The organism is Actinomyces glycerinitolerans, assembly GCF_900098745.1.
In the GTDB taxonomy this organism is placed as follows: Bacteria; Actinomycetota; Actinomycetes; order Actinomycetales; family Actinomycetaceae; genus Actinomyces; species Actinomyces glycerinitolerans.
Map to the genome: position 1 here is coordinate 230,687 of NZ_FQTT01000001.1, position 115,343 is coordinate 346,029.

90 protein-coding genes (2 of these 90 running past the window's edge) are annotated in these 115,343 nt (G+C 68.9%); 30 read left to right on the forward strand and 60 right to left on the reverse strand.

Annotation, left to right across the window (positions count from 1 at the left end; translation table 11 throughout):
- Window positions 1-28, forward strand: the 3' end of a protein-coding gene (locus ACGLYG10_RS00935) for a DUF2304 domain-containing protein (RefSeq protein WP_073327157.1). The gene continues 356 nt to the left of window position 1, outside the view; 28 of the gene's 384 nt are visible here — the last part of the coding sequence; its start codon lies beyond the left edge, outside the window; the stop codon is at window positions 26-28.
- Window positions 29-56: 28 nt separating this feature from the next.
- Here ACGLYG10_RS00935 and ACGLYG10_RS00940 read toward each other — a convergent pair whose 3' ends face one another.
- The 7 genes from ACGLYG10_RS00940 to ACGLYG10_RS00970 form a co-directional block, all read right to left on the reverse strand.
- A complete protein-coding gene (locus tag ACGLYG10_RS00940) occupies window positions 57-1,160 on the reverse strand; it encodes a glycosyltransferase family 4 protein (protein ID WP_073327158.1) in 1,104 nt (367 codons plus the stop codon).
- Window positions 1,161-1,205: 45 nt separating this feature from the next.
- Complete coding sequence (locus tag ACGLYG10_RS00945; RefSeq protein ID WP_170866420.1) at window positions 1,206-2,462, reverse strand: lipopolysaccharide biosynthesis protein; 1,257 nt, start codon at window positions 2,460-2,462, stop codon at window positions 1,206-1,208.
- Window positions 2,463-2,464: 2 nt separating this feature from the next.
- Window positions 2,465-3,328, reverse strand: a complete 864-nt coding sequence (locus ACGLYG10_RS00950) for a LicD family protein (RefSeq protein WP_073327160.1) — start codon at window positions 3,326-3,328, stop codon at window positions 2,465-2,467.
- A complete protein-coding gene (locus ACGLYG10_RS00955) occupies window positions 3,325-4,206 on the reverse strand; it encodes a LicD family protein (protein ID WP_073327161.1) in 882 nt (293 codons plus the stop codon). Before ACGLYG10_RS00955 ends, ACGLYG10_RS00950 begins: the two co-directional genes overlap by 4 nt.
- Entirely contained in the window at window positions 4,187-5,197 is a 1,011-nt protein-coding gene (locus ACGLYG10_RS00960; RefSeq protein WP_083565258.1) for a DMT family transporter, read from the reverse strand. Before ACGLYG10_RS00960 ends, ACGLYG10_RS00955 begins: the two co-directional genes overlap by 20 nt.
- Complete coding sequence (locus ACGLYG10_RS00965; protein ID WP_073327163.1) at window positions 5,194-7,053, reverse strand: phosphotransferase; 1,860 nt, start codon at window positions 7,051-7,053, stop codon at window positions 5,194-5,196. Before ACGLYG10_RS00965 ends, ACGLYG10_RS00960 begins: the two co-directional genes overlap by 4 nt.
- A gap of 115 nt (window positions 7,054-7,168) precedes the next feature.
- Window positions 7,169-8,728 (reverse strand): DUF2142 domain-containing protein, encoded by a 1,560-nt coding sequence (locus ACGLYG10_RS00970; protein WP_083565260.1) that lies wholly within the window; start codon window positions 8,726-8,728, stop codon window positions 7,169-7,171.
- A 464-nt stretch (window positions 8,729-9,192) separates the two neighbouring features.
- Here ACGLYG10_RS00970 and ACGLYG10_RS00975 point away from each other — a divergent pair, with 464 nt between their 5' ends.
- The 5 genes from ACGLYG10_RS00975 (at window position 9,193) to ACGLYG10_RS00995 (ending at window position 15,397) form a co-directional block, all read left to right on the forward strand.
- Window positions 9,193-10,665 (forward strand): sugar nucleotide-binding protein, encoded by a 1,473-nt coding sequence (locus tag ACGLYG10_RS00975; RefSeq protein WP_073327166.1) that lies wholly within the window; start codon window positions 9,193-9,195, stop codon window positions 10,663-10,665.
- Between the two features lie 137 nt (window positions 10,666-10,802).
- Complete coding sequence (locus tag ACGLYG10_RS00980; RefSeq protein WP_073327167.1) at window positions 10,803-12,125, forward strand: UDP-glucose dehydrogenase family protein; 1,323 nt, start codon at window positions 10,803-10,805, stop codon at window positions 12,123-12,125.
- A 132-nt stretch (window positions 12,126-12,257) separates the two neighbouring features.
- Window positions 12,258-13,286 carry a glycosyltransferase family 2 protein gene (locus ACGLYG10_RS00985; RefSeq protein WP_073327169.1) on the forward strand — a complete coding sequence of 343 codons (1,029 nt, stop codon included), beginning with the start codon at window positions 12,258-12,260 and terminating at the stop codon, window positions 13,284-13,286.
- A gap of 3 nt (window positions 13,287-13,289) precedes the next feature.
- Complete coding sequence (locus tag ACGLYG10_RS00990; protein WP_211482951.1) at window positions 13,290-14,453, forward strand: glycosyltransferase family 4 protein; 1,164 nt, start codon at window positions 13,290-13,292, stop codon at window positions 14,451-14,453.
- Window positions 14,450-15,397: a lysylphosphatidylglycerol synthase domain-containing protein gene (locus ACGLYG10_RS00995; RefSeq protein WP_211482952.1), complete on the forward strand. Its 948-nt coding sequence runs from the start codon at window positions 14,450-14,452 to the stop codon at window positions 15,395-15,397. Before ACGLYG10_RS00990 ends, ACGLYG10_RS00995 begins: the two co-directional genes overlap by 4 nt.
- Window positions 15,398-15,466: 69 nt before the next feature.
- Here ACGLYG10_RS00995 and ACGLYG10_RS01000 read toward each other — a convergent pair whose 3' ends face one another.
- Window positions 15,467-16,852 carry a glycosyltransferase family 2 protein gene (locus tag ACGLYG10_RS01000; RefSeq protein WP_073327170.1) on the reverse strand — a complete coding sequence of 462 codons (1,386 nt, stop codon included), beginning with the start codon at window positions 16,850-16,852 and terminating at the stop codon, window positions 15,467-15,469.
- Complete coding sequence (locus tag ACGLYG10_RS01005) at window positions 16,849-17,229, reverse strand: hypothetical protein (protein WP_139240681.1); 381 nt, start codon at window positions 17,227-17,229, stop codon at window positions 16,849-16,851. The genes ACGLYG10_RS01000 and ACGLYG10_RS01005 overlap by 4 nt, the downstream gene beginning before the upstream one ends.
- A 65-nt stretch (window positions 17,230-17,294) precedes the next feature.
- On the opposite strand from ACGLYG10_RS01005, the gene ACGLYG10_RS01010 reads away from it, so the two are divergent.
- Entirely contained in the window at window positions 17,295-19,862 is a 2,568-nt protein-coding gene (locus ACGLYG10_RS01010; protein WP_073327173.1) for a glycosyltransferase, read from the forward strand.
- A gap of 14 nt (window positions 19,863-19,876) precedes the next feature.
- Here the strand turns inward: ACGLYG10_RS01010 and ACGLYG10_RS01015 are convergent, their stop codons facing one another.
- From ACGLYG10_RS01015 to ACGLYG10_RS01040, 6 genes are all read right to left on the reverse strand, one after another.
- Window positions 19,877-20,797 carry a glycosyltransferase family 2 protein gene (locus ACGLYG10_RS01015; protein WP_073327175.1) on the reverse strand — a complete coding sequence of 307 codons (921 nt, stop codon included), beginning with the start codon at window positions 20,795-20,797 and terminating at the stop codon, window positions 19,877-19,879.
- The gene (locus ACGLYG10_RS01020; protein WP_170866421.1) at window positions 20,794-22,167 is read right to left on the reverse strand and encodes a glycosyltransferase family protein; all 1,374 of its coding nucleotides are present in this window, start codon (window positions 22,165-22,167) and stop codon (window positions 20,794-20,796) included. The genes ACGLYG10_RS01015 and ACGLYG10_RS01020 overlap by 4 nt, the downstream gene beginning before the upstream one ends.
- 8 nt (window positions 22,168-22,175) lie before the next feature.
- On the reverse strand, window positions 22,176-23,582 hold the full coding sequence (locus tag ACGLYG10_RS01025) for a glycosyltransferase family 4 protein (protein WP_073327178.1): 1,407 nt from the start codon (window positions 23,580-23,582) through the stop codon (window positions 22,176-22,178).
- Window positions 23,579-24,790, reverse strand: coding sequence for an ABC transporter ATP-binding protein (locus ACGLYG10_RS01030; protein ID WP_073327179.1), 1,212 nt, complete (start codon window positions 24,788-24,790; stop codon window positions 23,579-23,581). The genes ACGLYG10_RS01025 and ACGLYG10_RS01030 overlap by 4 nt, the downstream gene beginning before the upstream one ends.
- A 3-nt stretch (window positions 24,791-24,793) precedes the next feature.
- Window positions 24,794-25,624 (reverse strand): ABC transporter permease, encoded by an 831-nt coding sequence (locus ACGLYG10_RS01035; protein ID WP_073327181.1) that lies wholly within the window; start codon window positions 25,622-25,624, stop codon window positions 24,794-24,796.
- Window positions 25,625-25,717: 93 nt separating this feature from the next.
- Window positions 25,718-27,907 carry an N-acetylmuramoyl-L-alanine amidase gene (locus ACGLYG10_RS01040; RefSeq protein ID WP_083565262.1) on the reverse strand — a complete coding sequence of 730 codons (2,190 nt, stop codon included), beginning with the start codon at window positions 27,905-27,907 and terminating at the stop codon, window positions 25,718-25,720.
- A gap of 361 nt (window positions 27,908-28,268) precedes the next feature.
- Between ACGLYG10_RS01040 and rfbB the strand changes: the two genes are divergently transcribed.
- Window positions 28,269-29,264, forward strand: coding sequence for a dTDP-glucose 4,6-dehydratase (rfbB, locus tag ACGLYG10_RS01045; RefSeq protein WP_073327184.1), 996 nt, complete (start codon window positions 28,269-28,271; stop codon window positions 29,262-29,264).
- A gap of 45 nt (window positions 29,265-29,309) precedes the next feature.
- On the opposite strand, the gene ACGLYG10_RS01050 is transcribed toward rfbB, so the two are convergent.
- Genes ACGLYG10_RS01050 through ACGLYG10_RS01095 form a run of 10 tightly spaced genes read right to left on the reverse strand, consistent with a single transcriptional unit; the run spans window position 29,310 to window position 45,540 of the window.
- Window positions 29,310-31,193, reverse strand: a complete 1,884-nt coding sequence (locus ACGLYG10_RS01050) for a DUF6541 family protein (RefSeq protein WP_348520359.1) — start codon at window positions 31,191-31,193, stop codon at window positions 29,310-29,312.
- A gap of 48 nt (window positions 31,194-31,241) precedes the next feature.
- Window positions 31,242-33,365, reverse strand: coding sequence for a DUF6541 family protein (locus tag ACGLYG10_RS01055; protein ID WP_139240685.1), 2,124 nt, complete (start codon window positions 33,363-33,365; stop codon window positions 31,242-31,244).
- Between the two features lie 6 nt (window positions 33,366-33,371).
- Window positions 33,372-35,438 carry a DUF6541 family protein gene (locus tag ACGLYG10_RS01060; RefSeq protein WP_073327188.1) on the reverse strand — a complete coding sequence of 689 codons (2,067 nt, stop codon included), beginning with the start codon at window positions 35,436-35,438 and terminating at the stop codon, window positions 33,372-33,374.
- The gene (locus ACGLYG10_RS01065; RefSeq protein WP_073327190.1) at window positions 35,435-36,730 is read right to left on the reverse strand and encodes a nucleotide sugar dehydrogenase; all 1,296 of its coding nucleotides are present in this window, start codon (window positions 36,728-36,730) and stop codon (window positions 35,435-35,437) included. Before ACGLYG10_RS01065 ends, ACGLYG10_RS01060 begins: the two co-directional genes overlap by 4 nt.
- Window positions 36,731-36,778: 48 nt before the next feature.
- Window positions 36,779-38,434 (reverse strand): glycosyltransferase, encoded by a 1,656-nt coding sequence (locus ACGLYG10_RS01070; protein WP_073327191.1) that lies wholly within the window; start codon window positions 38,432-38,434, stop codon window positions 36,779-36,781.
- A gap of 6 nt (window positions 38,435-38,440) precedes the next feature.
- Window positions 38,441-39,748, reverse strand: a complete 1,308-nt coding sequence (locus ACGLYG10_RS01075) for a glycosyltransferase family 2 protein (RefSeq protein ID WP_073327193.1) — start codon at window positions 39,746-39,748, stop codon at window positions 38,441-38,443.
- 5 nt (window positions 39,749-39,753) lie between these two features.
- Window positions 39,754-40,896, reverse strand: a complete 1,143-nt coding sequence (locus ACGLYG10_RS01080; protein WP_073327194.1) for a glycosyltransferase family 4 protein — start codon at window positions 40,894-40,896, stop codon at window positions 39,754-39,756.
- Complete coding sequence (locus ACGLYG10_RS01085; protein WP_210578459.1) at window positions 40,893-42,128, reverse strand: glycosyltransferase family protein; 1,236 nt, start codon at window positions 42,126-42,128, stop codon at window positions 40,893-40,895. Before ACGLYG10_RS01085 ends, ACGLYG10_RS01080 begins: the two co-directional genes overlap by 4 nt.
- Entirely contained in the window at window positions 42,125-43,675 is a 1,551-nt protein-coding gene (locus ACGLYG10_RS01090) for a glycosyltransferase (protein WP_073327196.1), read from the reverse strand. Before ACGLYG10_RS01090 ends, ACGLYG10_RS01085 begins: the two co-directional genes overlap by 4 nt.
- On the reverse strand, window positions 43,672-45,540 hold the full coding sequence (locus ACGLYG10_RS01095) for an ABC transporter ATP-binding protein (RefSeq protein ID WP_170866422.1): 1,869 nt from the start codon (window positions 45,538-45,540) through the stop codon (window positions 43,672-43,674). Before ACGLYG10_RS01095 ends, ACGLYG10_RS01090 begins: the two co-directional genes overlap by 4 nt.
- A 112-nt stretch (window positions 45,541-45,652) precedes the next feature.
- Between ACGLYG10_RS01095 and wecB the strand changes: the two genes are divergently transcribed.
- The gene (wecB, locus tag ACGLYG10_RS01100) at window positions 45,653-46,759 is read left to right on the forward strand and encodes a non-hydrolyzing UDP-N-acetylglucosamine 2-epimerase (RefSeq protein WP_073327199.1); all 1,107 of its coding nucleotides are present in this window, start codon (window positions 45,653-45,655) and stop codon (window positions 46,757-46,759) included.
- Between the two features lie 91 nt (window positions 46,760-46,850).
- Here wecB and ACGLYG10_RS01105 read toward each other — a convergent pair whose 3' ends face one another.
- The 4 genes from ACGLYG10_RS01105 to ACGLYG10_RS01120 are packed head-to-tail and all read right to left on the reverse strand — an operon-like array spanning window position 46,851 to window position 50,941.
- Window positions 46,851-48,104 carry a glycosyltransferase gene (locus ACGLYG10_RS01105; protein ID WP_083565265.1) on the reverse strand — a complete coding sequence of 418 codons (1,254 nt, stop codon included), beginning with the start codon at window positions 48,102-48,104 and terminating at the stop codon, window positions 46,851-46,853.
- Entirely contained in the window at window positions 48,101-49,108 is a 1,008-nt protein-coding gene (locus tag ACGLYG10_RS01110; RefSeq protein ID WP_073327200.1) for a Gfo/Idh/MocA family protein, read from the reverse strand. The genes ACGLYG10_RS01105 and ACGLYG10_RS01110 overlap by 4 nt, the downstream gene beginning before the upstream one ends.
- A 1-nt stretch (window position 49,109) precedes the next feature.
- Window positions 49,110-50,240: a DegT/DnrJ/EryC1/StrS family aminotransferase gene (locus tag ACGLYG10_RS01115; protein ID WP_073327202.1), complete on the reverse strand. Its 1,131-nt coding sequence runs from the start codon at window positions 50,238-50,240 to the stop codon at window positions 49,110-49,112.
- Window positions 50,240-50,941 (reverse strand): acyltransferase, encoded by a 702-nt coding sequence (locus ACGLYG10_RS01120; protein ID WP_073327203.1) that lies wholly within the window; start codon window positions 50,939-50,941, stop codon window positions 50,240-50,242. Before ACGLYG10_RS01120 ends, ACGLYG10_RS01115 begins: the two co-directional genes overlap by 1 nt.
- A gap of 111 nt (window positions 50,942-51,052) precedes the next feature.
- On the opposite strand from ACGLYG10_RS01120, the gene ACGLYG10_RS01125 reads away from it, so the two are divergent.
- Both ACGLYG10_RS01125 and ACGLYG10_RS01130 read left to right on the forward strand, forming a co-directional pair.
- Entirely contained in the window at window positions 51,053-51,769 is a 717-nt protein-coding gene (locus ACGLYG10_RS01125; protein ID WP_073327205.1) for a glycosyltransferase family 2 protein, read from the forward strand.
- A 21-nt stretch (window positions 51,770-51,790) separates the two neighbouring features.
- A complete protein-coding gene (locus ACGLYG10_RS01130; RefSeq protein ID WP_073327206.1) occupies window positions 51,791-52,144 on the forward strand; it encodes a DUF2304 domain-containing protein in 354 nt (117 codons plus the stop codon).
- An 860-nt stretch (window positions 52,145-53,004) separates the two neighbouring features.
- On the opposite strand, the gene ACGLYG10_RS01135 is transcribed toward ACGLYG10_RS01130, so the two are convergent.
- Window positions 53,005-53,895, reverse strand: coding sequence for a glycosyltransferase family 2 protein (locus ACGLYG10_RS01135; protein WP_073327208.1), 891 nt, complete (start codon window positions 53,893-53,895; stop codon window positions 53,005-53,007).
- Between the two features lie 157 nt (window positions 53,896-54,052).
- On the opposite strand from ACGLYG10_RS01135, the gene ACGLYG10_RS01140 reads away from it, so the two are divergent.
- The gene (locus ACGLYG10_RS01140; RefSeq protein ID WP_108969576.1) at window positions 54,053-55,336 is read left to right on the forward strand and encodes an LCP family protein; all 1,284 of its coding nucleotides are present in this window, start codon (window positions 54,053-54,055) and stop codon (window positions 55,334-55,336) included.
- Between the two features lie 52 nt (window positions 55,337-55,388).
- A complete protein-coding gene (locus tag ACGLYG10_RS15490) occupies window positions 55,389-56,858 on the forward strand; it encodes an LCP family protein (protein WP_244542523.1) in 1,470 nt (489 codons plus the stop codon).
- A 132-nt stretch (window positions 56,859-56,990) separates the two neighbouring features.
- Here the strand turns inward: ACGLYG10_RS15490 and galE are convergent, their stop codons facing one another.
- The 3 genes from galE to ACGLYG10_RS01160 form a co-directional block, all read right to left on the reverse strand.
- A complete protein-coding gene (gene galE / locus ACGLYG10_RS01150) occupies window positions 56,991-57,992 on the reverse strand; it encodes a UDP-glucose 4-epimerase GalE (protein WP_073327209.1) in 1,002 nt (333 codons plus the stop codon).
- Between the two features lie 77 nt (window positions 57,993-58,069).
- Window positions 58,070-58,561: a 5-(carboxyamino)imidazole ribonucleotide mutase gene (gene purE / locus ACGLYG10_RS01155; protein ID WP_073327790.1), complete on the reverse strand. Its 492-nt coding sequence runs from the start codon at window positions 58,559-58,561 to the stop codon at window positions 58,070-58,072.
- A gap of 193 nt (window positions 58,562-58,754) precedes the next feature.
- Window positions 58,755-60,008 (reverse strand): 5-(carboxyamino)imidazole ribonucleotide synthase, encoded by a 1,254-nt coding sequence (locus ACGLYG10_RS01160; protein ID WP_073327211.1) that lies wholly within the window; start codon window positions 60,006-60,008, stop codon window positions 58,755-58,757.
- Between the two features lie 209 nt (window positions 60,009-60,217).
- On the opposite strand from ACGLYG10_RS01160, the gene ACGLYG10_RS01165 reads away from it, so the two are divergent.
- From ACGLYG10_RS01165 to ACGLYG10_RS01175, 3 genes are all read left to right on the forward strand, one after another.
- The gene (locus ACGLYG10_RS01165; protein ID WP_073327792.1) at window positions 60,218-61,417 is read left to right on the forward strand and encodes a hypothetical protein; all 1,200 of its coding nucleotides are present in this window, start codon (window positions 60,218-60,220) and stop codon (window positions 61,415-61,417) included.
- Between the two features lie 188 nt (window positions 61,418-61,605).
- A complete protein-coding gene (locus ACGLYG10_RS01170) occupies window positions 61,606-62,082 on the forward strand; it encodes a GtrA family protein (protein ID WP_073327793.1) in 477 nt (158 codons plus the stop codon).
- Between the two features lie 176 nt (window positions 62,083-62,258).
- A complete protein-coding gene (locus tag ACGLYG10_RS01175) occupies window positions 62,259-62,951 on the forward strand; it encodes a VTT domain-containing protein (RefSeq protein ID WP_234416205.1) in 693 nt (230 codons plus the stop codon).
- Between the two features lie 239 nt (window positions 62,952-63,190).
- Here ACGLYG10_RS01175 and ACGLYG10_RS01180 read toward each other — a convergent pair whose 3' ends face one another.
- The 9 genes from ACGLYG10_RS01180 to ACGLYG10_RS01220 all read right to left on the reverse strand — a co-directional run bounded on the left by ACGLYG10_RS01180 (window position 63,191) and on the right by ACGLYG10_RS01220 (window position 74,132).
- Entirely contained in the window at window positions 63,191-64,318 is a 1,128-nt protein-coding gene (locus ACGLYG10_RS01180; RefSeq protein WP_083565275.1) for an LCP family protein, read from the reverse strand.
- 76 nt (window positions 64,319-64,394) lie between these two features.
- Complete coding sequence (locus tag ACGLYG10_RS01185; protein WP_073327798.1) at window positions 64,395-65,561, reverse strand: branched-chain amino acid aminotransferase; 1,167 nt, start codon at window positions 65,559-65,561, stop codon at window positions 64,395-64,397.
- A 167-nt stretch (window positions 65,562-65,728) separates the two neighbouring features.
- The gene (locus ACGLYG10_RS01190; RefSeq protein WP_073327212.1) at window positions 65,729-66,793 is read right to left on the reverse strand and encodes a 3-isopropylmalate dehydrogenase; all 1,065 of its coding nucleotides are present in this window, start codon (window positions 66,791-66,793) and stop codon (window positions 65,729-65,731) included.
- Window positions 66,794-67,081: 288 nt separating this feature from the next.
- Window positions 67,082-67,702 carry a hypothetical protein gene (locus tag ACGLYG10_RS01195; protein WP_073327214.1) on the reverse strand — a complete coding sequence of 207 codons (621 nt, stop codon included), beginning with the start codon at window positions 67,700-67,702 and terminating at the stop codon, window positions 67,082-67,084.
- The gene (locus ACGLYG10_RS01200; RefSeq protein WP_073327215.1) at window positions 67,695-69,077 is read right to left on the reverse strand and encodes an AAA family ATPase; all 1,383 of its coding nucleotides are present in this window, start codon (window positions 69,075-69,077) and stop codon (window positions 67,695-67,697) included. Before ACGLYG10_RS01200 ends, ACGLYG10_RS01195 begins: the two co-directional genes overlap by 8 nt.
- A gap of 98 nt (window positions 69,078-69,175) precedes the next feature.
- Complete coding sequence (locus ACGLYG10_RS01205) at window positions 69,176-70,534, reverse strand: AAA family ATPase (RefSeq protein ID WP_073327217.1); 1,359 nt, start codon at window positions 70,532-70,534, stop codon at window positions 69,176-69,178.
- Between the two features lie 258 nt (window positions 70,535-70,792).
- Window positions 70,793-71,824, reverse strand: coding sequence for a ketol-acid reductoisomerase (gene ilvC / locus ACGLYG10_RS01210; protein WP_073327219.1), 1,032 nt, complete (start codon window positions 71,822-71,824; stop codon window positions 70,793-70,795).
- A gap of 9 nt (window positions 71,825-71,833) precedes the next feature.
- Complete coding sequence (ilvN, locus tag ACGLYG10_RS01215) at window positions 71,834-72,346, reverse strand: acetolactate synthase small subunit (protein WP_073327221.1); 513 nt, start codon at window positions 72,344-72,346, stop codon at window positions 71,834-71,836.
- A 4-nt stretch (window positions 72,347-72,350) separates the two neighbouring features.
- Window positions 72,351-74,132 carry an acetolactate synthase large subunit gene (locus tag ACGLYG10_RS01220; protein WP_073327222.1) on the reverse strand — a complete coding sequence of 594 codons (1,782 nt, stop codon included), beginning with the start codon at window positions 74,130-74,132 and terminating at the stop codon, window positions 72,351-72,353.
- Between the two features lie 380 nt (window positions 74,133-74,512).
- Here ACGLYG10_RS01220 and ACGLYG10_RS01225 point away from each other — a divergent pair, with 380 nt between their 5' ends.
- Window positions 74,513-76,126: an aspartate:alanine exchanger family transporter gene (locus ACGLYG10_RS01225; protein ID WP_073327224.1), complete on the forward strand. Its 1,614-nt coding sequence runs from the start codon at window positions 74,513-74,515 to the stop codon at window positions 76,124-76,126.
- A gap of 31 nt (window positions 76,127-76,157) precedes the next feature.
- Here the strand turns inward: ACGLYG10_RS01225 and ACGLYG10_RS01230 are convergent, their stop codons facing one another.
- The gene (locus tag ACGLYG10_RS01230) at window positions 76,158-77,915 is read right to left on the reverse strand and encodes an alpha-isopropylmalate synthase regulatory domain-containing protein (protein WP_073327225.1); all 1,758 of its coding nucleotides are present in this window, start codon (window positions 77,913-77,915) and stop codon (window positions 76,158-76,160) included.
- 585 nt (window positions 77,916-78,500) lie between these two features.
- Between ACGLYG10_RS01230 and ACGLYG10_RS01235 the strand changes: the two genes are divergently transcribed.
- The 8 genes from ACGLYG10_RS01235 to ACGLYG10_RS01270 are packed head-to-tail and all read left to right on the forward strand — an operon-like array spanning window position 78,501 to window position 88,507.
- Entirely contained in the window at window positions 78,501-79,811 is a 1,311-nt protein-coding gene (locus tag ACGLYG10_RS01235) for a glycosyltransferase family protein (protein WP_139240687.1), read from the forward strand.
- Window positions 79,808-81,025, forward strand: coding sequence for a glycosyltransferase (locus ACGLYG10_RS01240; protein ID WP_073327227.1), 1,218 nt, complete (start codon window positions 79,808-79,810; stop codon window positions 81,023-81,025). Before ACGLYG10_RS01235 ends, ACGLYG10_RS01240 begins: the two co-directional genes overlap by 4 nt.
- Window positions 81,025-82,146: a glycosyltransferase family 4 protein gene (locus tag ACGLYG10_RS01245; RefSeq protein ID WP_073327228.1), complete on the forward strand. Its 1,122-nt coding sequence runs from the start codon at window positions 81,025-81,027 to the stop codon at window positions 82,144-82,146. The genes ACGLYG10_RS01240 and ACGLYG10_RS01245 overlap by 1 nt, the downstream gene beginning before the upstream one ends.
- A complete protein-coding gene (locus ACGLYG10_RS01250; RefSeq protein WP_073327230.1) occupies window positions 82,139-84,004 on the forward strand; it encodes an ABC transporter ATP-binding protein in 1,866 nt (621 codons plus the stop codon). Before ACGLYG10_RS01245 ends, ACGLYG10_RS01250 begins: the two co-directional genes overlap by 8 nt.
- Window positions 83,991-85,193, forward strand: coding sequence for a phosphotransferase family protein (locus tag ACGLYG10_RS01255; protein ID WP_073327231.1), 1,203 nt, complete (start codon window positions 83,991-83,993; stop codon window positions 85,191-85,193). Before ACGLYG10_RS01250 ends, ACGLYG10_RS01255 begins: the two co-directional genes overlap by 14 nt.
- Window positions 85,190-86,275 (forward strand): phosphotransferase family protein, encoded by a 1,086-nt coding sequence (locus ACGLYG10_RS01260; RefSeq protein ID WP_073327233.1) that lies wholly within the window; start codon window positions 85,190-85,192, stop codon window positions 86,273-86,275. The genes ACGLYG10_RS01255 and ACGLYG10_RS01260 overlap by 4 nt, the downstream gene beginning before the upstream one ends.
- Entirely contained in the window at window positions 86,276-87,841 is a 1,566-nt protein-coding gene (locus tag ACGLYG10_RS01265) for a sensor histidine kinase (RefSeq protein ID WP_083565280.1), read from the forward strand. It begins immediately after the preceding gene.
- 3 nt (window positions 87,842-87,844) lie between these two features.
- Complete coding sequence (locus tag ACGLYG10_RS01270; protein ID WP_073327234.1) at window positions 87,845-88,507, forward strand: response regulator transcription factor; 663 nt, start codon at window positions 87,845-87,847, stop codon at window positions 88,505-88,507.
- 65 nt (window positions 88,508-88,572) lie between these two features.
- Here the strand turns inward: ACGLYG10_RS01270 and ACGLYG10_RS01275 are convergent, their stop codons facing one another.
- The 7 genes from ACGLYG10_RS01275 to ACGLYG10_RS01305 form a co-directional block, all read right to left on the reverse strand.
- Window positions 88,573-88,992 carry a hypothetical protein gene (locus tag ACGLYG10_RS01275; protein WP_073327236.1) on the reverse strand — a complete coding sequence of 140 codons (420 nt, stop codon included), beginning with the start codon at window positions 88,990-88,992 and terminating at the stop codon, window positions 88,573-88,575.
- Window positions 88,993-89,051: 59 nt separating this feature from the next.
- On the reverse strand, window positions 89,052-90,377 hold the full coding sequence (locus tag ACGLYG10_RS01280) for a glutamate-5-semialdehyde dehydrogenase (RefSeq protein WP_073327237.1): 1,326 nt from the start codon (window positions 90,375-90,377) through the stop codon (window positions 89,052-89,054).
- Between the two features lie 123 nt (window positions 90,378-90,500).
- Entirely contained in the window at window positions 90,501-91,655 is a 1,155-nt protein-coding gene (gene proB, locus ACGLYG10_RS01285; protein ID WP_073327239.1) for a glutamate 5-kinase, read from the reverse strand.
- Entirely contained in the window at window positions 91,652-93,214 is a 1,563-nt protein-coding gene (obgE, locus tag ACGLYG10_RS01290; protein ID WP_073327240.1) for a GTPase ObgE, read from the reverse strand. Before obgE ends, proB begins: the two co-directional genes overlap by 4 nt.
- A 111-nt stretch (window positions 93,215-93,325) precedes the next feature.
- A complete protein-coding gene (rpmA, locus tag ACGLYG10_RS01295) occupies window positions 93,326-93,583 on the reverse strand; it encodes a 50S ribosomal protein L27 (protein ID WP_073327242.1) in 258 nt (85 codons plus the stop codon).
- A 59-nt stretch (window positions 93,584-93,642) separates the two neighbouring features.
- Window positions 93,643-93,963, reverse strand: a complete 321-nt coding sequence (rplU, locus tag ACGLYG10_RS01300) for a 50S ribosomal protein L21 (protein ID WP_073327243.1) — start codon at window positions 93,961-93,963, stop codon at window positions 93,643-93,645.
- A gap of 234 nt (window positions 93,964-94,197) precedes the next feature.
- The gene (locus ACGLYG10_RS01305; RefSeq protein ID WP_083565284.1) at window positions 94,198-97,155 is read right to left on the reverse strand and encodes an Rne/Rng family ribonuclease; all 2,958 of its coding nucleotides are present in this window, start codon (window positions 97,153-97,155) and stop codon (window positions 94,198-94,200) included.
- Between the two features lie 686 nt (window positions 97,156-97,841).
- On the opposite strand from ACGLYG10_RS01305, the gene ACGLYG10_RS01310 reads away from it, so the two are divergent.
- The 5 genes from ACGLYG10_RS01310 (at window position 97,842) to ACGLYG10_RS01330 (ending at window position 106,739) form a co-directional block, all read left to right on the forward strand.
- Window positions 97,842-99,335 (forward strand): cytochrome ubiquinol oxidase subunit I, encoded by a 1,494-nt coding sequence (locus ACGLYG10_RS01310; protein WP_073327245.1) that lies wholly within the window; start codon window positions 97,842-97,844, stop codon window positions 99,333-99,335.
- A gap of 111 nt (window positions 99,336-99,446) precedes the next feature.
- Window positions 99,447-100,574 (forward strand): cytochrome d ubiquinol oxidase subunit II, encoded by a 1,128-nt coding sequence (gene cydB, locus ACGLYG10_RS01315; protein ID WP_073327246.1) that lies wholly within the window; start codon window positions 99,447-99,449, stop codon window positions 100,572-100,574.
- A 657-nt stretch (window positions 100,575-101,231) separates the two neighbouring features.
- Entirely contained in the window at window positions 101,232-102,983 is a 1,752-nt protein-coding gene (cydD, locus tag ACGLYG10_RS01320; RefSeq protein WP_211482953.1) for a thiol reductant ABC exporter subunit CydD, read from the forward strand.
- Window positions 102,980-104,884 (forward strand): thiol reductant ABC exporter subunit CydC, encoded by a 1,905-nt coding sequence (cydC, locus tag ACGLYG10_RS01325; protein WP_073327249.1) that lies wholly within the window; start codon window positions 102,980-102,982, stop codon window positions 104,882-104,884. Before cydD ends, cydC begins: the two co-directional genes overlap by 4 nt.
- A complete protein-coding gene (locus ACGLYG10_RS01330; RefSeq protein WP_083565285.1) occupies window positions 104,877-106,739 on the forward strand; it encodes a GAF domain-containing sensor histidine kinase in 1,863 nt (620 codons plus the stop codon). The genes cydC and ACGLYG10_RS01330 overlap by 8 nt, the downstream gene beginning before the upstream one ends.
- Here the strand turns inward: ACGLYG10_RS01330 and ACGLYG10_RS01335 are convergent.
- From ACGLYG10_RS01335 to ACGLYG10_RS01380, 10 genes are all read right to left on the reverse strand, one after another.
- Entirely contained in the window at window positions 106,699-107,253 is a 555-nt protein-coding gene (locus ACGLYG10_RS01335) for a hypothetical protein (RefSeq protein ID WP_139240689.1), read from the reverse strand. The genes ACGLYG10_RS01330 and ACGLYG10_RS01335 overlap by 41 nt on opposite strands.
- Window positions 107,254-107,759: 506 nt before the next feature.
- Entirely contained in the window at window positions 107,760-108,413 is a 654-nt protein-coding gene (locus ACGLYG10_RS01340) for a response regulator (protein ID WP_073327252.1), read from the reverse strand.
- A 68-nt stretch (window positions 108,414-108,481) separates the two neighbouring features.
- Complete coding sequence (locus ACGLYG10_RS01345; RefSeq protein ID WP_073327254.1) at window positions 108,482-109,708, reverse strand: glycosyltransferase; 1,227 nt, start codon at window positions 109,706-109,708, stop codon at window positions 108,482-108,484.
- A gap of 5 nt (window positions 109,709-109,713) precedes the next feature.
- Window positions 109,714-110,298 (reverse strand): TetR/AcrR family transcriptional regulator, encoded by a 585-nt coding sequence (locus ACGLYG10_RS01350; protein ID WP_073327255.1) that lies wholly within the window; start codon window positions 110,296-110,298, stop codon window positions 109,714-109,716.
- Between the two features lie 165 nt (window positions 110,299-110,463).
- On the reverse strand, window positions 110,464-111,492 hold the full coding sequence (mutM, locus tag ACGLYG10_RS01355) for a bifunctional DNA-formamidopyrimidine glycosylase/DNA-(apurinic or apyrimidinic site) lyase (RefSeq protein WP_073327257.1): 1,029 nt from the start codon (window positions 111,490-111,492) through the stop codon (window positions 110,464-110,466).
- 4 nt (window positions 111,493-111,496) lie between these two features.
- Window positions 111,497-112,372, reverse strand: a complete 876-nt coding sequence (gene rnc, locus ACGLYG10_RS01360) for a ribonuclease III (protein ID WP_083565287.1) — start codon at window positions 112,370-112,372, stop codon at window positions 111,497-111,499.
- A complete protein-coding gene (locus tag ACGLYG10_RS01365; RefSeq protein ID WP_073327259.1) occupies window positions 112,372-112,986 on the reverse strand; it encodes a YceD family protein in 615 nt (204 codons plus the stop codon). The genes rnc and ACGLYG10_RS01365 overlap by 1 nt, the downstream gene beginning before the upstream one ends.
- Before the next feature lie 181 nt (window positions 112,987-113,167).
- Window positions 113,168-113,755 (reverse strand): ATP synthase subunit B family protein, encoded by a 588-nt coding sequence (locus tag ACGLYG10_RS01370; RefSeq protein ID WP_073327260.1) that lies wholly within the window; start codon window positions 113,753-113,755, stop codon window positions 113,168-113,170.
- Complete coding sequence (gene coaD / locus ACGLYG10_RS01375) at window positions 113,752-114,339, reverse strand: pantetheine-phosphate adenylyltransferase (RefSeq protein WP_073327262.1); 588 nt, start codon at window positions 114,337-114,339, stop codon at window positions 113,752-113,754. The genes ACGLYG10_RS01370 and coaD overlap by 4 nt, the downstream gene beginning before the upstream one ends.
- Before the next feature lie 90 nt (window positions 114,340-114,429).
- A protein-coding gene (locus ACGLYG10_RS01380) for a glycoside hydrolase family 2 TIM barrel-domain containing protein (protein ID WP_170866425.1) crosses the window boundary here: on the reverse strand, window positions 114,430-115,343 show its final stretch. The gene runs 2,560 nt beyond the window's last position; 914 of the gene's 3,474 nt are visible here — the last part of the coding sequence; its start codon lies beyond the right edge, outside the window — the gene reads right to left on this strand; its stop codon occupies window positions 114,430-114,432.

Genomic DNA, 115,343 nt, shown 5'->3' on the forward strand with positions numbered 1-115,343 from the left:
TCCGCATGCCGGACCCGACACCAAGTAGCGGGCCCTAGAATCAGCATTCATGGGACTCAGCGACCGGCGAGTACTTCACCGACCACCTTGCTGTACTCACGTGCGCGTACCGGCCAAGTCCAGGGATCGATGAGCTCCCGTGATGCGGGAACCGGCGGATTATCCAAGAGTTCCTGGAGAGCCGTCACCAGACAGTCCAGGCTCCGCTCACGACAGATCTTCACCGGCGCCCCCGACTCCCTCAGCAGCTGAGCGCCGGGAACCTCAAACGTCACGACCCGCCCCCTCTCGGCAATTGTCTCCAGTAGGGTGGTCTGAAATCCCTCAGACAGCACCGTAGGGTTGACCAGCGTCGCTCCGCGCAGGGCTGCGCGCGCCTGCTCCTGCGGTACACGACCGCGTATCGCGACCACTCCGTTCAACCCCAGCGTCCTGCACTCCTGACGGGCCTGAGCGAGCTGAGCTCCGTCGCCCAGCAACTCGCCGGTCACGTCCTGCCCTGCCGCTCGCAACGCCGACACCGCCCGCAGGAAGGTGTCCCATCCCTTTCCCGCCACAACTCGGCCTACAAACACCAGGTGGTCAGGCCGGTCCGGAACCGCATCCGTGAAGACTGATGGTGTAATCGCGTTGTAGAACACGTCTGCATGTGGAGCACCTAGACGTCGAGCGAATGCAGCCGCCTCGGGCGAGACACCGAGCACCCGGTCGGCATGGCGCAGAACATATCGGCCCGCAGTAAGGTCAACGGCGCGGGAGCCCACGGTGATAATGGGGGAAGGAGAGGCGACGAAACCACTCCCGTGCTCGGTGTGAATGACGGGAAGCCCCGCCGCCTGTGCAGCCCGCATCCCTACGAGGCTCATGGGGAAGAAGCGTGTGTGTGTAGAAACGACGTCGACGTGCTCACGCCGCAGGTACTGCGCGATTGCCCGGGCCGTTCCCGGCCCCGGGAAGGAGATGACCTCCGCGATCGGCAGGTGGGCACGGCCCGTCAGAACCTTGACGCCGCCGTCGTTGCGCCTGGAGCGCTCAGACGAGATCGTCAGGACGTGCACCCGGTGTCCCAAGTCGTCCAGCCCCTGAGCGAGGTTGGAGACGTGGGACTCGAGCCCGCCGAGACGAGGCGGATAGGAGTTCGTAACGATAGCGAGGTGCACAAGCGGCCTTTTCTGAAGTGATGGGGGTGACCGGCATTCAGCGTACTACCGACGCGTCGTCGCGTGCGTCTGCGCACCGGCCAGCCGCGCTGAATGCAGGGACAGAAGTAAGAACAGCAGGGCGAGCACGAGCATCGCCCCCGCGTATGACAGGGCCGCTCCCATCAGCGCCCAAATCGGCACCAACAGGCGGCTGAGCACCAGGACGACGACGGCGGCGGCGGCGTAGCCTCCAAAGACCAGAACCTGACGACGCATAGTTGTCAGGGCGTAGTACAGGATGACCGCCACAGCGTTGAAGGCACCACCGGCAACCAATATCATGAGCTCGGGCAGATAAGCCGAGACATCCTGATTGAAGACAAGCTGCAGGATCCACGGCCCCGCCACGAGCGAAACCAACGCCACCAGGACGAACGCCCCGGAAGTGGTCACCAGGCCCCGGCGAACAAGCCTGGCGAACCCCTGTCTGTCACCGCCGACCCAACGGGAGGCAATCGGGGTGAGCAATGGCCGGAACACAAACAGGGAAAGCATATTGATGGCTACTGCCGGCATGTAAATGATAGCGAACACGCCTTGCGCCTGAGAGTCCAGGAACTCCTCAATAGCGTACCTCGGCGCATTGGTCAGATACATCGCTAGGAAAGAGCCGAGGAATAGCGGCAGGCATTCTACGAGCAGGGACCAGATCCGGCTGAAGTCCCAGCATGGTCGCACCGAGAACAGGCGCCGTGCCGCGGGCAGGTACAGCAGAACGAAGGCGATGCTGGACATCACCAACGTCAGAATGGTGGCACTCATCAGGTCATGAGTCACCACCAGGGTCACGACGAAAACACCGGTCGTGGTAGTGATTCGCCAGAAGCAGGCACGGCCTCCTATGTCCAGCCGCCCATTGCGCTGGAACTCGGAGTAGAACACATCCTCAACCGCATCGAATATGCGCAGCATAGCCACCAAGAGGCTAACTAGTCCGTCGCGAGGATTAGCCCCCGCCATGGTCGCCGCTACGATCCCCCCAATCATGAGTACGGTCGTCACGATGCGGGTGGCCAGGTAGTTCCCGAATGCGTAGCGCCCGGAGACGTCGGTTACATGATAGGTGCGAACCTCGTACATACCCAGGGTTTGGAATTGCTGGCCGACGGCGATCGCCAGGGAATAGACCCCGGCCGCGGCAATTCCGGCGGTGCGAGTAACCGCCGTGAGCATGATTACCAGGGAAAGCGAGCTCATGAGCGAGGCCGCGGTATTCCACACGTAGTCGCGGCCCAACTGCCGCCTGTCGCCACTGACCACGCCTAGTCCTCCGGTGAAGCATAGGGCCCAAAAGTCACCCAGGCTGCCGCATGGTTCACCCGCTCATCCTCCGCCGGCAGTTCCATATAGCTACCATAACCGCGGGTCAGGACGGCATCATACTGGCGAGGCAGCATGACACGAATCCCCTCAAAGGGCACCCGGCGGGCCGGGAAGAGCTCGTCCAGACGCACTGCCCAGTGGCGCGGGTCTGTGGTCGAGTAGTCACCCAGCATCTCGGTGTGGCTTCCCTCGAAGCGTCTCGCGCTGCGCTCCCACCGGCTCTGCAGCAGGCGCGGACTTACGCCGAGCATACGCATCGTCCAGTGGACAACATGCAGCACGCCGGTAGCGAGATGGGTCAGGGGGGCCGGCAGGTCAACCTGCGCGTGCGGGGTTCCTCTCAGGTACAACAGCCTCCCCCACAGCCAGGTACTTCGCCTTTGGCGGCGGTAGGAGGCGCCATCGTCAGGCAAGGAATCGAGCGGGAACAGATCCACTCCAATGGGCATGCGGTAAGGGCGATCCCGCGCCGCCTGCGAAACGAACTCACTGCCCACCAGTCCTAGAACAGCGAAAGTCTGAGGATAGTCGGGATCGGAACGCGGCGAGTGAATCTTGAAGGCCTCGCCCAGCACAGCGGGAGCCTGGTCAAGGAAGCGCTCGTAATCCGGACGGGGCATGCACACATCGGCGTCGTCATCCCAGGGGATGAACCCCCGGTGACGCACGGCACCAATAGCGGTGCCGCCGTAGACGGTGTAGCGGACTCCAAGGTCAATGCACACGCGGTCAAGCTCCTCTAGGACAAGCGTAGTCGCGCGCTGGACTTGGGCGAGCTGCTCCGATGGTTCGTCGCCGCTCATGACCGTCCTTCCTCGAACTCGTCGGCATACGGCCCGAAGTCGACCAGGTGCATCCGGTGATTACGCTGCTGGTCCGGCGGCGGCAGGGCCATGTAGTCGCCGTAACCGCGGCTCAGCAAGGCGTCATAGTTGTGCGGAAGCATTACGGTGATGTCCTCAAAAGGTACGTCGCGGGTGGGGAACAACTCCTCGCGGGTGACTACCCAATTGTAGGGATCGCGCATGGTGAAGTCGGCCATACGTCCCGTGTCCTCGTGCTCGTAAGCGCGTACTGCCTTCTCCCACCGCAGCTGCAGCGCGGCGGGCGAGACTCGAGTCAGCCTCAGGCCCCAGTGCACCAGAGTTGTGAGCGCATAGATCAGGCGGCGGCGCACTCCGGTGATGCCGATAAGGTAGGGGCGGGGAGTACCTCGCAGAAACAGCAGGCGGCCCCAAAGCCAACTCCGGCGGCTCATAGAACGCATGGCGCCGTCGTCGTCAGGAATATTATCCACCGGAAGGACGTCGACGAAGAAAGGCATGCGATAGCTCGAGTCCTTATCCGCTTCGGGGATTAAAAGCGTTCCCTTGAGCACCATTTTGGTGAACATAAAAGGGAACTCGGGGACGGTACGGGTGTTGTGCAGCTCGAACTCCCCTCCCATGACGGCGGGGGCCTCGCACAGGAACCGCTCGTAGTCTGCACGCGTGAGCATCACGTCAACGTCGTCGTCCCACGGAATAAATCCCCGGTGGCGAACCGCTCCGATGGCGGTGCCACCGTAGACGGCGTACTGGATCCCCAACTCGCGGCACACCCGATCGAACTCGCCTAGCAAACGGGTGAGCAGCACGTGGATGTGGTCAAGCTGCCGCTGGTCAGCCGCGTGAGAAGGCATTGGCATCTCCCGTCTGATCTGGGCCGTCATCAGTTGGCGAGTCAGGGCAGGCCGCATCGCGTCCAGCCCCCGGAAAGGTCACCAGCGTACGCCAGTCCGGCGTAGCCGCCAGTACCGTTCCAACCAGCAGGACGAGGCACCCCGCGATCTGCAGCGGCGTGGGCACGGACCCTTGGAGCAGAAAGGCGAACAGTACCGCCCATGCCGAATACGAGATATTCAGAGCCATGCCTCGCGACGCCCCGATTGTGCCGATGGCCTTGTAGTAGAACAAGTATGAGAACGCACCCGCAATTCCGGCAAGCGCAACGACCGAGGCGGCCCGCGTTGCCACAGACGCCAAGGTGAAACCAAGGATCCCGGACAACGGTGCAACCACTAGCAAATAGACCAGTGAGGACGTGGTCTCGCGAATCTGCAGCGCAGTCTCGTTGTCAACCGTGTCATCACGCATGCCCCAGGCCAACAGCACGGCCTCAGAGCCCCAGCCCAACACGCACGCGAGCGCGGCAAGAACACCGACCGGCGCTGAGCCGGGAACATCGAACTCCGTGGAGGACCATCCGATAAGTACCACTGCCGCCAGTGCCACCACCAGCGCCACCACCTGTCGCGGTCTCATACGCTCGCCGAGCAGAATCGCGGCCAGCAGGGTGCCCACGGCGGGATAGAACGTGGAGATGATCGCGGTGTAGGCAGGACCGATGTTATCAATCGCAATCAGGTAGCCGGTCATTCCGAAGGGACCACCCAGGAGCGCCCCAAGCATGACAATCTTACCGCTACGAGTGCGCAGGGCCGCCGCGGTATCGTGCAGCCGACCCCGCGCTGCCATATATAGCGCAAGCACAATAGCGCACGTGGTGTCGTGCAGAACGGCGCCGGTTAGCGTCGCGTTCCCAACGCCGAGAAACGGCACCAGTACCAGGGCCATACCGAGAACAACGGTGTCGAGGCCCCACAGCGCCCCGCTGATCACCCCGTACCTCATGCCACCGCTCCCGCCGACAGGCGCGGCGCCGGCGCGCTCAACAACGGAGTGTCTGTCTCATAGGAGGCCAACAGCGCATCAACGTAGTCGACGGCATGGCGGTAGTAGATGAACAGCCACTCCCCCACTTCATCCCCCTCCGCTTCCTTCGCCAACGCCCATACATACCAGCACCAGCCGGCGAAAACGACGTGTGCCCAGAAGTGACGTCGCTCAACGGGAGTGGGCTCGCCCTCGAAATAGGCGAATAGCGCTTCCTCAGCCTGCTCACCGCTCAGCTGGGCGCACACGACCATGGTGCCGAAGTCGCTAGCAACATCGGACATACCGGCATACTCCCAGTCGATAAGATCGATGTGCCCGTGCTCATCAACGAGGAAGTTCAGCGGAAAGAAGTCATTGTGGCTGGGCCCGACCGGGAAGCCGTCGGCATCGGCATAGCGGCTAAGCCGAAGGATCTTCTCCCGCAGCTCGCCATATCCGGGCACATCGACGGGACCGTTGGCGGTAAGTAGGCGCTCGTAGCGCAGCCCCTCCTCCACGAAACCGAAGCTGCGCGCGAGCACTCGGTCGCTGTTGTGAAGACTGCGCGCCATGGACATCGCCCGCGCCAACTCACCAGGACGGTTCACGTCTAGATTACGACAGTGGGGGATGAAACGGGATATCTTCCACCCCTTGTCTGGGTCGCCCGCGAGAAATGTCCGGTCAATGCCGAGCTCCCGGGCCAGGAACAGAGCATCAAACTCAGCTTGCCGATCAACGATCTGGTCCGTGCCGACGCCTGGATGACGGTACACGTATTCCTGGCCGCCGGCGCTGAAGTGGCACGAGAGGTTCGTGATGCCCTGCTTGAGCGGATAGAAGTCGACGATCTCTGCCTTTGGCACGCTCAAAGCCGAGGCAATATTGTCGAACACCTCCGAGTCCACATTCTCCATGAACAACGGATCGAAAGAACGGATCTCGTCAACCGAGTCGAACTCATTGATGACGCCAGCCGGGTAGCGGCGCACTCGCATGTCAAGGTCGCTGACGTGGTCGAGGTAAATCGCTTCCCACAGCTTTGCGGCGGTCTCCGGCAGGTGGTACACCTCTTCAAGGATCTGGCGGAACGCTGCCGAGAAGGTCCGGTCGAAGTAGACGTGACCGAGCATCGTCCAGGCGTCGGCACCGCCCATAGTCGCGCCGGTAATGCGATCACCTGCGCCCACGGTTATACACCACTCGTCGGTGCTGCCCTCAGCATACTGGGCCGAGTAGTAGGCGTGATGGACGTGCGACTCGAAGGGGTTAACGGTGAAGTAGTCATCCGAGGAACACACGTAGGTGTTGTCGAGCCGGTCGCGTACGCGCCACAAAGAACCGTTGTTGTTACGCGTGGCGTACTCATCATTGACGACGATTCGGACGCCGTATTTCTCCGCCAGGTAGAAGAAGTACTCCTTCTTGTATCCGACAACGACGGTGATGTCGCTTATTCCGGCTTCAAGTAGCTGTTCAATTTGCCGCTCGATGAGCACCTCCCCACGGACCCGCAGGGTTCCCTTGGGACGCTCGTAGGAAATCGGAGCGAACCGCTCGGAGAGCCCAGCAGCGAGTACGACGGCGTTGGTCACGCGGTACGGTTCCAACGCGGCTGCACCCGCGTCAGTCAGGGAGCGGTCCGCCAGCAGCCCGAGTGCCTCACACTCGCGCACCGCAGCGTTGGCGCTGCCCAACGACATGCCGGTCGCCGCCTGGACCTGCCGCTGAGTCAGCGGCTCTCCGGCGCGCAAGTACGCGTAGAGCACATCGAACTGCGACCGTTTCAAAGAAAGGGTCCCCTTATCTGGAGAAGTCACAGGCAACACCATCCGTTCATCAGCTTTCAATCATGGCTAGCGTTCGAAAGCATACACACGCCACCCAGATTTGAACAAACGCCGCCGGCGTTTCCCCCGGCGATGGCCCACACCGCCCACCTCCAGGTCACGCGGCAGCAGGCGACTCCGCCGTCGGGGCCGCGGAGGCAGCGGGAGTCTCGCGCTCAACCGGCCGTGACCTGCCGCCGCCCACCAACCACACCAGCATCGTGGAGGCCAAGAGGGTACAGGCCGTGACCAATGCCCACAGCTGCATCGGGGAGATAGGAATGTTCCACCACCACTGGACGCCGACATCAAGGTTAAAGGGCACACGATTGATGTCCTCAATGCCTTGCGTATACCGGAGCAGTAGTCGATGAACCGCAGCGGAACTCACCGCAGTGGACACAACGACGACCAGCATCGCCTGCGTACGAGTCATCATCGTACGCGAGTCGTCGGTGAGAAAAAGCACGAGGTAGAACACCGCCAGCAACGGCAGCACATAGCGGGGCTGAACCATGACATAGACATTCGGCAAGCCATTGAGAATCGCATACACAACGGGCATTCCCGCCAGCGCCCCGAGAATAACTCCCGCCGACAACAACTTACGCCAGGTCATCACCCGGACTCCCATGAACAGCGCGATACCGGCGAGGCTCAGCGCGCCAATGGTGATCACGCCGTCCATGGGGACATCCCACCAACCTCCACCCCAGCGGCGCCCATACATACCCGCCAGGAACTGAGGCACACCCTGAACGATCTCGAACAGCCGGGTACGAGTCATTGGCGGAGGCTGAGCCCCCTCACCGGAGGCGTAGCCGCCCTGCCCCGTGCTCCGCATCACCCAAACTCCAGCAAAGCCAACAACAGCCGCGACCAGCGCATGGACACGGATCTGCCGCCGCCAACGCACCCCCAGAAGCAGCGCCAGGGAGACCACGAAGAGGAAGAAGGCCGCGTCGCCACGGGACATGCAGGCGAGCACGCTCCCAACGACGCCCAGCCCCAGCAGCAGCCACTGGCGCTTACCTTCAGCCCTGAGCGACATGAATAAGCCGGAGGCGTAGGCAAGCACCCCAGTCAGCGCCCACGAACTGGGATTATTGGAAGCTACGAAATATACGCCCATTGGAATCCAGGCGAATCCGACCGCGGCAATGTAGCCGGCACGCAGTGCGGGTGGCGACAGCAGCGCAATCGTTCCCAACAGGGCCACTGCGATGAGGACGTTGACAACACGCATTAAGATCACCGAGCGGGTGACGTCGCTACCGACGAGGGCGTGATGGAAACGGTAGTAACCCACCGGATAGTTCCCGTCGTCATAACGAGCCGTATAGGCGGTCGTCTCGTCCGAATAGGACATCCGGCAAGCAGCAGATGTCTCCGGGTGCTTCTTATAGCAGAGCGAATCATCATCGATGGTCTGCGGCACCAGGACCTGCGTAACGTTGTCGATCGTCTTGGTCTGACAAGACTCCGCCACCGGACGCGGACACCATATGCTTCCCAGATGGTAGTCATCGTCGGGAGAGCCGCCCGATGGGGAGCACAGCACCCAGCCGACCCCGACGACGAGCAAAAGCAGCATGGTCAGCGCGGCCCCGAGGCGCCTGCGGCTTCCAAGGGGCCACCGCGATCGTCCCGCCTGGCTCGACCCGGTTGCTGCATCCATTGATTATTCTCCTCGTTGCTCGACGCGATGCCCGCACCCCAAGCCGACCGGAGAGGAGTGGAACGCCGGCGCTGTCGCACCCCGCCATGCAGGAGTTGCGCATGCCGCAGCAGCACGCAGTCTCGTCAACACGACCGAGAAGATCTCGCAAACAGTCGCCGGAAGCTCGCGCCAGGGAATGCTAGCAGGTATTGAGGCGGCTATGGAGACTCTGTTTGTTTCCTGGGTTGCCTGGAGTGAAGCCAACCACCCGGGCTTAGCGGCATTGGCTGGGTGGGCCTATCCAGGTTGCTGCCAGTGAGGTACCCCTGCCATGGCGCGTGAACGTGCGGTTTCCTCGACCGAGAGACGGCATTTGCCCAGCCGGGAGGGACGGGATGCCCTACAGGTCTAGGCTAGGTGGGTCGACGGCTTGCGGCGCTCGCCGTCAGCCCGGCACCGTAGTGCGAACCAGATGGAGAACCATGACTGACACGGCCGACACCCCCGACCGCACCGACGGCATCGAGCTGCTCAAGCCGCTCGGTGTTGAGACCACCCCGATTCCCGGCTTCCTGCGCATCGATCTGACCGTGCACGGCGACAACCGGGGCTGGTTCAAGGAGAACTGGCAGCGGGAGAAGATGACGGCCCTGGGGCTGCCGGACTTCGGCCCGGTGCAGAACAACATCTCCTTCAACGACGAGGTCGGGGTGACCCGCGGCATCCACGCCGAGCCGTGGGACAAGTTCGTGTCGGTGGCCACCGGGCGCGTCTTCGGTGCTTGGGTGGACCTACGTGAGGGGCCGTCCTTCGGCACCGTGTACACCACCGAGATCGACCCGTCGGTGGCCGTGTTCGTGCCCAAGGGTGTGGGCAACGCCTACCAGACGCTGGAGCCGAACACCGCCTACACCTACCTGGTCAACGATCACTGGTCGCCCGACGCCCAGTACACCTTCTTGAACCTGGCCGATGAGACCGTCGCCGTGCCGTGGCCGATTCCGCTGGAGCAGGCGATCCAGTCCGACAAGGACCGCGCCCACCCGCGCCTGGCGGACGTCGTCCCCTTCGCAGCCACCGACGCCACCGCGGATGGCAGGCGCGTGCTGGTCACCGGCTGCAAGGGGCAGCTCGGCCGCGAGCTCATGAAGCAGCTGCCCGCGGCCGGCTTCAGCCCCACCGGCGTGGATCTGCCGGAGGTGGACATCTCCGACGCCGACGCCATGGCCGCCTGGGACTGGTCCGCTTACGACATCATCATCAACGCCGCCGCCTGGACGAACGTCGACGGCGCCGAGACCCCCGAGGGACGGCCCCTGTCCTGGCGCGCCAACGCCACCGGCCCGGCAAACCTGGCCCGGGAGGCGGCCCGCCACGATCTGACCCTGGTGCACATCTCCAGCGAGTACACCTTCGACGGCACGCTTGAGCCGCACACGGAGGATGAGTCCCCCAGCCCGCTGGGTGTGTACGGCCAGTCGAAGGCGGGCGGCGACGCCGCCGTCGAGGCCACTCCCAAGCACTACCTGGTGCGCACCTCCTGGGTGGTGGGTGACGGCAAGAACTTCGCCAAGACCATGGCCTCCCTGGCCGCGCGCGGCATCGCTCCGAAGGTGGTGGACGACCAGACCGGCCGACTCACCTTCACCACCGACCTGGCGGCCGGCATCATCCACCTGCTGTGCACCGGCGCCGAGTACGGCACCTACAACCTGTCCGGTGAGGGGCCCGTGGTCTCCTGGTGCGACGTCGCCAAGCGCGTCTACGAACTGGTGGGCCACAGAGCGGACGAGGTCACTCCCGTGTCCACCGCCGAGTACTACGCCGGGCAGGAGGGCATCGCCCCGCGCCCGCTTCGCAGCGCCCTGGACCTGAGCAAGATCGAGGCGACCGGGTTCACGCCGGGCGACTCCATGGAGCGCCTGGACGCCTACGTGCCCACGATCGAGCTGTGAGTTCGTGAACGCTAGCGGGGTGCGCCTCATGGGGACGTGACCCACCCCCCACCCCTGTGGGCAACGAGTCCGAAAATGTGGCCATCTCTGCGACGCGACACGCGCCAAGTCCTTGCCTAGTCCGTTAGCCTTCCCACATGCGTATTTCGGTAATTGGTTGTGGATACCTGGGCGCTGTGCACGCGGCCTCGATGGCCGAGTTGGGCCATACGGTGGTGGGGGTTGACGTCGACGCCCGCAAGGTCGAGCTGCTGTCCCAGGGCAAGGCCCCCTTCTTCGAGCCCGATTTCGAGGATGTCCTGCGCCGCAACGTGGATGCCGGGCGGCTGACCTTCACCACCGACTACGCGGCAATCGCCGGCGCGCAGGTGCACTTCATCGGCGTGGGCACGCCCCAGTCGGAGACCGGTGCCGCGAACCTCACCTACGTGAACGCAGCCATCGAGGGCATGCTGCCGCACCTGGGCCAGTGCACCGACGGACCGGAGGTCGTCGCCGGCAAGTCCACCGTCCCGGTGGGTACCGCCGCCCGCCTGGCCGAGCAGGTCGCCCCTACCGGCGTGACCCTGGTGTGGAACCCGGAGTTCCTGCGCGAGGGCTTCGCGGTCAAGGACACCCTCGACCCCGACCGCATGGTTTACGGACTGCCCGACGACGAGCGGGCCGCGGCGGACGCACAGGCGGTCCTGGACGAGTTGTACCGGCCGATTATCGAGGCGGGTAAGCCCCGGCTGGTGATGGATTATCAGACCGCGGAGCTGGTGAAGATCTCCGCCAATGCCTTCCTTGCCACCAAGATCTCCTTCATCAACGCCATGGCTCAGATCTGCGACGCCGCCGACGCCGACGTGACCGCGTTGGCCGGCGCCATCGGCCTGGACGACCGCATCGGCAAGCGGTTCCTGCGTGCGGGTATCGGCTTTGGTGGAGGCTGCCTGCCCAAGGACATTCGCGCCTTCCAGGCCCGCGCCAACGAACTGGGCGTCGGCGAGTCGCTTGGCTTCCTGGCCGAAGTGGACAAGGTCAACGACGCCGTACGCCACTCCGTGGTGGACACCGCGCGTCGGCTGCTGGGCGAGGACTTGGCTGGAAAGCGGGTGGCGGTCCTCGGCGCGGCCTTCAAGCCGGACAGTGACGACATGCGCAACTCCCCCGCACTCGACCTGGCGCAGGAGTTCACGGACCTGTCCGCCTCTGTGGTGGTCATGGACCCGGCGGCCAGCCCCATCCTGGCCGACCGCGAGGGCCTGCCCTACGAGATCGCCTCCAGTATTGAGGCGGCGCTGAATGGCGCTGACCTGATCGTGCTGGGAACCGAGTGGAAGCAGTTCACCACCTTCGACCCCGCCAAGGCCGCCGAGCTGGTGGCCCGCCGCATCGTCATCGACGGGCGCAATGCGCTGCCGCGCGAGGATTGGAAGGCCGCCGGCTTCACCTACGCGGGCATCGGCCGGCGCTGAAGCTCGCCCCTGTGTAGGCATCCGGTGCCGCCCCGGATGGCGGGCAGCTTGTAGGCTTGGCCACGTCACACCATCGCGGTGCTCGACGCACCTACCTGCGTTCGCCGGCGCTCCCATCCGAGAAGGAAGTTCATGAAGCTGTTCGTGCAGATCCCCTGTCTCAATGAGGAGGGGACGCTAGGCCTGGTCCTGGACACGATTCCCCGTCAGATCGAGGGGGTCGACGAGATCGAGATCCTCGTCATCGACGATGGCTCTAAGGACCGCACCGTGGAGGTGGCCCGAGAGCACGGGGTCAAGCACTTCGTGCGCCACGCCCGCAACATGGGCCTGGCCCGCTCCTTCCGGGACGGCGTTGACTACGCCCTGGCGCACGGCGCCGACATTGTGGTCAACACCGACGGCGACAACCAGTACAAGCAGGAGTACATCGGCGACCTGGTGGCCCCGGTGGTGCGCGGCGAGGCCGACATCGCCATCGCCGATCGGCAGACCGCCAAGATCGCTCACTTCTCCTGGTTCAAGAAGCGCATGCAGCACTTCGGCTCCCAGGTGGTCAACTACGCGGCCGGCACCCGCCTGCCCGACGCCGCCTCCGGCTTCCGCGCCTACTCCAAGAACGCCCTGCTCAAACTCAATGTGATCACTCAGTTCTCCTACTGCATGGAGACGATCATTCAGGCGGGCAACAAGCGGCTGCGCATTGCGTCGGTGCCGATCACCACCAACCCCAAGACGCGTGAATCGCGCCTGTTCAACAACATCTTCCAGCACATGGCCAAGTCCGGTGGAGCGATCACCCGCTCCTACCTGATGTTCAAACCGCACGTGGTGCTGGGCTGGCTGGCAGCGTTCTTCGCGATCGTCGGGGCCATTCCGTTCGTCCGCTTCTTCATCCTGTGGTGCATGGGCACCGCCGGCGGTCACATCCAGTCGCTGGTCTTCGGCACCACGATGCTGGTGGCGGCCCTGCTGTGTGTGGCCCTGCTGGTGATCGCCGACCTGCAGCGCACCAACCGGGTGCTGATCGAGGAGACTCTGGAACGGGTGAAGAACATCGAGTATGGGCGCGTGGACGACACGCAGATCTCCGGTATCAGAGCCGCCCTCATCCCCGGCCTGTTGCCGGGCGGGGACGATCCCAACAGCCAGGAAGACTGAGACGTGCGCAGGGTTCTGGGCTTCGGCACCTATGACGTCGCCTCGCATCCGCGCGTCGAGGTGCTTCTGGAGGGCTTGCGTCGCACACCCGGCAACAAGGTCCGCGAGCTGGATGAGCCCCTGGGACTGAGCACCGCCGACCGGGTCGCGATCCTCAAACAGCCCTGGCGACTCCCGGTTCTTGCCGGGCGACTGACCTCGCGCTGGTCTCGTCTGGCCGCCGGCAGTCGCCGCTATCGCGGCTCCCACAAGCCCGATGCCCTGCTGGTGGGTTACATGGGTCATTTCGACGTGCTGCTGGCCCGTCTGCTCTACCCCCGCACGACGATCATTCTGGACCACCTGATCTTCGCCTCCGGCACCGCCCGCGACCGCGGCGAGGATGGGGCCAAGGCAAAGCTTCTGTCCGTCCTCGACCGTATGGCAACACACTGCGCCGATGTGGTAGTGCTGGACACCGCCGAGCACGCCGCCAAGCTTGACGCCTCCATCACCGACCGCGGGGTGATCGTCCCGGTCGGGGCCCCCATTTCCTGGTATGAGGCCGGAGAGGGCGCCGCCACGGCACGCGGCGACGACGACGGCGCCCGGAACACAGGACGCCCCCTCACCTTGGTCTTTTTCGGGCTGTTCACTCCGCTGCAAGGCACGCCATACATCGCTCACGCGCTGCGGCAACTTGCTGAGCGAGGTGTGCCGGTGCGAACGTTGCTGATCGGAGCGGGGCAGGATCGCGCCGAATGCGAACAGATCCTGGCCGGCTCCCCGGCCGAGCGGATGGTTCAGTGGCGCGACTGGGTGGACTCCGCCGAGCTGCCCCGTGTGGTGGCCGAGCACGACGTCTGCCTCGGCATCGTCGGCACCACCGACAAAGCGCTCGACGTCGTCCCGAACAAGGTCTACCAAGGGCTGGCGGCCGGATGCGCCGTCGTCACCTCCGACACCGCCCCGCAACGCCGCGCGATCGGCGACGGCGCGATTCTGGTCCCGCCGGGTGATCCCCGCGCCTTGGCGGACGCCCTGGAGCGTCTGGCAACCGATCCGACGGCACTGCGCGACGCACGTGAGCGCGCCAAGGCCGCCGCGGCGGCCTTCGTGCCCGAGCAGGCCGTCCTCCCGCTGGTCGCTGCCCTGGAGCGCGCTCGTACCACGGAGGCGACTCGGTGAGCCTGCTCATCAAGAAGACCGTGGATGCGCTGCGCTCCACGCCGGTCCGGGTTGGCTTTCTCGTGCTGGTGGTCCTGCTGGCCGTGTATGCGGTCGTCTCCCAGTGGGATGACATCGTGGCCGCCATGGCCGGCATGAATCCGCTACTGCTACTCGGTTCACTGCTGGCCGGCGTGATCTACGTGCTGCTGACCATGCTCGCCTGGCGGGTACTGCTGGCGGACATGGGCACAACGCTGCCGCTGAGCGCGGCCTTCCGCGTCTTCTTCGTCTCCCAGCTCGGCAAGTACATGCCCGGAGGGGTGTGGAACATCCTCGCCGCGGCGGAGCTCGGTGCAGACCATGACATTCCGCGCCGCCGCTCGGTGTCGGTCATGGCGGTGACGGTAATCGTCTCCATCGTCACCGGCGCCGCGCTGGCGGTCGTGATGATGCCCTTCGCCTCAGACCAGTTGCGCGACAGCTACGGCTGGGTGAGCTGGACACTCCCCGTCTTCGTCGTCATGCTGCTGCCGCCGGTCCTCAACCGGCTACTCGCGCTGGTCTTCCGGCTCACGGGGCGGCCTCCGCTGGAACATCCGGTCAGCTGGTCCGGGATCGGCGCCTGCACGGCCTGGACACTCGTCGCCTGGGCGGTCGCCGGCATTCAGGTGTGGCTGCTGGGTATCGGCATTGGAATGGCCGGCTCGCCGGCCACACTGGCATTGTGCATCGGCGGGTACGCCATGGCCTGGACCGTCGGCTTCCTGATCGTATTCGTTCCCGCGGGCGCCGGCGTGCGCGAGGGTGTGCTCGGGCTCGTCCTGGCGGGCTCGCTGACCACCGGCGGCGTCGTCGCGGTGGTGCTGCTGTCCCGCGTGGTGCTGACCGTCGCGGATCTCGTCATGGGCGGCGGAAGTCTTCTGACCATGCGTCGTGTGTCAGGCCTGCGCCGCACCAAGTAACTCAATTGATCCGTGGGGCCCTGCGAGTGGTGTCCCGCCGAGGGCCCGACGCTACTTAACCTTCGCCGGTCACCAGTGTCGGTATTCGATATGCGGATCACGCATCATGCTGTGCTGCCATGGCAGCAGGGAGGCGATCTCCTCAGAGGTGATCTGCGGACGACGAGTAGAGGACTCACGATGCCGCATCCGTACCGAGTTCACGCAAATCACGGCTCTGCCGTCAGTACCCGCCTTGAGGCAGAAGTCAATGTCGTTGAAATTGAGAGGCAGGTCTTCGTTGAATCCGCCGACGGCCCGGAAGTCGGCGGCTGTACACATCAAGCAAGCACCCGTCACCGCCAGATACGGAACATCCGCCTGCGCCTGAGGATGACCCGGATCGTCAACCTCGAAGATCCGAGGATGCATGGGTAACTCACCGGGAGGGCAGACCACTCCCATGTGTTGAATGGTGTCGTCTTCAAACAGCAGTCGGGCACCGACAACCACGACCTCTGGCCTGGCGAGCGTACCTAGAAGATTGTTCATCCAACCCGAGGTGATGGGTTCAACATCATCGTTGAGCAGCAGCAGAACATCTCCCGCGGCTTGCCTCGCGCCTTCGTTGACGGCCACGGAGAAGTTGAACGGACCGCTCGTCCGGACCACGCGTAGACGATTCCCAAGGATTTCCCGACAAGGCGTCACCGCTGAATCCGCGGTTGTCTCGTCAACAACAAGCACGACCTCCCAGCGGTCATGTTCGACTGTGCGTACGAGTGCCCGCAATAGACGCTCTACCAGCACCTCTGTGGCTTCGTCGACGCGCCGACTGGCGAAGGCGGTTGGCACGATGATCGACACGTGCTCAGAAGCATCGTCCCTATGCCGCACGAGTGGCATGCCCGCGGAGGACAGAACGACTGATTCCGCGGAACGCCCCTGTGCAGCGCGGAACATGCGTGTCAGCTTCGGGCGATCTGCTTGTGCCGCCATGCTGGTCGTGGTGGCCTGTACCACCGCCGTCACCGGGCAGTGGACGATCCGCTCCGCCTCCGACGTGACTCGCAGCAAGATCTCCCAATCCGACATCGAGTCTTCCAACTGTGGCAGTTTCTTCGCGGCGTACCCGCCTTCGATTAGCACCGCACGCCCACCGTAGGGCAGTTGTTCCAGCAACAGCGGCAGCCAGCGCGGAGAGTGTATGACGCCGAAAGGAGTCCTGGCGTTCATCGTAGTGACCTGGGCCTCAAATGCCTGAGCAAAGCACGACAATGCTTCCAGGGCTCCCGACTCAACCTTGTCGCCAGCCCGCAGCAGCAACACGTGAGACGCTTCTGGACGCACAACGGCTTCGCGCCAAGGGGTGACGCATGCCCGATCCTGCTCCCGGCGCACCAGACCAAACGCTGCGAGGGTACGCTCCTCATCCTCGTCGCTGCCCGGGCTAATGAAGACATCGACCGCTGTCATCGGTTCTTCCCAGCCATTGTCCCGATAATCCGGCGGGTTCCACGGATCGGCATGGCCACCCGCCGCGACAGCCTACCCAGCACGGGATGCCCCTTGCGTGCGGTCGACGCTTCCGACGACGTCGCCGCCTGCAACTCATCTTGGGCCCTGTCCGCTCGAAGCGTCTCCTCCCGCACCCGCGTCGCCTGTTCCTGCAGCAACTGGTCCCGCAAGCGGATACCCGCGCTCAACATTGTCACCAGCGCTCGATACTCCTCAATCTCCTGCTTGAGGCCCTGTACTTCGGCGCTTTCTGCCCGGGCTGCGAGCGCCTGACGAAACATGCGGTCGGCTGTGCGCAGGTCGGTATGGGGGTCGACAGGCGTTGAGTCGGTCATGAACGCCAGCATACGGCGACGCGCCACGACCGTCAGCACAAGACGGTGCCGGTAGCATGAGTCCCATGCGGATCGCCCAGGTGTCAGGACACTATCCTCCGAATTTCGTTTCCGGCGGCACCCTCGTGCCGCAGCGGGTCGCCCTCGCCGCGCATAGAGCCGGACACGAGTCCTACGTTTACGCGGGGTACCTCGATGAGAACCGCCGTCCGCTGGAGACTTGGGACGAGGATGTTGAAGGCGTACACGTCACCTGGCTGGTGACGACCCCATGGACGGCCTGGGACGATGAACGCAACTGGGACAATCCTGAGGCGACTGCCGCTTTCCGAACATGGCTTGACCGAGTTCGTCCCCAAGTGGTCCACTTTCACTCGATTCAGACTCTGGGTGTCGGACTCGTGGAGGCCGCCCACAATGCCGGTGCCCGCGTGGTGCTGACCATGCACGACTTCTGGTGGTTCTGCTCCCACCAGTTCCTGGTTAACGAGGACATGCGCCCGACTTCGCTAGTCGCCGATCTGGGAGCGTGCGACTGTGAGACCGGCGGACCAGCCCTTCGGGAACGCTCTGCACGCATGCGCCGCGCGCTGGACGCCGTCGATGTGGTACTCGCACCGTCCGCCAGCGCTGCCCGCGTTTACGCCGCCAACGGCGTGGACGCTTCCATTCTGCGTGTAGATGAGAACGGGCTACCGGATGAGCAGCTCGCCACACTCACCCGGACGGCGGCGCTCCGCCCACGCGAAGCGGCCGGCCCTCTACGCCTTATGTACGCCGGTGGTGCCCAGGCGATGAAGGGCTTCGATGTTCTGGTGGACGCATGCCGCAGACTCGAAGATGTCTCCGAGCTCGTCCTTGACGCTTATGGCACGCACGACGCACATGTTCGGAGTCTTCCCGCCTGGGTCAGACTCGAGCCCGCCTTTGCCCCGGAGGAGTTGCCGACGGTACTGGCAAAGCACGACTTCCTTGTACTGCCCTCTGTCATGCGTGAGTCCCACTCGATCCTGACTCGCGAGGCTCTCGCCGCGGGCCTGGGTGTGGTGTGTACGGATACGCTCGGCCCTGAGGAGGCGGTGGAGGATGGTTTCAACGGACTGATCATTCCGGCGGGCAACCCCGAGGCCTTAGCCAATGCCCTGAGGGAACTCGCCTCCGATCCCAGCAACGCCAGGTCAATGACGGGCCGGGGGTCATCCTCACCTATCCGCACTTTCTCCGATCAGGCGGCCGGCATTCTCAAGCTTTACGAAGATCTAGTCGACGGCCCGTCGGCGCCCTCGGCACAAGCGGACTCACAGGCCGCAGTGCGCGATGCCCAACGCAGTCTCTTGCACCGGATCCTGTTCATTGTCGGTATCTCTGGCGCCCCGCTGCGGTACCGGGTGCACTTGCCCGCCGAGGCGCTACGAATACGCGGATACAACACTGACGTCCGTCACTACCGTGATCCGGAGCTCACCGAGATCGCCGGCAAGGCGGACGCCGTCGTTCTCTACCGAGTTCCTGCCACCAATCAGATATTGGAGCTCATCAACAGTATCAAGGACTCGGACCGGACCGTGCCGATTCTATTCGACGTCGATGATCTTATTTTCGATCCGTCGCTACGTGGCACGCTAGATAACCTTGATGGACTCTCCGATGCGGAGGCAGATCTGTGGTGGCACGGTGTCGAGCGCTATCGCACCACACTAGAGAACTCTGACGCTTATATTGGATCGACACAAGTTCTGTGCGACCGGGCGAACGAGCTGACAGGACTGCCCGCATACCGCTTCGCCAACGGCGTCGGGAGAATATTGGCCCGCGCCTCCGACGCAGCTGTCGCCTCTCCCCGCACCCCTGGACCCCCGCGTATTGGGTATTTCTCGGGCACCACTACGCACGACGCCGACTGGGCGAGCATTGAGTCCACAGTCACCGCGGTCATGGAACGACACCAAGACGTGGTCCTGGTTCTCGGCGGCCACATTCAGCCCACCACTGCCCTGCAGCGCTTCGGAGACCGCGTGCAGCGTCTCCCCTTCCTTGACTGGCAAGAGTTGCCGCGGGCCCTGCGCGATACCGATATCTGTCTGGCGCCACTGACCGGAGACTCCGTTTTCAACGAGTCCAAATCAGCCATTAAGTGGCTGGAGGCAGCCCTGGTCGAGACTCCCACGATCGCCTCGCCAACTCAACCCTTCCGTGAGGCCATCGACGATGGACGGACCGGTTACCTCGCTAAAACGCCTCAAGAGTGGGAGCGTGCGCTCGAGACTCTGCTCGAAAGTCCCAGAGTACGCGCGCGCGTGGGCGCCCATGCGCGCCGGGAAGCACTGCTTAACTATTCCCCGTACCTCCAAGCCGTGGTCTACGAGAACATCCTCATCGACGTCGCACTTGCCGTACGCGAGCACGGACACCGCGCGCACAGCGGCTGGAAGGACGTCGCCGACGATGAGCCTTTCTCCAGTGTAGACGCGCGGGTCGATGCCTACGTCGCTGTACCGGTCCCTGACGCGCCACCTGTATCACGAACCCACCGCATGCTGCTCAAGACGCAGGATCTGTTCCAGCGTGAAGGTGCTGTGGCCGTCGTCAAGCGTGCCGTGCGCGTCATCAGACGCACGGTCGCTAAGCGTTGAAGCCCCGCCAGCCGTCAAAAGGGAGCCGGGCCGCCCCTGTCGCGCAGCCCGTCCACGATGCCACGACTCATTGCGCGCAGACGCTCACGGCGTCTGTCGGCGATGAGTGCGTTGAAGGCAATGTACTTCAACATCCACACCAAGTAGCCGACCCTCCAGGCAACGGGCATGAGGCCGGACCGTATCAGCGCGATCGTGTTTCGCATCAGGTAGTAACCGCGTATCGGCCCGTGAACATGGACGGGCTGTGCTCGCCCCGGCAGCTGAACCGTCTCATCTCCGAGAGAATGATTCATGACCGTTCCGGTAGCCACTAGCAGGGCATAGCCCGCCTTGCGGGCGCGCAGGCCCCACTCGAGATCCACGTGGTCAATGAACATGGCCTCATTCATTCCCCCGACCTCTGCTAAGACGTCCAGATCAATCAGGCAGCCGGAGGCCAGCAAGAAGGCGGCAGATAGCCGGGGAGATCGCAACTCGTCGACCGTGGCCCGCCGGGGCCCCCAGCGCCGAGCAACGTAGACCAACTGGTCACCGCCCGGCTTGTTCTCTCGAATCAACGGACCCACAGCCGCTACTCGGCCGTGGTCGCCCTGGGCTAGCGCCTCGCGGAGCTTTGCAATCATTCCGTCGGACGGTGCGGAGTCGTCGTCGAACAGCACCACGAAACGTGCGCCCCGCGCACGCACGACCGATATACCGCGATTCTGAGCCGTGGCCACGCCCGTGTTAGCCCCCTGCTCAACCAAGACGGCTCCCACGGCGTGACACAGCGAGCGTATACCTGAGGAACCGGACAGTTCGTCCGCGTCAGAGCCGTTGTCTACTACGACGACGCCCTCACACTGTTCAGTAAGTGACTCAAGCAATCCCCGAAGCTCCTGCCCCGGGTGATAGCTGACAACAACGGCCCAGACGCCGGCGACCGCGCTCATGATACCGACAAGACCCCCATACCCATGGCGTCGAGCACGCTGAGCACCGCAATCAACGTCCCTCCTAACGCGGTGAGCGCCTGAGTCGTACGCGACCTGTTTCGGAGCGCAACGGCCAAACACAGAGCCGTCAGCGCAACAAGCGAGAGTCCATATCGAGGAAAGACAGTAGCGAAATAGGCGTGCTCACGGAGCCATTCTTGGACCTCGACGAACATCACCACCATAAACGGGCCGAGCAACCCTACCCAACCCAATTTACGTTCAGGACCGCTCAGCACCAGCACAGCCATGAACGGCGCAGCGGTCAGCAGCAGCGCAGCGATCCCCTGGGTAAAGCTGCCAAGATAGGTAACCGTTTGTACAGGTTCCCAGAAGCCGGACCACCCGAACACGCTCGTACCGGTTGCCAGCCAGTGCAGGAACGGCAGCTCGCCGCTCTCCAGCACCACTGTGTTGACACCGAGCACCGGATTCTGCCAGCCCGCGGGGGTGTGCGCGGACACGTACGCGTTCCAAGTCAGCGTCCCAATTCCGACACCCACGACGGCCCCGAGCGCGGTAAAGCCACAACGCCATCCGTCAGCACGGTGCCGCAGCAACCGGTAAAGACCAGTAACCCCCAACACAACCGCAACCACTAACACGGCCGCACACGCGATGGTCTTAACCAGAGCTGAGAGCAGACCGACGAGCAGCGCAATATGCCAGCCGTGCTTCTCGTCTCTGGCCTCACGCTTCAGCACCCACGCAGCGCCGACACCGACCAACAGGAATGGCGCGTCCGTGGACACGGTACTAGACGTCAACGCGAAAGCTGACATTCCGAATAGAAGGGCGCAGCAACCGAAAGCAACCGCAGCGGGTACGCCCCAGCGACGCATGATCGCATACAGGCAGACCAAGCCGACGGCGAAAATGACAGCGCACGCCAACCGCATCAGAACGACCGCATCAAAGGAGGTCAGCATCATCCCGACACGGGTCATCGCTCCCACAACAGCGAAGAACAACGGTGGTTGCCAAGCGTTGTAGTTCTCCGTGATGATGTCGAATTCTGCGCGGTCCGTCGTACCGCACGCGGGCAGAGAATCGCCGACATTTTCCTGCCCTCTGCAAGCCCACTGGTTCAAGGCGAAATCTGTGAGCTCATCCCCACGATGTGGAAGCTCGCCGTGCATAACCCGCCAGACGTAATCAATGTGACTGATCTCGTCGATCGGACTGACCTGGGGTGCACGGAAAATAGTGACAGCCGAGGCCACCAACGAAGTAACCAACAGAATGGCGGCAATCAATAAGTCCACCCGACGCCGGCGTATCCATCCGAAGACGCGCCGCATCCCCACGGTTCCCGCTTTCGTAATCACTTCAGCTGCTACCGCCCTCGCCGGCCGCTGCGCGCCAACCGCATCTTGGTCTTCGAAATGACGCCGGACACGCCACTAGTACGCATCACCCGCACCGCGCTACGCAGCGCGATACCCGCCTTCGTCATCACCGGGAGCCCCGACTCGCCGGGGTACCCTCCGCCCGTTGTCAACCGGGCCGCATCGGCCGCACGCCTTGGAGCCGCACAATAGTCTAACAGCGGCGTCAGCGACCGCGACCATGTATACCGCTCAGCCACTCGTGCTACGTTGTCCCGAATCCGCTGCGCACGCCCCGCATCATTCAAAATATCAAGGATTCCCGCGGCGAGGGCCGCATCGTCACACTCGGAGACGACCACTCCCAGATCCTCCGCCGCCACCAAATCGCCGAACGAATCGCCCGCCGTACAGGCTATCGGAAGCCCCGCCCACAAATAATCCAGGATCCGGGTGCGGAAGGAGAACGACGTCTCCACATGGTCGAAGTGGGTGGAAATACCAACATCGGCATCCTTGAGATAATTTACACGATCCTCGTAGACAACCCAATCTTCATGAAAGAACACCGTAGTCCCAGTGAGTGCGAGTTCATCCGCAAGCGCACGCGTGCGCACCGCCATCGTCATCTCAGGGACATCAGGATTCGGATGCTTCATCCCTAGGAAGAATAGCCGCACATTCGGAATCGTGTCACGAACACGCACCACCGCGCGTATCGTCGTGAGCGGGTCGAACCAATTGTAGACGCCGCCTCCCCACAGGATGACCGGGTCGTCCTCACCGATCCCCGGGATCACGCCCTTAATCGCGTGCCGAGACTGGATGGCAGGACTATCAGAAGTACCGAACGGAACGACGCCTAAAAGCGAGCGAAGCGACGGGTCCGCATCATAGGTCTCCGGATTAACACGACCAGCCAAAGCCAAGTGACCGATCCACAGATCGCGCTGTTTTTCTGAGGCACAGATAAAGTAGTCACCGCGCACCGACTGCGCGGAAAGCTCCCGCAACGCGTTGGCCAGTGCGGCGTGGCGCTCGGGCAACGGCTTGTACTTCTCAACCTCCAACGATTCCAGTTGGAACGGATCGTAGAGATCCACGACTAAACATTGAGGCACGTCTTTCAGCCACGGAAACGTCGCGGCGACGAAGCCTTGGATGATCACTACATCAGCGCCTTCGACTTCCGCACGGAAGCTCTCTACGCTGACCTGAGCAGTTCCAAATCGAACGTCGCTTCGTTCACACTTACCGAATGTGACTAAGCGGACGCGGTGACCACGCTCGGCCAAATGAGAGGAGATTTCCCACGCGCGGATAGCAGGGCCCGCCATACGTTGCGTCAATGCATCTAATGTAACAACGAGGACTCGCGGCAAGGACGTGCGCGCGGGCGTGGCGATCGTGTTCATTCATGTACCTCCGCTGGCCAACTCCAGCGCCCGTCCATAATTAGCGGGCCACCCGACTCAAATGGTATGCCGCGCGCAACGTACAGCCGCGCACTGTCCCGTAGATAGTCGTACACGTGCAGCGTGGACGTGTCAACAATTGAGCCGTGAATAATATACTGGCCGGGTTGCAGAGGCAATCGCGGAACAGTCAGGTCCACGCTGCCCCTCCCCTCAAGATACGGGACGTCGAACTCGAGGTCGCGAGTATTATTGCCCCAGAGATAAACTCCGTCACTCGTCTCCATCGCGAATCCGAAATGTGGATGTTCGATCCGGGTCTCGGCATTGTAGTGCAGGCGCATAATGACCTCATCACCTGTGCACACGTGCCCCCCGGTAGGCGTTCCGTGGCGGTCGAGCAGTTCTACTTGTTCGACACGCGCTTCACCGCTTCCCCAGCGAACGCGTCCGTTAGCATCAACACGGACGTTGGCACGTGTCGAGTCTGCGTACTTCTCCAGAACCACCTTCGCCTCCCCCTCATCCCGAATCCGACCATGAGCCAGCCATGCCGCGCGGTCGGCCATTGCACGGATCTGAGGCATCGAATGTGACACCAGAACCACGGTACGCCCGTCACGGCGGAACTCGGCGAACTTCTCCCCACACTTCTCCTGAAATGCGGCATCGCCAACCGCAAGGATCTCGTCTACCAACAGGATTTCCGGTTCCGTGTGGATGGCCACAGAGAATCCGAGGCGCACATACATCCCCGACGAGTAGTTCTTTACCGGTTGATCAATGAACTCCTCAACGCCCGAAAAGTCCACAATCTCATCAAACTTGGCATCCACCTCCTTTTTACTCATCCCCAGGATGGAACCGTTTAAGTAGACATTGTCGCGACCGGAGAGCTCCGGGTGAAATCCAGATCCCACCTCCAACATCGCCGCCATCCGGCCCCGCGTGGTGATGGTGCCGCCATCTGGCACAAGTATCTTGGCCAAACACTTCAATAGGGTTGACTTACCTGAACCGTTGTCCCCCACGAGCGCGTAGGTGGACCCCTGGGGAATCTCCAAGTCAACATCCCGCAGCGCCCAGAAGTCTTCATAAACCGAGCGCCTGCGCCTGAGTATGGCCGCCTTCAGCGTTTGATTCCGTTCCTTGTAGATGCGAAAGCGCTTGGAGACACCATTGACCGAAATAGCCGCATTCGGGCTCAAGATTCAGAGCACCTCCGCAAGTCGTGGCTGGTGCCGATCAAACAGCCTCCAGCCGATGAGGAACACAGAGACCGACAGTACCACCACAATGCCGATGGTGGACGGATCGGGGAGCCTGTTGTCGTACAAGAGGTTCCGAAACGCCATAATGTAGTAGTAGAAGGGATTGAGCTTATAAAGCTCCATTACAGTAACCCCCAGGAACGGGCCGATCTTGTCCGACTGCGCAGCGACCATCGACGCTGGATACACTATCGGGTTCGCATAGAACCACAACTGAAAGAGGATTCCGACCAGATACTGCGTGTCTCGGAAGTACACGTTCGCCATGGACATCATCATGGCCGCACCGGTTGCAAAAAGTGCAAGTAGACCCATTAAGAGCAGCGTCGGCACAATCCATAACCATGGACGCCCGCCCAGTATCGCTATCGCAACCACGAGCACGGCCATCTCCATAGCCCAGTTGTACAGCCATGACAACGAGTTTGATACCAGGAGCGCCGACCTGGGGAAATATACTTTCTTAATTAGGTTCTCGTTACCGACGAGCGCGCCCATGCCACCATTCACCACGTTGGTGAAGAATGACCATGGGAGAATGCCGCACATCAGCCACAAGGCGAATATGTTCAGCCCCGAGGGATCGCCGGCGTCAGGCTGCACACGGATGACGAATTGGAAGACGAATGAGTATATCACCATCTGAGCGAGCGGGTTGGCCAATGACCAGAGTTGTCCGAGTGCTGTGCGCTTGTACTTTCCCTTCACCTCCCTCATCGTGAGGTTATACAAGAGCTCACGCGACTCGCTCAAGTCGGCGAAGATCGCCACGTCGTACCTCCGATCGGTCTCCGGGCCCGTCAAGGACCAACGGTTGGACCGACACTACCGCATCCGACCGCCCACCTCTCCGCCACCAGGGAGTCAGCGGACAACACCGAGTGTGTCGGTTCCGTTGCCGTCCCAGTCTCCCACTATTGCTTCGTCCCCGGTGCGGCCATAGACCACAACCCGGTCGGCGCTGCCGCTGGTGATTGAGTTCTTGATGTGGTAGGTGGCGCCGCGGCGCACCGCCAACGTGTCCTTGCCGTCACCGTTCCAGTCTCCGACCAGCACCTGGTCACCTGCCCGACCATATACGACCACCTTGTCGGCACTGCCGCTGGTGATTGAGTTCTTGATGTGGTAGGTGGCGCCGCGGCGCACCGCCAACGTGTCCTTGCCGTCACCGTTCCAGTCTCCGACCAGCACCTGGTCACCTGCCCGACCATATACGACCACCTTGTCGGCACTGCCCGCATTCATCGAGTTCTTGAAGTAGAAAGTCGAGCCGCGGCGCACCGCCAACGTGTCGGTACCGTTGCCGTCCCAGTCGCCGACCAGTACCTCATCCCCAGCTCGGCCGTACGCAAAGGTGCGCAACGAGTCACCGCTGGTGTTCGAGTTGCGGAAGCCGAACAGCGTGCCGTCACGCCGAGCCGTGGTGTCCACACCATCACCGTTCCAGTCGCCCGCCAGGATCGTCGATGTTGATGCTCCGTAGTAGAAGACCACGCTCGCCGTGCCCGACCACCCGTTGTTGAGGTGGATTTGGCGGGAGTTCGACGCCTTCGTGTTAGAGCTACCGCCCATGGCGTTGATCTGACTCTGCGCGGTCGAGCGGATCTGGCCCAGCTTGGAGTATCCGACGTCGCCGGGGCAGGTGGTGTAGCCGACGTCGCGGTGCCCGGAGATGACGGGCAGGGAGATGGTTTGTCCAGCCTTGTACTTCTCCGTGGACTTGAAGGTGAAGTTGGAGGAGCCGGTGGCGCTGGTGACCCCGGCCCGCTTCAGGAACCAGCCGGCCATCTTGCCGACATTGGTCAACTGGGTGGAGGAGGGGGACACGCTGGTGTAGGTGCCCATCATGGAGATGCCCATGGTGCCGGTGTTGGCGCCGTAGGCGTGACCACCCACCACCATCTTGCCGGCCGCGGCACTGGTGGAGCCGTAGCGGCCCTCGAACACCTGGCCGTACTTGTCCACCAGGAAGTTGTAACCGATGTCGCCCCAGCCGAGGGTGACCGCGTGGTAGTAGTAGATACCGTTCACGATGGAGGCGGACTGGCTTGAGGTGTAGCTGTTGGTACCGGCGGTGTGGTGGACGATGACATGATCGGCCGTCACGTATGACGGCGTCCAGGTCATATAGGAGGAGTTGGCGCCCCACTCCGCGCGCGTGATCACGGGCACCGGCAGGCTGCCCGCGGTGGTGGCTGCCGCCAGCGCAGCGGGCAGGTTCGGGCTAATGGAAGTCCCGCCGCTCGTGCCGGTCGAGGCCGCAGCGGACTCGGTGGTTGCGGTTGCAGCCTCGGTAGGCTCCGGCTCCCCCTCCTGTGGGGCCGCATCATCCGCCGCCTGCGTTACCACGTCGGTGGGTGCAGTCAGGCCGCTCGTCAGGTTGTCCGCCGCCTCCTCGGGCGTGGCCACCGCGGTGGGCTCGGCGTCCACGGAGTCAAGGTTCTCGGGCTCGAGTACCTCCTCGCCAACGGGCTGGCCGGGGATCAGCGCCAGCTGGAGATCTGCGGGTAGGTCGGCCGCATCGCCGATGACGCTGGCCTGCACGGCGTCCGCACCGCCGGTGACGAACTCCTCCGTGCCGGCAACACCGACGGAGTCGTCCCGGCCGGCCCCCGATGCCTCATTCAAGTACCACTCGGACCAGACGCCGTTCTCCCGCACGCGCAGGTAGACGTCCAGGCCGTCGGGCAGCTCGTCGGCGCCGGTCCAGGTAAATCCGGCGACCAGGAAGTCGTCTACCTCAAGCGGTTCGGTAAGCAGGAGGGCGTCCGCCTCCGGGTCCACGCCGCCGACGGAGGCCGCCCGAGCCACCGTTGCCAGGCGCTCGTTGAGTCCGGGGGCGACACCGGTACCGCCGCTCGTGCCGGCCGACGTCGTCTCCTCAAGTCCAGCCTCGGCTACCTCGGTTGCCTCACCGGTGGAGGTGGTCAGTTCAAGCAGTTGCACGGGTGCGGCCGTCTCGGCAGTATCGGCGACCGCCGTCGTGGCGGGCATGAGTCCGGCCGCGAGCAGCGGGACCACTGCGGCCATTCCGAGGAGTCGTGGGGCTCTCATGAGGATCCTTTCGCCATCGCCACCAAACCCATGAGTCACATGTGCACATTGGTGCGTATGTGACTCGCGTGAATCATGAGGCACTTTACCCGTCACATCTTGTCATTCCGCCGCGTTGTGCTTCACGCCATAATGCCACCGATGTAATTACGGGCGCGTGGTTATCGATATACTCGCTGCATCTCGCTGGTTGCACCCTGAAGCACGACTAAGGTTGCAGAACTATTTCACCCCGACGCGTCTCCGAGGGAGATCGCTCATGTTCGGATCCCTTTGCCGGACTGCGCACAACTGTCGACCTGCGGACTTATGGCATGATGGCAACGTTCGAATGCCTTCTAGCAGCGCAGGGGAGCACTCCATGCACGTCCTCATCACCGGCGGCGCCGGGTTCATCGGCGCCAACTTCGTCCACCAGACCCTGGTGCGTCACCCCGACGCGACGGTGACGGTGCTCGACAAGCTCACCTACGCCGGCAACCGTGGCTCCCTGGAGGATCTGGGCGACCGTATCAACCTGGTGGTCGGGGACATCGCCGACGCAGACACGGCGGACCCACTGGTGGCCGACGCCGACGTGGTGGTCCACTTCGCCGCCGAGTCTCACAACGACAACTCGCTGCGTGACCCCTCCCCCTTCATCCGCACCAACCTGGTGGGCACCTTCACCCTGCTGGAAGCGGTGCGCCGCCACGGGGTGCGCTTCCACCACGTGTCCACCGACGAGGTCTACGGCGACCTCGAGCTTGACGACCCGGCCAAGTTCACTCCCGACACCCCCTACAACCCCTCCTCCCCCTATTCCTCCTCCAAGGCCGGCAGTGACCTGCTGGTGCGCGCCTGGGTGCGTTCCTTCGGGGTGGAGGCGACCATCTCCAACTGCTCGAACAACTACGGGCCCTATCAGCACATCGAGAAGTTCATTCCTCGCCAGATCACCAACCTGATCGACGGCGTGCGCCCCAAGCTGTACGGCGCGGGCGAGAACGTGCGCGACTGGATTCACGTGCTGGATCACAACAACGCCGTGTGGGACATCATTGAGAAGGGCCGCATCGGCGAGACCTATCTGATCGGTGCCAACGGGGAGAAGAGCAACAAGGAGGTCGTCGAGCTCATCCTCGAGCTCATGGGACACGATCCCAGCGACTACGAGCACGTGAACGACCGCCCCGGCCACGACATGCGCTATGCGATCGACAACTCCAAGCTCGTCACCGAGCTCGGCTGGGCCCCGCAATACACGGACTTCCGCTCCGGCCTGCAGGCCACCATCGACTGGTACCGGGACAACGAGTCCTGGTGGCGCCCGCTGAAGGCGGAGGTCGAGGCCAAGTACGCCGCCCAGGGACAGTGAGCCACCCCCGCAGCGCCCGACCGGAAAGGTTGGGCGCTGCGGTTCCTATTGGCCGTCGCAGGCGGTGATGCGCCATAGCGTCGCGGTATCCAACTGCGCGACGAGTTCGAACCCATGCGTGACGTCAACGTCTCTGTAGCCGGGGAACTCGTTGCTCGCCTTCTCTTCATCCAGAGTGGTGTCATCGTAGTACATGGGTTCGCCGCCGTTTCGGTTGATGATTTCACAGACGCGGGGATCGCTGTTGATTTCGTTGAAGTGAACGGCCAGATATTCCTGCGCAGAGGGAAGGCTACGGGAAGTATCAATGCGCACAAAGGCACTGCCGGCGGAGAGCACAGGCACCAGTGCAGCACCGGAGGAAGGCACACCGTAGACGACGGCATCATCCAAGGTGCCGGGCGGAAGCGCTTCCAGTGCGGATCTCTCTTCGGAACTGATCCACGAAGGGTGAACCAGGGCCGTCTCGTCGTACCCGCGGCGGGTCCAGAAGTCAAAACGTTCGACACCCGGAATAGCCACGAACATGACAAGGATGCATGCCATGACGGCGCCGAGCATCCGGCGAGTGATTGGCATACGTGCATGCTTGCCTGTCCTACGTGCGCCCGCACACGTTTCAAGGGCGATAGCAGCAAGGCATCCGGATAGCAGCGCCAGCGTTGCCAGATACCGGTTGTTGTCGCCCCACCATCCGCCGGTCAGCGCCCACCACGGTGCTTCCGGCAATGCGGTGATCACGCTGAGAACGACCGTGCTCCCCCACACGGCCGGAAGCATGAGCCTACGGGAGCGCAGTAGTATCACCACGCCGGTTAGGGCAAGCAGGACCAACAACACGTTGTCCCAGATGGAGCCGTCAATGGGATCAAGCCACAGAGTTTGCTTTACCACAGTCTCCAGCGGACGGACGCTATGGTTGTACGCGCCCATAACCCGCAACTGCGGAATGGCCACCATAGCGCTCAGAGGCAACGCCACCATGGCCACCGCCAGGACGCTCCGGCGCAGCGCGGAACCGGACGACAACGGCGAACCGACCAGCCACACAGCACCCGCAAACAGCATGACGATGATCAACCACTGCCCCGCTCCGGCGTGCGCCATCGTCGTCCCTCCAACGGCTACGGCACCAACACCGAGTGCCAGCCGGGTGGAGCGCAGCCGGATGACGACCAGCATCGCCGCCGCAGCACTGAGGGCGATGGCTATCGCCCAGGCCGCAGCAACCTGTGCGTTGAAGGTGACCATGAATCCCGGGAGCCAAATACTGGCACACCCCAGTGCCGGGGCGACTAGAGTTGCAATACCTCCGCCTCCGGCTGCGCGCGTCAGGCACACGAGGGCGAAAGGCACGACCATTGCGCATACCAGAACCAGCATGATGTTGAAAGCGGCCGGGGTTGACACCACCGGGCGCAGCAGCGACGCCAATGTGTGCCACGTATTTGGGTAGTACTGGCCACCGTTAAGTGACTTCGCCGCCGAGAACATCGACGCGTTCCCACTCCGGTAAGTCTCCTCAATGAGGTTGAGATGGAACATTGCGTCGTGGTTTTGGAGCAGAGCATCCGCTGATCTAGACACGCTGGTCAGCACGATCAACTGGAGCGTTGCCGCCATGGCGATCCCACCGACGGCAAACAGCGCCGGGACCCAGCTACTGCGGATGGACGGATCAACGGCCGCGTGCCGTCGTCCCAATAGACGTCTGCGTCCGTACTGGACGAGGCAGCCGGTTACGGCACATCCAATGAGCACAGTCCACCCGCTGATCGGAGTCCAGGGGATCCCCAACGGTTTCATTACCGTGCTCACTGTCCCAACAATGAACACAGTGGCTGCCGGCCCTGCCGGGAGAGCAACCCTGCCAGGCGCTCCGACAGCCCTTAGAAGCAGAGCACCTGGCGCCACCACGGTGATAAACATAAGGGCCGCGAGCAGCACGGCCACTGTCCAGGATGTTCCCACGACGCGTCACGACCTTTTGAACGACGAGACACGAGAGGCCGATGACGTGGCGGTATCACTTCCTGGCGCATCACCTTCACAGCCGGTGATGCGCCAGATCTGCGCCGCGCCCTCCGAGTCCACCAGTTCGAGCCCGGTGTCAGGAACCTGCGCCAGCGGGGCGTCCCAGCGAAGCGGGGCCGCACCGGTCACGGATCCGGAAGCCGTCGCGTCGGTATTGATGAAGAAGAACTCGGCGCCAAGTTCGTCAAGCACCTCGCATGTGTGGTGGTCCAACTCGGGCCAAGCCTCAAGCAATTCCGCTTGGGGCGTGTTCTTCGTGGGGGCCGCCCGCATCGGGTAGGCCACGCGCACACCTCCCAGCGACCACAGGTAGGCGCCGCCCAATGACGGTGCGCCAACCACGACGGCGTCGTCCGGCAGCACCGCTGTCGCCCGTTCAAACAGGGAGATCTCGTCGGGGGTGACCAGGGTGCCGTACTGGATGCGTTTCGGATCGTAGATCGAGGCAACCAGTGCACGCTCCAACGGGATCCGCGTCAACACCGGCACCGTCGCCAGCAGCACCAATGCGGCTGCCCCCGCCCGTCGCCACTGCGCTGTGCGCTGTTGATACAACCGGGCCGCCAGGGCCTGCACCGCGCCACTGGCCAGGACCAGTGCCGGCAGCAGCACCAATGGGGCGATACGTGCCTTCTGCAGGTACCAGGGTGAACCGAGCTGACGACCCGCCCACTGCGGTCCCCCGACCATCACGACGAGTGCCAGCGCCAGTAGCCACGCCGCCAGCCAGGGGCGCAGCCGCCGCTCGTATCGTCCCTTCCAGGCACCCACGATCACGAGCACACCGAAGACCGCGCCCGTGGGAATCAAGGAGCCGGTGTAGGAGCCGTACATGGGCAGGTCTGCCAGCGCCTGCGCCGCCGTGCCCACCGCACCCGCCAGCCCACCGCCCGGACGCCGATAGCCCATGACAGAGGCCAGCGAGCCGCGCAGCAACCAGCCACCAACCACCAGTGCCAAGATGCCGGCCGCTCCACCGCAGAACAACCACGCCCGTGCCTGTCCGTGTAGGTGACGCAGCCTGCCAAGCGCACCCGCTGCGAACGGAAGTCCTAGCACCATCAGATTGAACAATCCGGTGCCGTGTGCGGCCATCACGCCACCGCAGGCGCCTACGAGCAGCAGCCAAGCCACCGCCCGCCGGCGCGGCGACTGGGCGGTATCGATGCGCAGCACCTCCATGACCACCATCACCCCCGGCAGGCCCAGCACGCTGAGTGCATAGGGCCACACCGCCAGCGCGGTCATGGGCAGCAGGGCGAAGGCCACCAGCCCCGCAGACAGGGCCACCGTTACGGCTATGGCAACCGCCCGGAGACAATCCCCGTCGGGCCCGGCCTCGATGTCAGTTGCTGTGCCCGGCCCAGTTAGCTGTGCCAGCATCCCGAAGGCAGCCAGCGGCCAGACTAGAGACAGTACCGCCAGAACAGCAGCGTTGGTTGCGGCCACTGCACCGCCGGGAGCAAGGGCGACGACTCCGTGCCAGACCGTCGGGTAGTAGACCGCCCGGCCGCCATACAGGTCGGCGAGGCCGCCGAGCATGGAGGCATTGCCGCCTTCCCGAATCGTGGCCACGGCACTCAGGTGGAAGACGGCGTCGAAGGCCTGGGCCGGGTAGTCCGCACCAGGCAGGGTAGTGAGAAATACCAGCGCCGGTACGGCCACGGCCACAGCCAGGCCGCTCCCCAGGATCACGCGGTCCGCCCGGGAAGCGCCAAGCCGTCGGCCCACAGCCTCACCGCGGCCGGCGAGCAGGCGCGCCACCACGGCGACCAGCGCAGTCAGGGCGGCGATGAATCCCCACCCCCACGGGCACCAGGGCGCGCCTACAACCTGGGCAAGGATCTCTGCCGTCCCGGCGATCGCACAGCCGAGTGCCGGGGCGAGTGCCAGGGCCGCCGACGCATTCAGCCGGGCGGCCCGGGCCACGACCCAGCCGGGCAGCAGCAGGATGAGCGCGACGACGGCCACCCCGGGCAGAAGGGCCGGGGAACTGGACGCCGCGCTCGCCGTCATGCTCAAGCTCGCATACATCGGCACCATGAAACCAGATGCACCGAGTGCCACGCCGACTTACTGGTCCCAGCCACAGGCACTGATCAACCACAGTGTGTGGTCGCCGTCGGTCGCCACCCGCGTCAACGCCTCGCGCGGCAGCTCGTCGAGCTGGTTGGACCAGCGTGGCGTCTCCGCACCGCCGGGGGCGCCGCCCTCGGTGGGGTCGTCGTCGGTGTAGTAGTAGTGGGCACCCAGCCGGTCCAGGGCGGCGCACACCTGCGGATCGTCAAGGATCTCGTCCGCGTGCCGAGCCACGATGCGGCGGTCTGCCTCGGCGTAGCGCCGCAGGGTCGGATAGACCACGTCGACTCCGGTCAGTGACCAGTAGTAGGCCGAACCATTGGTGGGCTGACCGAGCACCACCGCGTCCTCGGGTAGCAGGTCCGCGGACGCGCGGATGAAGTCGATCTCCTCCTCGGACAGCATCATCGGCCAGCGGCTGATCGTCGGCTGGTAGGAGAAGGCGATTACGTAGTGGTGAAAGCCCGAGCGGGCGACCGCGGCGCCGCCAAGGGCGACCGTACTCACGGCGAGCAGCGCCGCCGCCGCGCGCAATCCCCAGTCGGCACGGTTCGGCTGCGGGGAGGCGAGCAGCGCCGCGCGGCGCCCCCGCGCCGAGTCCCCTAGCCCCTCCAGCGCGGTCACCGCCAGCACCAGGACGGCGATCTCGAACAGCGGCATGATCCGGGCGCGCTGCAAATACCAGGGCGAGGCGAACACGCGCAGTGGACCATCCGTGTACACGGAGGCGACCATCAGCAGCACGGCGAGCACAGCGGTGAGGATCGCCCAGCGATGCCGGCGTCGAACCACGGAGACGACCACTCCGACGGCCGCGACCACGGTCAGGCTGGCCCCGCCCCAGCCGCCGTCGCGGATGGCCCGGGTCATGGCCGAGTCGTGGAAGGCCTCACGCAGCACCGCCATCGCATTCGCACTCGGCCGGTGGTAGGTGAACAGCATCCGCAGCTGGTCCCAGAAGCCAATCACGCCCAGGGCCACCGCCAGCACAACCAGGCCGGCCAGGGCCATGATGATCATCCGCTGGCGGTTTCCGGTGCGCCAGCGCTGCGTGATCGCCACCAGCCCCACCACCAGCAGCGCGGGCACGCCGATAACCGCCAGGTTGAACGCGGAGGCGCCGTGCACCGCCACCAGTCCCAGGCAGGCGAAGCCGGCGGCCAGCCAACCACCGACCCGGGAGGCGGCCGCGCGGCGCTCTCCCCGGCGCGGCCGGGCCACCATCACCAGCGACACCGCCCCGGGCAGCAGGCACACCGCCCACCCGTAGGGCCACAGGGTCGACATGAGCACGAAGGGGCCGGTGGCGATGGTGGAGGCGACGATGCCGGTCAGCAGCGGCAAGGCGTCTCGGATGCGCCGCGAGGGCGCGCTGAACAGGGCAGACAGCAGGGAGGCGCAGCCCAGCGGCCAGACCACGGCGAGCCCGACCAGCACGGTGAGGTTGGCGGACACCGCAACGGGCTCGGGCACGATCGCGGTCAGGGCGTGCCAACCGGTCGGGTAGTAGTGGACCTCCCCCCAGTACATGGGGGCGAGCGCGCCGATCGGGTAGGCATCGGCGAGGTCACGCACGTAGGCGGCCGCATTCAGGTGCCAGACGCCGTCAGAGGCCTGCATGGGCTTGTCCGCCGGCCCGATGCCGGTGATCACGGCACGCCCGGACAGGGCGGCAGCCAGTCCCAGGGCCCCGCCCAGCGGCCACCACGGCCCCGGCCCCACGGCGGGTGGCCGCAGCCGGGCGCGCAGGCGCTCCCAGCCGGAACCCGCCGCCGGCGGATGGCCGTGGCGGCGGCGCGCCCACGCGCGGGCCGCGGCGGCCCCGGCCAGGCAGGGCGCCAGCAGCGCCAGCGTACCGGCGAGGGCGGTGCCCGTACGCCAGGGCACCCCGCCCCAGCGGTACAGGACGGTCAGGGCTCCGACGGCGGCGGCGGCGATGGCCGGGGCCGCCCCGAGGGACTGCAGGCGCGCCAGGCCGAAGGCCCGCCCCACCAGGTAGCCGGGGGCGAGCAGGAAGGCAAGAAGGAAGGCGGCTGCGGGCAGTGCCTGAAGCCAGGTCACTTGCCCCCGCCGATGGTCAGGCGGGGGGTGCCGGCCCACAGGGCGGGGTCGGTGACGCGGCGGCCGTCGAGCAGCAGCCGCACGCCGGGCAGGTCCGCGGGGGCCAGGGTGGCGTACTCGGGGTGGTCGGCCTGGACGATGGCGACGTCGACGGCGTCGCCGAGGTGGTAGGCGTCCCAGCCGAAGCCGGCCAGCTCGGCGTCGGTGTACATGGGGTCGTGGACCAGCACCTGCGCGCCCTGCTTCCGCAGCGCCTCGACCGTGGGAAACACGCCGGAGAAGGCGGTCTCCTTCACCTTGCCGCGGTAGGAGGCACCCAGCACCACCACGCGCATCCCCTCGAGGCTGCCGAGCACCTCCACCGCACGGTCGACCACGTACTGCGGCATGGTGGCGTTGAAGGAGCGGGCGGTGCGCACGATCGAGGCGTCCGGGTCGGTGGACAGGTACAGGCGCGGATAGACGGGGATGCAGTGGCCGCCCACGGCGATGCCGGGCCGGTGGATGTGGGAGTAGGGCTGGGAGTTGCAGGCGTCGATGACGCGCTGGATGTCGAAGCCTGCCTTGTCGGCGTAGACGGCGAACTGGTTGGCCAGACCGATGTTGACGTCCCGGTACGTGGTCTCGGCGAGCTTGGCCATCTCGGCGGCCTCGGCAGTGCCCATGTCCCACACGCCGTTGGGGTGGGGCAGGTCGGTGCGCTCATCGAAGTCGAGAACCTGCTCGTAGAAGCGGATACCGGCCTCGGTGCCGGCCTGGTTCAGGCCGCCCACCAGCTTAGGGTAGCGGCGCAGGTCGGCGAAGACCCGCCCGGTCAGCACGCGCTCGGGGCTGAAGACCAGGTGGAAGTCCTCCCCCTCCTTCAGCCCGCTGATCTCCTCGATCAGCGGCTTCCAACGGCCGCGGGTGGTGCCGACCGGCAGGGTGGTCTCGTAGGAGACCAGGGTGCCGGGGGTCAGGTGCTCGGCCAGGGAGCGGGTGGCGGCGTCCATCCACTCGAAGTCCGGCTCCCAGGTCTCATCGTTGACGAACAGCGGCACCACCAGCACCACGGCGTCGGCGCCCGGGATGGCCTCGGCGTAGTCGGTGGTGGCGCGCAGCGCCCCGGCGGGCACCAGCCGGGCCAGTCGGTCGGCGAGCTCGGCCTCACCGGGGAAGGGCTCGCGGGCGGCGTTTACGGCTTCTACGGTGGCGGGGTTGACGTCCACGCCGATGACCTCGTGGCCCTTTCCGGCGTACTGGACCGCCAGGGGCAGACCGATCTTTCCCAGGGCGACGACGGCGATGCGCATGCAGATTCCTTCCTCAGCGGCTGCAGCAGGCGAAACGAGAATACCCGTTCAGCCCGCCGCAGCGGCTCCAAGGAGAAGAGCATCATAGTGAACCCTGACATGTGACCAGTCGTTGGTACGCAGGATGTGCTCCTGCTGACGACGGCGGTAGTCGGCGTCGTCGGCCAGGGCCAGAATGCGGGCGGCGGCCTCCTGCGGAGTGTTCACCACCCAGTCCTCCGGGAACAGCGCCGCCGGGCCGCCCCAGCGGGCGACGTCGGGCCAATTGCGGCATACGGGCAGGGCGCCGGAGGCGACCCCCTCGATGAAGCCCTCGTGAGTGCCCTCCCGGCGCGAGGCGGAAATGATCACGCCGGCGCGCCGCAGGTACTGCTCCACCACCTCGGTGCGACCGGTAATGGTGACGGCGTCGCCGAGGGCCGCCAGGCGGGCGGTCACGGTGTCGGCGTAGATGCGCTCCTCCGGAGACAGGTGACTCGAAAAACCGGGGCCGATGAGTAGCAAATGCCAGGCCGGGTCGGTCTGGCGCAGCAGGTCGAGGGTGTCCAGGGCCCAGGCGGGGTCCTTGCGCAAGGCGGCCCAGCCCACGAGCGCCAGGGTGCGTGCCGCGCTCGGCTCCTTGGGCAGGGCGAAACGTTGCAGCTGTGCCCGGTTGGGGACGGTAATGACCTCCAGGGTTTCGGGCAGGTGCAGGCTGGCGCGCAGAATCTCCCGGATTGCAGGGGCAACGGTGACCAACTGGTCCACGGCGGCCCAGTCCACTAGCTGCGGCATGACGGTGGAGGCCTCGTAGGAATGGATACGGATCAGGAGACGGGCCTGGGGGGCAAGTACGGGGGCGAGCAGACTCGCCCATACAGCGGCGGCGCTCCCCCACTCCACGAAGATGGTATCCGCCCAGGCCAAGGCGGCGGCGATGTCGTCGGATATGCCGGTCAGCAGGCCGGCACCGGCGAGATCCGCCCCGCGGGCCAGCCGCAGGCGGGCGTGCAAGAGGCTGCGGCGCGATGGCCTGAGGGACAGGTCGAGCAGGTCCAGGGTGCGCACCTCGCAGCGGACATCGGCGCGGTAGTCCTCCACGATGCCGCCCACGAAGTTCCAGTTCCTCAGGGATATGAACAGCAGCCGCCGGGGCCCGCCGCGACCGCGCGGAGTACGGCGGCGGGCGGGCAGCGGCGCGGTGGCGGCGGCCCACGCGGACGAGGCGCGCAGCGGGGACAGAAAGACGGCGGGGTCTGCAGCCAGGGCGGAGGGGGCGGCCGAGAAGTGCAGGCTCGGGTGGAACATGGCCCGCGTCGCCATGTCCAGCAGTTCCTCCGCGGCCGCGTCGGCGCCGGCCTCCCATGCGGCGTCGGCCTGCGCGAGTAGGTCGGTCAGGGCGTTCGGGGGCAGAGCACCAGCGGCGGTTTGCGCGCCCGTGTTCATGGCCAGGATGGCCTCCTCGACGGCGACGACGGCCGCCGCTCGCCGGCCGCCCAGCAGCCCGCGCGCCCGCCCCAGCAGGCGGTGGGCGTGTGTGTGCTCACCCCGGTCGGCCAAGAAGCGGGCGCGCCGGGCCGTCTCGATGGCGCCGCCGATGGCGCCGCCACGGTGTATGGCCAGGCGCAGGCGCGCCAGAGTGAGGGCGGCGAGCGCCGTCCGTCCCGGCGAGGTGGCGGCGGCGCGGGAGGCGATCCCGTTGATCCCGGTGGCGGTACGTGGCATCGGTATTCAGTCCTGGTCGGGGGCCGGAGGAGCACCGGCCGCAACGGGTACGGATACTGCCGGTAGCAGCTTGGTCAGCAGTGAGGCGGACATGAAACGCAGCGGCGCCTCCCGATCCAGGAGCCAGGCAGGATCGCGGGTGAGCAGGGTGGCGGGACGCCCGTGGCGGCGGCGCGCCTGGGCACGGTGGATCAGCGTGGCCGCAGGCACGGCCGGATCCAGACAGGCATCGAGGAGGTCGCGGTCCGCAAGCGACAGGACGCGGTCGAATCCGGGTGCAGCACCGTGCAGGCGCCGACACATTCCCGCCAGCGCGGCCCGCTCGGTGGGCGTCCAGATCTCTTCCCGGTCACGGTAGTAGACGGCGCCGAACACGTGGATGCGCACCATTTTGACCACTACGGCGCGGCGCTGGGCCGCGGTGAGGGAATTGAACCAGGGGGCCGTGACCAGGGCGGGCAGGAAGCCGAGCTGCTCGTCCATGGGACGCACCACATAGGTGACGCGGTCGGAGGCGTCCTCGCCGATCAGGTAGACGGGTCCGGCGGCGTCATAGGCGGTGGGCACGGTGGCGAACAGGCCGGTCGCCATGGCCACGTCCTCGCCTACGGGGACCCCCTCCACCAGGTGGGCGCCGGTGCGCCGGAGCATCGCCACGCTGAGCAGCCCCAGCGGGGCGGAGCGGTAGGCGAGGCGGTCGGCGACCAGGTCGGTGCAGGCCAGGCGACGGATGGCCCGGGCGGCGGGACCACCAGGGCGGTTCGGACCACGACCGGCCGCGCGGGAGCACAAGTACGGGGCGAGCAGCCGAGTGGGGCGTGGTGCGGGCGTGGGCACGATCGTCGTCGGGCTCCCCAGGGCCAGACGAGGAATGATGAACTCGGCGCCGGTGGCGCCGGACAGCGTCAGCCAGGAAGCGACGGCCCCTGCGGCCAGGCGGTCGTCGGAGCCCATGATCGATACCCACGGGGTGCGGGCGGCGCGCATGCCCGCGTTGAAGGGGCCGGAGGCGGAGGGGCGAGGGTCGATGTGCTCCAGGTAGCGCACCAGCTCGCGGTGCTCGGGCCGGATCGCCGAAGCGATCTCCTCGGCGGTGCGGTTGTGGCACACGACGGTGACGGCAGCCTCTGGGTTGCCATCGAGCAGCGAGGCGACGGCCCGGCCGATCGGTCGGGCGGGGGTGTGGCAGGCGACTACTACGTCCACCCGTGTGCCGGGCGGCGGCTCGGGGCGCCCGAGGTCGGTGCGTTCGACGGTGTTGGGGCCGAGTCGACGGCGCCCGCGGGCGGCGGGTTGAGCGAGTGTTTCGTGCACGTGCGTTACCCCCGGGGCTCGTCACCGGGCCAGGTCTCACCCCGCGGGGCGAGTAGGTCGCGGTAGGCGGTGTTGTAGCCGCGGGTGGCCGCGGCGGTGGAGAAGCGGTCGCCGATGGTCGCGGCGATGGCCTGGGCGGGCGTGGCCGCGGTGGCGGCGTCGAGTTCGGCCACCGCGTCGGCCCACTGGGACGCATCGCGGCTGGCGACCAGGCGCGAGTAGGCGGGGTCCAGGTACTCGCTCTGGCCGCCCTTGGCGCCGGTGACCACGGGGCGGCCGGCAATGACCGCCTCCGCCACGGCGATGAAGAAGTTGTCGGAGCGGGTGGGGGCCAGGAACACGTCCGCATCCGCGAGCGCGGCGCGCACGCCCGCGGCATCCAAGGTTCCGGTCAGGGTGATGCGCCCGGCCAGGTCGGGCGCGGCGGCGCGCTCGGTGACGGCGTCGCGCAGGGGCCCCTCCCCCACCCAGGTCAGGTGGGCGTCGACGCCGCGGCGCACGAGTTCGGCCACGACCTCGAGGGCCAGCAGCGGGTCCTTGCGGTCGATGATTCCGCCGACGCTCACCAGCCGCAGCGTTCCGTCGCCGCGGTCCCGCCGCGGGGCGGGCGGATAGGGCTCGACAATGCACGGAACCGGGCGGGTGTCCCGCCCGCCGCGCCCCAACGCCACGCCGTCGGCGAGGAACTGGGAGTCGGTGGTGACGATGTCGGGCAGGCGCAGCAGCCGCCGCAGTGCGGGCAGGGCGGCCCGGGCGGTCGGCGGCAGGGTCTCCGGCGCGGTCAGCGCGGACCAGTGCTCGGTGTGGATCCAGGGCAGCCGCGGCCGCAGCAGGGCGGCGGGTTCCAGCGCGGAGGCGGCCATGGTGTGCAGGATCTGCGGGGTGAAGGCGTCGCTGCGCAGAGCCGCGCCCAGGGCGCGGGCGGCGCGGGCGACGTCGGCGGGGTTTTGTGGGTTCATGGGGATGCGCCGCACGGGCAGGCCGGCATGCATCAGACGGCGGGTGCCGTCGTCGTCCCCGGGCGCGACCAGGTGAAGCACGCGCAGCTCGTGCGCCCGGCCGATGGCGTGGAGGTTGTTGACCACGAAGCTGCCGCGGGAGGGGGCGACGGCCGTGGGGAACCAGGTGGTTACGGCGAGGACCCTCATGCGTTCTCCCCGGTGTCGGTGCCGCGGTCGGCCGGGACGGCGAGCGTCGGATCGACGGCGGCGGCGCGGCGGTCCGCGGCCAGGATGGCGTCCCACCAGCCGGACATCTGCTGCTCGGCGGACAGCTCGCGGGCGGCGGCGTGGGCGGCGGCCTTGCCGGCGGCGACCTGCGCGTCGGTGAGCGAGTCCAGGGTGGCGGCCAGGGAGGCGGCGGTGAAGTCCGCCGTGACGGCACCCAGGTGGTACTGCTCGACCACGCGGGCCATTTCCGGGCTGGGTGAGACGACCGCGGCCAGGCGGGCCTGGATGAAGTCGAACAGCTTGTTGGGCAGGGTGTGCTTGTAGTTGAAGGAGACCGGCGGGATGGAGAAGACGCCGACGTCGTAGCGGGCGAGGGTGTCGATGAGCTCGGCGTAGGGGACGGGGTCCATCACGTGCACGCGGCCGGCGCGGTCGGCGGGCAGGGCGGCGGCCTGGGCGCGCAGAGCGTCGATGACGGCGGGGTCGTTGCGGGTCAGGTACAGGTCCAGGGTGACGTCGCGTTCGGTCAGGCCGACGGCCTCGACCATGATCTCCAGGTGCCGGTCGGGCAGGGCGGCGCCGGAGTGCACCAGCCGCAGGGGGTGTCCGACCGGGGTGGGGTCGGCCTGCCGGTAGGGGGTGGCGTTGGTGACCACCTCGGCGCGGATGCCGTATTCGCGGCGGTAGGCGTCGGCCAGTCCCTGGGCGACGGTGGTGACCGAGTCCGCGCGGGTCACGTAGGTGCGGCACAGCCAGCGCACGTAGGGCGCGACGAAGATGCGCCAGCGGGGCACGCCCTCCTTCTGCCGGGGGGCGTACTCGTGCAGGTCGGCGTGGACGCCGCCGGCCGGGCGCAGCCACAGGGCCAGTGGCACGGTTTCGGCGTCGTCGGCCAGGACCACGTCGAACTCGCCGGGCTCCAGCTGTTCACGCACCCAGGCGACCACCTCCTGGTGCGCCTGGGCGCGGGCGAAGCGGCGGGCGATCAGGTCGGCGCGATCCAGCCGCCAGGAGACCAGCTCATCCGGGATGCGCACGTGCCGGGCCACGCCGTCGGGAGCCTCGCCGTAGCCGCAGGTGGTGACCTCGTGGGTGGGGGTGAACAGGCGCACCTGCTTCAGGACACGGGCGTCGGCGGCGATTGGGGAGAAGGAGATGATCAGCAGGCGGGGCCGCCGAGGCGCGGAGGTGGGGCCGGAGGGGACGCTCATGCGCGTTCCCCCATCAGGGCGCGGCGGTAGGCGCCGATCAGCGCCCCGGTCTCCTGCTCCCAGGTGAGCTGCGGGCAGGCGGCCAGGGCGGCGGCCCGGTAGCGGTCGGGGTCGGCCAGGATGTGGGAGATGGTGGCGGCCAGATCCGCCGGGTCCTCCCCGGAGAAGACCTCCCCCACCCCGTAGCGTTCGACGACGGCGCGGATGTCCGGCAGGTCGGCGGCCGCCACGGGCAGGCCGCCCCGGATGGACTCGAATAGCTTGTTGGGCAGGGCGAAGCGGTAGGACAGACAGGTGGGGCGCACGTGCACCACCGCCACGTCGGCGTCGGACAGGGCGTCGGCCACCTCGTGCGGGGCTACCGGCCCCACCCGGTGTACACGGTCGCTCACGCCGTGGCGGGCGGCTTCGCGGGCGAGGGCGGCGAGGTAGTCCGGTTCGCCGTAGCCGAGCATGACCAGGTGGACGTCGGCGGGCAGGTGCGGCAGAGCGGCGATGGTCTCCTCGATGCCGCGGGAAGTGGTGATGCGCCCGCCGTAGGCGATGACCTTGTCGGTGGGGGCCAGGGCGGCCAGTTCGTGCAGCCGTCCGCGGCCGGGATCGGGCAGGGGGCCGGCCGCGGGAATGTTGCGCACCAGGGCGGGTGGAGTCTCCAACCGGTAGTGCTCGGTCAGCCAGTCGACGATGGAGGGAGAGACGGTGATGACGGCATCGGCGCGGCGGATGCCGCGCTTCTCGACGGCGGCCTCCACCTTGCGGGCCACGGGCCGGTCGGTGCGGACGTTGCGGTGCAGCCACAGCTCGTGGGAGTCGTAGACGAGGCGGGCGTGGCAGCGATCCACGATCCACAGGGCAGGGGCGAGGGTGTTGCCGTCGTTGGCGTGAACCACGTCGGGCATCCAGGCCAGCGCGGCGCGGGCGGCGCGCAGCCAGTAGTCGCCCAGGGAGACGGTCTTGTAGGCGCGCATGGCCGCGTCGGCGGTAAGCGCGCCGGCGCGGTCGGCCGCCGCGTGTGCCGCGGTGGTGATGGTCGGGCGGGGGGCGTGCTCGCGGACCGTCTCAACCTGGGCGGTGTCGGTCGCCGATGCGGGAACCGCCGCAGTCCCGTCCGCGAGCGCCGGTGTGCCCTGGGGCTCGGTGCCGGCGCCGCTGGCGGCCGGCGTCTTGAGTGCCTCGGCGCCCGTGGGCGCGCCGGTCTTGCCGGTGACGCGGTCGCGCAGGGCCGCCAGGCGGGGGGACACATTGGCGAGGGCGAACTCGCGGGCGCGCACGATGTCGACGCCGTCACTCACCGGGACGGTGCCCTCGGGGTAGCCGGAGTTAGCGCGGGCGACGGCGAAGATGCGCACGGTGGCACCGGCGGCGCGCAGGGCGGCCGCCTCCTTCAGGACGCGGGCATCATTGTGAGCGTCGTTGTAGACGAGCATGGCTACGCGCGGGCCCCGCCCGTTGAAGGTCGGTAGCCGCAGCGCCGACCCGCCCGGGACGGGTGCGCCGGAGGGAGCTGTCCGCGTGACGGCGGTGTCGGCGGGCATCGTCTCATTCATGCGGTCTTCTCCTGCCTGTCCGGTTGCATGCGGGAAGCGGCGCCCGCGGCGCCCCGGGCGGCCGACTCATCGTCGTCGTCGAGCAGTCCGGCCAGGGCCGCCTGCTGGGCGAAGTCGGGGGCGGCGGCGACCACCTCGTCGAAGGTGCCGGAGGCGACCAGGTGGGCATCGCGCATGAAGCACACCTGGTCACTGTGGCGGATGGTGGCCAGGCGGTGCGCCACCACAATGACGGTCACCTCGCCGGACAGCTCCGCGACCGCCTCGGTGACGGCGGCCTCCGTGGCGGTGTCCAGGGCGGAGGTGGCCTCATCCATGATCAGTACGAGCGGCTCGGAGTACAGGGCGCGGGCGATGCCCAGGCGCTGGCGCTGCCCGCCGGACAGCTTCATGCCGCCCTCGCCGACCGATGCCCAGATGCCGCCCTCACGCTCCTCGATGACGTCGAGCAGTTGGGCACGGCGCAGCGCCCGGCGCACGCGTTCGACGTCAATGGAGTCGGTGTCCCAGGACAGGGCGACGTTGTGGGCGACGGTCGAGTCGAACAGGGAGACTTCCTGGGGCACGTAGCCGACCCGGGAGCGCCAGGAGTGCAGCACCTCGGTTAGCGGCACGTCGTCGACCCGCAGCTGCCCGTCCGAGGGGGTGAGCAGCCCCAGGATCATGTCCACCAGGGTGGACTTGCCCGAGCCGGAGGCACCGACCAGGGCGAGGGAGGTGCCGAAGGGAAGGGTCAGGGAGACGTTCTCCACCGCCGGATTGTCGGAACCGGTGTAGGTGAAGGAGACGTTGTCGAGCACCAGGGCGCGGGCGTCGTCGGGCAGCTCGGTGCCGGCGACCATCTCGGCATGCTGGGCCCGGTTGACGCGGCCGGCCTCGATCTCCGCGAGCACCCGCTCGGCGTAGGGGATATTGGAGCCGGTCTGCCCCATGATCGTCTGGAAGCGGGTGATGGAGGGGACGATGCGGAAGCCGCACACGCCGAACAGGGCGAGGGAGGACAGCGCCTCGCTCTGCCCACCCTGGGCGTAACCGATGCCGGCGGCGATGGCCAGGCCACCGATTAGGGCGATCTCCAGCATGTAGCGGGGCACCGCGCCGAGGAAGGACTGGTCGGCGCGGGCCTGGGAGGCCTTGCGGCGTTCGGCGAGCACCACGCGCTCGAGTTCGGCGGCCTTGTCCCGCAGGGTGATCTCCTTCAGGGAGTGGACCATTTCGGAGACCAGGCGAACGGCACGCACCGAGTAGGTGCGGTTGTCCTTGCCCGCGGCCACCGCCCGGCGCAGCACCCATAGGTACATGGCCAGGGCGACGATGCCGAAGTAGGCGACGGTTACGGCCGCCATCGCGGGACGGGCGACGAACAGCACCACCATGACGGCCACGAAGGTGCACACCTCACCGGCCAGCTGGGTGAAGGGGATCAGCACGCCGGAGACGGTGGAGGCCACGCCCACGTCCGTGGAGCGGACCAGGTCGGTGGAGTGGCGGCGCAGTCGTTCGGCCCAGGGGGCATAGAAGAAGGAGTCGAGCAGTTGGGCGCCCAGGTCCTGTTCGAAGCTGGCGAAACGCTTGGTGGAGGCGCGTTGAATGGCGATGGCCAACAGGTCCTTGCTGATGATGAGTAGGCACACCACCACCAGCAGCCACACCGTGCCGGTGCCGCCCACGCTCATGCCTATCACCGGGATGGTGAAGGAGGCTCCCGTCATCAGGGGGGTTAGTAGGAGCGCCAGGAGTCCCAGGGCGGCGACGTCAAGCAGGGACAGCGCTGAGAAGAGGCCGGCGAAGGTCAGTATGAAGCGCGCAGCGTCATGAGGCAGGACGCTCAGCAAACTCCTCACGGTGCGCAACAGCAAACTCACCCGGCGAGTATATCCAGGGGATGTCTGCGCGCGGGCTCTTCTTGCCGACGCGTCACCGGTCCCGACGTCGACTGACGGTGGTTTCACGCCACCGGCCGGTAGAGTCCGGGCTATGAAGGTGCTGTCCGTGGTCGGGGCCCGCCCCCAGTTCGTCAAGCTCGCCCCCATCGCCCACGCCTGCGCTGCCGCCGGCGTGGAGCATGTAATCGTGCACACCGGTCAGCATTACGACCCCATGCTCTCGGACGTGTTCTTCCGCGATCTGGGCATTCCCGCGCCAGACGTGCACCTGGGCGTGGGCTCGGGCTCGCACGGGGTGCAGACCGGGGCCATGCTGGCGGCCATGGACGGGGTTCTGGCCGAGCACGCCCCTGACTGGGTGCTGGTCTACGGGGACACGAACTCCACGCTCGCCGGGGCGCTGGCGGCGGTGAAGCTGCACGTGCCGAGCGCCCACCTGGAGGCGGGGCTGCGCTCCTTCAACCGCGCCATGCCCGAGGAGATCAACCGGGTGCTCACCGACCACGCCGCCGACCTGCTGCTTACGCCCACCGCGGTGGGTGCTGCGCACCTGGCCGCCGAGGGGCTGGCAGAGCGCACCGTGGTGGTGGGCGACGTCATGACCGATGTGCTGCTGCAGGTGCGCGATCAGGTGGCGGGCGAGGCGTCGCCGGTGATGAAGGAACTGGGCCTGGCCGAGGGCGGCTACTCGCTGTCCACCATCCACCGGGCGGAGAACACCGACGACGCCGGCCGGCTGCGCGCGGTGCTAGATGCCCTGGCCCGCGTGGACCATCCCGTGGTGCTGCTGGCACATCCGCGGCTGGTGGCCAAGTGCGCCGAGCACGGCATCGACCTGGAGGCCGTCGGCGGGGCCCCGGGCTCGCAGCTGCTGGTGCACCCTCCCCTGTCCTACCCGGAGCTGATCGCCTCCGCCCTGCACGCCCGCGGCGTGGTCACGGACTCCGGCGGCTTGCAGAAGGAGGCCTTCCTGCTGCGGGTGCCGTGTACGACGGTGCGACCGCAGACCGAGTGGGTGGAGACCGTGGAACTGGGCTGGAATGTGTTGGTGGAGCCCGGGGAGGCACTGGTGGCGGCGGCCTCCCGTCCCAGGCCGGCCGAGCCGGACCCGGGCGCGGCCACCCCCTACGGCGACGGTCAGGCCGCCGAGCGGGTGGTGGCCGAGCTGTGCACCCGCGCCGGCACCGTCACCTTCTGACCGTCCGACTCCCGTCCGGGCCGTTCTGACTGGCCCGGCTCGGCCGGCCGCCCACGAGCGCCACCAACCTCTGCGAGCACCAAGTCGTGTGTCAGTCCGCCACCGACGCCTCGGCCAGCAACACCTCGGCGGCGTCGCGCAGGGCGGCCAGCATGGAGCGGTGCCGCATGACCCACTCCCGACGGCGCTGCACCGCCTCGGCCCGCTGCGAGTCACCCGCACGGGCCGCTTCCAGGGCGGCCAGCATGGCGCCGGCGACTTGCTCGACGTCGTAGTCGCTGGCCCAGCCCAGGGCGTTGGCGGGCAGGTCCGTGCGCGCCGGCCCGGGTCCGGCGTAGACCACCGGCGTGCCGCAGGCCAGGGCGGCGAAGATCTTGGTCGGGTAGGCGAAGTCGTAGCCAAGCCCCGGGCGAATGGACACCACCGAGGCCACCGCCCCGCGCTGCCAGGTGGCGGCCTGCGCGGCCGGCACCAGGTCGTGAAACTCCACGCGCGCGTCCCCGCCCGCCAGGTCCTTTAGCACCTGCCAGTCGCTGCCCTGCCCCAGGAACACCAGCCTGGCCTCGGGCTCCTCCCGGTGCACCAGGCGCAAGGCCTCGATGAATACGCCCGCCCCCTGCCACTCCGAGGCGGTGCCGGCGTACAGGAAGTACGGCGCCGCTGGTGCGTCGGCGGCGCGCGGCCCAGCGGGGGTGAACACGTCGGTGTCGATGCCGTTGGGCACCACGGTCACCGCGCGGGCGCCCAGTTCCCGCACCCGCTCGGCCACGCCGTCGTTGACGGCCAGCACGGTGCGGGCGCCACGCAGCACCAGGCCCTCCACGCACCGCAGGGCACCGACCACCCAGCCGGGGGCGCCGGTGGAGGCGGCGGCGTCGGACCACACGTCGGCGGCGTAGTAGGCGTAGGGGGCACCGCGCAGGGCGGCGGCCACGCGCACCACCGCCCCGGTTGTTGGCGGTGGCTCGGCGACGATCAGGTTCGGCGCGGGCCCGGCCAGCAGCCGTGCCGCGAGCGGGATGTCGAAGCTGAGGTACTGGGCGTAGCCGCGGATGTAGCCACTCTTGTCGCGCAGGGCCGGGGCGGAGCGCACCGTCACGCCGGGGTCGGCGGGCGTGTCCATGCCCGGCGGGGTGGAGGTCAGCACGGTCACCTGTGCGCCGGCGGCGGCCAGGGCGCGGGCCAGTCCGCGCAGTCGCAGCGCGGCGGCGGCCGGTTCGGGGGCGTACAGGCGGGTGGCCAGCACCACCCGGGGGTGGCCACCGCGCGGGCGGGCGCGCAGCGCGGCGGCCGCGAGGGCGGTGCCCGCACCCGCGGCGGCCAGGGCGAGCAGGCGGCGGTTCACAGCTGCACGGTGCGGCCCTCGGCCGCGGAGGTGAGCACCGCCTCAACCACCCGCAGCGTGTTGACGCCCTCGGCCATGGTGACGTGTTCACTGCCCACGCCGCGCACGGCGTCGCGGAAGCGCTCCTGTTCCAGGGCCAGCGGCTCACGCTTGGGGATGGCGTAGCGGATGACGTCGCCCTCGGTGACACCGCGGAAGTTGGCGACCTGGTCCCAGTCGGAGGTGACGGTCCCGTTGGCGTAGAAGGTCAGGTCGCCGGTGAGCGTATCCGCCACGAAGGCGCCCTTCTCCCCGGTGACGATGGTGACGCGCTCCTTGAAGGGGGTCAGCCAGTTGACCACGTGGGAGACGATCACGCCGCTGGCCAACCGTCCGGAGGCGACCACCATGTCCTCGTTCTCCCGGCCGGAGCGGTGGGCCACCTGGGCGCTGATGGACACGTACGGCGAGCCCGCCACCCAGGCGGTCAGGTCGACGTCGTGGGTGGCCAGGTCCTTGACCACGCCCACGTCGCTGATGCGCGCCGGGAAGGGGCCCTGGCGGCGGGTGAGCACCTGGTAGACCTGGCCCAGCTCGCCGGCGTCGAGCCGCTCCCGCAGCGCCCGCAGGGCCGGGTTGCAGCGCTCCACATAGCCGACGGCACCCACCAGGCCGCGGGACGCGAAGGCGTCGCGCACCCGCTCGCCGGCCTCGACGGAGTGGGCGATGGGCTTTTCCACCATGGTGGGAACGCCCGCCTCCGCGAGCGCCAGGGCGACCTCCTCGTGGAAGACGGTGGGGACGGCGACCATGGCGGCATCCAGGCCGGCGTCGATGAGGGCGTGCACATCCGGCAGCACTTCCAGGTCCCCGGCGACGCCGAAGCGGTCGCCGCCCGGGTCGGCCACGGCCACCAGATCCACGCCCTCGGTGGCGCGGATGACCCGGGCGTGGTGGCGGCCCATGGAGCCCAGGCCGATCAGGCCCAGGCGCAGCGGAGCGGCGGTGGTGGCGTTCTCGCTCATCTCAGGCACCCGCCTTCACGACGGCGTCCACGGCCTGCACGATGCGATCCAGGTCGGCCTGCGACAGGGAGGGGTGGACCGGCAGGGAGAGGCACTCGCGGGCGACCAGTTCGGTGTTCGGCAGTTCGAGGTCGGGTGCGTAGGGGGCCAGGGAGTCCAGGCGGTGGTTGGGGATCGGGTAGTAGACGCCGGAGCCGACCTGCCACTCCTCGCGCAGGGCGCTCTGGGCGGCGTCGCGCTCGGCGGCGGTGGCCCCCTCCAGGCGGATCGTGTACTGGTGGTAGACGTGCCGGTAGCCGTCGGGAACATGCGGGGTGATCACGCCGGGGACGTCGGCGAGTCCGGCGTCCAGGGCGGCGGCATTGGCACGGCGCGCCTCGGTCCAGCCGTCCAGCTTCTTCAGCTGCACCCGGCCGACGGCGGCGGCCACGTCCGTCATGCGGTTGTTCAGGCCCACCAGCTCGTTGGCGTACTGCTTCTCCATGCCCTGGTTGCGCAGCAGACGCACGCGGCGCGCCAGTTCGGCGTCGGAGGTGGAGACGATGCCACCCTCCAGGGTGGTCATGTTCTTGGTCGGGTAGAAGGAGAAGGACCCCCATGCCCCGAAGGTGCCCACGGGCTTGCCGTTGATGGCGGCGCCGTGCGCCTGGGCGCAGTCCTCGAAGACCGCCAGGTGGTGGCGGGCGGCGAGCTCCATGATGGCGTCCATGTTCGCCGGCAGGCCGTACAGGTGCACCACCTCAATGGCGACCGTGTTGTCGGTGATGGCGGCCTCCACCGAGGCCGGGTCCAGGGTGAAGGTGACCGGGTCAATGTCGGCGAAGACGGGCTTGGCACCGGTGATGGCCACGGAGTTGCCGGTGGCCGCGAAGGTGAAGGAGGGGACGATCACCTCCGGGGCACCGCCCTCGGCCTTGAGGTTGCTGGCCAGGGTGGCCAGGTGCTGGGCGGAGGTACCGGAGTTGACGGCGACGCAGTGGGCGCCGGCGACCACCTGGGTGGAGAACTCCTCCTCGAAGGCGGCGACCTGCGGCCCCTGGACGACCATGCCAGAGGCCAGGACGGCGTCGACGGCGGCGCGCTCCTCGTCCCCGATGATCGGCTTGGCGGCGGGAATGAACTCGCGTGACATCAGTGGGTGACCTCCCGGATCGTGTTTTCGGAACTGTTGGGGGCAAGTGTTTCTTCGTACAGGGTGCCGGTTGCGGGGCAGCGCCACCGGCGCGTGCCTGCGGGGGCCGGCTCGCCGGCGGCATCGGCGGGGGCGGCGTCATTGCGCGCGGTCGCGTTCGCGGCGTCTTCCTGCACGGGGACGAGCGGCTCGCCGGCGCGGCCCACCCAGCCGATGCGGCGGGCGGGAACCCCGGCCACCAGCGCGTGTGCGGGCACGTCCTTGGTGACGACGGCGCCGGCGGCGACGGTGGCCCATGCGCCGATGCGCACGGGGGCGACGCACACGGCGCGCGCCCCGATGGAGGCACCCTCCTCCACGGTTACGCCGACCGGTTCCCAGTCAGAGGCCGACTTCAGGGAGCCGTCGGGGTTGACGGCGCGGGGGAAGTGGTCGTTGGTGAAGGTGACGGCGGGGCCGACGAACACGCCGTCCGCCAGCCGGGCGGGCTCGTAGATCAGGGCGTAGTTCTGCACCTTGCAATTGCGCCCCATGCGCACGCCCTCGCCGATGTAGGCGCCGCGGCCCACGATGCAGCCCTCACCGAGCACCGCGTGCTCGCGAACCTGGGCCAGATGCCAGATGGATGAGCCATCCCCGATGGTCGCGTCGGGTGAGACGTCGGCGGATGGGGCGATCCGGGCTGGACTGGCCGGGCTCATGGCGGCTCCTCACTGGCCTGAAGCTGGGCACTGGGCGTACATCGGAGCACCGACCTCAACCGGGCGGCACTGCGTGGCCATCTTAGGACAATCGTGTGCGAGAATGCGGCGGTGACGTCCACCGATGGCCAGCAGTCGCCGCCACCCGCTCCGGTTGTCCCGCTCACCGACGCCTGGCTGGTGATTCCCCTGTTCAACGAGGCTCAGGTGGTGCGCGGCGTCATTGAGGAGGCGCGGCGCGTCTTCCCGCTGGTCGTCGCCGTCGACGACGGCTCGCGGGACGACTCGGCAGCACAGGCCGCGGCGGGCGGCGCCGTCGTCGTCCGGCATCCGCTCAACCTGGGTCAGGGGGCGGCGCTGCAGACCGGCATCACCTATGTGCTGGAGCGTACCGACGCCAACTTCGTGGTGACCTTCGACGCCGACGGGCAACACTCGGTGGCCGACGCCGCCGCCATGGTGCAGGCTGCCCGGGATGAGGACCTGGCGTTCGTGCTGGGGTCGCGGTTCCTCCAGGGTCCCTCCCCCGTCGGCTGGCTCAAACGACTCGTGCTGAAGACCGCCGCGGTGGCGGCCTCGCACACCACCGGCATGCACCTGACCGACGCGCACAACGGCCTGCGAGTAATCCGCCGCGACGCCGCCGCCCGGCTCGACCTGCGCCAGAACCGGATGGCGCACGCCTCCGAGATCATCCGCCAGCTAGGCGCCACCGGGCTGCCGTGGCGGGAGTTCCCGGTACACATCGCCTACACCGACTACTCCAAGGGCAAGGGGCAGTCATTGTGGAACTCGATCAACATCCTCGTTGACCTGCTGTTCTCGTAACCCACCCCCATACTTGATGTCATGAGCTCACAGATCATCATTCAGGTCTTCCTCATCGCCGCGGTCGCCGCCATGGGGTGGATGATGCTGCGCTCACCGGGCGGGGCGCGCCATCAGGCCGGCCGCCGACTCCTGACCCTGGCCTTCGTCATTTTCGCCATCGCCGCGATCGTGGCGCCATCGCTGCTGACCCGGTTGGCGCACCTGGTGGGGGTCGGCCGCGGCACCGACCTGCTGCTGTATGCGCTGGTCGTGGCCTTCCTGTTCCAGATCCTGTCCTCGTTCCGGCGCAACGCCGCCCGCGAACGGCAGATCACCCGGCTGGCCCGGCGTGTCGCACTCGACGACGCCCCGCCGCCGCCCTCGCTGCCCTAGGTCGTGTTGTGTGAGTCGTTTGTGCTGGTGGGGTGGTGCTGGCGATGTGGATGGTGGTCTGATAGCGGATGGCGAGTTCGTCGTACCTGGTGGCTACGGGCCCCAGCTTGAGTGGGCTGGTGTGCGCCCGTCGAAGGGGGCGAGTGGGTCTTGCACCGCCCCGGTTGGACCGCCCACGCCCCGTTGGACCGCCCACGCCCGGTTGGACCGCCTACGCCCCGTTGGACCGCTGTAACCGGCGGCTACGGCGGTCCAACCGGGGAACAGGAGTCCAACCGGGGAACAGCGGTCCAACCGGGGAACAGCGGTCCAACTGACAGGCTCAACAACCACACACCGCCACCCAAGCACTCACACAACAGGACCTAAGGCCCTAAGACGTGCCGCACGTGATGACGTCCGCCATCGCGAAACCTACTCGTCGGAACTTCCTTCAGCCCCGGGCCAGGCCTGACGAACAGCATCGGCAAACGTGTTGAGTCTTTCACGCTCGAACCGCCTCAGGAGATCGTCCAGGTCCCATCTCGGTCCCTTGCGTCCCGTCCTGCCAAGAACTTCAGCAAGCGCCCGGCACACGCTACTCGGACTTAGACCGAGCAAGTCGAGCAGAAACTCGTCAGGGAAGTCGCATCACCGTTGCCTCTACTTCGTCCTCGACCTGCTTGCTCCACAACAGTCTAAAGGCGTCGGTGCACCCGATCTCTAACAGGACGTCCCGCAGTGTGCTGGGAACAAGCACGCACGCATCAAGAAAAGCAGAGAAGGCCATGGCAAGTCAGTCTCCCGCGCGCACCGCCTTGAGGGCCTCCTGGACCTCGGCGGGGTCGTAGCGATGGGGACGATCGTCCTTCCGGGCAGTCTCAGCCGCGGCGGGCTGCGCGCACGGCGATCTCCTCGCGGGCCTTCAACCCCGCGGACACCGCCCAGCGCACGGGCGCCTGCCAGACGGCCGGGTGACTGGCGTTGATGTAGCGGCGCGCGGAGGCGTGGTGAGCGCGGATCATGCGCTCGGGCCGGCTCTTCCAGCTGGCGCCCTGCGCGTGTACGACGACGGCGTCCGGCACCTGCAGGTTGAGCCAGCCGGCCCTCCCCACGCGCGCGCCCAGGTCGACGTCTTCGAAGAACATGAAGTAGTCCTCGTCGAACCCGCCCAGCCGTTTCCAGGCGGCAGCGGGCAACAGCAGGCAGGCCCCGGACAGCCAGCCGACGGCGTGCGTAGCATCCTCATTCGTGCCGTGATAGGCGGAGGAGAAGGGGTTCCCCGGCCACACCTTCCCCAGGATGGCGTGGCCTGCCCCACCCACCAGGGACGGCAGGGCCCGACCGGACGGGTAGACGCTCCCGTCCGGGTTCAGCAGCCGCGGCCCCAGGCAACCGGCCCGAGGCTCGGCGTGCCCCGCCTCGATCAGCGTGTCCAGGCTGCCCGGGCGCCACTGGATGTCCGGATTGGCGACCACCAGCCAGTCCTCGGTCAGATCGCGGGCCGCGAGGTTGGCTCCCGCCCCGTATCCGCGGTTGGTGCCGTCGCCGACCACGCGCGCCCCGAAGCGCTCGGCGGCACGGTTGACGTACTCATGCTCGGTGCCGTTGTCGGCAATGACCACGTTCGGGGTCCGCCTGGTGGCGGCGCACAGGGTTTCAAGGAAGCGCTCAAGCTCCTCGCCCGGGTTGTAGGCGACCGTGACCACGCGAATCGTCTCCGGCGGCGGCCCGGCCGAGGCGTGGGGCGAGGTAGGCGTTGCGTCAGTCACGCGTGGGAGACTACACGCGCATCCGCCCGCGTGTGCGCACCCGTGAGAAGCCGCATACCTTAGGGTGGAATGAACAGGAAATGACGACAATCGTCTGAGATTCCTCCGCGTAAAGAGCGCGGAATCACAGCTTCTCACAGACGGGTTCCTTATGATCATGGACGTGCCCTCCCACGCCAAGCCCAAACCACACGCGAGGCATTCCGCCAAGGATCTGACGCGACGCACCGCGCGCCGGTTCCTGCTAGCCGGGTTCGCCGTGGTGCTGTTCGTGGTCTCCGGCGTCGGTATCGCCTACCACGACCTCCAGTCGCAGGTGAACACCATCGACATCAACGATCTGCTGGACGACAACCGCGACACGCGGCAGGTGGCGGACAGCTATGAGGGCCAGGCTGTCAACATCCTCATTCTGGGAACCGACTCACGCGCGGGGGCCAATAACGTCGACGGCTCCGAGGGCAGCGAGGAGGTGGCGGTGGCCCGCTCGGACACCGCCATGATCCTCCACCTCCCTGCAGATCGTTCCCGCATCGAGCTCGTCTCCATCCCGCGCGATCTACTGGTGGACATCCCCGCTTGCAAGACCGCCGACGGCGGCTCCACAGAGCCCATGTCCTACACCGCGTTCAACACCGCCTTCGCCAACGGAGCCGGCGCCAGCGCCGATGATGACGCCGTCGCCGCCGGGGTGGCCTGCACCCTCGCTACCGTCGAAGAGCTGACGGGCCTGTACATCGACGAATACCTGGTCGTGGACTTCAACGGCCTGATCACCACGGTCGACGCGCTCGGCGGCGTCAACCTGTACGTGGACGAGGACATCAACGACACCGAATACACCAAGCTGGTCCTGGAAAGCGGCTGCCAGCACCTGGACGGCGCCACCGCCCTGCAATACGCGCGCGTGCGCCACGGCGTCGGCGACGGCTCGGACCGCCAACGCATGCCCCGCCAGCAGAACCTGGTGGCAGCGATGCTGCGAACCGCCAAGTCCAAGAACTACCTCACCGACGCCGACGCCCTGTACAGCTTCGCCCGCGCCGCCCTGGGCTCGCTGACGGCCTCGCCGGGCTTCGGCTCCCTGACCAACCTGGCCGGGCTGGCCCTGTCCATCGGCGACGTCGGCATGGACCAGGTGACCCTGATCACCATGCCCAATGAGGAGGCGCCCTGGGATCGCAACCGCGCACTGCCCACGGATGAGGCCGACGCCGTATGGGCGGCGATGAAGGCCGACACCCCCATCTCCGAGGCCCTGAGTGATACGGCTGCTCAGGAGCCCACGGATTCCTCGGCTGACGCCACCTCCCCCGACGCGGCGCAGGATGACCAGGCGACGCAGCCAAGCTCCAGTTCCGACCAGTCCGGCACCACCGCGAATGAGACGACCCCCACCGCCGACGCCACCCCGGAGGACCCCGCCGCCCAGTGCTACTGAAACAGGCCCACGACACCGCAACCGAGCCCAAGGGACAGGAGGCCAGGCACCGGTGAGTTCCACCGACGACGGCGATCTTCCCCCGTCATTCACCCCCGGAAACGGCAAGCCCAGCCGCCGGACCAGCAACCCTGCCCGTCCGGCCCGGCCCTCCGGCCAGCAGGCCCGCCGCCCGGCCACGACACCCGCCAGTTTCGAGCCACGGCCCAACGGACGCAGTGCCGACGGCGACGCCGCCGCTCACAGCGGTGCCGCCCCCCGCCGCCCGCTCCCGCGACGAGCCTCGACGTCGTCGTCTGGCGGCGCTCCCGTCCGGGCGAGTGAAACCGGGCGCAGCGGCGCCGCCCCCAGGAGTCGGGCGCGAGCCGGATCGTCGGCGGTACCTCTGAGTTCCACAAGCTCCCGCTCGGCGCGTGCCCCCGAGGGCACCCGGGTGCTGCCGGCCGGTGCCGCCCCCTCGGAACGCAGTCGCAATGTGCCCCGCCCACCCGCCGCGGCACGCCCGGGCACGCTGGCGCCCACGTCCGCACTGAACGATCACACTCAGCCCGAACCGCCGTCACCCCCCACCCGCAAGAGGCGACACCACCCGCTGCGGTGGGTCGCCGCGGTGTTGGTGCTCCTGCTGGCGCTGGTCGGTGCGCGCGTCGCCTGGCTGGCCCACGACGTGAACTCCAAGCTGCAGCGCGTCGAAGCGCTGTCCGGCGCGGACGACACCCCCGGGGAGACCTGGCTGATCGTCGGCTCCGACTCCCGTGCCGACGGCGCCGTCGTCGACAACACCGAGGGCGCCCGCTCCGACTCGATCATGCTGCTGCACAAGGCGCCCGGAGGACAGGCCTCACTGACCTCGCTGCCCCGCGACACCTTTGTGGAGATCCCCGGTTACGGCGGCAACAAGATCAACGCCGCCTACTCCTACGGCGGCCCCACCCTGCTGGTAGCCACCGTCGAACAGCTGACCGGACTGACCGTTGACCACTACGTCGAGGTCAGCATGGGCGGAGTGTCCTCCATGGTGGACGCCGTCGGCGGCATCAACGTCTGCCTGGACTACGACGTCAACGACGCCGACTCCGGCCTGGTTTGGGACACTTCCCAGGGCGAGTGTCAGGACGTCGACGGGGAGAAGGCGCTGGCCTATTCCCGTATGCGCAAGTCCGACCCGACCGGTGACATCGGGCGCGGCCTGCGGCAGCGTGCGGTCATCTCCGCAGTGGTCTCCAAGGCGGTCTCCACCTCCACCCTGACGAGCTTCTCGCAGCAGGACACGCTGGTGAACGCCGGCACTCAGGCGCTTGTGGTCGATCAAGACGCCTCCATGGTCGACCTGGGACAAATGCTGCTGGCCTTCCGCTCCGCCTCCAACGCCGGCCTGACCGGGGCACCGCCGATCGCCAGCCTGGACTACGAGCCGGGAGGAATCGGCGCCGCCGTCCTGCTGGAGGACACCACTGCCCCTGGCTTCTTCGGCAAGCTGCGCGAGGGCACGCTGCAGACCAGCGATTTCAACCAGTCCTGAGCACCTGGTGCGCAGGCCAATCGGGGGCTGCGGCAAACCGTCAACTCCCAGGCCGACACGAGCGCCCCGCGCGCTCCCCGAAAGGGGAACCGCGCGGGGCGAATGCCAGGTTGGAGGTAGTGGGGGCAGACCTCAGCCGAAGTGGGGCCGGTCGGGGTCGGCCTGCCAGGCGGAGAAGGACGAGGAGACGATGTCGTCCAGATCGTGCTCGGCCTCCCAGCCGAGCACCTCACGGATGCGGGTCGCGTCGCCGATCAGCTGCGGCGGGTCGCCGGCACGACGGCCCAGCTCCTCCGGCTCCACCCGCTGGCCGGTGGCGGCGGCGACGGCGTCGATCACCTTGGAGACCACCTCACGAACCGACGCGCCCTTCCCGGTGCCCACGTTGAAGACGTGCTGGTCCAGCTCCTCGTTGCCGGCCAGGCGGTCCAGCGCGGCGATGTGGGCGCTGGCCAGGTCGCGCACGTGGATGTAGTCGCGGATGCAGGTGCCGTCCGGGGTGGGGTAGTCGGTGCCGAAGATCTTCGGGGACTCACCGCGGGCCAGGCGATCCAGCACCATGGGGATGAGGTTGAGGGTCGCCATGTCGCCCAGGTCGTCCCAGCCGGCGCCGGCGACGTTGAAGTAGCGCAGTCCCGCCCAGCGCAGCCCCCAGGCGCGCTCGCAGTCGGCCATCATCCACTCGCCGATCAGCTTGGTCTCCCCATAGGGGTTGATCGGGTGGCAGTCGATGTCCTCGGGCACGACCTCCACCGGCGGCATGCCGTAGACCGCGGCGGAGGAGGAGAAGATCATCTGCTCCACACGGGCCTGCTCCATGGCGGCCAGCATGTTGGCCAGACCGCCCACGTTCTGCTGGTAGTACCAGGCGGGGCGGGCCACGGACTCCCCCACCTGCTTGCGGGCGGCGAAGTGGATGACCGCCGTGACGTTCTTACGCTCCATCAGGTCGGTCAGGACCTCGGTGGCGTTGCCGGCGGCGACGTCGAGCTCAACCAACTCGGCGCCCTCCACGCGCCCGGGGGTTCCGTAGGACAGGTCGTCTACGACGACGACCTCATCCCCACGTTCCAGCAGCAGACGAACAACATGGGCGCCGATGTAGCCGGCACCTCCCGCGACGAGGATGCTCATGGGCAAATCGTACCGGGCGCGCCGTGACCCCGCGTGCATCTAAAGTCCGGTTCGGCGGACCGGACCGCAGTGTCGAGTCAGGAGCGGGCGGCGACTTCCCGGCGCAGCGCCTCCCCCTTGGCGTGCGCGGTCTCGGCCAGCTCCGCCTGGAAGGCTCGCATGGCCGCACGCAGCCGCTCGGCCTCGGGCCCCTGTCCCGCGCCCAGAATGCGGGCGGCGAGCAGGCCCGCGTTGCGGGCGCCGCCGATGGACACGGTGGCGACCGGCACCCCGGCGGGCATCTGCACGATCGACAGCAGTGAGTCCATGCCGTCCAGGTACTTCAGCGGCACGGGCACGCCGATCACGGGCAGTTCGGTGACGGCGGCGAGCATCCCCGGCAGGTGGGCGGCACCGCCCGCACCGGCGATGATCACGCGCAGCCCGCGCCCGGCGGCCTCGCGCCCGTAGGCGAGCATCTCGTCGGGCATGCGATGGGCGGAGACCACGTCGGCCTCGTAGGGGACGCCGAGGGCGTCGAGGGCGTCGGCGGCGGCCCGCATGGTGGGCCAGTCGGAGTCCGACCCCATGACGATGCCGACGACTGGCTGCTGGTCCTGCTGGTTGCTCACGGGGCGCTCCTACGCTGAATTCACCGAATCTGCCGTTTGCCGCGCATCACCCGCACCGACCGCGGCGCGGCATCGGAACAGCGCCGCCAAGGCACGAGCATGCTCAGCAAGCCTATGCCCAACCGGCGCCGGGCGGGCCTCGGCGGCCCGCTCAGGCCTCGCCGCGCAGGATCGCGACGACGGCGCGCGCACGCTCGCGTACGGCGCCGATCCCCGCCGGGTCGGTGGCCGAGGTGGTCAGGTTGACGTGTCCGAGCTTGCGGCCGGGGCGCCACTGCTTGCCGTACAGGTGGATGTGCGCCCGAGGCTCGCACTCCAGGGCGCGGGCCAGGACGTCGGCGGGCGGGAGGCTGTCCCCGCCCAGGTAGTTGACCATGACGGTGGTGGGGGCGGTCGGCGTCGTCGCCCCCAGGGGGAGGTCGAGGACGGCGCGCAGGTGCTGGGCGAACTGGCTGGTGAGGGCCCCGTCCTGGGTCCAGTGCCCGGAGTTGTGCGGGCGCATGGCCAACTCGTTGATGTACAGGCGAGTGTCCTCCGGGGCTTCGACGGCGAACAGTTCCACGGCCAGCACGCCGGTGACGTCGGCCCGCTCGGCGATGGTGCGACCAATGTGCTCGGCCTGGCGGGCGGCGGCCGGATCGAGCCCGGGGGCCGGCGCCACCGTCTCCACACAAATGCCGTCGGACTGTACGGACTCAATCACCGGCCAGACCGCGATCTGCCCGGAGGGGCGACGGGCGAGCAGCACCGCCAGTTCGCGGGTGAAGGGGACGGCCGCCTCCACCAGCAGGCTGGTGACGGCGCCGCCGCCCAGGGAGCCGCCCCCGCCCGTGCCGTTGGTGGCATGCCCGGCGCGGGCGGCCGCGGTGGCCTCCAGCCAGGTGGCGGCCTCGCCGTCGTCGAGGGCGGTGGCGGAGTCGACCATGAGCACGCCATGCCCGTCGTAACCGCCGCGCGGGGTCTTGAGCACCACCGGCCAGCCGTGGTCGGCGGCGAAGGCGCCGATCTGGGCGCGCATCTCCTGCGCGTTCCCGGCGATCTCCGCCCAGGCCGGCTGTGGTAGTCCGGCGGCGTCGACGGCGCGGCGCATGGCGAGCTTGTCGCGCGCCAGCAGCAGCGCCTCGGGGGCCGGGCGCACCGGCACACCCTCCGCCTGCAACTGGGTCAGCAGGGCCGAGTCCTGGTGCTCGTGCTCGAAGGTGAGCGCGGCGGCGCCGGTCACCAGGGCGCGCACGGCGTCGGCGTCGTCGGCTCCGCCCACCGGGGCGTCGACGGTCACCTGAGCGGCCGAGCCGTCCGGCGTCTCCACGAGCGTGCGCAGGTGGATGCCGAGGGCGGAGGCCTCCTCCTGCATCATGCGGGCCAACTGACCGCCGCCGATCACGGCGAGAATGGGTGCGCTCACGGCGTCAGCCTAGCGCCGGCGCCCCGTACGCTGGCGCCGTGCCTGATTCCACGCCCCCGGACTCCCCCAAGCCCAACTCACCCGCGCACGTCGGCAACGAACCGCTTGCGTCGGCCGCCTTCACCGCGCGCGCCGACAACGGCTCCCCCGCCGGCGGCGCACCCGGCGCCCGACCGGCCCCGGAGTCTTTCCCAACCTCCCGGCCTTCCCTGGCTTCACTGCCGCACTGGGCGGCGGTGCTGGGGGTGTGGGCGGCAACGAGCGCGCTCTCACTGCTGATCCTGCGGCTGGGCGCACAGGACACCGGGCCCACCGTGTGGGCCCCGGCGAGCCCGTCGTGGATGCAGCACGCCTCCTTCTGGGACTCCGGCTGGTACGAGCGCATCGTGCGCGAGGGCTATCCGACGCAGCTGCCGACCGACGCGAACGGCACGGTGCAGCAGAACGCGTGGGCCTTCATGCCCCTGCTGCCCCTGCTGGCCCGGGCCCTGGCCTGGACGGGCTGGTCCTTCTACGCCTGCGCCACCATCGTGTCGCTGGTGGCGTCGGCGCTGGCGGCGCAGGTGATGGACCGCTGGCTGGCGCCCCGCGTGGGGGCAGCCGCCTCCCTGTGGGCGGTGGCGCTGGTGTGGAGTTCTCCCTGCGCCGTGGTACTGCAACTGCCGTACGCGGAGTCGCTCGGCCTGCTGGCAGTGGCGCTGGCACTGCTCCTGGCCGAGCGGGGTCGCTTCCTAGCGGCGGCGCCGGCCGTGGTCGCGGCGGCCTTCGCGCGGCCGCTCGGGGTGCCACTGACGGCGGCGTTGGGACTGTGGTGGCTGTGGGAGACGGCGTGTGCGCGACGGTCCACCACGACGCCGTCGGCCGGGGGCGCCCTGGAGCTCAGCGGAGCCGGGAACGCGCCGCTGGGACCCAGCGCGCGCCGAGGACTGCTGGCCCTGAGCGGCGTGGCGGCCGCGAGCGCCCTGGCCTGGCCGCTGCTCGCCTGGGCGGTCACCGGCCGCGCCGACGCCTACACCGCCACGGAGACGTCCTGGCGTGGCGGCGAGCTGACGCCCCTGCTGCCCTGGCTGACGCGAAGTGGCTGGTGGGTGGGCGACCATCTGGGTCCGCTGCTGCTGGCCGGGTTCGTGATGGTCGGCGCCCTGGCGTTGTCGGCGCCATCGCTGCGGCGGCTGGGCAGGCCGGCGTGGCTGTGGTGCGTGGGCTACTGCCTGTACCTGCTGGTCTTCTTCGACCCGACCACGTCGGTGCTGCGCCTGCTGCTGCCGCTCGCTCCGGCCGGGTGGGCGCTGGCCGCCCGGACGACGCCGCGCGTGCGGGCGACTCTGCTCGCCCTCGGGATGGTGGGACAGGTGTTCTGGGTCAGTTGGGTGTGGGACGGCTTCGGCGCCATCACCTGGGTGCCGTAGCACGTCACCCCATGGGTGACGCCGAACACGTTCTCAGCGCGCGCACATCGCACGCTCCTATGATCGTGTCCGTGACGAAAGCGAGACCCGAGGCGTTGGCCAGAACCACCGCTGCCGACCCGGTGCCCCCTCGCGTCAATGCCGCGAGCACCGCACCCGATAGCCCCGCGGCATTCTCCGACGACGCCGTGGCCGCAACTGCCGAGCCCCCCACGGCCCTGGGGGCACGACTGCTGGCCTGGCTGCAAGAGTTGACCCAGTTCGGGCTGGTCGGCGCGCTCGCCTTCGTCATCGACTCCGGCCTGTTCAACCTGCTCCAGCACGGTCCGCTGGGCGTGCTCGCCGGGCACCCGAACACCGCCAACGTGATCTCCGCCTGCGTAGCCACCTGTTTCTCCTGGGTGGCCAACCGCTCCTGGACCTACCGCGGTCGCACCCAGGAGAACACCGCCCGGGAGGCGTTCCTGTTCGCCTTCGCCAACGCCGGCGGGATCCTGATCACCCAGTTCTGTCTGCTGTTCACCCACCACATCCTGGGCCTGAGCGGCCCCCTGGCGGACAACATCGCCGCCTACTTCGTGGGCTTCGCCCTGGGGACCGCCTTCCGTTTCCTCTTCTACCACTACGTGGTGTTCACCGGCGACGCCGCCTCCCGCGACCGCTGAGCCGGCCGCCCGTCGGGACCGCAAGCCGCACGGCTCACACCGGCGTGCCCAATTCCACAGGCCAGATGCGATGCCCGTCTCGGCGACCATCCAGGGTTTATTCCTACCCTGTAAACGTGACTGCATTGATCCCGGTAACCGCATTGTCCTCCGGGGCGCTGTCGGCCCTGCCCGCCATGCCCGCACCCGCGCTCGGCCCGGAATGGCTCGACGCCGCCAACATCATCACCAAGATCGTCGAGTGGTTCGGCCCCTGGGCGATCGTGGGCGTCATGCTCGTCATCTTCGCCGAGACCGGGCTGCTGGTCGGCTTCTTCCTGCCCGGCGACTCGCTGCTGTTCACCCTGGGAATGTTCGTGGCCACCGGTGCCGTGGGCGTGCCCATCTGGGTGGCCGCACCCCTGCTATGGGTCGCCGCAATCGTCGGCAACCAGACCGGCTACCTCATCGGACGCAAGGCGGGCCCGGCGATCTTCAACCGGGAGGACTCGCGCCTGTTCAAGCAGGAGTACGTCGAGCGCACCTCCGCCTTCTTCGAGAAGCACGGCGGCAAGGCGATCACGCTGGCCCAGTTCGTGCCGATCGTGCGCACCTTCACCCCGGTTATGGCCGGCGTCGGCCGGATGCGCTACACCCACTTCCTCGGCTTCAACATGCTCGGTGCCACCTTCTGGGCCTTCGCCATCACCTGGCTCGGGTACTTCCTGGGGTCCATCACCTGGATCCAGAAGAACATCGACGTGATGATCCTGGCCATCGTGTTCGTATCGGTGCTGCCGATGCTGATCAGCGCCGTGCGCAGCAAGCTGGGCTCCTCCAAGGCCACCTCCGAGCAGCCCGCCGTCGTCGAGGTCGAGGTCGCCGAGTAGCGCAGACGGGAGCGGGGCGGCCCCTTGCGTTGACGAACCGCCACCGGAACACGCGAACCGTCAACCTCGCCCAGACACCGGTGCCCCTGCGCCGGGAACACGAGTTTGCGTCAGGAACACGAGTTTTAGAGCTTTGCACGTACCCTGCGCCCGCAAACCTCTAAAACGCGTGTCTTTGCGGGGAACTCGTGTACGAGACGACGGTCAGCGGCCGAGCGCAGGCTGCCCCGCGGTGAGCGTCAATTCACGGTCGCGGGCAGCAACTCGATGGCGTCGGGATTGTCCTCCAGGTAGTCCCCCACGGCGTCGTTCTGGAAGGCCTCGAACAGCGGCGCATCCGCATCGCCGTCCAGCAGGACGATCGACTGTCCATCGGCCCTGGTGCCGGTACCGGTCGTCGGCACGGTCATGAAGTTGATGTCCGTGGAGTGGATGCCGCGCAGAGCGGTCGCCAGGGACTGCATCTCCCCGATGGTGAAGTCGTCGTCAACCGCCAGGGTCTCGGTGAGCGTGGTGAGGAAGGAGTACAGCTTCGTCGGGCTGGTCAGGATGCCGTTATTCAGCACGGCTCCGACCATGGCCCGCATCCAGGCCTGCTGGCGGTTGACCCGGTCGAAGTCGCCGCCCGGCAGGCTCTTGCGCTCGCGCGCGTAGGCGAGGGCCTGCTCGCCGTTGAGCAACTGCGCGCCGGCGTTGAAGTCGGTGCCGGCGAGTGTCTGGTCACTCTTGAGGTTGATGGTGACCCCACCGATCGCGTCGGTGATCTTGCTGAAGGACTCGAAATCCGCCACCACGAAGTGGTCGATGCGCACGCCCGTGAGCTGCTCGACGGTCTGGATCGTCAGGCTCGGCCCACCGTAGGAGAAGGCGGCGTTGATCTTGTTCTGCCCGTAGCCGGGAATGTCCACCCAGGAGTCGCGCGGGATGGACATGACGGAGACGTCCTCGCGGTCACCACTGATCTGCACCACCATGATCGCGTCGGTGCGCTGCGCGCCGGCCTCCCACTGGTTGGGGTCACCGGCACTGATACGCGAGTCGGAGCCGAGCACGAGGATGTTCGTCGCCGGATCCTCGGCGTCCTGCTCGGGGGCACGGTCGGCGGAGTCGATCGCGGCGAAGGGGTCGCCGATGGTCTCGATATTGCCCGACAGGTGGTTGCGCAGCCACAGTCCGCCGACCGCCGTGCCGGCCACAATCACCAGCACGACGGCGAGCACGGACACCAGTGCTATGCGCCAGCGCCTCCCACTGCGTTGCCTGCGCCGCCGCCTGCGCCCGGTTTCGGGCCGACCGACACCGCCCAGCACATCGTCGCTGAAGTTGCCGGAGGCGCCATCGCACGCGCGCTGCTCGTCATCGCTCATGGTTCAATCTGATCACACCGCGCCGACGCGAGAAACCGCGCCGACGCAGGGTTCCGATCACAAGCCGATTGCGACGTCACGCCAGGCGGTACATCCAGTTGTAGGGGTCCTCCAAGCGCCCGTACTGGATGCCGGTGAGCCGCTCGTAGATCTCGTGGGTGACCTCACTGCCCTCGATGGACACGTCGAAGCCCTCGCCCTTCAGCCGCCCCAGCGGTACGACGACGGCGGCGGTACCGCAGGCGAACACCTCGCGGACCTTGCCGGAGGAGATGTCCTCCAGCAGGCCCTCCAGTGGAATGGTCTCCTCCACGACGCGCCGGCCGGAGTCCTGCAGCAGGCGAATGATGGCGCTGCGCGTGTTGCCCTCCAGGATAGTGCCGGTCAGCCGCGGGGTGCGCACGGTGCCGTCGGCGTCCACCACCATCACGTTCATGCCGCCGAGCTCCTCGAGGTTCTTCTCGGTGACGTCGTCGAGGAAGCACACCTGGTCGCAGCCCCGAGCGTCGGCCTCCTCCTGCGGCAGCAGGGACGAGGCGTAGTTGCCGCCGGTCTTGGCGAAGCCGGTGCCGCCGCGGCCGGCCCGGTGGTAGTCCTGGGCGACCCAGATGGAGATGGGCTGCAGGCCGTGGGTGAAGTAGGCGCCCGACGGGGAGGCGATCACGTAGTAGTCGATGGTGCTGGCGGCGTGCACGCCCAGGAAAGCCTCGGATGCGAAGGCGAAGGGGCGCAGGTACAGGGACTCCCCCTCACCGGAGGGCACCCAGTCGGCGTCGGTGCGCACCAGGTCCACCAGGGAGGCGATGAAGTCGTCCTCCGGCAGTTCGGGGATGGCCATACGCCGAGCGGACAGGTTGAGCCGGGCCGCGTTGTAGCGGGGCCGGAAGGTCCAGATCGAGCCGTCGTCGTGCCGATAGGCCTTGATGCCCTCGAAGATCTCCTGCGCGTAGTGCAGGACGGCAGCGGCGGGCGACAGCGTCAGGTCGTCGAAGGGGACGATGCCGTAGTCGCCCCAGCCGTCCGCGCGCGTCCAGCGGGCGTGAGCCATGTGGTCGGTGAACACCCGGCCGAAGTGCAGGTCCGTCAGCGCCTGGGCGCGCTCGGCGTCGGTGGCCGGGTGCGGATTGGCGGACAGGGGGAAGCGCCCGGCGAGCGCGTCGGCGGGAGGGACCGGGACGGCGGCGGCGCGGGCCAGGGGCGTGTCGAGTGAATCGGGTGTGGGTGCGACGGCTGGGGCAGACATACCGGCACTGTACCGCCGCTTCACGCAGCGGACGGGCGTCTCTCACATACTGACTCCATCCGCGCCGTCGGCCTCGCCCGGGCGCGCATGCCCTGGCGAAGCGAGCCGACGGCGTCGCCCACGTGGACCCTCCAGCGCCCGCCTCCGGGCCGGGGTCCGCGTCGGTGTCAGCCGCGCACGGCGGCAGCGATGGCATCCCCGATCTCGCTGGTGGTGCGCACCAGCGGAGCGCCGACAGCCTCGGCCGCGGCCCGGGCCGCCATGTCGGCGTCGACGGCGGCCTGGACGCGGGCGGCGGCGGTGCCCAGACCCAGGTGGCTGAGCATCATGGCGACGGCGGAGATGGTGGCCACCGGGTCGGCCTTGCCCTGGCCTGCGATGTCCGGGGCGGAGCCGTGGACCGGCTCGAACATGGAGGGGAACTCGCCGACCGGGTTGAGGTTGCCCGAGGCCGACAGGCCGATGCCGCCGGTGATGGCGCCGGCCTCGTCGGTGAGGATGTCGCCGAAGAGGTTGTCGGTGACGATCACGTCGAAGCGGCCCGGGTCGGTGACCAGGTAGATGGTGGCGGCGTCCACGTGGGAGTAGTCCACCTTCACCTCCGGGTACTCGGTGCCGACCTCCTCGACCACGCGGCGCCACAGGTGGCCGGCGTTTACGAGCACATTGTGCTTGTGCACCAGGGTGAGGTGGTGGGCGGGGCGGGCCTGGGCGGTCTCGAAGGCGTAGCGCACCACGCGCTCGACCCCGTAGGCGGTGTTGACGCTGACCTCGGTGGCGATCTCCTGCGGGGTGCCAGTGCGCACGATGCCGCCGTTGCCGCAGTACAGGCCCTCGGTGCCCTCGCGCACCACCACGAAGTCGATGTCCCCGGGGTCGGCCAGGGGCGTGGCCACGCCCGGGTAGTACTTGGAGGGGCGCAGGTTGACGTAGTGGTCCAGGGCGAAGCGCAGGCGCAGCAGCAGGCCGCGTTCGAGCACGCCGGAGGGGACCGACGGGTCGCCGACGGCGCCCAGCAGGATGGCGTCGTGGGTCTTGATGTCCTCCAGCTCGGCGTCCGTGATGGTCTCGCCGGTGCGGTGCCAGCGCTCGGCGCCCAGGTCGAAGTCGGTGGTCTCCAGGGTGACGCCGCTGCCTTCAAGGGCCGCCTCAAGTACCTTCAGGCCCTCGGGCACCACCTCCTTGCCGATGCCGTCGCCGGGGATCACTGCAAGCTTGATGGTCTGCGTCATGCGGCGACCCTAAGCGGATCGGCCGTCGCTCCGGGCGGGCATCTCAGATACCGGCGGGCGGTTGGCGGACCCGGGACCCGCCAGCAGGCACTGCGCCGCTCCTGCCCACCACCTGCCGACTTCCCGGCACCGCCCAGACATTGCGCGCCGTCACCACGGCGTAGTTGCACGACCCCGGGCGATGTTCCACGACCTTGGTGCGCGTTCCACGACCACGGGGTAGTCGTGGAACGCGCACCAAGGTCGTGCAACGCGAAGACGCAGCCACCGCGAACCGGGGCACCCGCGTTACTCATAGCCCAGGTGCTGCCGATTCCTGACCAGGGCGGACTCGAGCTCCTTCTCTAGCCTTTTCCAGGCCTCCAGATGCTTGACGTCGCCGTCAATCCGGATCTGTTCGACGAGTTGCGAGCGCTTTCGAGCAAACGCGGTCGCCTTCATGAAGCTAGAACGATCCCGGTTGAGGTACTCCTCCAGCGTTCGCTTGGGGTCGGCCAGCCCCTCGATCACTTTACGACTGAGCCCCTTCCCCGCCGCCCAGGCTCGGAAGGTCTCCTTCTCCTTCTCGTTAGACCACAGGTCCGCCAGCACCCAGGCCTCGGTCATCGTCACCGGGATCACCGGCACGACGCGGTCGTCGCCCGGCTTGCGGCACTCCTTGATCCGAGCCTCTATGCCGGCGTTGTCGGCGTCGCGGTGCACGAAGATCAGGTCATACGGCTCTTCTGCCAGCGCCTTGATCTTCTCCTCAACGTTGTTCGGACGCTTCCCATTCCACTCGTGCGGTTCGGGTTCGAGGTTCACGTCGGCACCGGGACGCATGCTCATGAGCAGCCGCTCGAGTACCTTAGCGAGCCTGTTGTCGGAGGTTCCCTCACCGATGAAGGCGCACCGCCAGTACTCACTCATCGGTCTCCTCCGGCTCCGAGGGGTTGTACAGGAATGCGAAGAGCTTAGAGCGCGACACCGGCGCCGAACTCCGCGGGCGGTCATCCGAGCGCTCCCACTGCTCCGACCGCCAAGTGCCCGGCAACGGATTGAAGGTCACGGACTCCGTGATGCGGCCGTCGGCGTCCCGGCGTCGCCATGGCACCGCGCACAGCACGTCGTCGGCGTGGTCTTGCATGGCGTCCTGGACCAAGTAGGGCGAGTGCGTGTTGACGAGGACCTGCCCGGCGTGGCCGTCACGGGCTTCGGTCATGGAGCGCAGCAGTTCAAGTATGTCAGCGATCTTGGCGGGGTGGAGGCCGTTCTCCGGCTCCTCGATTGCGACGAGGCTCGGGCCGGAATCCAGTACCGCGAGAGCGGCGAGTGCGATGAGACGCAGGGTGCCGTCGGAGAGGCTGCGCGCGGACAGCTCGGGCCCGTCCCCGATCCTGGCGCGCAGCTCCAGGTAGTCGCCGTTGGGGACCACTCGCAGCGTGCGCATCTCAAGGAACGGGGCCAGGGCATCGATGATGTCCTGGTAGACCCGGCTGTCGTCCCGAGCGGCACGTCGGTAGAGAGTCGAGGCTAAGTGCTCTCCCGACGCCGTGATGTCCGCCTCCTCGTCACGGTCATCCGCGCGCCGCAGTGCGGAGGGCTCAAGGGACAGGAAGCGCCACGAGCGCATCTGCGCAGCGACGGCGGCGACGGCTCGTGAGGAGCCCGCACCGGCCGGATGGCCGAGCAGGGTACTTACACTGTCTTCGACCGAAAGCAGCGGCAGAGCTTGCTGGCCATATCCTGGTGGAGGCTCAACATCATCGCGGCCAACAAAGACAACGTCAAAAGAGTCGTCATTTGACGCATCATCGCTATCCAATGACTCTTCGCTCGTCCAGATGTGCGTCCCGCGAGTGTCGGAGACGAGGTGCTCCCGAACCAACGTGAGGTCGGTGTCGCCATCGCGTTCATTGACGCGGAACTCGACCTCGTAGCGAAACCTCTCCGTACGCGTGGGGGCCGCTGGCAGCCCCGGCCGAGGATCGCGCAGCGCCATCTGCCAGGGCGGCGTCACGTCGACGTCGGCCGTGACCTCCGCGGCGAGCCGGACCGTGTGTCCGTCGGCGAGCGACTCGGGCGGGAAGAGCACGCGCAGCGGCGTCTTCTGGCCGCCATCGGAACGCAGTCGCCGGAATGCCTCGCGGTACGGGTACTGCACGAGGAGGCTGAGCAGCTCGATCGCGTCGAACAGGTTCGACTTCCCAACGCCATTCGGCCCGGCGATCACCGTCATCGGGCCGAAGTCAACGGCGACGTCCCGGAGGTTCTTGAACCCCGAGATCTCGATCCTGGTCAGCACGGCCTCGACTCCTTCCCGCAGCGTTTGCACAAGTCCCCGACCAGGCTAACAGCCGTGCCGCTCCAACACTGGCAAGAGCCGGGCACCTCCGCGCCGGCTCAGTCCGCGGCCGCTGCGGAGCCGCCCAGATAGGCCTGCACGGTGCTGCGGGGAACCGGCCGCATGCCCTGGCCGCCCCAGCCCCGGGCACGCCAGGTGCCGGCCAGCGGGTGGAAGTCCACCGCCTCGCCGCGCGTGCCGTCCCCACTGCGCGTCTTGCGCCCGACGGCGCACAGCACTTCGGCGTCCTCGGCGCACTGGAACAGGTTGGGCGAGTGCGTGTTGACGACGACCTGTCGCAGGTGCTGGGAGGCCGGCGCCGACAGGCCGTGCAGCAGCCGGTACAGCTCCGGGAGCTTGGCCGGGTGAATCCCGTTCTCGGGCTCCTCCAGGCACAGCATCCCCGAGTAGTCCTCCGCCACCCCGATCGCGGCCAGCGTGAGCAGGCGCAGCGTCCCGTCCGACAGCGCCCGCGCCGGCAGCTCCGGGGCGTCCCCGACCTGGGCCCGCAACTCCAGGGCCTGACGCACCGGGTCCTCCGTGATCGTCAGACTGCGCACGTCGACCAACGGGGCGACGGCGTCGCACACGCGGTGCAGCACCGCGCCGTCACGCCCGGCGGCCAGGTTCTGCCGGTAAAGCGCCGCCGGCACATGCGCCCCGGAAGCGGAAATGGTGCTCCGCTCCATTAAATCATCGGGGGCACGCATGGCGCAGGGCTCCAGGGCCAAGAATCTCCACGACGACATTTCTGTGCGCGCCGCCAGAATAGTCGGGTATTCGGCACTGGCGACGGCGGAAAGCACGGTGCGCTGGGCACCATCGGCGAGCACCCGCCGCGGCCTGCCGTTGGCTTCCCGGTGAACAATCACCGCACCTTGACCGTGAGAAGCCTGATAGTCGAGGAAACGGCCCTCCGAATCTGAGGGCCCGCAGGCGATGAACCGCCGACACGCCTCCGCCTCCGGGAAACGCAGGCCGCCGGCGGCATCGTCCAGTGCGCGCAGTTGCTCCCGCGCCAACCGCAGGCGCAGACCTCCCGGGACGGTCGGATCCTGCTGCACGGCAATCTCCACCTCGTAGCGCACGTAACCGCACGACGGCGCCACCGTCTGCCCGAATTCATCCTCCGCACGCGGTGGCAGGATCATCTCCGCGGCGAATCCCAAGTTGGCAGCGCCGTCCAGCACGCCGGCGGACAGCAGGGAGGCGACGTCGAGATGCTGCTGAGCGGTCGGGCGCACCTGGAGGCAGGCGTCGTGGAATGAGTTGGAGCTGAGCAGGGATAGGAACTCGATGGCATTGAACAGGTTGGATTTTCCCACCGCGTTGGGGCCGGCGATGCAGGTGAATGGCCCGAAGTCCACCCTCACGTCAACGAGGTTCTTGAATCCCGTTACCTCGAAACGAGTAAGCACGCCTCTGCCCCCCTCGCCTCCCGTCGATACGCCTCTCAGTTTATCCTCAGGTAAGTACCAATACGCGAGAATGCGCCAGCGTGCTCAAAACGCGACATTGACCGCGTTCTGTAACGATTAAATCCGGAAAATGCGTGGGGGCGACGGACCGAAGCCCGCCACCCCCACCGGGATGTATTAGCACCGCAAAATCCGTTATAAACGGTCGAGCACTATGCCCGCACATTCTCTTCCGGAAGGATGCGGCCTACCACCGGGTCAGCGCGCGGCCGAGCCCTCGGTGTAGTCCTTGTCGCGATCGGCGCGCCAGGCGAACATGGAGCGCACCTCGCGGCCAACGGCCTCGATCGGATGGGCCTCGCCCTCGGCGCGCAGCCGCTTGAACTCCGGGGCGCCGGCCGCCTGGTCGTCCATGAAGCGCTTGGCGAAGGAACCGTCCTGGATGTCCGCGAGGACCTCCTTCATGTGCTCCTTGACGTCGGGGGTGATCACACGCGGACCGGAGACGTAGTCGCCGTACTCGGCGGTGTCGGAGCAGGACCAGCGCTGCTTGGAGATGCCACCCTCGTTGATCAGGTCGACGATGAGCTTGAGCTCGTGGCAGACCTCGAAGTAGGCCATCTCGGGCTGGTAGCCGGCCTCGACCAGCGTCTCGAAGCCGTACTCGATCAGCTTGGAGACGCCACCGCACAGGACGGTCTGCTCACCGAACAGGTCCGTCTCGGTCTCCTCGCGGAAGGTGGTCTTGATGGCGCCGGCGCGGGTGCCGCCGATCGCCTTGGCGTAGGAGAGCACCAGCGGCCAGGCCTGGCCGGAGGCGTCCTGCTCCACGCAGACCAGCACGGGCACGCCCCGGCCGGCCTCGAACTCGCGGCGCACGGTGTGGCCGGGCCCCTTGGGGGCGACCATCACCACGTCGATGTCCTTGGCGGGGGTGATGTAGCCGAAGTGGATGTTGAAGCCGTGGGAGAACAGCAGGGCGGAGCCGGACTTGAGGTTGGGCTCGATCTCCTGCTTGTACAGCTCGGCCTGCACCTGGTCGGGGGCCAGCACGACGGTGACGTCGGCCCAGGCCACGGCCTCGGCGATCGGCTTGACGGTCAGCCCGGCCTCCTGCGCCTTGGCGACGGAGCTGGACCCCTCGCGCAGGCCGACGACGACCTCCACGCCGGAGTCGCGCAGGTTCAGCGCGTGGGCGTGGCCCTGCGAGCCGTAGCCGATGACGGCCACCTTCTTGGACTGGATGACCGACAGGTCGGCGTCGTCGTCGTAGAACTTCTCAGCTGCCATGGTGAGTTCTCACTTCTCCTTGAGTTGATCGGTGATGGAACGGGGACCGCGCGAAATCGCGACCGCACCGGATTGGACGATCTCCTTGACCCCGTGGGGGGCCAGGGCGTCCAGAAGGGCCTTGACCTTGGACTCCGAGCCTACGGACTCGATGACGACCGAGGTCGGGGACACGTCCACGACGTGCGCCCGGAACAGGTCGACGATCTGGAGTACGGCGGTCCGGTTGGAGTCATCGGCACGCACCTTAATGAGGTACAGCTCGCGGCCCACCGAGGTGTCCGGATCCAGTTCGACGATCTTGATGACGTTGACCAGCTTGTTCAGCTGCTTGGTCACCTGCTCCATGGCCGGGCCCTCGGCGTCGGCGATCACCGTGATGCGCGAGATGTCCTCGTGCTCGGTGGGGCCGACCGCCAGGGAATGGATGTTGAAGCCGCGGCGGGTGAACAGCGCGGACACGCGCGTGAGCACGCCGGGCTTGTTCTCCACCAGAACCGAAAGCGTGTGCTTCTCGCTCATGGTCTCACTCCTCCTCCCACACGGGGCTCATCCCGCGCGCGTGCTGGATTTCGTCGTTGGACACGCCCGCCGCGACCATGGGCCACACCTGGGCGTCGGCTGACACGATGAAGTCGATGACGACCGGGCGGTCGTTGATGGCGTTGGCCTGGGCGATCACGTCATCGACGTCCTCGAGCCGTTCACAGCGCAGACCGACGGCGCCGTAGGCCTCGGCGAGCTTGGCGAAGTCGGGGATGTGCTCGGTGCCGGCGCCGGTGTGCAGGTCGGTATTGGAGTAGCGCTCCCCGTAGAACAGGTTCTGCCACTGGCGCACCATGCCCAGAGACGAGTTGTTGATGATCGCGACCTTGATGGGGATGTTGTTGAGCGTGCAGGTGGCCAGTTCCTGGTTGGTCATCTGGAAGCAGCCGTCGCCGTCGATCAACCAGACCGGGCGGTCCGGGCAGGCCTCCTTCGCGCCCATGGCGGCGGGCACGCCGTAGCCCATGGTGCCGGCGCCGGCGGAGGTGAGCCAGGAGCGGGGCTGGTTGAAGTGCAGATAGTGGGCCGCCCACATCTGGTGCTGGCCGACGCCGGTCACCCAGATGGTGTCCTTGTCTGCCGCCTTGTCCAGGTGGGTGATGACCTCCTGGGGCTGGAGCAGGCCGTCGTCGGTGTCGGTCCAGTCGGTGGGGTAGGTGACGCGGATGTGCGCGACCTCGGTGAGCCACTGGTCGATCTCGGCGCGCGGCTCGACGGCGAACTGCTCGCGGCAGGCCGCGGTCAGGGCCGGCACCACGTCCTTCAGGTCGCCCACGATGGGGATGTCGGCGGTGCGGATCTTGGAGATCTCGGCGGGGTCGATGTCCACGTGGATGACGGCGGCGTGGCGGGCGAAGGTGTCCGGCTTGCCGGTGACGCGGTCGTCGAAGCGGGCCCCCAGCGTGATGATCAGGTCGGCGCGCTGCAGGGCGCCGACGGCGGCGACGGTGCCGTGCATACCGGGCATGCCCAGGTTAAGCGGGTGGTCGGTGGGCAGCACGTCCAGGGCGGTCAGCGTCGTCGTGAAGGGGGCGCCGACCAGCTGGACCAGCTCGTTCAGCTGCTCGACCGGCACGCCGGCGCGGCTCAGGCCGCCGCCGAGGTAGAAGACGGGGCGCTCGGCGGAGGCGATGGCCTCGGCGGCCTGGGCGATGCGCCGCTGGTTGGGCTTGCCGGGCAGGCTGTAACCGGGCAGGTCCATGCGCGGCGGCCAGTGGAACTCGGTCTCGCCGACCTGGGCGTCCTTGGTGAAGTCGATGAGCACCGGGCCGGGGCGGCCGGTGGAGGCCAGGTGGAAGGCCTCGGCGACACGGCTGGGGACCTCGTCGGGGGAGGTGACCAGGAAGGAGTGCTTGACGAACGGCATGGTGGAGCCGACGATGTCCGCCTCCTGGAATGCGTCGGTACCGATCGCGGTGGAGCCGACCTGGCCGGTGATGGCGACCATGGGCACGGAGTCCATGTGGGCGTCGCCGATGGCGGTGACCAGGTTGGTGGCGCCGGGGCCGGAGGTGGCCACGCATACGCCGACCCTCCCGGTGGCCATGGCGTAGCCCTCGGCGGCGTGACCGGCGCCCTGCTCGTGTCGTACCAGCACGTGGCGGATCTTCTCGCTGGCCAGCAGCGGATCATAGAAGGGCAGGATCGCGCCGCCGGGCATGCCGAAGATGTCGGTAACGCCGATCTCCTCCAGGGAACGCACGAGCGCCTGGGCACCTGTCATCTGTTGGTTCTGGTCCGGGGAACCACTGTCACGAACCATCGTCCGCCCTCCTATCCGTGAGCTCAGCGTGCTTGAGTTACTTTCCTGGTCGGCCGGGGCCGACTCAGGTGGAACCGTATGATGCCGCGCGCCGCAACGTCGATTTCACTGTCCGTTGTCTCACATATTGGAATCACGGACCGCGGATGTGGGCTCGCAGAGTGCCCGGAGGCTAAGGGCGGGCGGGCAGCCGGCGGTGGGGCAGCTGCCGCATATTGCTGCATTCAGCCACATATGTCAGACGTCTCGCGTCGGCGCGGTCTTTGGTCCGCCCGATGAGCTAAAGCGGGATGCCAGAATACTGCCGTTAAACACGCAGCTATGCGGCCACGGTGTGGGCAACGCCGTCGGCCCGTGCAAGAGGAAGGCGGCATCAGCACGTGGTCACCGGACTACTCAATGCCTTGGCCGAGAACCCGGTTCTGGTCCTATTCCTGCTTATCGGCATCGGCATGCTGGTCGGGCGCATCAGGGTCGGCGGCGTCAGCCTGGGGGCGGCGGCCGTCCTCTTCGCCGGGATCGTCCTGGCCGCCTGGGGCACCGCCGAGGGCATCACCATTGAGGTGCCCGCCCAGATCGGCACGCTTGGGCTGGCGATCTTCACCTTCGCGATCGGCATCCAGTCCGGGCCGAACTTCTTCCACGTGCTGCGCACGGCCGCCGGGCCGCTGGCCATCATGCTGGTGGTGCTGGTGGTCGGCGCCGGGGCCGGCCTGGCCGTGGGCCGAGCCCTGGGAATGAACTCCGCCATGATCGCCGGCGCCTTCGCCGGTGCGCTGACCAACACGCCCGCCCTGGCCGCCGCCGGCGGGGCCGCCACCGCGGCCGGCAACGCCGACGGCATGGCGATCGCCACGGTCGGCTACGCCGTCGCCTACCTGTACGGCGTCATCGGCATGCTGTTCTTCTGCCTGCTCGCGCTGCGCTACCGCCGCTCCGACAAGGACGCCCCCTCCCCCCTGATCAACCGCACGGTGCGCGTGGAGCGCGACGACGCCCCACAGCTGGGTGACATTGCCGAACGCGTGAGCGGGGAGATGAAGTTCTCCCGCCTGCGCCGCGGCGAGACCGGCCCCATCACCCGGCCGACCCCCACCGACCGGATCTACAAGGACGACCTGATCACCGTCGTCGGCACACAGGACGCCGTCAACCAGGTCATCGCGGAGATCGGCCACTCCTCCTCCCACTCCCTGATCGAGGACCGCCGCTACCTCGACTTCCGCCGTATTACCGTCTCCGACCCGAAGCTTGCCGGGCACGCCCTGAGCGACCTCGACATCGACCACAAGTTCGGCGCCACCATCTCCCGCGTGCGCCGCGGCGACGTGGACATGGTGGGCACCCCCGACCTGGTGCTCCAGCAGGGCGACCGCGTGCGTGTCGTAGCGCCGACCGGCCGCATGGCCGAGCTGTCCAAGTTCTTCGGCGACTCCGCCCACGGCCTTTCCTCCATCAACCCGGTGGCGATGGGGCTGGGCATGGCCGTCGGCATCATCATCGGTGAGTGGGCGATCCCGCTACCGGGCGGCTCCACCTTCTCCATCGGCTCCGCCGCGGGCACGCTCATCATCGGCCTGATCTTCGGCCGCATCGGCCGCATCAAGAGCTTCGTCACGGCCATGCCGTTCACGGCGACGGCGGTGCTCTCCGAGCTGGGCCTGTTGATCTTCCTGGCGCAGGCCGGTACGCGCGCAGGCGGCCAGATCGCCAATGCCTTCACCGGCGGCGACTGGTGGAAGATCCTGATCACCGGCTTCGTGATCACCACGATCGTGGGCTTCGGAATGTACGCGTCCATGCGCTGGATCGTGAAGATGGGCGGTACGCGCCTGTCCGGCCTGCTCGGCGGCCTGCAGACGCAGCCCGCGGTGCTGGCCTTCGCCAACGAGCGCACCGGCTCCGACCCGCGCGTGGCGCTCGGCTACGCGATGGTCTATCCGGTGGCCATGATCGTGAAGATCTTCATCGCCCAGTTCCTGGGCGGGCTGTGAGCCGAAGGCGGCCTGTGAGCCGACGCTGCGCCTACCGCGGTTCAACGCCGCGGCGCAGCAGGCCCACGATGTGCCCGTCGGTCAACGCCTCCCAAGAGGCCTCGACCACGTCCGTGCCCACGCCGACGGTTGACCAGGTCTCCTCCCCATCGGTGATGTCGATGAGCACGCGCACCACCGAGCGGGTACCGCGCTCGGTGTCCAGGATGCGCACCTTGTAGTCGGTCAGTTCGAAGTCGGCGGTCTCGGGGTAGACCTGCTCCAGTGCCGCGCACAGCGCGTGGTCCAGGGCGTTGACGGGCCCGTTGCCCTCCCCCAGGACCGCGAAGCGCCGCCCGCCGGCCCACAGGCGCACGGTGGCCTCGGTCTCGGTGACCGTGTCGCCCTCGGTGGACAGCAGCCGCTGCCCGGGCAGGGGGCGGGCCTGGATGGAGGCGCGCCAGGACTCCACCCGGAAGTACTCCGGCAGGTCGCCGCGGGCGGTGCGCAGCAGCAGCTCGAAGGAGCCGTCGGCGGCGTCATAGGTGTAGCCGGCGGCCTCGCGCGCCTTGACGGTCTCGGTCACCCGGGTGAGCAACTCCCGGTCGCCGGCGGTGTCGATGCCGAACTCGCGGGCCTTGAGTTCGATCGAGGCGCGCCCGGCCATCTCCGAGACCAGCATGGTCATGGTGTTGCCCACGCGCTCGGGATCAATGTGCTGGTACAGGTTCGGATCCACCCGGATCGCGGAGGCGTGCAGCCCGGCTTTGTGGGCGAAGGCCTTCGTGCCCACATACGGCAGGCGGCTCGACGGCGGCCGGTTGACGATCTCACCGACGTGCCGGGAGACGGCGGACAGTTCGGCCAGGCGGCGGGCGCGCTCGGCGGGGTCGCCGGGCAGTACCGCAAAGTCGGTCTTCAGCTCCAGATCGGCGATGAGAGTGAGCAGGTTGGCGTTGCCGGTGCGCTCGCCCAGCCCGTTCACGCAGCCCTGCACCTGGCGGGCGCCGGCCTCGACGGCGGCCAGCGCTCCGGCGACGGCCACGCCGGCGTCGTCGTGGGTGTGGATACCGATGGTGCAGTCGGCGTACCCGGCCCGGCGCAGTGCCGCCCGCAGGCGGGTCACCCGCTCGCCGACGCGATTGGGCAGGGTGCCACCGTTGGTGTCGCAGGGGATGACGGCGGTGGCGCCGGAGCGCGCCGCGGCGAGGGCGACGGCGATCGGGTAGGGCAGTTCCGGGTCGCCGACGACGCCCGTGGCCTCGCCGCCCACGGCACCTTCCGCCGGACCGGTCGCGGAGGACGCGGCGGTGGAACCGGCCGCGCCCGCCTCGGCGTGGTCGATGCCGTCGAAGAAGTGCTCCAGATCGACCATGACCTCGCGGCCGGCCGCGGCCAGGACCGTGACCGTGTCCCGCACCATGCGCAGGTTCTCCCCCAGGCTGGTGCGCAGGGCCCGCTCGACGTGCACCGGATCGGACTTGGCGACCACCGTGACCACGGGCGCGCCGGAGTCCAACAGGGCCTGCACCTGCGGGTCGTCGGCCGCGTACACGCCCGCCTTGCAGGTGGAGCCGAAGGCGACCAGCCGGGCGTTCTGCAACTCCAGTTCGGTGCGGGCGCGGGCGAAGAACTCGGTGTCCTTGGGGATGGCGCCGGGCCAGCCAGCTTCGATGTATGCCACCCCGAGGTTGTCCAGCAGCCGGGCGACGGCCAGCTTGTCGGCGACGGTGAAGGCGATGGACTGCTGCTGGGCTCCGTCGCGCAGGGTGGTGTCATAGGCGGCGACGTTGAGCGTGCCTGCGGGCATATGCGGTCCCCTTCCGCGGTGGCTGTTCACCGGAGAGTCTGTCACATTCCGACACGTTGTCTGCTCCCGCGACCGCCGCGCTCTGAGAGGGTGCTCACCCGCGGGCGTCAATCCGTGGCATGCCCGGTGCGAGCCCGGTAGCGTCTACGCGTTGCACGTTCAACACCGGGAAGTTGTTCTCGTCCGCACGTACACGAGACCGTTTACCGGCACGTGCTTGTGCTGCTACACGCTGGCGGCGCCGGGAACTCCTTGACCCCGGTGATTCCGCCGTGGCGGGCGTGCCACAGCGTCTTGCGGGCCGTACTAACCAAGTCGCTCATGCGCGTCCTTCGCATCCACGAGTGCCGCGGCCGGCGGGGCACTGGCCTGCGGGTTGCGTACAGCCTAGACGATTAGCCGTCGGCCGCCCCACGCCTGCCGCAACCCGCACCTCACCGGGCCTTCGGCCGCGGAGCAGGCCGCGGGTCACAGAGCACGCAAGGGCACCTTAGAAAACTCTCATCGTTGTCTCACCGTCGCCTTCTGGGCGGGCGGGAGTCTTCTTTATGAAGTCGCCACCGGGCGACCGGAAGGAATACTCCCATGATCCGCCCACAGCATCTGACCCCGACCCTGACGGTGCCGCCACCACGGCCGGCCCCGGAGCCGCCGAGCCCGGCCATCCCCACTTCTACACGGGCCCTGGCCCGCCGGTCGGTGCCCCGCAACATCCGCGTCGTGCTCTACAGCCACGACGCCCAAGGCCTGGGTCACCTTCGCCGCAACCTCGCACTCGCCCACCAACTCGCCAACGAGCTGCCCGCGCTCACCGGCGCGTCGGTCACCGGCCTGCTGGTGGCCGGAGTGTCTCCCTCCCCCGGCTTCCCCCTGCCCGCCGGCTTCGACTGGCTGGTGCTGCCGGGCTTCACCAAGGGTGACAACGGATACCGCCCCCGCGGCCTGCGCGGCACCCCCGATTCCCTGGCCACGCTCCGCTCCGGGCTCGTCGCCAGCACACTCCAGCGCTTCGCCCCGCACCTGGTGATCGTCGACCGCCACATCTACGGGGTGCGCAAGGAGTTGCGCGCACCACTGAAGCACCTGCGCGCCACCTCACCCCAGACCCGGATCGTGCTGGGCCTGCGCGAGGTGCTGGACGCCCCCGAGGTCGCCGCAGCCGAATGGCGCAACCTGGACACCCCCGCCAACCTGCGGCGCCTGATCGACGAGGTCTGGGTGTACGGCGACCCCACCGTGCACAACCCCGTCACCACCGGCGAGGTCCCCATGTGCCTGCGCGACCGCGCCGTGTTCACCGGCTACCTGGCCAAGGGCCGCAGCCTGCTGGAGCGGGGCGTCCGGGCGCCTGAGGACCCGTTCGTCCTGACCACGGTCGGCGGCGGCTCCGACGGCCTCGAGCTGCTGCGCAGCGCCGTCCGCATGACCCCGCCCACCGGCCACCGGCACGTACTGGTCACCGGCCCACAGTTGGATGACGCCGGTTTCGACGCCGTGCAGGCGGCCGCCGGCCCGACCACCGAGGTGCACCGCTCCCTACCCGGGCTGAGCCGGTGGATCGAACGGGCCGCGGCGGTGATCGCCATGGGCGGCTACAACACCGCCTGCGAGATCCTGGCCACCTCCACCCCGGCCCTGATCGTCCCGCGTGAGCAACCGCGCCTGGAGCAGCTCATCCGCGCCCGCGCCCTCCAGGCGGTCGACGCCGTGGACGTCATGCGTACCACCGAGCTCACCCCCGAGGGACTCACCGCCTGGGCCGCCGGGGCCGTCACCCGGCGCATGCCCCGCACCGACTTGAACACCGACGGGCTGCCCGCCACCGCCCGCCGCGCCGCCGCCCTGCTGCGCGCACAACTGGCCACCACCCACGCACTACAGGAGATAGCCTCATGACTCGCATCGGATACGTGCTCAAGGTCTACCCCCGCTTCTCGGAGACCTTCGTGGTCACCGAAATGCTCGCCCGCGAGGCGCTGGGCGACGACCTGACCATCTACGCCCTGCGCCCCTCCACCGACTCCCGCTTCCACCCGGAGATCGCCCGCATCCGCGCCCAAGTCAACTGGGTGCCGCGCCCACGTCGAGCCATCGACATGTGGGAGCTGCTCGCGAACTCGGTGAACGAGCCGGACATGCGCACGCACCTGGCGGAGATCCTGCCGGCCGTGGCCGACCTGCCGGGCGACGAGGTCGCGCAGGGGGCGGCCCTGGCCCGCGCCGCCCGCGACGCCGGCATCACCCACCTGCACGCCCACTTCGCCTCCCTGGCGGGCCGCACCGCCTGGATCGCCTCCCAGCTGAGCGGCATCCCCTACACGGTCACCACCCACGCCAAGGACATCTACCACGAGTCGGTGGACCCGCTGTGGCTGCGCCGCATCTGCGCCGACGCCGACCGGGTGATCGCCATCAGCCGCTACAACGAGCGCTACCTGCACTCGGTGCTCGCCGGCACCGGGGCGCGCATCGAGTTGCGCTACAACGCCCTCGAACTAGATCGCTTCCCATTCCGCCCGCCCGCCCCCGCCGACGGCCCGCTGCACGTCGTAGCGGTCGGCCGGCTGGTGGCCAAGAAGGGCTTCGACGACCTCATCGACGCCGTCGGCATCCTCACCAAGGCCGGCATTCCGGTCGTGGCTGACATCGCCGGCGAGGGCGAGGAACGCGACTGCCTGGCCGGGCAAATCACCGCTCTGGGACTGGGAGACCGAGTCAACCTGCTCGGGCCGCTCACCCAGGCGGAGGTGCGCGCCCTGCTGGGCCGCGCCCAGGTGTTTGCCGCGCCGAGCAAGCCCGCCGAGGACGGCAACATCGACGGCCTGCCCACGGTGGTGCTGGAGGCGATGGCCTGCGGCACGCCCGTGATCGCCACCGACGTCACCGGCCTACCAGAGGTCATCCGCGACGGCGACACCGGAATCCTGCTGCCGCACAGCGACCCGCAAGCACTCGCCCGGGCTCTGCGCGAGTTGGCCGAGGGCACCGTCGACGCCGCCCCGCTGGCCCGCAATGCCCGCGCCCTGATCGAGCGGGACTTCGACTCCCGCGCCCAGGCGGCCGTGCTGTCCGCCTGGGAGTCCACCCCCGAACTTCAGGAGGTTCACTGATGCGTATCGCCTACATCTGCACCGACCCGGGCGTGCCGATCTTCGGCGCCAAGGGCGCCTCCGTCCACATTCAGGAGGTGGTGCGCGCCCTGCGCCGCGCCGGCCACGAGGTGACCGTCTACGCGGTGCGCCGCGGCAACCTGGTGCCCGCTGAGCTGGCCGACCTGCCCGTGCGCATCGTCCGGATCGATGCGGCCGACGCCGCCGCCCGCGAGCGCGCCCAGGCCGAGGCCGCCGCCCTGCTCGCCCAGCAGGTGCGCGAGGACGGCGCGGACCTGGTCTACGAGCGCTACTCCCTGTTCTCCACCGCCCTGGCCGACCTGGCTGGCGCCGGCATTCCCGGAGTCCTGGAGGTCAACTCACCACTGATCGACGAACAGCGCCACCACCGCACCCTGGTGGATGAGGCGCGGGCCCGGTCCGCCCTGCGCGCCCAGGTGCGTGCCGCCCGCACCACCGTATGCGTCTCGGAACCGGTGCGCCGCTGGGTGTGCGGGCTCGTGGACGCCCCGCGCGCCGTCACCATTCCCAACGGCGTCAACCTGAACCGGCTGCGCCCCTCCCCGGAGGACCCGGACGCCGTGATCGTCACCTTCGTGGGCACGCTCAAACCGTGGCACGGCGTGGCGGACCTGCTGCGGGCCGCCGCCCTGGCCCGGGAGGACTGGCGTCTGCGCATCATCGGGGACGGCCCCGAGCGCGAGGCCCTGCACGCCCAGGCGGAGGAACTCGGCCTGGAGGTTGACTTCCGGGGGGCGCTGGCGCCGGACGACGTACCCGCGGCACTGGCGGGCAGCGCCATCGGCGTGGCCCCCTACCCGGACCTGGGCGGGGAGGATGAGCAGTACTTCTCCCCACTGAAGGTGCTGGAGTACCTGGCGGCCGGACTGCCGGTGGTCGCCTCCGCCGTCGGCCAGCTGCCGCGGCTGCTCGACGGCATCGGCGTCCTGGTGCCGCCGTCGGACCCGGCCGCCCTGGCCGCCGCCCTGGACGGGCTCGCGATCACCCCGCAGCTGCGTGCCCGCCGCGGCGAGCTGGGACGGCGCCGGGCGGAGAAGCACCACGGCTGGGACGCCGTCGTCGCCCAGATCCTCAACCAGGCGGAGGTGCAGCATGTCTGAACCCCAGATCTCCCGCTCCGCGCTGAGCCGCACCCTGCGCCTGGTCGCCCCGGACCTGCGCCCGCAGGTCCGGCTGGTGGCCGGCGGCACGGTGGCGCTGCTGGCCGAGGTGGTCTTCCGGGTGGCCGAGCCGTGGCCCATGAAGATCGTCATCGACTCGGTGCTGTCCTCGCTGGGTGCCGAAACCGGCTATGCGCCCGCCAACCTCGCCCGCCTGCTCGGGCTGGGGGCGGCGCTCATCGCGATCGTCGCCATGCGGGCGCTGTGCAACTACCTGGCCACCGTCTCCTTCGCGCTGGCCGGCTCCCGCACCGCGATCGCGCTGCGACGCCGCGCCTTCCACCACGTGCAGACCCTCTCCCAGCAGTTCCACTCCCGCAATCGCTCCGCGGACACGGTGCAGCGCCTCGTCTCGGACGTGGCCCGCATGCAGGACGTGGCGGTGACTGCGGGGCTGCCGCTGGCCGCCAACGTGCTCACCCTGACGGTCATGCTGGGGGTGATGGTGTGGCTGGACCCGCTGCTGTCGCTGGTGGTGGTGGGCGCGATCGTCCTGTTCTTCCTGACCTCCTCGGGCAGTTCGAAGAAGATCACCTCCGCGGCCCGCCGCACCCGCAAGTCCGAGGGGCACCTGGCCAACACCGCCCAGGAGGCGCTGAGCACCATCAAGGTGGTGCAGGCATATGGCCTGGAGCCGATCGTGGAGGACCGCTTCGTCAACGCCAACCAGACCTCCCTGCACGCCGGTGTGCGCTCACTGCGCCTGGCGGCGCGCCTGGAGCGGACCACCGACGTGATCGTGGGCCTGGCCTCCGCGGTGGTGCTGGTGGGCGGTGGTCTGCGGGTGCTGGCCGGGGCAATGACCCCCGGCGACCTGGTCCTGTTCAACACCTACCTGCGCACCACCATGAAGCCACTGCGCGACATGGCCAAGTACACCGGCCGCATCGCCCGCGCCGCTGCCTCCGGGGAGCGGGTGGCCAACCTCATGGACGTGAGCCCGGACATCGTCTCCCCGATTGACCCGGTGCCGCTCGGGCACGTGCGCGGCTCCTTGACCTTTGAGGACGTGGTCACCGAGTACGACGGCCACGAGATCCTGCACGGCATCAACCTGCAGATCAAGGCGGGCGAACATGTGGCCATCATCGGTCCGTCCGGCTCCGGCAAGTCCACCCTGACCTCCCTGGTTGTACGAGCGATCGACCCGGTGAACGGCAGAGTGCGCCTGGACGGACACAACCTGACCAGTCTGGACCTGACCGAGCTGCGCTCGCATATATCGGTGCTGCATCAGGAGGCGGTCCTGTTCGCCGACACCATCCGGGAGAACATCCGCATGGGCCGTCCCGAGGCCACCGACGCCGAGGTGGAGGCCGCCGCGGTGGCGGCCGGGGCGCACGAGTTCATCACCTCCCTGCCCGACGGCTACGACACCATCGTCGGCGAACGCGGCGGCACGCTATCCGGCGGCCAGCGCCAACGCGTCGCCATCGTGCGGGCGCTGCTGCGCGACGCGCCCGTCGTGATCCTGGACGAGGCGACCACCGGCCTGGACCCGACGTCATCGGCGGCCGTACTGGACGCCGTCGACCGGCTCTCCCGCGGCCGCACCCTGCTGGCGGTCACCCACGAGACCGAGGTGGCCATGCGCTCCGACCGGGTCATTTGGATCGAGGACGGCCGGGTCCGGCTCGACGGCACCCCGCAGCAGCTGCTCGACGAGTCGCCGCTATTCAAGGCGTGGGCCGCCGCCGGCGCCGCCCAGCAGGAACTGCTCACCAGCGTCAAACGGGAACCAGCCCGGGACAACAACCGGGCCGACGACCTGAACGGGAGGACTCATGTACGTCAGTAGCACGCGCAGCGCCGTCGACATGGTGCTCGCCCCTGACCGGCTCAGCGAGCTCGTCGGAGCACCGGTACGGGCCGCACGAATGCGCATTAAACCGGGAGTATCGGTGACGGTGTCCCTGCTTCGGGCCGACACCGGGCGCAGCGCGGGCTGGGCCCGACTGCTGTGGCCGGGCAGCCGGGTGAAGGCGGCCAAGGCCGCCCGCCGCGCCGACCGGCTGGGAATGCGCACAACGCAGCGGGACACCGGCGACGGCCTGCTGTTCCAAAGCGGAGAAGTGGCCGCCGACCCGGCACTGGTGAAGCACACCGCCGCGGCCCGCGACGCCGATCTCCTGGGAGCCCTGGAGGGGAATCTGCTGCGTTACAACCCGCTGCGCCGCCTGGTGGTCCGCACACCCGGTGGGGTGGTGCGGGTCACCGCGGCCTCCCAGCGACGGGTCAACGCCCTGCAGGACTTCGCGTCCCGGCATGTGCCGGTCCCCCCGCAGTTGCCCGTCCCGGATCCACCGGGCACCGGGCACGTGAGTATTCAACGCTTCGTCGGCGATACCGACCTGAGCCGCCACCACGATCAGACGGCCACCGCCCGCGCCGGCGCCGCCCTAGCCGCCTTGCACGCGGCCACCACCGCGCTACCCGAGGCACTGCGGCGGAACCTGGAGAGTCTGGTCCCGGACGCCGAGAACCCGGCGCTGGTGCATACCCGCATACTGAACCACCTGGACCCGACGCTCGCCGCCCGGGTACACCGCCTGGGCGAGGTCATGCCCCGGCAGCCGTGGGAAGAACCGGTGTTCATCCATGGGGATGCCTCTCCCGATCAGGTGCTCCTGGACCGGAGCACCGGCCGGATCTGGCTCACCGACTTCGACCGGGCCCGGCTGGCGCCGGCCGTCGTCGACCTGGGCTCCTACCTGGCCATGGCCGACTCCTCCACCGCCCTCGCCCTGCTTGAGGGCTACGCCGACGCCGGCGGCCGGGTCCCTGGCGACGACCAGCTGCGGCAGGCCGTCGCCCGAGCCCGGTTGGAGCGCCTCCAGGATCCGCTGCGCCATGGCGACCCCCACTGGCGCCGCCGAATCGCCGCAGAAATCGACCGTATCGAGGCTCTGCTCGACGCGTCGCCCGGTCGCGCCGGGTGGGGGTTCGGGAAGAACCTGCACTGCCGGCAATCGCAGGAGGCATCATGAGCACCGGTGGGGAAACCCGTACCACACCCGCCCAGGAGAACCCGCAGCCCGTCATTGCCGCGCTCCGGGGGCTCGCCGGGTGGGAGCGCGCCTGGCCGGACAAGGACCGGGGCCTGGTTTTCGAGTGCCGGGACTCCTCGGGGCGTTTGCGGGCTGGAAGGATCCATGTGACCGGAGAAGTGGAGACACTCGCCTACGCCCAGGATCCGGCCCTGCCAAGCCTGTCCCCACTGCTGGTGGCCCCGCACGCCGAAGGGCGCCTGGTGGTCCACCGTGCGGGGCGCCGCGCCGTCGTCATGGGCGCTGACCGGGTGCACAAACTGGTGCGCGCCGGGAAGGCCGCGAGACTGGCCGACCCGCGTTCCGCGCGTCCGTTCCTGCGGGCCGGCCTGCGCACCGCCGAAGTTCTGGACCGCTCCGCCTCCAGCGTGGACCTGGAACTGCTGCCTGGCCGTTCCCTCCATGACTTGGCAGACGCCGGGCTGCCCGGGTGGGAGCGGCTGGCACAGCTGTGGCCCGGGGTCATCCGTCCCGAGACGCTGCCGGAGCACACCGGAACCGATGAGGCGGCGGTGCTGCAACGCTGGCACCGCCACGCGCGCAACCTGGGCGTGATCGACGTCATCGGAGCCCCGGATGGAGTCGGCGCGGCTGTCGACCGGGTCTCCGCCCTGCTGCGGCAGCCGGGAGACCCGCCGGCCGCCTCCCACCGGGACTTGCACGACGGTCAGCTGCTGTGGGACGGCACCACCCTGTCACTGCTCGACCTGGACACCGCCGCTCTGGCGGAACCCGCCCTCGACCTGGGAAACCTGGCCGCGCACGTGGACCTCGCCCGCACCCAGGGGCGCCTCGGCACGGCAGCGCACACGCACATCCGTCGGCTCCTGGAACACCTGGGGCGAGACCTCGCATCTGCATCCAGGCTGTCGGTCTACTACCTGGCTTCGCGACTGCGGTTGAGCTTCGTACACGCCTTCCGCCCCGGCGCACAGTCGTGGCTGCCCGCCTGGACGCGCGAGTCCCTGTGCCTGGCCGCCGCACCCGACCGGGCCTGGGCGGCCCGCACCCCGGGAGGATGAATGCATGCCCCGTTCGCCGACGGCAGGCGCGGCCACACCGGCGGCGCAGAGCATGGGCGGGAGCCGAACGAGGAGCGCGAACAGGGCCGCGGCGGGCACAATGGACGCGTGAAGGTCACCGCCCCGTTCTCCCGGGCGACCATACGCACCCGGATCATCTGGACGATCATCCTGGTCGCCTCGGTCGCTCTGGCGACCTCCGGCGCCGCCGTGTGGATGCTGGATCTGCGCTCCACCCATGCGGACATCGACGACCGGCTCGTGCTCACCCGCCAGGAACTGCGACGCCTGGCGGATGATGGCATCGACCCGACCAGCGGGGAGCCGCTGACCGACCCGGCCCAGACGCTGCGCGTCTACATGGAGCGCTCCGTCCTGGGCTCCGGGGAGGGGCAGCTCGGCATTGTCGACGGCGCCGTGCAGTGGGTGTCGGCCGAGGGCGTCCGGCTGCGCCCGGAGGACGATCCCGAACTGGTGGATCGGCTACTGGCCGGAGCGGACGCGGACGTCTCCTCAATCTTCACCATCGAGACCGCCGACGGACGCTACCAGGTGCTCACCGTGCCGGTGACGGACGGAAACACAACGGCCGTCCTGGCACGCGTCGTCGACCTGAACGCCGCCGAGGCCGGCCTGTGGCGCACCATGCGCATGTACGCCTCCGCGGCGGCCGTGACCATGATGCTGGTGGCGGCGCTGGCTTGGTTGGGCATCGGACGGCTGCTGCGTCCCATCTGGGAACTGCGCAACGCCACCGAGTCGATCGACGAACGCGATCTGACCACCCGGGTGCGGGTGCGCGGTCATGACGACCTGTCGGCGCTGGCGGCCGCGGTCAACCGCATGCTGGACCGGGTGCAGCGCGCGGTGGAAGCCCAGCGGGAGCTGCTCGACGACGTCGGCCATGAACTGCGCACCCCGATAACGGTGGTGCGCGGTCACCTTGAACTCATCGACCCCGACGATCCGGATGACGTGCGGCAGACCTCCGAGCTGGCCCTGGACGAGCTGGACCGGATGGGCACGCTGATCGACGATCTACTGGATCTGGCACGCAGTACGCAGAGCGACTTCGTCACCCCCGAGCCCACCGACATCGAGGCGCTGACGCTGCAAGTATTCGACAAGGCCTGCGCTCTGGGAGACCGGGATTGGCAGCTGGGAGGGTGTGCCTCCGGGACGGCCGTGCTCGACCCGGCGCGCATCACCCAGGCCTGGTTGCAGCTCGCGGCGAATGCGGTGAAGTACTCCGAGGAGGATTCGCGGGTCGCCATCGGCTCGGAGATCAATGGGAGTGAGCTGTTCCTTTGGGTCGAGGACGAGGGCATCGGGATAGCCCCGGAGGATGTGGAGCGCATCCGGCTCAGGTTCGCCCGGACCGCTGAGGCCACGCGCCACGCCTCCGGGGCCGGCCTCGGCCTGAGCATCGTGGAGAGCATCGTTGACGCGCACGACGGCCGACTCGCAATCTCCTCCGAGGTTGGGAGAGGATCTGTGTTTACGCTGCGCATTCCCCTGACAACCGTTGGCGAGACACGGTCGGCGCAGCAGAAGGAGTCGGATTAAGACATGGCCACTGTACTGATTGTGGAGGACGAGGAGCGCATCACCTCGTTCCTGACCAAGGGGCTCAAGGCCGCCGGCTTCGTCCCCAAAGCCGTCAACAACGGTGCGGACGCCGTCGAGATGGCTCTGCTGGGCGACGTGGACATAATCCTGTTGGATGTGGGTCTTCCGGACATCGACGGCTTCGAGGTGCTCGAGCAGCTGCGCGGCCAGGGAGTGACCACTCCGGTCATCATGCTCACCGCCCGCTCCTCCGTGGCCGACCGGGTGGCCGGGCTCGAGGGCGGCGCCGACGACTACCTGCCCAAGCCCTTCTCCTTCGACGAGCTCGTCGCCCGGATCCGGCTGCGGCTGCGCCCCCGCGAGGCGGCACCGACCGAGCGGGGGGTGCTGGAGCACAAGGACCTGGCACTGGACATTCACACGCGCCGGGTGCGGGTGGACGGGGAGTGGGTGGACCTGTCGGCCCGGGAGTTCGCGCTCGCCGAGATGTTCATGCGGCACCCCGGGCAGGTGCTCAGCCGGGAGCAACTGCTGGCGAATGTGTGGGGATTGGATTTCGATCCGGGCTCCAACGTGGTGGACGTGTACGTCTCCTACCTGCGCGGCAAGCTCGGTAAGGGCCGGCTGGAGACGGTGCGCGGCGTCGGCTACCGGCTCACCTGAAGCCCGCGGCCCTGCGTCGGGCCGCCACCTCGCCCCGGCAGTAGGCGCGATCGGAGGCCGACCGGTCAGTCGTCGTCCTCGTCGCCGTCATCGTCGTCTCTGTCATCGTCGTCGGAGTCGGTGTCAGAGCTGCTGTTCGAGCTGCCGCTGTTGCTCGTGGTGCCAGTGCCGTAGCCAGATCCGGAGCCTCCCTGGGGCGAGACGTTCTGGGGCGGCGCCTGCTGCACCACCTCGGGGGTGCCATCGTCAACGCCGTCCGAGCCGCTGTCATTGGCGTCGTCGTCGGAGTCCGGAGGCGGCGTCATCAGGGGTCCGGCGCTGCGGCCGACCTGGGCGGTCGTGGTGGCTGCCGGGGTCATGGCGATGCCGGGTTCGTCGTCGAGGCCGGCGGGACGACGCAGAATCAGGATGGCCACACATACGAGCAGAACGGTGGCCGCGGCGGCGACGAGCACCGCCAGCGGTCTGCCTCGGTCGGGGTTCATGGCTATTGCCTCCTGGTGCTTGCCCCCCGGCGCCGGGAAGCGGCGGGGTGAATATCGGGTCAGGGGCGCACGTGCCCCGCCCCCTCGACGACCCACTTGGTGGTGGTCAGCGCCGCCAGGCCCATGGGGCCGCGGGCGTGGAGCTTCTGGGTGGAGATGCCGAGTTCAGCGCCCAGTCCCAGTTGCCCGCCGTCGGTGAAGCGGGTGGAGGCGTTAACCATGATGGCCGCCGAGTCGACCTGGCTGACGAACTGGTTCATGGCGGCCACGTCCTGCGTCAGGATCGCCTCGGTGTGTCCGGTCGAGTATGCGGTGATGTGGGCGATCGCGTCGTCGATGGTGTCGACCACTCGCACCGCCAGGTCCAGGCTACCGTATTCGGTCTCCCAGTCCGCCTCGGTGGCGTCCACCAGCAGCTCCGCACGGCCCTGGGCGGAGGCCTGCTCCTCCACGCAGGCGCGGGCGGCGGCGTCGGCGTGGAGGGTGACGCCGCGCTCCCACAGGGCGTCCGCGGCGGCCGGCAGGTAGGCGGAGGCGGCGGAGCGGTGCACGAGCAGCGTCTCGGCGGCGTTGCACACCCCGACCCGCTGGGTCTTGGCGTTGACGATGATGTCGACGGCGGCGGCCAGGTCGGCGGCGGCATCCACGTACACGTGGCAGTTGCCCGAGCCGGTCTCGATCACGGGCACGCTCGACTCCTCCACCACGGTGCGGATCAATCCCGCCCCGCCGCGCGGCACGAGCACGTCGATCAGGCCGCGCGCATGCATGAGGGCGGTGGCTCCGGCGCGGCCGGCCGGGTCGATGGTGGTGACCAGGTCGGCGGGCAGGCCCGCCGCCGTCAGGGCGTCGCGCAGCACGGTGATGATGGCGGCGTTGGTGTCCGCGGCCGCGCTGCCGCCACGCAGTACGACGGCGTTACCGGATTTCAGGGTCAGGGCGGCCACGTCCACGGTGACGTTGGGGCGGGCCTCGTAGATCATGCCGACCACGCCGAGCGGCACGCGCACGCGCCGCACCCGCAGCCCGTTGGGCAGGGTCTGCCCGTCGACGATCTGACCCACCGGGTCGGGCAGGGCGGCGATCTCGCGCAGGGAGTCGGCAATGGCGGCGATGCGGTCGCCGTCCAGGGCGAGGCGGTCGATAAGTCCCGGCTTCATGCCGGCGGCGCGGGCGCGTTCGAGGTCCCGGGCATTGGCGGCGAGGATGAACTCGGCGCGGGCGGTCAGGGCGTCGGCCAGGGCGTGCAGGGCGGCGTCCTTGCGCTCCCGGTTGACGCCGGCCAGGGCGCGCTGGGCCTGGCGGGCGGCTCCGGCGGTGGTGGCGACCAGGGCTTCGGCATCGTTGACGGAATCGTTGGCGGCATCTACGGGTGAAGTCGTCATGACACCAGACTGTAGTCCCCGCCGCGCCGTGCGGGTAGGCGTGATGCGGTACTCGGCGTCACTCCCACGCGGGTGCTGGTCTCCCCTCGGTCTCGTTAAGCGGAGCGCGAGGAGGGGTAGGCGTCAGTCGCCGGCGGTGCGGGGCAGCTCGGCCAGGTCGTCGCGGTGCACCACCGGGGCCACGTGGTCTCCGGGGGCGGGGGCGCCGCGGCCGCGGGCCTCCAGCACCTCCTCGATCTCGGCGGCCGCATAGCGGCAGATGCCGCGGGCCAGCACCCGCTGCGGCCCCACGATCTCCACCACGGAGCCGGACTCGAAGTCCCCGTCCACGCCGACCACGCCGGGCAGCAGCAGCGACTTCTTGCCCTCGGTGACCGCCCGGGCCGCCCCGGCGTCGACCAGTACCCGGCCCTCCGGCATGGAGGCGTGCGCCATCCACAGCCGCCGGCTGGAGCGGTGCGGCCCGGTGGGGGCGAACCAGGTGCCCAGGTCGGCGGGAATCGTGCGCCCGCCCAGCAGCCGGGGGGCATCGTCGGCGTCGGCGATGATGGTGGCCGTGCCGGACGCGCAGGCGATCGTGGCGGCCTGCACCTTGGTGGCCATGCCACCGGTGCCCAAGGCGCCGGCGTCGCCGTCGACCCGGACCCCGGCCAGCTCGCCGGTGCCGCCGACGTAGCGCACCGGGCGGGCGCCGGGCGTGCCCGGGCGGGCCGTCCACATGCCGTCCACGTCGGTGAACAAGATGAGCACATCGGCGGTGACCAGGTGGGACACCAGGGCGGCCAGGTGGTCGTTGTCGCCCAGGTTGAACTCGGTGGTGGCCACGGCGTCGTTCTCGTTGACCACCGGCACCGCCCCCATGGACAGCAGCGTGTCGAAGGTGGCGCGCACGGTCCGGTAGTGGCTGCGCACGGCCACGTCCTGGGCGGTCAGCAGCACCTGCGCGGTGACCGCCCCGTAGGCGCTCAGCGCGGTCTGCCAGCGGGAGACCAGGCGCCCCTGCCCCACGGAGGCGGCGGCCTGCAGCAGGCGCAGCTCGCCGGGACGCGACTCCAGGCCCAGCGGGACCAGGCCGGCGGCCACCGCGCCGGAGGAGACCAGCACGACGTCGTGGCCGCGGCGGCGCATGCCTGCCAGCAGCCCGGAGATGATGTCGATGCGGTTCAGGTCCAGTCCGCCGTCGGGGCGGGTCAGCGAGGAGGAGCCGACCTTGAGCACGACGCGCGCCCCCTCCGGCAGGGCGTCGGGGCGCAGGCCCACGGCATCTGCGGCGCTCATGCGTCCTCCCAGTCGGCGGCGTCGGTCCACAGTCCCTCGGCGGCCTCGTCGCGCAGCTGCTGGCGGGCCGCCTCCTTGGCGTCCATCCAGTCGTGGTACTGCGCGCGCCGCTCGGCGTTGGTGCGGCGGTGGTGGTCCTCCAGGCGGGCGTCGGTGCCGCGGGCGCCCAGCAGCTCCGCACCGGTGGTCATGGCCGGCTCCCAGGTGAAGATGACGCCGCCCTTGACATCGCCGATCAGCACGGTGTCTCCCGCGTGGGCGCCGGCCTTGGCCAGCTCGTCCTCGACGCCGCCGGCGGCCAGGCGGTCGGCCAGGTAGCCGACCGCCTCGTCGTTGGAGAAGTCGGTCTGACGCACCCAGCGCTCCGGCTTGTCCCCGCGCACCTGGTAGACGGTGCCCTCGGCGGGGTGCTGGATGACGGCCACGGTGGCGGTCGCCTGCCCGCCGCGGCGGCCCACGGCGGCGGGGCGGATGATGGGCCGCGCGGGCTCGGCGAGGGCCGGGGCCTGGGCGCGGGCCTGCTGCACCAGCTCCGCCAGGGCGAAGGCCAGCCGGGACAGTCCCGCATGGGAGACGGCGGAGACGGTGAAGGTGGGCAGGCCGCGGGCCTTCAGGTCCGCCTCCACCAGTTCGGCCAGGTCGGCCGCCTCGGGGACGTCGACCTTGTTGAGTACCACCACGCGCGGGCGCTCCATCAGCGGCGCCAGCCCGGTCAGCGCCGGGTCGGCCTCGTCGGCGCCCAGCCGGTCGGCGTAGGCGGCCAGCTCGGCCTCAATGGTGTCGAAGTCGCTGAGCGGGTCGCGGCCCGGCTCCAGGGTGGCGCAGTCCAGCACGTGCACCACCACGGCGCAGCGCTCGATGTGGCGCAGGAACTCCAGGCCCAGGCCCTTGCCCTCGCTCGCCCCCGGGATCAGCCCGGGCACGTCCGCCATGGTGAAGCGCGTCTCCCCGGCCTCCACCACGCCCAGGTTGGGGGTGAGTGTGGTGAAGGGGTAGTCGGCGATCTTGGGGCGGGCGGCGCTCATGGCGGCGATCAGGGAGGACTTGCCGGCGCTGGGGTAGCCGACCAGGGCGACGTCGGCGACAGTCTTCAGTTCCAGGGTGACGTCACGGGCTTCGCCGGGCTCGCCCAGCAGGTGGAAGCCCGGGGCCTTGCGCTTGGGGGACGCCAGGGAGAAGTTGCCGCGGCCGCCGCTTCCGCCCTCGGCGACGACGACGCGCTCACCGGCTGCGGTCAGGTCCGCCAGCACGCCGCCGTCGGAGTCCTTTACCACGGTGCCCAGCGGCACCGGCAGCACCATGTCCTCACCGTCGGCGCCACGGCGCCAGCCACCCTCACCGGGGGCGCCGGAGCCGGCGGTGCGGTGCGGGGAGCGGTGGTAGGTCAGCAGGGTAGTCACGCGCGGGTCGGCGGTCAGGATGACGCTGCCGCCGTGGCCGCCGTCGCCGCCGTCGGGGCCGGCCAGCGGCTTGTACTTCTCACGGTGGATCGACGTGCAGCCGTGGCCGCCGTCGCCGCCGGCGACGTGCAGGACCACCCGGTCGATGAAGCTGGGCATGGGCGTCTCCTCGGGCGCTGCGGGGCGGTGGCCCCGGGGGCCGGCATGCGCGAGGGCGGACGGCCGAAGCCGCCCGCCCTCGCGGATACCGTCATGGTGATGGAGGCTGTGTCAGCCTTCGGATGCGACGACGTTGACGACCTTGCGGTCGCGGAAGGTGCCGAAGTCGACGTTGCCGGCGGTCAGGGCGAACAGTGTGTCGTCCTTGCCGCGGCCAACGTTGTTGCCGGGGTGGAAGTGGGTGCCGCGCTGGCGGACGATGATCTCGCCGGCCTTGACGAACTGGCCGCCGAAGCGCTTCACGCCGAGGCGCTGGGCGTTGGAGTCGCGGCCGTTGCGGGAGGAACCAAGACCCTTCTTGTGTGCCATGTCGGGGCTTCTTTCTGTTTCGCTGTTGCCTGAAAGGATACTGCGGCGGGGCGGCCCGCTCAGCCGATCGCGGTGACCTTGATGGCGGTGAGCTTGGCGCGGTGACCCTGGCGCTTGCGGTAGCCCGTCTTGTTCTTGAACTTGAGGATGTTGATCTTGGGGCCCTTCTCGTCGCCGACGATCTCGGCCTTGACGGAGGACTTGGCCAGGTCCGCGGCGGAAGCGGTCACCTTGTCTCCATCCACCAGCATGACGGGGGCGAGAGTTACCTCGTCGCCGACCTCGCCGGCAAGCTTGTCGACAACCACGACGTCACCGACGGAGACCTTCTCCTGACGGCCGCCGGCCTTGACGATCGCGTAGACCACTTGACTGCTCATCTCTGTCGTATCTTCTAGTCGCTCGTTCCCGGGAGCGCTGCTCCACCGCTGGCGGGCGACTACTTGGGCAATGGTGCGGAAGGCACCGCCGGATTACTTTATGCGATCCGGCGGGCGACACCAACCTGTGAACGCCCGCCGGACCTGTGTTCTTCCGCACCCCACCGCTCGGAGGAGATGCTCCGGGGCGACGGCGGACGCCCGCTTCGGGGCGGTGGCGCCCGCCGGGGCCGCTTACTCCTCGGTGACGGCGCCCGCCGGGGCGGCCGTGCTGCTCTCCTCGGCCTGGGCGTGCTCGTGAGCGTGCTCGGCGGCCGCCGCAATCTGTGCCAGGGCTCCGCGCACGGCCGAGCGGGCGGCGTCGTCCCGGTCCTCGTCCCCCTGGGCGGACTTGCCGCGCCCGCCGGAGCGACCGGACCTGCCGGAGGACTTGCCCGACCTGCCCGAACCCTTGGCGGACTTCCCCTCGGCCTTGGCGCCGTCGTCGTCGCGACCGCGGCGACCCCGGCCGGAGCCGGCGCTGCGCGCGGCGGAGGCGGACATGTCCACCGCCTGGTTCTCCACCGGGTGCTCGTGAACGATGAAGCCGCGCCCGCCACAGCACTCGCAGGGCGTGGAGAAGGCCTCCACCAGCCCCTGACCGACGCGCTTGCGGGTCATCTGCACCAGGCCCAGCGAGGTGACCTCCGTGACCTGGTGGCGGGTGCGGTCGCGGCCCAGGCACTCCACCAGACGGCGCAGCACGAGGTCGCGGTTGGATTCCAGCACCATGTCCACGAAGTCGATCACCACCATGCCGCCGATGTCGCGCAGCCGCAGCTGGCGGACGATCTCCTCGGCGGCCTCGAGGTTGTTGCGGGTGATGGTCTCCTCCAGGGTGCCGTCCGCGCCGCCGGTGAAGCGCCCGGTGTTGACGTCGATGACGGTCATGGCCTCGGTGCGGTCGATGATGAGCGTGCCGCCGCTGGGCAGCCAGACCTTGCGGTCGAAGCCCTTGGCGAGTTGCTCGTCGATGCGGTGGGCGGTGAACACGTCCTCGGGGCTGACCCAGTGCTCCAGCCGGTCGGTCAGCTCGGGGCTGAGGTCGGACACGTAGGTGGAGATGGTCTTCCAGGCGTCGGGGCCCTGCACGATGAGCTTGCGGAAGTCCTCGTTGAACACGTCGCGCACCACGCGCACGGCCAGCTCGGGCTCCTCCTTCAGCAGCACGGGCGCCTTCCCGGAGCCCTTGAGCACCTGGGAGGACTTCTTCTCGATGGACTCCCACTGCGCCACCAGCCGCTTGATGTCGTCGGCGAGCTGCTCCTCGCCGGCGCCCTCCGCGGCCGTGCGCACGATCACGCCGGCGTCGTCGGGGACGATCCGCTTGAGGATCTTCTTCAGCCGGTTGCGCTCGGTGTCCGGGAGCTTGCGGGAGATGCCGGTCATGGTGCCGCCGGGCACCAGCACCAGGTAGCGGCCCGCCAGGGTGATCTGGCTGGTCAGGCGGGCGCCCTTGTGACCGATGGGGTCCTTGGTGACCTGCACCAGCACGGTGTCGCCGCTGGCCAGGGCGTCCTCGATGCGGCGCGGCTTGCCCTCCATGCCGGCGGCGTCCCAGTTGACCTCGCCGGCGTACAGGACGGCGTTGCGTCCCTTGCCGATGTCCACGAAGGCCGCCTCCATGGATGGCAGCACGTTCTGCACACGGCCGACGTACACGTTGCCGACCAGTGAGGTCTGGGTGTGCCGGGCGACGTAGTGCTCCACCAGCAGCCCGTCCTCCAGGACGGCGATCTGGTTCAGGCCGTCCTGCTCGCGCACCACCATCTGCCGGTCGACGCTCTCGCGGCGGGCCAGGAACTCGGCCTCGGTGATGATGGGCCGGCGTCGACCCGCGGCGCGCCCCTCGCGGCGGCGCTGGCGCTTGGCCTCCAGGCGGGTGGAGCCCTTGAGCGCGGTGATCTCGTCCCGGGAGGCGTCGGAGCGGCTGCGAGAACGACGACGGCGACGACGAGAACTGCCGGCGCTCTCCTCCGGCGTCTCGGCGGAGGTCCGGTCCGTCTGCACACTGTCCGCGGCGTCGGCGGGCGTCTCGTTGGCCTCGTCGGCGTCGTCGGCGCTCTCGACCGTGGCGCCACGGCCCTCGGCGCGGGAGCGGGCACGCCGCCCGCGTCCGCCGCGGCGGCGCTTGCGGCGGCCGGTGGCGGCCTCCTTGTTGGTCTCAGTGCCCTCGGCGTCTTCTGCTCCCTCAGCGTCCTCCGTCGGGGCCGACTGGGCGGAGGCGGCCTCGTCGGCGTCCCGGGCCGGGCCGGCGTTGCGGCCGCGGCGCTTGGCGGGGGCGGCCTCCTCCACGTGCTCGGGCGCGGTGGAGGCGGCGGTCGCGCGACGACGGCGCCGGCGACCACCGCGGGTGCCGGTAGCGGCCTCGTCGGAGTCGGTGGAGGCGTCGGTACCGCCGGAGCCGGTGCCAGCGGACACAGCCGCATCGGGCTTGGCGGCCGGGGCATCCCGGTCCCGGCGTGAGGCGGACTCGGGGCTCGACTCGGCCGGCTGGGCCTGGGCGGGGGTGGTGGCGGCGACCTTCACCTTGCGGCGCCGCCGCCGGGCCAACGCCGGATCGGGGGCCTGGAACAGGAGCGACGCGGCGGGCAGCTGCGGCTCCTCCGGCTCCGGCAGGTCCTCCTCCAGCTCCGGCGTGGATGGGTCGGCGTCGGAGTCGGCGCCTGACTCGGGCTCGGGTTCAGCGTCTGCCGTGGCGTCGCCATCTTCAGCCTCGGCAGCCTCCGGCTCACCTGCCTCAGACTCGCCGGCCTCGGCGTCGGCGGCTTCGGCGGCTTCTGCGTCCTCGACGTCCTCGGCCTCCAAGGTCTCCGCATCAGCTGCGTCCTCGGCGTCTTCGTTCTCCGCAGCATCGGAGGCTTCCGCCTGCGCAGCGTCGTCGGCGGCGTCGACCGCCGCGGCGTCAGTTTCCTCGGGCGTTTCCGCGGAAGCGGCACTGTCAGGCGCGGCGATGCCCTCGGCCTGGGCCGCAGCCTCTTGTGCCTCGGCGTCTGCGGCGTCGGGAACCTTGCTCGGCGCGTCGGGAGCGGACTCGGGCGTAGTTACAGCGGCGGTGACTCGGCGGTGCCGACGGGCAGGCCGCTTGGGGGCGTCTGTCTCCTCGGAGCCCTGAGCGTGGGAGTCGTGTGAGCGCGATGACGAGGGGGACATGGGTCTATCTGCACTTTCGGACGCTATAGCTCCGCCGTACCCGCGGCGCCATGGCGCGGTCGCGCTCCCCTGGCGGGGAGCTAAAAGCCTACGTGTGCGCCTTGCGGCGCCGGCCTGCGGCGGAACTCGCACGTTGCGGAAGTGCGGCGGCGCTCTGGGCGGCGCAATTCTTCCGGGCGGTCTCGGCCGAGGGTCGGACACCGACTGCCGGTACGGGACCGCCGGTGCCAGGGGCAGTATCCCACAGGTGTAGCCCCACCGGGTGGCAGTCGGGCTGGTGGCGCCGTCGTCTCGCCAACGGCGGACAGGCCGACCGGCGGCCCGCCGACCAGTACTGTCACAAATGGTGACAAACGCGCCCGCGACACCAACCTGCCATCACCAAAACGTTGAAATCACGCGATTTCAGAATCGAGCCGGGACGTCGGGAGGCGCGTTTGTTACCAATTCTGACAACCAACCGCCCCCACAGCGCAGAAAGTTCACTCCCGGGCCGACACCGGCGGGCCGCCGACGCCACAGACACCCGCCGGCACCCGCCGCCCCCACAGCCCCACACAGCCGCATAACGAGTCACACCTTTTCACGACACACCGTCACCCGCCGCCTATACTTGGCCTATCTCCCGGGGAGCCCCTATAAGGTTCCTCTTATATTTCCCGTGGCCCTCGCGAAAGGCGGCGCAGATGAGCCTCGCACCCATGGCGCTCGACTCCCTCGACGTGGCTCGATGGCAGTTCGGCATCACCACGGTCTACCACTTCATCCTGGTACCGCTCACGATCGGCCTGTCCCCACTGGTCGCACTGATGGAGACCCTCCACCTGCGCACCGGCAACGAGCAGTGGCGGACGGCCACCCGGTTCTTCGGCAACCTTCTGCTGATCAACTTCGCGCTCGGCGTCGCCACCGGCATCGTGCAGGAGTTCCAGTTCGGCATGAACTGGTCGGAGTACTCCCGGTTCGTCGGCAACATCTTCGGGGCGCCACTGGCCTTCGAGGCCCTGCTGGCCTTCTTCATGGAGTCCACCTTCCTGGGCCTGTGGATTTTCGGGCGCGACCGCCTGTCCCCCAAGTTGCACAACCTGTGCATCTGGATGGTCGCCCTGGGCACCAACCTCTCCGCCTTCTTCATCCTCGCCGCCAACTCCTGGATGCAGCACCCGGTCGGCGCCGTCGTCAACCCGGACACCGGCCGGGCGGAGCTGGACGGGGTCGGCGGATTCTTCGAGGTGCTCGGCAACAAGATCCTGTGGGTCACCGTGGCCCACGTGATCGCCTCCGCCTTCCTGGTGGCGGGCACGCTCATCCTGGGGGTGTCCGCGTGGTGGATGATCAAGGCCGCCCGCGCCGGGCAGGACTTCGAGGCGCGCCGACTGTGGCGCCGCATGACTCGCTTCGGCGCGGTCACGATGATCATCGCCGGTATCTTCACCGCCGGCTCCGGCCACATCCAGGGGCAGCTGGTCGCCGAGGAGCAGCCCGCCAAGATGGCGGCCGCCGAGATGCTGTGCGAGACCGAGTCGGGCGCGGGCTTCACCGTGGCCGCCTTCGGCTCCTGCGCCGACGGCACCGCCAAGCACCTGATCACCGTCCCCTACGTGTATTCCTTCATGGCCACCAACGATCCCACCGCCGAGATCATGGGCCTGAATGACGCACAAGAGCTCTACGCGGAGCGCTACGGCGACGGCGTGGACTACACCCCCAACGAGATGGTCACCTTCTGGTCCTTCCGCCTGATGATCGGCCTGGGCATGCTCGCCATAGGCATCGGCGTTGTCGCCCTGTGGCTGACGCGCCGCGGCCGCTTGGTCGACTCCCCGTTGCTGGGCAAGATCGCCCTGTGGAGCATGTGGCTGCCCTTCGTGGCCTGCTCCTTCGGCTGGATCATGACCGAGATCGGCCGCCAGCCCTGGGTGGTGGTGCCCAACCTCGCCGACCCCGTCTCCCAGGTCTACATGCTCACCGCCGACGGCGTCTCCCCCACCGTCGCCTCCGGCACCGTACTGGCGTCGCTGATCGGCTTCACGCTGCTGTACGCCGCCCTCGGCGTCGTGTGGTTCCTGCTGCTGCGCCGCTACGTCCGCGAGGGCGTGCGCGCCCAGGTGCCCGACGTCGTCGACGCTGCCCGGCGCCCGAGTGACGACGCCGAGGCGCCGCTGTCCTTCCAGTACTAGCCGCACCCGATGCCCACCGAAGCAGCCGCCGAGGCCCACACCGGCCGACGCCGTCGCCCGCCGACACTGCCGCCAACCACCGCCCAACTCGACTAGCCCGTGGAGCCCGCCGTGACACTCTCCGTCCTCTGGTTCATCCTCATTGCGATCCTCTGGGTCGGTTATCTGACCCTGGAGGGCTTCGACTTCGGCGTGGGCATGCTGCTGAAGATCCTCGGCCGGGACGAGCGGGAACGGCGCGCCATGGTGCGCACCATCGGCCCCCACTGGGACGGCAACGAGGTGTGGCTGCTGACCGCCGGCGGCGCCACCTTCGCCGCCTTCCCCGAGTGGTACGGCACCCTGTTCTCCGGCGCCTACCTGGTGCTGTTCCTCATCCTGCTGTGCCTGATCGTGCGCGTATGCGCCATCGAGTGGCGTGGCCGGATCAACGACCAGGCCTGGCGCGACCGGTGGGACTGGGCACACGCCATCGCCGCCTGGGTGCCCTCGATCCTGTGGGGGGCGGCCTTCGCGAACATGGTGCAGGGCATGGAGATCGAGGTGGTAGACACCGCCAGCGGCGCGCCCGTGCCGGCCGCCGAAGTACCCGCAGACGCGCTTGTCGTAGGTGCTTCCCACCTGCTCACCGGAGGGTTCTTCAGTCTGCTTACGCCCTTCACGCTGCTGGGCGGCGCGGCCACCTGCCTGCTGTTCCTCACGCACGGGGCCCTGTTCACCGCGTTGAAGACGGCCGGCGATCTGTCCGTGCGGGCGGGAACCTTCGCCCGTCGCTGCGGGGTCGCCTCGACGGCGATTGCCGCCGTCTGGGGCTTGTGGGCGACCAGTTTCTCGGCCACCGCCTGGGTCTGGTTGCCACTGGTGGTGGCGGCGTTGGCGCTCGTCGGTTCCCTGGTGGCCTCGTTCCGCGGCCGGCAGGGGCTCGCCTTCGGCCTGCACTTCGCCGGTATCGCCGGAGTCGGGGCGCTCATCTTCACGGCCATGACGCCCGACGTCATGCGTTCCTCGATCGATCCCGCGTATTCCCTGACCATCGCGCAGGCCACCTCCGCCGACGCCACCCTGGCGATCATGACGGTTGCCGCCGTCGTCTTCCTGCCGGTCGTGCTCTTCTACACGATCTGGGGTTACCGGACCTTCTCCGCGCGCATCAGCGCCGAGCGGATCGACCCCGCCGCCGGTGGGCTGCACCCCACGCGAGTGCGCGACAACGCCCAGCCCGCGCCCGTCGATCACTGAAGGCGCGCTCACCCCTCCGACGTTGGCGGGCCCGCAGCCCTGTGGGCCTTCTCCTGGGCCTCCATGAGTTCGTCGTACATGTCGAAGTCGAGAGTGTCTGCACGCAGCTAGAACGCGTTGTTTTAGGCCGCACTATCGGCGCGAACGTGTGTTTTGGCCCGGCGGCGTGCGGGGGCGGTGTTGCTGCACGACCTTGGGCGACACTGCACGACCTTGGTGCACATTCCACGACCCCGGGGTGGTCGTGCAACGCACACCAGCGTCGTGGAACGCGGCCCGGGGTCGTGCAGTACATACACGGGGGTGGGGTGAGCATCACCGCCACCCCACGCGTAACGGGTTACCGACACGAACGTGATGCACTAGACCAGCGCGTCGCGGGGAGGCGCGCTGAACCATGCCCACCCCCGATGACCCCTGACTTTCCCCACTATCTCAACGAAAAATCCCGATGACGCACACGCATTCACGCCGATAACCCTCTAAGGGCCGACATGCCAAAGTCCGCAAGGGCAAGGGAATGGCCCGGCAGGTGAGCAAAGTGATTGAGTCGACCGCTCATCTGATCCGGCCCATTGGTGTCCTTGTGGATGCCTGCCACCCCGCCGAGAGCCCGCTCCCGGGACTACGGTCCCAATCCGGCACTATGCTGTTTGGGTGAAGCCGTTGGACCCCCGACTCATGCGCTACGCAGCCGCGGCCCGGCGCTACATCGCCACGACGGCGGTCACGGGCGCGCTCACCGCGCTGCTCGTCGTCGCCCAGGCCTGGCTGATCTCCCGGGCCATCTCCCCGGTCATCACCGGGGGCGCCGCCCCCAGCACCGTGCGGCCCGCGATCGCGGCGTTGGCCGGAGTGGTGACGGCCCGGGCGCTGGTGCTGTACGTGCAGGAGTCGCGCGCCCACCGGGCCGCCACCGACGTCACCATCGACCTGCGCCGCCAAGTACTGCAGCGCGCCGCCGCCCTGGGGCCACGCTGGCGGGCCGTCCACGGCGCCGACACCGCCACCCTGCTCACCCGCGGCCTGGACGACCTCGAGCCCTACTTCACCCGCTACCTGCCGCAGCTGCTGCTGGCCGCCACCGTCACCCCCGCCACCGGTCTGGTTCTGCTCACCCAGGACCTGCCGTCCGCGATCGCGGTGGCCTGCACGATCCCGCTGATCCCGATCTTCATGATCCTGATTGGCCGCCTCACCGAGGCCCACTCCGAGGCCCGACTGCGCACCATGGAACGCCTGGGCAGTCAACTGCTGGACCTGCTGGCGGGCCTGCCCACCCTCAAGGCGCTGGGACGCCAGGCCGGCCCCGCCCGGCGGGTGCGCGAGCTCGACCGCGCCTACAACGCCACGACCATGTCCACGCTGCGAGTGGCCTTCCTGTCCGGGGCGGTGCTGGAGTTCATCACCACCCTGTCGGTGGCGATCGTCGCCGTCGAGGTGGGCTTCCGGCTGCTGTACGGCCGCATGGACCTGGCCACCGGCCTGCTGGTCATCATGATCACCCCGGAGGTCTACCAGCCGCTGCGCCAGGTCGGCCTCCAGTTCCACGCCTCCGCCAACGGGGTGGCCGCCGCCGAGGCCGTCTTCGCGGTGCTTCAGGAGCCCACGCCGACGCCGGGTACCGCCCCCGCCCCAGACCTGCGCACGGCCCGCATCGAGCTCGCGCAGGTGTCCGTGTCCGCCCGTGGCGCCTGGGCGCCCGCCGACCTTACGGCCACGATCCGCCCGGGCCGGGTGGTGGCACTGACCGGCGCGTCCGGCACCGGCAAGACCACCGCCGCGCAGCTGCTGCTCGGCCTGCTACCCCCCGACCGGGGTCGGGTGCGGGTCATCGCCGCCGACGGGCCGCCAATGGACCTGGCCGACGTCGACCCCGCCTCCTGGTGGGAGCAGATCGCCTGGGTGCCGCAGCGCCCCGTGATCGTGCCCGGCACGCTGCTGGAGAACACCATCGGCCAGACCCCTACCGACGCCACCGCCCAGGTCCCGCCCGCCCTGGCGGATGCCGCCGCGGCCACCGGCTTCGACGCCGTGGTCGCCGCCCTGCCGGACGGTTGGCGCACCCGCGTGGGTCAGGGCGGCGTGGGCCTGTCGGTCGGGCAGCGTCAGCGCCTGGCCCTGACCCGCGCCCTGGTCACCGACGCGCCCCTGGTGCTGTTGGACGAGCCCACCGCCCACCTGGACGCGGCCAGCCAGGCGCGGGTGCTGAACGCCGTGAACGCCCTGCGCGCGGCCGGCCGCACGGTCGTGGTAATCGCTCACCGGGCGGCACTGGTGGCCCTGGCGGACGACGTCGTCGAGGTGGCCTCGCGCCCCACCCCCGCGGCGGACTCGAGCGGCGCCACCCCCGCTGCGAGCCCCGCCGACGCCATGGACGCGCTCGTATTCTCCGAGGACAACCGATGAGCGCCGCGCTTACCACCGCCGAACGCCGCGCCCTGCGCCGCGCCGTGACCCTGCTCGACCTGGACGGCACCCGCTTCGCCGCCTCCGTGATCGTCGGCTCCCTGGGACTGGCCAGCGCGGTCGGCCTGTCCGCCGTGGCCGCCTGGATGATCGCCCGCGCCGCCCAGGCCTCGGAGGTGGCCGCGCTCGGCGTGGCCCCCGTCGCGGTGCGCCTATTCGGCATCTCCCGCTCCGTGATGCGTTACTGCGAGCGTCTGCTGTCCCACGACACGGCGCTGCGCGGCATGACTTCCCTGCGCACCCGCCTGTACGAAATCCTGGCCGCCGCACGCACCGACACGGTCGCCGGACTGCGGCGCGGCGACGTCCTGGCGCGGGTGGGGGCCGACGTGGATGCGGTCGGCGACCTGGTGGTGCGCTCACTGCTGCCGATCGCGGTGGCGGCCGTGCTGGGGCTGTCCACCAGCCTGGGGGTGGCCCTCGTGTTTCCCCCGGCCGGCGCGATCCTGGCGGTCTGCCTGCTGCTCTCGGGCGTGGCCGGCCCGCTGGTGACGATCCGCTCGGCCCGTGCCGCCGAGCTGGCCCGTCAGGAGCAGGCCACCGACCTGTCGGCCGCCGTCATGAACCTGCTCGACGGCGCCGACGAGCTGCGCGTGTCCGGCCGCATGCCGCGCGCCATGAGCGACCTGGCGGGCTTGGAGGCGCACCTGGCCGCCACCCGCGACCGGGCGGCCCGGCCCGCCGCACTGGCCGCCGTCATCGACACCACCGCCATGGGACTGGCCGTACTCGGCAACATACTCGTGGGTGCCCCGGCCGTGGCGGACGGGCGCCTGGCGCCGGTGTGGCTGGCGGTGATCGTGTTGGTGCCGCTGAGCGCCTTCGAGGCCTCCGCCGCCCTGGGGCCGGCCTCCGTCCAGCTGGTCACGTCGGCCGGCGCGGCCGTGCGCATCGTGGACCTGCTCGACGACGCCGCCGCCTCCGCCGCCCGCGTGCCCACGCCGCGTCCGCTGCCGGCCGCGAGCGCCTCCGGGCCGCGGTTGCGCGCCCGGGGGCTGGCGGTGGGCTGGCCGGGCGGACCGGTCCTGGTCGACGGCGTGGACCTGGACCTGGCGCCGGGGCGGCGTCTGGCCGTGGTGGGTCCCTCCGGCATCGGCAAGACCACGCTGCTGCTGACCCTGGCCGGACTGTTGGAGCCGCGCGCCGGTGAACTCACCCTGGATGGGGCGCCGCCATGGGGGGCCGAACGGGCGGAGGCCGCCGCGCGGGTGAGCCTGACCGCGGAGGACGCCCACGTCTTCGACACCACCGTGTTGGAGAACCTGCGCGTGGCCGACGGCGCGCTCACCCGCGAGCGGGCCGCCGCCCTGCTGGCACGTGCCGGCCTGGGCGACTGGCTGGCCCGACTGCCCGACGGACTGGACACGCGCCTGGGGGCGGGTGCGACGGCCGTGTCCGGCGGGGAGCGGCGCCGCCTGCTGCTGGCCCGCGCCCTGGCCGCGCCCGCGCCGCTGATGCTGCTGGACGAGCCCGGAGAGCACTTGGACGCCGCTACCGCCGATCGCCTGGTCGGGGACCTGTTGCACGCCGGCACCGCGCCCGCACCCGCCGCCGGTCCGGAAGCCTCGAACGCTGACGCGACCGGCCCGGCCGCCGAGGCCCGCGGCGTACTGCTGGTGACTCACCGCCTGTCGGCCCTGGCCGACGCCGACGAAGTACTCATCCTGGGCCGCCCGCACGCCGCCGCGCGCCCAGACGAAACGGGCGGCTTCGACGGCACCGACGATTCCCCGGCCGGCACCACCGCCGTCGTGACCCGGCGCGGCACCCACGCGCACCTGACCGCCGTCGACCCCGATTACCGCTGGTCCCTTCAGCAGGAGCAGGAGACTCATGTCTAACACGCCGTCCTACCCCGGCAGCCCCGGCCAGAGTGCCGTCTCCGCGCCGACGGGAAGCACCGTCGGGCTGTTCCGCGCCGCCCTGCGGCTGACGAGCTCGCTGAAGGTCCCGGAGGCACTGAACCGGTTGGTCGACTCCGCCTGCGCCCTGACCGGGGCGGCCTGGGGGACGATCGCCGCCCCCGGGGCCGCCGACCCCGCCACCGCCGCCGCGCTGACCACCGGCACCGCCACCGTCTCCACCGACGAGCTGGCCACCATGGTCGCCGGCGCGCCGGAGGCCGGACCGGAGGACTGCGGCGTCGTCGTCCGCAACACGCCCGCCGGCGATGGGCAGCGCTGCGGCTCGATCCTGTCCGCCCCGCTGCGGGTGCACGGGCAGGTCTACGGCCGGCTGTTCCTGTGCGACAAGCAGGGCGGGTTCACCGACGCGGACGTCACCGCCGTGCTCACGCTCGCGGAGGCCGCCGCCGTCGCGCTGGAGAATGCCCGCCTGTACCGGGAGGCCCGCGACCGTGAGCAGTGGATGGCGGTGTCCCAGGAGTTGACCACCATGCTGCTGTCCGGGGCCGACGAGGGCGACGCGCTGACTCTGATCGCCCGCCGCGTGCGCGAGGTCGCCCACGCGGACACCTCCGCCCTGGTGCTGCCCAGCGTGGGCGACACCTGGATCTGCGAGATTGCGGACGGGGAGCACGCCGACGAGCTGATCGGCACGTTCTTCCCGCCCGAGGGCCGCGCCCTGAAGACGCTGGCGCGCCGCACCGGGCTGATTGAGGACTCGCTGGCCGACGCCTGGGGTGCCTCCGACCTGCTGGTTGAGGAGCTGTCCCAGTTCGGCCCGGCCCTGTACGCCCCCATGATTCACCGCGGCCGTGGCGTCGGCGTGATGCTGCTGCTGCGTGAACAGGGGGCGGAGCGCTTCACCCAGCAGGATCTGGAGATCGCGGAGCTGGTGGCCGGGCAGGCGACCATGGCCTTCGAGCTGGCCGACGCCCAGCACGCCGAGGAGATGGCCACGCTCCTGGATGAGCGGGCCCGCATCGGCCGCGACCTGCACGACCTGGCGATCCAGCAGCTGTTCGCCACCGGGATGCAGCTGTCCGCCGCCCGCGACCGGCTGCAGGCCGAGGGCACCGCCTCCGGTACCGACATGTCCGTGGCCTGCCAGGCGCTGGACGCCTCCCTGGCGGCGGTGGACGACTCGGTGCGGCAGATCCGCTCGATCGTGCGTTCGCTGCGCGACCGGGATGAGGACGTCAGCCTGGTGGAGCGGCTGCGGCGGGAGGCCTCTCTGGCCCGCACCTCGCTCGGCTTCGCGCCGTCCCTGATCCTCACCGTCGACGGCCACGGCCTGGCGCAGGCGGAACGGGACCGGGAGGACGAGCTGATCGGCGTCATCGACGCGGCGGTGGAGCCGGACCTGGCCGACGACATCGTGGCCGTGGTGCGGGAGGGCCTGTCGAATGTGGCCCGCCACGCCAAGGCCTCCTCGGTGACGGTGGACGTGAAGGTGGAGGGGCTGCTCACCTCCCAGCCGCCCGCCGGGCAGGACGGGGCGGCGTCCGGGGATGCCGAGCCCTTCCGGGGCGCGCCGGTGGTGGAGGTGGTGTGCCGGGACGACGGCGTGGGTGTGGACCCGCGGGTGACACGCCGCTCGGGGACCGCGAACATGGCCGAGCGGGCCCGCCGCCACGCCGGCAGCTTCGTGATCGGCCCGCGGGCCCGTTCCGACGGCGAGCGGCGGGGCACCTGCTTCACCTGGCGGGTGCCGCTCCATCGGGATAGCCGAAGCGGACTGCCTGATTACATGCTCAGTGGCGTGACCGGGCAGCCTTCTGCGCCGCCCTCCTGATACGCCACCACTGCTGCATCTGGAACGGGTGGTCGTCAGGAAGACCTTCATACCTATCAACTTGTTCCGGGTCCGCCACCAACAGCACGCCCAGATCCCCCATGCGCTCTCTGGTCGCAATCAGCATCTTGGCAGCGGCCACGGCCCCAGAACTAATCCATTCGCTTTCGATGCGATAGGCTCCAACCAGCAACTCGGACCTGCCCTGGCCGATATCCCGCGCCATCGCCACCATCTTCACCACGCCGAGGCTCCGCCTGACCCATGGGAACAGCAGAGCCAGTGGAGCCACCATATACACGACGGGGGTGAGCAGAATGAGCTTGATCGCATGCCCCCGCCGCAGCGCGGCCCCGGTCCAGGGACCGTACTCGCGCAAGAAGGGATCAACATCCCACGACTCCAGGGAGAAGCCCTCCCGCCGCAGCACATCAACCACCACCCGCACCGCCTCTCGAGCAGGCAGTGCCACAACAAACCGGCGAGCCGGATACGTGCTACCAATCGAACTCACAGCCCACACCTCCCCAACCGTTGACCGCGCAGCCGTTCCGTATCACAGGCAGCAAGCCCACTAACTCCCGCTGCTTCTCACAGCGACCACATGCTGGCAACCTGCCGCTCCGCCGCCGCATAGAGATCATCGGCATAACGGGCTCTTCCGGTGTGTGGGTGTGGTGGGCGTTGTCGGCCTGGTGGGCGGGCCTGGAAGGTCGGGTGCTGGCGGGTGGGCGGGCGCCCCGCCATGGGACGGAATGTCCAAATCCGGCACAAAGGCCGTCGACGACCGCAGGGGCCGATTTGAAAACCGCATGATTCCAACATTCTGCCCGCGGCCGCGGGCGACGTCGGAGTCGTTTATGCCGATCCTGGACACTTCGAGCCGCCGCAGATGGGACTCGGCGCCAACGGCGGGCCACCGTGGGCGGACAGGCCGCGGTGACGTCGGCCGGGCCCGGCGCCCGCACCTGCCCCGCCCCCCACTTGGACCCCGAATCTCCAGGTTGTGACAGCCACGCCTCAGGAGCGTCGCCAGCCGGAGGCGCGCTGCCCGGCCACCCAGGCGGCCACCTGCGTGCGCCGCTGCAGGCCCATCTTCGCCAGCAGGGAGGTGATGTGGTTCTTGACGGTCTTCTCCGCCACTCCGAGCCGCTCGCCGATCTCCCGGTTGGACAGACCATCGCCGATGAGTTCAAGCACCTTGCGCTCGGCATTGGTCAGGTCTGCGGTGGGATCGTCGTGGTCCGCGCGACGGCGTGTGACGGTGCGCTCATCGAGCAGGACCCGCCCGGAGGCGACCGCCCGCACCACGTCACTGATCTCGGCGCCGTGGACGGTCTTGAGCAGGTATGCCCTGGCGCCGGCGTCGAGGGACTCGGCCAGTGCCTCGTCGTCATCGAATGACGTCAGCACGATCGGCAGGGCCTCGGGCACGGACTCGCGCAGTGCCTGCATGAGCTCGATGCCGGTGCCGTCGGGCAGCTGCAGGTCCACCAGTACCACATCCGGGCGCATGAGTTCGGCGCGGCGGATGGCCTCCGCCTTGGAACCGGCCTCGGCGACCACGTCGAGCCCGTCGGCACGCTCAATGATCTCGGCGATGCCGCGGCGGACGATCTCGTGGTCGTCCACGATCATGACGCGGACCGTTTCGGGCGCGGGGGCACTCTGCATATACCGGAGACTAGCAGCAGCGGGGACCTACGTCACAGTCAGGTGCCGGCCGTTCGGGAACACCTAACTTACCGAGCGTGGACGAACTCAACGGTCCTGGCGACGCCTCCACGATCGTCATAGGACTCGGCCAGCTGTGTGGCCCGGGCGCGATACGCGTCGGCAGACTCCCCCGCTGTGAGCCGGCGTAGCACGCAGGCCAGGCGCTGCGGCGTCAGGTCACGCGTGCTGAGATCCTCCGGCCCCAGGCCGAGCGCGGCCACGCGGCGCGCGAAGTAGGGCTGATCGAGGGTGTAGGGGATGATGCCCTGCGGCACGCCCGCCGCCAGGGCCGCCTGGGTGGTGCCGGCTCCGCCGTGATGGACCGCCGCGGCCATGCGGGGCAGCAGCCAGTCGAAGGGGGTGTCCCGTATGAGGTGTACGTGCGGACCGAAGTCGCGGTCCCATTCCTGGAAGCTCGCAGCCGGGTGCAGGACTGCACGTACCTTGGCGCGCCGCGCCGCCTCCGCCTGTATGGCGACCGCGCCGACGGGATCTCGCAAGGGGACCGAGCCGAAGCCGATGTACACCGGCGGCGCGCCGGCGTCCAGGAAGCGTTGCAGGTGGGCGGGAGGCTTCCACTGCGGCGACGCCGCCGCCAAATGCCCGGTACAGGCAACGGTTTCCGGCCAGTCGGGGGCCTGTGGGACCAGAAGCGATGAGCAAGCCAGAATGACGTGTTCCGACGTGGACGGCGCGACGGTGGCGGAGGAGGCCGCGTTCAGGCGGTGCACCGCCCGGCCGATAGGGCGTCCCATGGACACCGAGCCCCGGCGCACCAGGGTCGATGCCCACAGGTTGAGTGCGGAGCGGTCGGGCCGCACGGCACCGACCAGGCACTGCCCGTAGGCGGTGGGCAGCGTGGGCGCCAGCATGAGTTCGAAGGTCTTGCAGCCGTACTGCGCCGCCAGGAGTCGGCTTGCGGCCAGCCCGAGCACGCCGGTCACGATCCGGTCCCCCGGCCGGACGACGTCAAGGAGGGTGCGTGCGATCGGTTCGGCGGATCGGGCCATCCACCGGCGTATGAGCAGCGCTCCGGCCGTCTGGCTGCCCGCCACCAGGCGTCCCAGCGGCGCCGGCCTTATTGGTCCGATGATGTGGGCACCCAGGCCGCGGAAGGGAACATCCGCCTCGGCGGCGGTGTCCGCGTACTCCTCCAGTCCCACCACGAGCACGTCGTCGCCCCGCTCCTTCAGGGCGGCGGCGAGTATCAGCTGAGGCCGCAGATCCCCCATGGATCCGATGGCGATATGCACGAATCTCATTGGTCGCACCCGCTCGGGGCGTTCACGGCGTTATCCGCCATGGCGCCGTCGATCATGCCGTGCAGAAGCTCGACCGCATCATCCGCCCGTAGTTGTCCCGCGGCGACGGCGTAAACGCAGCCGATTAGGCTCATGTAGAAGCTTCCGGCGCACAGGACCACCCGGGAATGCTCGTCCGGCAGACCGAGCAACTCCGCCCAGCGTGAGGTGATGAGCGCTAGGACACGTCCCAGGCGCTCCTCATTGCCGGGCTCTGAGCCAATTGCGATGAGGGCGCGCAGATAGTCGCGCGATAGCTCCGTACCCTCGGCGGTCAGGCCGGGGGTGGCGACGACGAAAGCGCGCAGCGCCGCGCGAGGATCCTGTTCAGCGGCGAGCGCGCTCAGCGCCGCCTCGGTCGCCACCTCCTCCATGCAGGTAACGAACAACTGATCCTTAGTCCCCACTGAGACGACGGTGCCCGCGGAGACTCGTGCGGCGGCGGCGATCTGCCGCACCGAGGTGTCGGCATACCCCTGTTTGAGGAACAGACGCCGCGCATGGCGGCGGACTGCGGCTTCAGTGGCGATACGTCGTTGCATCCCTCGGATCCTCCAACCCACTTCTGAACACGTTCACTTCTGAACACGTTCAGAATATGTGAATGTCTCGCGCCTGGCAAGGGTCGGGGGTTCGGTCGAGTGGCGCCGACCCCATCGACTCGCAACGGAAATCGCGCTCTACGAGTGGACGGCGAGGTCGGGACTTCAGGCGCGCGCCGACCGCGGCCGGGTCTGGCAGCGGGGGCAGAACACGTGGCTGCGGCCCCCGATCGTCTCGGCGCGCAGGAGCGCGCCGCAGCGTCGGCACTCCTGTCCGGCCCGCCCGTAGACCGCCAGGGAGCGGGCGAAGAAGCCGGCGGCGCCGTCGGCGTCCACGTACAGGGCGTCGAAGCTGGTGCCGCCCGCGGCCAGGGCCCGCTCCATGACCTCCCCGGTGGCATCCAGCAGGCGGGCGGTCACCCGCGGTCCCAGCGCACTGCCGCGGCGCAGGCCGTGGACGCGGGCGGCCCACAGTCCCTCGTCGGCGTAGATGTTGCCGATGCCGGAGACGATGCCCTGGTCCAGGAGCAGGGTCTTGACCGCCCGGTTGGAGTGGCGCATTTTGGCGACGACGGCTGGACGGTCCAGGTGCGGGTCGAGCAGGTCGCGGGCGATGTGCGTGACGTCGGCCGGTATCAGTGGCGCGAGGCTGCCGGCGCCCCCGGGGGCGCCGTCGGCGGTGGGCACCATGTCGGTCACCCGCAGGCCGCCGAACATGCGCTGGTCCACCAGGTCCAGGACCGCGCCTCCGGGCGCGTCACCGGCGATGGGACTCAGGTGCAGGCGCACGCGCAGGTGCCGTGGGCGGGCGTCGGGGTCCTCCGCCGGGAGCGGGGCGCGCGTGGCGGTCAGGTCCACGCGGGGCGCGTCGGGGTCGCCCAGAAAGGCGTGGGCGTCGTCGCCGGACTCACGCGCGGCGAGCGCGCCGGGGGTGCCGTGCACCAGCAGCTGCCCACTCATGCCCAGGTGGGCAACCAGGGCGGCCCCGTCGTCGAGCGGCAGCCACAAGAACTTGCCGCGGCGCACCGCGGCGGTGAAGGTGCGGCCGGTCAGCCGCTGCACGAAGGCGTCCGCGCCGCCCTCCTGCCGACGCAGCGGCCGCGGATCGAAGATCTCCACACGCTCCACCATGCGGCCGGTCAGGTGGCGGGCCAGGCCGGCGCGGACGGTCTCGACCTCGGGCAGTTCCGGCAAGGTTTCAGGCCCTCGTCGCGGCGTCGGCGGAACCGGTCGCCGCGGAGTCCGCGGTGTCCCCGGCGGCCTCCGCTCCGGGGACACCGGCGGCGGCGCCGAGGTCGGCGCGCAGGGCGTCGTTGACCCCGGGCAGGCTCAGTCCGCCGTCGCCGCGCTCGGCCAGGATGGCGGCGTAGGCGGCCTCGGCCGCGGCGTGTTCGGCGATCTTCTTGGAGGAGCCGGAGCCCTCCCCGTACACGCGGCCGTCCACGTGGGCGCGCGCGGAGAACACGCGCTGGTGGTCGGGGCCCGTGCCCTCCACCTCGTAGCCGGGGTTGCCCAGGCCGTGCACGGCGGTCAGCTCCTGCAGGCTGGTCTTCCAGTCCAGGCCCGCCCCGCGCATGGAGGCGTCGTTGAGGAACCGGGACACCAGGCGCTCCACCACCACGCGCACCGGTTCCAGGCCCGTGGTCAGGTAGGTGGCGCCGATGAGGGCCTCAACGGTGTCAGACAGGATGGAGTCCTTGTCGCGGCCGCCGTACAGCGACTCGCCGCGACCGAGTTTGATGAATTCGCCCAGCCCCAAGTCGCGGGCGACGGCGGCCAGGGCCGGCTCGGAGACGGTGGCGGCACGCATCTTGGCCAGCTGCCCCTCGGGCAGGTCCGGGTGGGTGCGGTACAGGTTCTCGGTGACGATGATGCCGAGCACCGAGTCCCCCAGGAACTCCAGGCGCTCATTGGTGGGCAGGCCGCCGTGCTCGTGCGCCCAGGAGCGGTGGGTCAGCGCCAGATCGAGCAGGTCGGCGTCGATGCGTTCGCCCCAGCGGAAGACGAGCGTGTCCACGTCCTCACGCGCCGCGGATACGGCACGCTTCTGCTTGTGCTTGCGCCGCGAGCTCATCAGCGCTGCGCCTCCTCGTCGTCGACGGCGGATCCGGCGGCCTCGGAGTCGGCCGCATCGGTGTCCGCGCCGTCGGGCAGCAGGCTCGCCAGAGCGGACCAGCGCGGGTCGAGCTGCTCGTGGTGGTGGTCGGCGGGCAGATCATCCAGGCGCTCGCCGCACTGCGGGCACAGCCCCGCGCAGTCCTCGCGGCACAGCGGCTGGAACGGCAGGGCGAGCACGAGGGCGTCGCGCAGGGCGGGCTCGAGGTCGAGGGTGGACTCGCCGAGGATGAACAGTTCGTCGGCCTCTTCATCGCCCTCGGCGGCCTGGGCGCGGGCGGCCTCGGGGGTGAAGTAGAGCTCGTCGAAGGAGATGGTGGTGTCATCCTCGAGGTCGCGCAGGCAGCGCACGCACTGGCCGGTCAGGTGGACGTCGGCGTGTCCGCGCACCAGGACGCCGTTGTCCAGACTGGTCAGCTCGGCGTCCAGCACCAGCGGGCTGCCCTCGCGGGCGCCGATCATTTCGGCGCCGAGGTCGGCGGGGGCGGGGATCTCCAGATGGATGTTCTTGATCGACCCGACCTGCTGGGGCAGGTCGATGATGTCGACGACGAGTCCGGCCGTGGGAGCCATGGCATTCCTCCTGGATGGTCTGAAGTCGCAGAGCCGCGCACTCGAAGCGGCGCAGCGCAGGCGAATCTACTCGCGGGCGGGCACTTCAGCCTAGCGGCGGCCCCGGCGACCGGCCCACCGGCCGCTATGAGAAGGGCCCACCACCCACTCATGGGGAGTGTACGGAGCTCAACCGTCGGCCCTACCGGCCGCCCTTGGACCAGTTGCGCGTGGCGGCCGGGTCCACGGACCAGCCGGCGAAGTGGCGGTTGGCCTCCTGCTGCTCCCGCTCCGCGGCCGCGGCATCGTTGGCAGCGGTCTCCAGACGGGCGGCCAGCGCGTCGCGGCCGGCCTGCACCTGCTCGGCGAGCTTGTCGATCTCGGCCTGCAGGGCGGCCAGGGAGCGGTCGGAGTAGTCGTCGGCCCCGTGGCGCAGCCGGGCGGCGCGCTCCTCGGCGGTGGAGATGATGGCGTCGGCGCGATCGTTGGCCATGCGCACGATGTTCTCCCCGGCGACGAGCCGCTCGGCCTCCTCCTGCGCATGGTTGAGGATGCGCCGGGACTCCTCCCGGCCCTGAGCGAGGACGGCGTCGGCGTCGGCGACGATCTCCTCGGCCCGGTGCACGGCGGTGGGGACGGCCTCGCGGGCGCGGTCGATCAGGTCGAGGGCCTCCTGACGGCCCACGATCGCGGAGGAGCTCATGGGCAGGGAACGGGCGGTGGAGACGAGTTCGTCCAGCTCATCGAGGATGCGTAGCAGGTCGTCTCCGGCGTCGGCGCGGGTGGTCACGGGTTCGTCCTTCGGTTCTGCGGGTAAGGGGTTGCGGTGCTGGGGTCGGCCGCCGGCGCGGTGGTCGCCGCGGGGACCGGGGCGCTCGCCGTGCCGGGTGCCGGGGTGGCGAAGACGCGGGCGAGCGCGGCCGCGACGCTCGCGGGCACGAGCGCGGAGACGTCCCCGCCGTGGCGGGCGACGTCCTTGACCAGCGAGGAGGATACGTGTGCGTGCGTGGGGGCGGCGGCCAGGAAGAAGGTCTCGGGGGCGCCCAACTCCCGGTTGAGCAGCGCCATGGGGACCTCGGCGTCAAAGTCGGTGCCGTTGCGCAGGCCCTTGACGATGGCGTCGGCGCCCCGCTGAGCGCAGAAGTCGGCGAGCAGACCGGGGACGACGGCGACCTCCGCCCCCGGGATGTGCGCCAGTGCGGCGCGGGCCAGCGCGACCCGCTCGTCAATGGTGAACAGGCGGGAGGAGTCCTTGGCGGCGTTGTGGGCGACGCCGAGGATGACGCGGTCGAACAGGGTGGCGGCGCGGCGCACGACGTCGACGTGCCCGAGGGTGATCGGGTCGAAGGTTCCGGGGTATACGGCGAGCGTCACGCTGTGAGGCTAGCGGAACGACCCCGGCGGGTGGGGACGCGCGCCGCGGCCGGGACGCCGCAGCGCTCGGCCGGCGACCGGGAACCGACATCAGGCGGGCTGCACGCCCAGCCAGGCCTCCACGACGACCGGCCGGGGTGCGGCGGCGGCCTCCGGGCGCACGTCCGGGCCGCAGGAGCGCGTGCCGATGCCGTGGTGCAGGGCGTCCAGGTGCAGCCACAGGCGGGTGTCCGGGCGCAGTTCCTCCACGTGCTCGGCGGCGGTGAGATTCTCCAGGCTCCATGGGCTCAGTGAGAAGGCCGCCGGGACCGCGGGCGGGATCACGACGCTCAGACGGCCGGCGTCGCCGTCGAGGTGCAGCCGGCGCAGGCCGGGGCGGGTACCGCCCTCCTGGGGCCGGACCGGCTGCTGCCACAGCGCGGGCACGTCGCCGGTGAAGACGCCGTGACGCATGGCCCCGGACAGGTCCGCGTAGGCGGGGGCGGGGCCGGTGCCGGCCCAGACCGCACGGGTCAACCCCGCGGGCAGTCCCAGCCGTACACCCAGCCGGGGCAGGACGGCGGGCAGGTCCCCGGTGGGGATGATCTCGGTGCGCAGCCGCAGTCCACCGGCTTCGGCGGTCAGCGTGGTGGTGGTCTCCAGCGCCCAGGCCATCTCCGGCGCGCCGCAGTGGGTGCGCACCACGACGGCATCACCCGTGACGGCGGTGGCCACATGGCGCTCGCTCATCAGGTGCAGGCGGGCCTCGCGCCAGCGGTCGGCCGCGGAGGGGCCGGGACGTCCGGCACCCGCACCGAGGTTGGCGCGGCTCGGGGGCACGTGCCAGTAGTCGATGGGCCCGTGCCCCTCGTCGTTGTCGGTGGGGGCACGCCAGATCGTGGTCAGCGGGCCGACGACGCCGATCCCGCCCAGGTCGACGATCCGGCCCCGCTCGTCCAGCCGGGCGGGACCCAGTTGGATGCCGCCGCGCACGCGCACCGGTGCCTCGCCGTGAGTGGCCGTTT

Bases quoted from the DNA above. Each gene is read 5' to 3' on its own strand.
- ACGLYG10_RS00950 (WP_073327160.1), bottom strand. From the start codon at position 3,328: ATGAGCGGCGACGAACCATCGGAGCAGCTCGCCCAAGTCCAGCGCGCG.
- ACGLYG10_RS00955 (WP_073327161.1), bottom strand. From the start codon at position 4,206: ATGCCTTCTCACGCGGCTGACCAGCGGCAGCTTGACCACATCCACGTG.
- ACGLYG10_RS00960 (WP_083565258.1), bottom strand. From the start codon at position 5,197: ATGAGGTACGGGGTGATCAGCGGGGCGCTGTGGGGCCTCGACACCGTT.
- ACGLYG10_RS00965 (WP_073327163.1), bottom strand. From the start codon at position 7,053: ATGGTGTTGCCTGTGACTTCTCCAGATAAGGGGACCCTTTCTTTGAAA.
- ACGLYG10_RS00970 (WP_083565260.1), bottom strand. From the start codon at position 8,728: ATGGATGCAGCAACCGGGTCGAGCCAGGCGGGACGATCGCGGTGGCCC.
- ACGLYG10_RS00975 (WP_073327166.1), top strand. From the start codon at position 9,193: ATGACTGACACGGCCGACACCCCCGACCGCACCGACGGCATCGAGCTG.
- ACGLYG10_RS00980 (WP_073327167.1), top strand. From the start codon at position 10,803: ATGCGTATTTCGGTAATTGGTTGTGGATACCTGGGCGCTGTGCACGCG.
- ACGLYG10_RS00985 (WP_073327169.1), top strand. From the start codon at position 12,258: ATGAAGCTGTTCGTGCAGATCCCCTGTCTCAATGAGGAGGGGACGCTA.
- ACGLYG10_RS01000 (WP_073327170.1), bottom strand. From the start codon at position 16,852: ATGACAGCGGTCGATGTCTTCATTAGCCCGGGCAGCGACGAGGATGAG.
- ACGLYG10_RS01005 (WP_139240681.1), bottom strand. From the start codon at position 17,229: ATGACCGACTCAACGCCTGTCGACCCCCATACCGACCTGCGCACAGCC.
- ACGLYG10_RS01010 (WP_073327173.1), top strand. From the start codon at position 17,295: ATGCGGATCGCCCAGGTGTCAGGACACTATCCTCCGAATTTCGTTTCC.
- ACGLYG10_RS01015 (WP_073327175.1), bottom strand. From the start codon at position 20,797: ATGAGCGCGGTCGCCGGCGTCTGGGCCGTTGTTGTCAGCTATCACCCG.
- ACGLYG10_RS01025 (WP_073327178.1), bottom strand. From the start codon at position 23,582: ATGAACACGATCGCCACGCCCGCGCGCACGTCCTTGCCGCGAGTCCTC.
- ACGLYG10_RS01040 (WP_083565262.1), bottom strand. From the start codon at position 27,907: ATGAGAGCCCCACGACTCCTCGGAATGGCCGCAGTGGTCCCGCTGCTC.
- rfbB (WP_073327184.1), top strand. From the start codon at position 28,269: ATGCACGTCCTCATCACCGGCGGCGCCGGGTTCATCGGCGCCAACTTC.
- ACGLYG10_RS01050 (WP_348520359.1), bottom strand. From the start codon at position 31,193: ATGTTTATCACCGTGGTGGCGCCAGGTGCTCTGCTTCTAAGGGCTGTC.
- ACGLYG10_RS01065 (WP_073327190.1), bottom strand. From the start codon at position 36,730: ATGCGCATCGCCGTCGTCGCCCTGGGAAAGATCGGTCTGCCCCTGGCG.
- ACGLYG10_RS01070 (WP_073327191.1), bottom strand. From the start codon at position 38,434: ATGCCACGTACCGCCACCGGGATCAACGGGATCGCCTCCCGCGCCGCC.
- ACGLYG10_RS01080 (WP_073327194.1), bottom strand. From the start codon at position 40,896: ATGAGGGTCCTCGCCGTAACCACCTGGTTCCCCACGGCCGTCGCCCCC.
- ACGLYG10_RS01085 (WP_210578459.1), bottom strand. From the start codon at position 42,128: ATGAGCGTCCCCTCCGGCCCCACCTCCGCGCCTCGGCGGCCCCGCCTG.
- ACGLYG10_RS01090 (WP_073327196.1), bottom strand. From the start codon at position 43,675: ATGAATGAGACGATGCCCGCCGACACCGCCGTCACGCGGACAGCTCCC.
- wecB (WP_073327199.1), top strand. From the start codon at position 45,653: ATGAAGGTGCTGTCCGTGGTCGGGGCCCGCCCCCAGTTCGTCAAGCTC.
- ACGLYG10_RS01110 (WP_073327200.1), bottom strand. From the start codon at position 49,108: ATGAGCGAGAACGCCACCACCGCCGCTCCGCTGCGCCTGGGCCTGATC.
- ACGLYG10_RS01115 (WP_073327202.1), bottom strand. From the start codon at position 50,240: ATGTCACGCGAGTTCATTCCCGCCGCCAAGCCGATCATCGGGGACGAG.
- ACGLYG10_RS01120 (WP_073327203.1), bottom strand. From the start codon at position 50,941: ATGAGCCCGGCCAGTCCAGCCCGGATCGCCCCATCCGCCGACGTCTCA.
- ACGLYG10_RS01130 (WP_073327206.1), top strand. From the start codon at position 51,791: ATGAGCTCACAGATCATCATTCAGGTCTTCCTCATCGCCGCGGTCGCC.
- ACGLYG10_RS01140 (WP_108969576.1), top strand. From the start codon at position 54,053: ATGGACGTGCCCTCCCACGCCAAGCCCAAACCACACGCGAGGCATTCC.
- galE (WP_073327209.1), bottom strand. From the start codon at position 57,992: ATGAGCATCCTCGTCGCGGGAGGTGCCGGCTACATCGGCGCCCATGTT.
- purE (WP_073327790.1), bottom strand. From the start codon at position 58,561: ATGGGGTCGGACTCCGACTGGCCCACCATGCGGGCCGCCGCCGACGCC.
- ACGLYG10_RS01175 (WP_234416205.1), top strand. From the start codon at position 62,259: ATGCCCGCACCCGCGCTCGGCCCGGAATGGCTCGACGCCGCCAACATC.
- ACGLYG10_RS01180 (WP_083565275.1), bottom strand. From the start codon at position 64,318: ATGAGCGATGACGAGCAGCGCGCGTGCGATGGCGCCTCCGGCAACTTC.
- ACGLYG10_RS01185 (WP_073327798.1), bottom strand. From the start codon at position 65,561: ATGTCTGCCCCAGCCGTCGCACCCACACCCGATTCACTCGACACGCCC.
- ACGLYG10_RS01190 (WP_073327212.1), bottom strand. From the start codon at position 66,793: ATGACGCAGACCATCAAGCTTGCAGTGATCCCCGGCGACGGCATCGGC.
- ACGLYG10_RS01195 (WP_073327214.1), bottom strand. From the start codon at position 67,702: ATGAGTGAGTACTGGCGGTGCGCCTTCATCGGTGAGGGAACCTCCGAC.
- ilvC (WP_073327219.1), bottom strand. From the start codon at position 71,824: ATGGCAGCTGAGAAGTTCTACGACGACGACGCCGACCTGTCGGTCATC.
- ilvN (WP_073327221.1), bottom strand. From the start codon at position 72,346: ATGAGCGAGAAGCACACGCTTTCGGTTCTGGTGGAGAACAAGCCCGGC.
- ACGLYG10_RS01220 (WP_073327222.1), bottom strand. From the start codon at position 74,132: ATGGTTCGTGACAGTGGTTCCCCGGACCAGAACCAACAGATGACAGGT.
- ACGLYG10_RS01230 (WP_073327225.1), bottom strand. From the start codon at position 77,915: ATGCCCGCAGGCACGCTCAACGTCGCCGCCTATGACACCACCCTGCGC.
- ACGLYG10_RS01235 (WP_139240687.1), top strand. From the start codon at position 78,501: ATGATCCGCCCACAGCATCTGACCCCGACCCTGACGGTGCCGCCACCA.
- ACGLYG10_RS01240 (WP_073327227.1), top strand. From the start codon at position 79,808: ATGACTCGCATCGGATACGTGCTCAAGGTCTACCCCCGCTTCTCGGAG.
- ACGLYG10_RS01245 (WP_073327228.1), top strand. From the start codon at position 81,025: ATGCGTATCGCCTACATCTGCACCGACCCGGGCGTGCCGATCTTCGGC.
- ACGLYG10_RS01250 (WP_073327230.1), top strand. From the start codon at position 82,139: ATGTCTGAACCCCAGATCTCCCGCTCCGCGCTGAGCCGCACCCTGCGC.
- ACGLYG10_RS01255 (WP_073327231.1), top strand. From the start codon at position 83,991: ATGTACGTCAGTAGCACGCGCAGCGCCGTCGACATGGTGCTCGCCCCT.
- ACGLYG10_RS01260 (WP_073327233.1), top strand. From the start codon at position 85,190: ATGAGCACCGGTGGGGAAACCCGTACCACACCCGCCCAGGAGAACCCG.
- ACGLYG10_RS01265 (WP_083565280.1), top strand. From the start codon at position 86,276: ATGCATGCCCCGTTCGCCGACGGCAGGCGCGGCCACACCGGCGGCGCA.
- ACGLYG10_RS01270 (WP_073327234.1), top strand. From the start codon at position 87,845: ATGGCCACTGTACTGATTGTGGAGGACGAGGAGCGCATCACCTCGTTC.
- ACGLYG10_RS01275 (WP_073327236.1), bottom strand. From the start codon at position 88,992: ATGAACCCCGACCGAGGCAGACCGCTGGCGGTGCTCGTCGCCGCCGCG.
- ACGLYG10_RS01280 (WP_073327237.1), bottom strand. From the start codon at position 90,377: ATGACGACTTCACCCGTAGATGCCGCCAACGATTCCGTCAACGATGCC.
- proB (WP_073327239.1), bottom strand. From the start codon at position 91,655: ATGAGCGCCGCAGATGCCGTGGGCCTGCGCCCCGACGCCCTGCCGGAG.
- obgE (WP_073327240.1), bottom strand. From the start codon at position 93,214: ATGCCCAGCTTCATCGACCGGGTGGTCCTGCACGTCGCCGGCGGCGAC.
- rpmA (WP_073327242.1), bottom strand. From the start codon at position 93,583: ATGGCACACAAGAAGGGTCTTGGTTCCTCCCGCAACGGCCGCGACTCC.
- rplU (WP_073327243.1), bottom strand. From the start codon at position 93,963: ATGAGCAGTCAAGTGGTCTACGCGATCGTCAAGGCCGGCGGCCGTCAG.
- ACGLYG10_RS01305 (WP_083565284.1), bottom strand. From the start codon at position 97,155: ATGTCCCCCTCGTCATCGCGCTCACACGACTCCCACGCTCAGGGCTCC.
- ACGLYG10_RS01310 (WP_073327245.1), top strand. From the start codon at position 97,842: ATGAGCCTCGCACCCATGGCGCTCGACTCCCTCGACGTGGCTCGATGG.
- cydC (WP_073327249.1), top strand. From the start codon at position 102,980: ATGAGCGCCGCGCTTACCACCGCCGAACGCCGCGCCCTGCGCCGCGCC.
- ACGLYG10_RS01330 (WP_083565285.1), top strand. From the start codon at position 104,877: ATGTCTAACACGCCGTCCTACCCCGGCAGCCCCGGCCAGAGTGCCGTC.
- ACGLYG10_RS01340 (WP_073327252.1), bottom strand. From the start codon at position 108,413: ATGCAGAGTGCCCCCGCGCCCGAAACGGTCCGCGTCATGATCGTGGAC.
- ACGLYG10_RS01350 (WP_073327255.1), bottom strand. From the start codon at position 110,298: ATGCAACGACGTATCGCCACTGAAGCCGCAGTCCGCCGCCATGCGCGG.
- rnc (WP_083565287.1), bottom strand. From the start codon at position 112,372: ATGAGCTCGCGGCGCAAGCACAAGCAGAAGCGTGCCGTATCCGCGGCG.
- ACGLYG10_RS01365 (WP_073327259.1), bottom strand. From the start codon at position 112,986: ATGGCTCCCACGGCCGGACTCGTCGTCGACATCATCGACCTGCCCCAG.